The following is a 101,596-nucleotide window of genomic DNA, read 5'->3' as shown; positions in this document are numbered from 1 at the left end:
AGACGGCGATTTATCGCGTCTCAAAAACCCACGATTTTGTACAAGTAGCGCTTAACCCAAGCGTATTGGGGTAAAAACCATAAAAAAAGTGGTATTCATTTGTAAAAACTGAATACCACTCTCAATACTTGTCGGTTAAGGGGAAAAGGGGAAGGGGAAAGGGAAAAGAAAAAACCTTTAACCTTTAACCTTTTCCCAAACCCTATTCCGAGTTAAAAATGCTTCACCCGAGCAGTATTGATACCACTCTGTATTTCTTAAAAATTCCCGATAACGGAGATATTTCAGCCAGGTAGAGTTATCCCAGTCACGGCGATCGCACCAGCAATCGCACTGGCTGCGAGGGAAGTGATCGCTGTCCCAAATATCCACCAAGCAGCGTTTGCAACGGTTTTCTTGGTTTCTTCGGCTTGCTTTTTGGCTTGCTCTTGGATCGCTTTTAGGCGTTTTTGGGTTTCTTGTTGGATGCGTTCGGCTCGTTGCAGTACGCCATCCCGCGCCGCTTCTATTTGGTTGATGATCCGGTTAGCATCGGCTTCCGAAATATCCTCACGAGAACTGATCACAGCAACTAAGGTGTCACGATCAAATTGACTGAGGCGATCGCGCAATGCTTCAAATCCGGCTTGCGGATCGTCGAAGACTTTCGCAAAGTCTTGCTTAATCCCTTCATAGTTGAGTTCTGAACGATCCAGGGAGTTGAGATAGTTACGAACTTTGGCAAAAACCCCATCCAGCAATGATTGCACTCTCTGCTGAATCTGCTGAAATTGTTCGACAATGGAACTGCGAACCGACTCAATTTGATCCACAATTCGGTTAGCTTCCTCTTCTGAAATATCCTCTCGTTGGGATAACAGCGCCACAATTGTCGAACGGTCAAATTTCGAGGCGCGATCGCTTAAATTCCCAATTCCAGCGCGGGGAGAAGACAGCAGCAATTGCAAATCGCGTTTGATTCCTTCGGGATTTAGCTCGTCTTTGTTGGTATTACGCAGATATTCTTCTAGATTACCTTCAAAATCTAAAGCTGCTTGAGTGGTACGCTTGGCTAAACGTCTTGGCGCTCTCACAATGTCACCAATCGCATCTTGAGCGCGATCAATGATCTGATTAACTTGCTCTTGGCTCAAGTCTCCCCGTTGACTCACAAGTTTAACTAAGGTTTCTCGATCAACGTGAGATAAGCGATCGCGCAGTGCTAAGGCTCCGGCTTTGGGATCATCGAGTAATTTTTCCAAATCGCCTCTAATACCTTCTGGATCAAGTTCTTCCAAGTTGGTATTGCGGAGATATTCTGCGATCGCTTTTGTCGTTTTTTCGTACTGTTCTTTCGCTTGCTGCGGAACTTGCAAAATACTATCTCGGACTGCTTCAAGCTGATCGAGAACTTGGTTTACCTGTTCTTCGCTCAAATCTTGACGCTGACTGAGCAATTGGACAAAAGTATCGCGGTCAAATTGCGATAGGCGCGATCGTAAAAGGCTGACTCCAGCTTGCGGATCGTCTAGCAAAACTCTAAACTCACGTTTGATAGCTTCAGGATTGAGTTCGTCTTTGTTAGTATTCCGCAGATAATCTTCAACTCTTTGGCGCAGTTCATCAGCTTTCGCTTTTGCTTGTTCTTGCAATTCTCTAGCACGATTCAAGAAATTATCGCGGTTGCGTTCGAGTTGACTAACAATATTATTAGCTTCTTCTTCGCTGATATCTTGACGTTGCTGAAGCAATTGTACAAAAGTGTCGCGGTCAAATTGTCCGAAGCGGCTACTTAAATCTTCAAACCCAGCTTCCGGATCTTCCAGTAACTTGCTAAAGTCCCGTTCAATACCTTCAGGATTTAATTCTTCTTTCCCCGTCGAACGGAGATAATCTTCGATACGGCTGCGGAAATCTTGCCCTTTTTCTCGCGTTTCGGCTTGTTTGACAGTTTCTAAAACTTCCAGGCGATCGCTTTCCATTTGATCGGAAATTTCTTTCACCCTGGCTTCACTGAGATCATCTCGCTGCTTCAGCAAGTTGGTAAAATATTCTTGATTGATTTCTTCCAACTCCCGTCTTACAGTGGTCGGATCTGCATTTACGTCATAGATGACTTCTTTAAATTCATCTACTAGGGTAATTCGGTTAAAGTGCCAAGGAAATGAATGCAATATGTAGTCTTCTACATCTGCCTTAATCGTGTTCTCAAGTGATATTGGCAATGTTCCAGATACTTGCTCAGATGCTTGCTCTCTAAACTTTTGAAATTGTTCGGTGATTTGATCGACATCAACATCTTGAACTTTTTCTTTTAGCTTTTGCAACTGAGTTGTAATTTTATTCACATCGATATTAGAAAGGTTTACCCGTTCCATAACTGCTGGTGCAGCGGCGCTCAAACCATATCGAATAGCTTGCTTGATTACACCGTTCCCATTACCACCTCCAACGGTAACCAGTTCTTGGAGTCGTTCACCTAATTGCTCAGAATTGAGTTCTTCAGGAGTGGCAGACTTGAGCAAATTAATTACTTGCTCTGTGGGGTTGTTGCGATTCAAAGCTTGTTGCCAAGCACCTTCAAATTGGTCAGCAATGCGATTGACATCTTCTTTAGATAAATCTGCACGGCTACTGATTAAATCAACAAATGTTTGGCGGTTAATGTTTTGCAATAAATCACTATTAGCAACAGATTGCAAATCAGTATCTTTTAGAAGCTGGTCAAATTGATTACGAACTTCTTTGATATCCAGCTTTGGCAATTGCAGAGAGCCTAAAGAACTTTGGAGTGTATTTTTAATCCCTTCAGAATCAAAACCTGAAGTTAATTCCCGGCGAACTGCGGCTGTAATATCTTCAGCGGTAGAAACTAACTGTTTTTTCGCAGTATTAGCACCAACGCCAGCAGTTGCTGTACCCATCAGAGCTTGGACACCAGAAGTGACAGTATTAGCAATAGAACCAATTAAAGAACCTACTGCTGAGGAACCCAACCAAATTACTAGTGAGAAATAGGTAGACCAGATGACTACACCAATAATTGCTCCTAAAAATGCACTTTCGATTAAGCTAAGTTTTACCGCTAAAAAACAAGCAATAAATAATGCAATACTAGCGGTTATTAATGCCCAAGCACCAACTTTACCTTGAACTTTCCGAATTGTCCTACCCAAACTTTCTGACTCATCATCAGAATCCGAGTCAATTTCCCAAGATGAAATTCCTATAGCGACTGAAAAGTTTGTGAATAACAATTGAAAGGCAAATGCCATCGCAACTCCAGCCAGCAATGCTACCAAAAATTTAGGACCAGAAAACAGAACTGATGCTTCTTCTGGCGTTAGTACTTCTTGCGCTAAAGTTATTGGTGCTAATCCAAAAGGTAGCCAGTTCCATCCAAAAATAGTTAAAACACTTTGAAACATAGGATTTTCTCACTTGTACTCAACTAAATACCAATTCTGTCTGAAGATGCACAGAATAAGACTCGTCTGTAGTCCCCCAAAGTATCGCAGGGTAAAAATATATGCACCTTCACAAAGAAACGGTATGAATACCCATTTACAAAATGGCTTATTTCTCAGCTTAATTATTAATTAGATAAGTTGGCACTTTCTTAGGTAATAGGTTTCTTTGCCAGAAGTTGTATTTAAGTAAATAAATATTTTTATTGTTTTTATTAGATAGAAGAATCTATATACGCTTGTAAATTTTTGTTAAAAACATATTTTTATAAAAAAGCAAATTTTATAAAAATGTATCTGCGGATATGGCAGCATATAAACGGTTTGGCTAATGTAACAAACAGTAGAAAACAATATTTTTGGTATCAAGATTTAAATAAATTTTTGAGAAGAAGAATAATTAATTTCTAACTTTTATAAAACAAACAACCATTTTATACTTGATATTTTTTTACTGACTTTAGATAAAACCACCTATGTCTAATGATAGAGAGAAAAATTATTCCAACCGATTGATGAAAATGAAATAGAAACATGTATTAATAAGGGTTATTACGAGCTATGAATTAGTGACTAATTGATTTTTGCTGAGGAGAAAAGATAATGGTAGTAGGTGTACATAAACGTGCTGTAGGCGTATTTTCTAATCGTAGAGATGTAGAACATGCCTTACATGAATTAAAAAAAGTTGGCTTTGACATGAACAGAGTCTCTGTCATTACGCAGGATGGAGACAGAGAGAATATTGCTGGGGCTGAAGTGAGCGATCGCGTCGGTGATAAATCTGACGAAGGTGCTAAAGTCGGAGCAGCCACAGGTGGTGCTCTGGGCGGATTAACTGGCTTATTAGTTGGTCTTGGCACTTTGGCAATTCCAGGAATTGGGCCAATTATGTTGGCTGGAGCCGCAGCAACTACCCTAGCTACAACTCTCGCTGGTGCTGGTATTGGTGCAGTAGCTGGTAGTTTGCTTGGTGCATTGATTGGTTTAGGAATTCCTGAAGAACGAGCCAGAGTTTATGATGAACGTGTGAGACGAGGACATTATTTAGTTATCCTCGATGGCACAGATACAGAAATTCTCAGAGCAGAAGCAATTTTACATCAACGGGGTGTAGAAGAATTTGGCATTTACGACCACCCAGATGCTAAAAATGCAACCACTGGTTATGTCGCTCCAACACCTGTTGCGGCTCATAGTGGTGTTGCCAGACGTGCAATTGGAGTCTTTTCTCATCGGCGAGATGCAGAAGTAGCACTTACAGAATTGCGAGATGCGGGTTTTCCCTTAAATAAAGTTTCCATCATTGCCAAAGATACAAGCGGTCATGGGATCGCTGGCGTAGATGTAGACAGAAACGTTAGTACAGGTAATAAAGCAGACGAAGGCGCAAAAGCTGGAGCAGCTACAGGTGGTGTTGTCGGCGGCTTGACTGGCTTATTAGTTGGTCTTGGGACTTTAGCAATTCCTGGAGTTGGGCCTGTGATTGCAGGTGGCGCAGTAGCAACAGCTTTGGCCACAACATTGGCTGGTGGTGCTATTGGTGCAGCCGCTGGGAGTATTGTTGGCGCACTCGTTGGCTTGGGAATTCCTGAAGACAAGGCGCGAATATATAATGAACGCTTCCAAAAAGGTGACTACCTGCTAATTATCGATGGTACGGAAGCTGAAATTCACCAAGCCGAAGCTATTCTCAAACGTCGAGGTATTGAAGAATTTGCTATCTATGATGCCACTGAAATTAGTGAACATCGCCCAGGTTTCGAGCGAGTAACCCATAACGAAACACCAGTTATTGATCCCATTCGCCCCAATTACTCAACAGAGCCTCATAGAAACGATCCTACCGTAGTTATTGTTGACCGTCGTGATGAAGTACTCTAACCCAAGGTAGGTGTAACTCACACTAATTCCACAAAATTATCGGAGCAAGAAGTTTAAGAAGAATGGAAAAACCAAAATTTATAATTCTTTATTGTTCTGGATTCTAAATTCTTTTTGATAAAGACCTTGCTCCTTACTAAAAAACTTGCTCCTCACTTGTGCCGTAAATATCAATCAATTCTGAGCCAAAATTAAAAATATGCAAAAGCTAACTCCTTTCCTAATTAGTAGTCTTTTAGTTTTTGGTGTTGCTGCTTGTCAAGATTCTGCCAAAACAACTGTAACTGCACCAGCTCCAGACGAAGCCGCACAAGCTCCAACAGCAGCAACAACACAAGCTGCTAAAGAAGACGCACAAAGTGAACTTCGCAGAAGACAACTTGATGCTGATATTCGTGCCCGCGAACAGCGCAATAATGTCACTGGTGGCGATACAGATAGAGCCGCTGCTGATCTAGCAAGTCAAGTTCGCTCCAAATTGGAAGCTAACATACCCAATGGTCAACTAACAGTTAATGCAGTAGAAGATGGGACTGTCACTGTAGCTGGAACTGTGAATAATCAAGAGCAATTGGCTAAAATTGAGCCTTTGTCTAAGGAAATTAAAGGCGTCAAAAATGTAGTTGTTAAAGCAGTTGTTGCTCCGCCAAAAAGCTAAAGCACTTAACAATAAATCCCAGTGAGTAAGTAGGCAAAAATAAAATTAGATGCTCTTACTCAGTCTTGGTGGTCAGTTATACTTATTACTGACCACTAAGAATTGACAACTGACGACCTTAATAATTATATTTATTGATGCTCAGTTAAGTTATACAAACTTTTGTAGTCACCAAAAATAAAAACTATGGAAACCGAACAACAGCAACGTGAATCCATCAATGCTTCCTTTTCACAAGGTACGTTAGCACTTGAAGGTGCTGATACTGCAAACTTGCCAAAGTTACCACCAGCAACTGAACCAGAATCCCAATGGCAGCAAATTAGCAGACAAATTACTCAATTTTTGGAGCAACTACCCGAATACTTAAGTAACTTTTTTCAAAACTACAAGCAGCCTCTAATAACTGTTGCTTTAATTTTAGCGGCGATTGTTACAGCTAAGGTAGTACTAGCAGTACTAGATGCAATCAATGATATTCCCCTACTATCACCGTTTTTTGAGTTAATTGGAATTGGTTACGCTAGTTGGTTTATTTTCCGTTATCTCTTAAAGTCTTCAACTCGCCAAGAATTAGGCAATGAAATTCAACTACTGAAAAACCAATTTGTGGGCGAATAAGTTTGTAAATGATTAAGCTAGCTCCATGATTCAGAACCCCGACTTCTGTAAGAAGTCGGGGTTCTTGTTAAGAAGAATTTAGGATTTCTCTATATATAGCAATCCTAAATTAGTTGTGAAAATGCGCGATGTCCAGAACCCCGACTTCTTTGAGAAGTCGGGGTTCTAATTTTAATTTTTCACGAATGATTTAGAATTGTTATAGTGCTGATTAATGTCAAGTTAGCCAAAATATTTATTCTACTCAAATTGCGTAAATGACAAATATCGAGATGGACTTAAGATTAGTCCTGTAGATACATCCGAAGATGGAGAAAATCAATATATTTTTGAAATTAAATCACTTCTAAAGATAGTAGTTTGGAGATGAGAAACAGCCTAATCTAGTTTTTGTAAGTTATTTAATAGATTCTTTAACGAGGACATAAATTATGGCTAATGAAGCAGTTAAGAGAGATACAGATTCATCCGATAGAGCGGAAGTCGATACATACGATCGCGGCATTATCCCAGCAGAAACAGCTGCTCGTATGGAAAGAGAGGGAGGTAAGTACAAAACACTCCCCACAGAAGAAGGCGAAGCAGATGCAGCTACCGACGATCAAACTGATCCAGACAGTATACGCACCACTGACGGCTATACCGTAGATAAAGAAGGTTTGTTGAACAACTATGCAGTTGAACCGGAAATGTACTACGAAGAACCGGGTGATGCACGCAAACAAGCAGCAGCAGATACGGCAGAACGTGTTGAAGAACTCGGAGAAATTAATCAGGACGAAGAAGGTAAGTTAACAGATAAGGGTGACAGCCGCGGTAGAGGCCCAGGAATCATTTAATTAACAACTTCCTTTTGCTGGGTGCAATTACACGTAAGAAGGCTAAATAAGTGGCAATACTGATCAGTTAAGAATATTCGTATAACCGAGCAGTATTGAAATAGGTGATTTGTAGAGACGCAATAATTGCGTCTTTATTTATATGGGCGGGTATATTGTTAAATAAATAACGGCTCAAGTTCACGATTATGCCATTGCCGCTGATACCATTCGGCAATCAAGGGACGGACAATAAACTTAGGCTGTCCATCGCCTTTAACGTCAATACGTAAACCTGAATAAGGTCGCCGTTTCTGAGAACCTTGACCGTTGCGACCAATGAAGAGATGCGATCGCGCCACTAATCTATTGTCCTCTCTCAAATCTGCTCCCTCAATCCGCTGGCGTCGCAAACTAAACCCACTCCCACCACAAACAATCCAGTGGATATGAGAATCAGCGTGTCCTGTATCCATTGTCTCCAGGTGTTCCAAGCAGTGTGCGTGACCGTTTATTACTAAATCCACCAAAGGACGACCCTGAGACAAGGAACCGATTTCTTTAGCTACCGCATCCAGTACCTCACGTAGGCGATCGCGAATAATCAGAGTTTGTGCTTGTTCCCACTTCGTCGCCTCAGTTACGTAAGGTGGATGATGGAAATAAATCACCCTTCCCCGAACTTCAGTATTATTCCAAGATTCAATTAATTTTCGCTTGAGCCACTCCAATTGTTCAGTATCAGTCAGCGTTGTTTTATTAGTGGCTAGTTGCTTATCGATATCAACAATAATTTCTTCAATTTGTGACAATTTGGCGTGGAAGTCGTCTAATTGATCGGCTTCGCTGGGGTTTTCTGGTCGAAGCTTGGCTGAAATTTCAACTATTTGCAGCTTTTCTTGCTCAAAATCTTCCCGACGTTTTTCTAAGAGTCTACGATTGGCGTCACCTTCTTTTGTTTTAGGCAGCGGTGGTGGATCGTTAAAGGTATTAGAATCCAAGGCAAAGAAATCAATACCGCCATAGCGAAAAGTGTAGTAACGATTGGGAAGACGGGTAAATTGTCCAGGTTGATATGAAATACAACGACCTGTATCTGTCTTGGCTGTGTAGTACTGATCTAAATGATCATTTAACTCTCCTGGAAGCTGAAACGCCTTCAGATAATCGAGAAATGCCCGTGCGTAGGCGTCACCCGTTCCTGAACCATGCAAGCCGACATCTAGGTCTAAGCGCGATCGCAATAGGCGACGAAGGGGTAATGTTGTTAAGGACGCAAAGCTTAATAGAATCGGCAAGTTATAGTAATCGTGATTTCCCGGTACAGGTAAAATGGGCAGCTTAAAAACCATCTGGTCATAAGCAACCCGTTTGGGATGCTCTCCGCCCAAGATAAACTCTCGGTAGGGTTGGATGAAGTTCTGCTGGTAGTATTCACTCGACCCCACCAAATAGATCACATCCCCCATGTGCAGCATAAAGCGGGATTCGTTGTGATGAGGCAGCATGAGTTCAGCTACCTGTCGCTGGGGATTGTGTCCCCGGTGTTTACCGGAACCACTATCACCTACAACTAAAAATGAGAATTCAGGATTGTCTGTTTGACCATCCTCCAACACTAGCCGAGTTTGGTCGATGTTCCGTTCCACAATCAACGGATCTTGCCACCGTACCCGCTGATTCATTTTGCGAATTTTTTTAGCGATCGCTGGATCAGATACAAGTTTCAATACAAACTACTCCTGAATTTTAATTGAAGGGGAGCAGAGGAACAAGGTTGCAGCAAGTCTTTCCTCTTTGCCCCAATGCCCAATTCCCCATGCCCCATGCCTTACTCCTCTACTGTGTTTTTCATTTCAATAGTCAGATTAGGGAGTCCCTCTAGTTTTTCCGTAGGCTCAACTTCTTCTACTAATGGCACAAAAATTCGCAAGCCTGCTGGGACACACTTAATTTCTACTGGTGTTGTGCCTACGATTTCACCATCTAGAACAACCTTTTGTGGTGGCTCAGTCGTAATTTTAAACTGTTTAGCCCGCAGGAAACCAATATCATTCCGTTCTGTAGCGTTACCTGTAGAAGCCGTTTGAAATAGATGAAATGTCGCCGCGATCGCTCCTGCTTTGTTAGCTGGAGCAACAATTGTTAAATCTAGTAACCCATCATCATAAATTAGACCTGCTGGGCCTTGAGCCAAAACTGAAGTGGGAGGCGCGGCATTTGCTACCGTTACTGCACAGGCACTAGTTTTAATTATCCTATCTTCAGTTTCAATTTCAACATCAAAGTTATGTAAGTTTCTTAATTGTTGGATTCCTGCCAAGACGTAGGCCATCATCCCAAAGCGATTTTTGGCGTCTCGGTCTGCCAATTCTACAGTTTCAGCTTCAAAGCCAATACCTACTAACAATACCATTGGCTGATCGTTGCAATAAGCTACGTCTACAAGGCGGGTTCCTCCTTCCACAATTGTTTTACAGGCATCTGCGATCGTGTCAGGAATTCCTAAAGCTGTGGCAAAAGCGTTGGCTGTGCCTCTGGAAATGATCCCAAATGGGATGTCAGTACCAACTACGGCCGCCGCTGCTGCTGAAAGGGTACCATCTCCCCCCGAAGCAATGATTGCATCTACTCCTCGCTCTACAGCTGCATAGGCTAGTTGGTCAGCGTCGATTTCTTCAGTTGTGAGATAAATATCTAGGTCAATATCTGGCTCTAATATTGCCCGAATTTCTGCTAGTTCTATATCTGGGTCGCCCTGACCCGCAACAGGATTGAAAATGAGACAGGCGGAACGATTCATAAGAGATAATAATTAAGCTTGGATAACTAATGAAGATACCAAATTATTCTTAGCATTCCTGTAAATTTTCCCCTTCCGTTTTGGGGCTGAGTTTTCTAGATATATTGAGTAAGTTCAGGGTAATGTGCGATCGCATCATACACCAAGAAAAAGCGAGAACTTGTCACCTTTAGACTGCACGCCTTGGGCATTCCCGTAGTTTCAGCGGCGCACCCTACTTATGAGATATTGCTACAGACTTCTCTCGGTGTCTTTATGTCAGTCTTAATTATCTGAACTACTTAATGTTGTAAAATAAACAGTGGATTTTGTCGATTAACAAATTAAATTGTAATTTTGCTTTCAGGAGGCAGGAGGCAGGAGATAGGAGGCAGGAGGCAGGAGGAACCCACGTTTTAAAACGTGGGATTGATCTTGGAAGCAATGCAATTTATTCATACTTCTTTCCTCCTGCCTCCTGCCCTCTGCCTCCTGCCTTCTTTGTAATTTGGCCATTTTTGGTAATTGAAGACCAAAACAATTGGACATAACCAGCATTTTCATTTCACCAAATTAATATTATGGATGGGTCTAATTGACGAACCACTCTTTTTGGTATTATTTCTTTTCCCTGTTTGGTATCACTCTTGCCCGATACTTTCTCATAGCTGGGGGAGCATACTTGCTCTTTTATTTAGTTTTGGGAAAGTCCCTCGCCAACAAGAGTTTGCGTTTAAAACCGTTGATGAGTAGTTCCGTTAAAAAGGATATTGAATTATCGGTACTATCCGCAGTAGTTTTTGCTATTTGTGGAGCGTTTATCATCTCAGAGTATAGTTTGGGAGCAACGCTGTTATACACTGATATATGGAAGTACGGACTGTGGTATTTGGTAGTTAGCTTTATTGCAGTGCTTGTTCTTCAGGATACTTACTTTTATTTTATCCATCGGATATTTCACCAGCCTTTGATTTTTAAGTGGATGCATTATGGGCACCACCGTTCAGGAGAGCCAACGCCCTGGAGTTCTTCTGCGTTCGACTTGCCAGAAGCGATCGTCCAAGGACTTTTCTTTGTAGGTGTAAGCTTTATAGTTCCGCTGCATTTTATCACTTTAGTTGCCGCACTTGTGATTATGACAGTATGGGCAGTTCTTACACATCTTGGATTTGAGGTATTTCCCTCCTCATCTAAAAACAACTGGATTGGAAGGTGGCTTATCGGCTCTACGCATCATTCCATACATCATCGCAAATACAAAGTACACTACGGTTTGTATTTTACCTTCTGGGACAAACTGCTTGGTACTGAAGACCCTAATTATGAAAACGATAGTCATTAGTCATTTACAAAGGACAAATGACTAATGACATTATTTATGACTTTGTAATTCGTCTTGATTTTTAGTTTTCTGATGATTAAACCGAATCCCTACAAAGACATCGTAAATAAACTCCAAAAAGTCTTTCTTTTGTAGTAATCCTGAACTTTGATAACAGCCTTTTTCATCTAACAAAGGCTTCATCAAATAATATGTAGATTGATACTTGTACCAGGGAACACTAGTCCATAAATGATGAATTAAATGGTAATTCTGTCCTAAAATCAGGATATTAAGAATTGGGCTAGGGTATACACGAGCGTTTTTCCAGCGATTGCGTTCAACAAAGGGACGATGGGGCAAATAATCAAAAAACAAACCCAGTATTAATCCCACAATACCAGAAGGTACAACCCAAAAATTGAGAACGTACATTAAAAAATGATATTGAATTGAGATATAAACAATTGCAATAACGATTGAGCGGCTAATGAACCATTCCAATAGCTCATATTTGCGCCACAGTCGCCGTCGAAAGAAAAACACCTCGTGGGATAAGAATCGAAATGCAATTAGCCACAGCGGCCCACCTGTAGAAACAAAATGATCTGGGTCATCTTTGGGATCGTTGACATGAGCATGATGCTGCAAATGTACTCGCGTAAACACTGGGAAAACAAACCCTAGCATCAGGGCGCTACCATGCCCTAGCATGGCATTAATTACTCGATTGCGGTGGGCAGATTGGTGACAAGCATCATGAATTACTGTGCCAGCACAATGCAAGGCAATAGTGTTAGAAATAAAGCACAGCCAGTCTGGCCATTGCCAAAGCCAGTAACCACAGTTAGATAACACTAGCACCGTCACCGATGCACAAAACAGTAGTAGCGTTGGATTGAAATCACCAGGAGGCGCTAACAACTCTTTAGGTGGAATTTTCAGCAGCTTATGTGCTTCTGAAGTTACCGTTTTTACTTCTGTATTTACTACGTCTTTAAAGATGACTTCCAAGTTGTTGCCATTTAGTTTTTTATAGTCATCAACGGCTGGGTCGATGATGATTAGGCTTTTGTCAGGGATGTCAAAAAAATTAGGATCTAAAGAGGTCATAATTTTCCTGGTCGTGATTCGTTGATAAAATGGGCTTGAAATCCCAAACTCAGCCAGCACAGAATAAGTTTCTTGCCTCGATTAGTAGAGATGAAAGCCTGAGAATTTAGTCGATACTGTTCTGTATTCAAATTAGGTATGGACTGTAGGAGATCAGGGATAGGGAAAATTTTTAATTTTTTGCTAGACTACACACATAAACAATATATTTGATTTTTCATTTTTGTAGTTAGTCCTGTTACTCATGATGCCAGCGACAAGGGCATATATATATTTTGGTTTTATATCGACTATTTATCGATTCGCCAAGACAATACTTTTCCTATGTACTGAAATTATGTGTTGTTATTGCTTTTGTGAAAAACAATTTTCAACAATATAAAGAATACAATTATTTGAATAATAAACGCAAGAGTTTTGTCGTAATTTGACGTATAATAAAAATATTTTATACACAGATATCATACTTCTAACAAAAATATACGCTTTATTTGCTTAAATATTTCATTCCTTTTCTTGGCTGATGCAATAAGTATATATACTAGCGATCGCTTTCCCTCCTTTCGATCCCGTGTGGCTACTGTCTTCTTCTTGTAAGCAAAACTCCATCGAGGGAGTCTCCTGGTAGGCAGAATATAAAAAATTTCTAATGCACTTTACTATGTACGTAGCGGTGAGTTAGGCTAAATAAATAACACACCTACTTAAGATTTACTTTGTAAATCAACTCTAACAATAAATATTTTCCTATGCGTCAGTTATTACTAGGTTTGACGAGTATTCTAACTCTCAGCAGTTTAGATACTCTCAATATGACATTAGCAGGCACAACGCCTGATTTACCTGAGATCCTCTTAGTTCAAAAGCTCAACTGCAATAATCCTCAAACTCAAACAGCAATTAATGAATGTACCAAGTTGTCTTATCAGAATTCAGATAAAAAACTAAATCAAGCTTATCAAAAATTGCTATCTACATTAGAAAAGCCTAGAAAACAGAAATTAATTGCTGCACAGTTAGCGTGGATAAAGTTTCGAGATACCAATTGTGAGTTTGAGAGAAGCAGATATGAGGGCGGAAGTATTGCCCCTACTATTTATTTTGGTTGTCTAGAAAATACTACAAAACTGCGTACTCAAGAATTGCAAGAATATCTGAAGCCTGACCCTTAACTGTGAAGTGAGAGCGCACAGATGCTCCTAATGTGCGCCCTTACCCTGTACCTGATGCATAAATGTGTAACTGCTTCCCTGTATGAAAAGGGCTGTAATTAATCGAGTTGTTTAAGACGGTAGCCTACACCGTGAACTGTTTCAATAAAATCTTCAAAAGCTCCGGCGGCTTTAAGCTTTTGCCGCAGGCTTCTAAGATGAACTTTCACAGCATGTTCTTCTGGAGGAGACTCTAGCGACCAAATATGTTCAATAATCACGCTGCGACTCAGGACACGACGACCATTTCGCAGTAATAGCTCTAATATGCCGTACTCTTTCGGGGTTAAATGTAGCATATTTTTCCCGTAGCTAACTTCATAAGTACTGGGGTTGAGATGCAGATTGCCCCATTCCAAAATCGGCGGCGATGAAACATTACCCCGACGAAGCAAGGCGCGAATTCGTGCAAATAGTTCTTGCAAATCCACCGGTTTAACGACATAATCATCTGCACCTGCATCGAGTCCGGTGATTTTATCGCTAACGGTGTCACGAGCAGTAAGCATGAGAACAGGCATAGTGTAGCTGTGCGATCGCAACCGATGACATAAACTAATTCCATCGAGTTCTGGCAACATCACATCCAGCAGCAGCAAATCATAATCCAGCATTTTGGCTTGATTCCATCCCGCCTCACCATCTGTAACCACATCAACCACATAACGCTGGTCTGTAAGGGCTTCTGCTAAAGTTTCGGCAAGGCGTACATCATCCTCAACTAAGAGAATTCGCATAATTTTTTTTAACCATACTAGTTATCTTTAAAACAATCTACGAACTCTGTTTGAGGAAATATTGCGAAAAGTAACAATTTCTAGATTTCGTTGCTTCTTTCCGATTTCTTTACCATTTCCTGAGCTATTTCCTTACTTTTGATATGTAACTTTCTATTCTATGTAGGTTTTTAATAACCTCCTGTAGATGTTCTAAAAGAACTCTATCTTTAGCCAGAAGATTTTCAGAAAATGCCTTTTGGTGCATAAGTCCCGTAAACCCCAATATGCTCTGGTAAGCATTTTGACCTCAGAATTACGTTTGGGGAAAAGGTTAGTGGGTTTGGGTTAGAGGATGTTTGAAAAGTATTTTTGGTAACATCTAAGTCTCGGAAACCTAACCCCCCTAGCCCCCCTTCCCTACAAGGGAATGGGGGTTTCAAAGCCTCTCGACCTTTCGGGGAGAGGAATGGAAGTGGGGTTTCTAGTATACTTTGCGACTTTTCAAACAAACTATTAAAGGTTTTTCTTCCCCCTGCCCCTTATCCCCACTGCGTGGGGGCCCTACCTTCCCCTTTCACCGAACCGCAATTCCATAAACCCTGCATTCATATCAAATTATTTGAAGCAAAAGTAATGTTGCCGCCACAAGCGCATAAAAAGCTCCAATGTTGGATAAGAAGCCGTCATTTAATCTGTTCGGGTCACTTTTTTCTATTTGAAACTATAGACTATTCTTGCGTTGAAAGATTTACCGAGTGTATAGATGCCCTAGGAGGAACATTAATTTCTGTTGAGCCGGTTGACAAAATTTGGATGGGCGATCATCGGCAGGTTTTTCTTTATCGTGTCAAAGCCAGTTTGTTTACGCCTTGTCATCAGTTAAGGCAATACTGGTTTAAGTATGGTGGCTTATACACTAGATTTGATAAAAATTGTTAATTTTTTTTGTATTATGGACTTCGATAATTTTAATATGGGTTTTTCACTATAGTTTCATTTTTAACCAACCAAATAACTGTTCTACTGTCAACTCTAAATCAATACCATCTAATACAGCCAAGCTATCTTCTCTATGACAAAATTCTGGTTGTTGATGTGGTTTAAATATAAGAACTGAGCGATCATCAGGATCAATCAACCATCCTAACTGACAACCATATTTTAAGCAGTGCAAAATATTGTTGGTAACTCGATTGGAACTCTGATCTGGAGAAAGAATTTCAATTGTCCAGTTCGGAGCAATTAACACATCATCTACAGGTTCTCCGTTATCGTCAAACTCAATTTGTTGCCAACGAATAACCGCCACATCTGGAACAATTGAGCGACCACCAAAAGTACAACGCAACTCTGGAAAAGCATAAGCGATTTGCTTTTTCTCGGCAACTTCATTAATCCCATTAATCAACTTACCCTGAAGTCGGGAGTGGCGGGTTTTCGGCATTGGTTTTTGGATAATTTCACCATCAATATAAATACTTGCAGGCTTTGTTTCTGGCAACTTGAGAAATTCTTCTAGGGTTAGGGATGGAGATTTTGCAACACTCATGACTTTTGCCACTCCGAAAGTCGTACATCCAGTTTATCAACGTTCGGAACTAATGGATGAGCGAAAACAGTACACTAAACCAAATGCTTCTAATCTCTGTTCTCCACGCTCATGACCGATTTTAGCGTTATGAATCTCGCCCCCATCGGTGTTGGCTTTAGCATTATTGCATTGGCGGTAATTTACTATTTTCTCAATCTAGAAGTAACTAAACGGCAACGGGCAGAAGTGATACTGCGGCAACAAACTGAGCGGGAACGCCTGGTAAACCAGATTGCTCATCATATCCGTGAATCTTTGGAGTTAGAGGAGGTTCTTACTACCACTGTTGCAGACGTGCGTGAGTTTCTCCAAGCAGATAGGGTGCTAATTTATCGCCTCTGGGAAGATGGTACAGGCAGCGCAATGACTGAAACAGTTTTACCTGAATATATAAAAATTTTAGGGGAAACTTTTCCACAAGAAGTGTTTCCTAGAGAGTATCATCAAGCTTATTCATTAGGAAAAACCCGCGCGATCGCTAACGTTGAACAAGCAGATGTCGAACCATGTTTGGCAGACTTCGTGAAACAGTTCGGTGTTAAAGCCAAGTTGGTAGTGCCAATTTTACAAGAAAATCGGGAAGCGGATAAACAACGAGATAGCAAGACACCTGCTTCTACCCCTTATCTTTGGGGCTTATTGATTGCCCATCAGTGCGATCGCACCCGCATCTGGGAATCTTGGGAAGTTGAGTTAATGAAGCAACTTGCAACCCAGGTAGCGATCGCTATCCAACAGTCAGAACTTTACAAACAGCTACAAACACTCAACGCTGAATTAGAACACCGCGTTGAGCTGCGAACTCAAGAATTAGCTAAAGCCAATGTCTCTCTCCGAGCAGAAATTGCTGAACGTCAGCGCACCCAAGCCGCGCTGCAAGCTCTAATTACTGCCTCTCCTCGGGCCATCTTCACACTTGATTTAGAAGGGAATGTGAAAATCTGGAATCCTGCTGCTGAAAGGATGTTTGGCTGGACAGAGGCGGAGGTAATCGACCGTCCTAACCCAATTTTTTTAGACGATCAATTAGAAGAATATAATACTCTGCAACAAAGTATCTTACAAGGAACAACGTATACCAGAGTAGAATTGCGCCGTTTTAAAAAAGATGGCACTGCGATCGATATAATTTTTTCCGCTGCTCCATTGCATGATCGCGACGATAGTATCAACGGCATGGTAGCAGTGATTGCTGATATCACACACCAAAAGAAGCAGGAAGAACAGGTAAGATTGCTGCAATCTGTGGTCGTAAATACCAATGATGCTGTAGTGATCACTGAAGCGCAACCCATTTCTGAACCTGGGCCGCAGATTATTTATGTTAACGAAGCATTCACCCGAATCACAGGTTACAGCCTGGGAGAAGTTTTAGGTAAAACGCCCCGTATTCTTCAAGGAGCGAAAACAAGTCAAACTGAAATGGATAAAGTCTGGACTGCGCTTTCTCGTTGGGAATCAGTCACCGTTCAGGTAATTAACTACCGCAAAGATGGCTCTGAATTCTGGAATGAATTTAGCGTTTTTCCCGTAGCTGATGAAACTGGTTGGTATACCCACTGGATATCAGTACAACGTGACATTACCGAGCGCAAACAAGCTGAACAGGCGTTACGCCAGAGCGAAGAACGCTTCCGCTCATTGATTGAAAATGCTTTAGATATTGTCAAAATTCTCGATGTAGATGGTTCTATTCGTTACGAAAGCCCTTCAGTAGAAAAGGTTTTGGGTTATCCAGCCGCAGAATTAATTGGCAAAAACTTATTAGATTACATTCACCAGGATGATTTTGCTAATACTTACCATAGCTTTATTCATGCTATTCAAAGTTCAGAAGTTACCACCCCAATCGAGTTTCGTTGTCGGCACAAAGATGGCTCGTGGCGGATGCTAGAAGCTATTAGTCAGAAATTTCTAGATAACACAGCAGACACTAGAATTATAGTTAACTGTCGCGACATTACAGAACGCAAGCGATTAGATGAAATTCGCATGGCATTAGAGCGAGAAAGAGAACTTAGCGCCCTTAAAACACGTTTTTTCTCGATGGCATCTCACGAATTTCGCACTCCTTTGAGTACTGCCTTAGCAGCGGCTCAATTGCTAGAAAACTGTCAGGATGAATGGGATAACTCTTCTAAACGATTGAGGAACTTGCAGCGGATTCAACTCTCTGTCAAAAATATGGTTCAGATATTAGACGATATTTTGACCATCAATCGAGCCGAAACCGGAAAACTAGAATTTAATCCCAAACTCCTAGATTTAGAAGGATTTTGCGGTTATTTTGTGGAAGAAATGCGCCTAAGTACAGACGAAAGGCACACACTTGGTTTTATTTGCCAAGGAAAAGCTGTTCCAGCTTGGGTGGATGAAAGATTGTTGCGTTCTATTCTGTCTAATTTGCTGCTGAATGCGATTAAATATTCTCCTCATGGAGGGAATGTGGATCTTAGTCTGGAGTTTAAATCAGATACGGTGATTCTCCAAGTTCAAGATCAGGGTATTGGAATTCCGTTAGCAGATCAACAGCAGTTGTTTGAGCCGTTTCATCGTGGCAAGAATGTCAGAAGCATTCCTGGTACAGGATTAGGATTGGTAGTGGTGAAAAAGTGTGTAGATTTACACCAAGGTCATATTAACATCACCACTCAAGTAGGAATTGGTACAACTTGTGCAGTCACTCTCCCATTAGAAGGTAAGTCGAATTAGTTGGGGATTGGGGATTGGGGATTGGGTATTGGGGATTGAAAAGAGACAAGGAAGAACGGGAAGACAAGGAAGAGATTTATTCAAAAATTCCCCCAGTCCCCATTCCCCATTCCCCATTCCCCAATCCCTTCTTTAGTAAAGAATTGTAATCCAAAATCCAAAATCCAAACTCCAAAATTAGTATGAGTCCCTGACTACGGTAGTCTAGATGAGAGTGAATTTATCGCCTCCTTTGATATATTGTTTTATGACTTCAGTTGTTTCTAGTCCCCCACGCACTATTCGGATTGGTTCACGCAAAAGCCAACTTGCTCTGGTTCAGACCTACTGGGTACAAGAGCAACTCCAGAAAAGCTATCCTGATATCACTTTTGAAGTCCACACCATGTCTACCCAAGGCGATAAAATCTTGGATGTAGCATTAGCTAAGATTGGCGATAAAGGACTTTTTACTAAAGAACTTGAACTCGGAATGCTCAATCAGGAGATTGACTTTGCAGTTCATTCTCTCAAGGATCTGCCGACTAACTTACCAGAAGGGTTAATGCTGGCAGCAATTACTGAACGGGAGAATCCAGCAGATGCATTAGTGGTGCATGAAAAGCACAAAGATAAACAAATTGATACGTTGCCAGAAGGTGCGGTAATTGGTACATCTTCTCTGAGACGTTTAGCACAGTTACGCCACCATTTCCCCCACTTTACCTTTAAGGATGTCCGGGGAAATTTGATTACACGGTTGGCAAAACTGGATGCAGGCGAATACGACGCCCTGATTTTGGCAGCAGCAGGATTAGAGAGGTTGGGAATGAGCGATGGCTGCGCCGGGTTGCACCTACGCATTCATCAAGTTATCCCCAAAGAAATCTCACTCCACGCCGTTGGACAAGGTGCTTTAGGGATAGAATGCCGTGCTGATGATAGTGAATTGCTATCTCTACTTAAAGCCATCGAACATCCCGAAACACGCGATCGCTGTCTCGCTGAACGATCTTTTCTACGCTCATTAGAGGGCGGCTGTCAAGTACCTATCGGTGTAAATACAGAAATATCTGGTGATAACTTGACCTTAACGGGCATAGTCGCCAGTGTAGATGGTCAAAAGCTGGTAAAAGATACCGTCACAGGAATTGCCAACAATGCCGAAGCACTAGGCACAGAACTAGCAGAACTGTTACGGCAACAGGGAGCGCAAGAAATTTTAGAAGAAATTTTTGCGGTGATTCAGCGCGGTTCCTAAGCAATTGGGCAAGCCGATGTGATTAGATAAGAATTGATCGCCGTTACACAAAAGACGCGACAAATCGCGTTGGTCGGGATCAGCAAGTTAATTTGACAATATAGACTCGGGGAAGCAAAAATTACCATGCGGATTCTATTTGTTGCAGCAGAAGCAGCACCCATTGCGAAAGTAGGAGGAATGGGTGATGTTGTCGGGGCATTGCCCAAATTCCTGAGAGAAATGGGGCATGATGTGCGGATATTCTTGCCTTACTATGGCTTCCTGCCAGACAAAATGGAAATTCCCCAAGAACCCATCTGGCGGGGAAATGCGATGTTCCAGGAATTTGCTGTTTATGAAAGCGTTCTGCCTGGTACTGATGTTCCCTTATACTTATTTGGACATCCCGCCTTCCTACCTCGCCATATTTATTCTGGAGATGATGAAGACTGGCGGTTCACCTTGTTTTCTAATGGTGCAGCCGAGTTTGCCTGGAATTACTGGAAGCCAGAAATTATCCACTGTCATGATTGGCATACGGGGATGATTCCCGTGTGGATGCACCAAGATCCTGATATCACCACAGTGTTTACCATTCATAATCTGGCTTATCAAGGGCCGTGGCGTTGGTATTTAGAGAAAATTACTTGGTGTCCCTGGTATATGCAAGGACACAACGTCATGGCAGCGGCGGTGCAATTTGCCAATAAGGTAAATACAGTTTCGCCCACTTATGCCGAGCAAATCAAGACACCTGCTTACGGTGAAACATTAGAAGGTTTGTTGTCCTTTATTAGCGGTAAATTATCTGGGATTATCAACGGTATTGATACCGAGGTTTATAATCCAGAAAATGACAAATATATTGCTCAAACCTTTACCGCTGATACTTTAGATAAACGCAAAGCCAACAAAATTGCTTTGCAACAAGAAGTAGGATTAGAAGTCAACTCCAAAGCCTTTTTAATTGGGATTGTGACCCGATTAGTGGAACAAAAAGGCATTGATTTGATGTTGCAAATCCTCGATCGCTTCCTATCTTATACAGATGCCCAGTTTGTGCTGTTGGGGACAGGCGATCGCTACTATGAAACTCAGATGTGGCAATTAGCATCTCGCTTCCCCGGACGCATGGCAACTTACTTACTGTATAACGATGCCCTGTCTCGCCGGATCTACGCTGGTACTGATGCCTTCTTGATGCCCAGCCGTTTTGAACCATGCGGTATTAGCCAAATGATGGCTTTGCGCTACGGTTCTGTGCCCATTGTCCGCCGCACAGGTGGATTGGTTGACACCGTAACCCATCACGACCCCGAAAATGCCGCAGGTACCGGTTATTGCTTTGACCGCTATGAACCGCTAGACCTTTTCACCTCGATGATCCGAGCTTGGGAAGGCTTCCGTTTCAAACCGCAATGGCAAGAACTCCAAAAACGCGGTATGAGTCAAGATTTTAGTTGGTATCAATCTGCCAAGCAGTACGTGAAGTTGTACAGGTCAATTTACGGTTTGCCAGAAGAAGAAGAGACACCAGAACCAAAGTTAGTTTTAAACGAAGCAGTCACCACAAGCAAGTCCTGAACACCGCCAGGAGCATACAAATGTAGGGCGGTTAGAAACCGCATCTACACAAACGAAACCCACGAAGGTGGGTTTCAAACCTCAATTTTTCCTTAGTCCGCGGAGGCTGACTACCATGCGGGAAGCCGCAAAGCGTCTATGTTTGTATAGCCGCGACTTCCAGTCGCCAGGGCTACTGATTACTCGTCGCTTTCGCCCTAATTAACCAATCACGATCGCCAGTACAAATTTCCCGACCAGACGAGTCTCCTAAGCGGTCTAGCGCCAATAAACAAGCGTATTTCAAATCCCAAATCGGCGTATTTAGGCAAATTTTGAGTTCAGGAATCGCTCGTGAATCACCCAATTGACCAAGAGCGATCGCACACGCTGCACGAGATTTCTGAAACTGGGGTTCGCGGTTGTGCAGGTTTTCTACTAGCAAATCGTAAGCGGGAGCATATTTGAGCCAGCCGAAAAGTTTCATGACATGATAATGGGCACCATAGTCGTTATATGCCTTATCCCCATAAGTAACTAAAAGTGCTTGGGGTGCTTCTTGTGCATAGATATCCAGTAAGGTTTTTGTGGCTAAATAGCAGCGTCCAAAATCGGTTTCGTAGAGTTCGTTAATCACAAAATCTAGCACAGGGGTAGCATCATACTCGTGTACCAAATCAAGGTCGTTGGGATGGTCGTAGAGTACTTGCTCTAAGTAAGGTTGAATTTCTGTAAAAGTAATTTCACCATTGGGAACGCCTGCATCCAAAAGCATCCGCAATCCTCGCAATCGAAATACCAGAGATACAGGACAACGGGCAATTTCTGGAATGGCTTTGTAATAGCGTGAATCAATCAGGTCTTGAATACAACCGCGCCGTGCATTGACGCTGGAACTTTGCAGCAGCGTTATCACCTCAGTAATTTGGGAGTAGTCACCCGTGAAACGACAAACTGTAGCGATCGCTGCACTACGGGTAGGTTCATCCTCAACTTCAGTAAATTTACGTACACGTTCGAGAGACGGCTGATAGTCGGCATTAGCTAGAGTATGAATAATCACTCGATAGATTTGGCCTGGTTTATCCAGTAGTTGTGCCACCTCTTCGAGAATTTCTGACTCTTTAGTGCCGATTTCCCCGATCGCCCACACGGTATTTTCAACAGTATAAATATCATCATCTTTAAGGCACTGCCGAATTACAGGCAACGCTGATTCGGCCTGCAATCGCCCCAGACTTTCCACAGCCTTGCGTCGAACAATCCGGTGGTCTAACTCATCAGGGTTACTGGTTTCAATCGCCCGTACCAAAGCCGCGATCGATTGCTCAGTGGGGAAGTTAATTAGATGGGAAACAGCAATATACTTATCAGAAGCGTCTTCGAGTTGTTCTAATGGTGTATCGATAATTGCGATCGCTTCTTCTTCTGTCAACCCAAACATTTTAAAAAAACGTTTATCCATTGGTCTATAAATGGCTCTTGGATAATTGCTCAGAGGTCACGTTTATTATCGTACTGGGGATTGGGGACTGGAGATTGGGAAATAGGGGTCAAAAGGTAATCAGGAAGCAAAAATGGGCATTTGAGCGTCACAAGTATAGGGAAAATGACCCAAAAAAGTTTGACTAGAGAAATTACGGAATTTTTGGTTAAATTAAACTAAAAATTATACTTTCGTTCCTTGGTATACTCAATGATTAATTAGGCTGCAAATAGCTTGATAAATTAACATTGCTAATAACATTAATATTTTTAATACGAAGATAAATACTGTACTAAAAATTACACATTTAGTGGTATTTAACGAAAAATCGATGTTAGATGACTAAAATATTTTCCCGAAATAGCCAAAAAGTTCCGTGTAGTAACTTCTTGTTCATTCTTACAAAATTAGAACAGGAAAAGTCCTAATGTTGAACAAACATTTTTTAGCTAGTTTTTTGGCTCTAATAACTGCGATGACAATTATTATGGTTAACGTTCCATCTACTTATGGCAATAGTAATTCAAATGTTCAGACTTATGTCAATAGTGGTACAAATGTTCAAAAGATTGCTTTACGTCCAGATGAACTGATAGAGATAGCTTTGGACAATGCTGAAAACTTTTTAGAGGTATTGAAATGGGCTTACGACAATCAAGGTTTGCCACAAGATATTATGGACACAGCATCGGAATGGATAAAAAACTTGAATACAGCAATAAACTCAATAAAGGAAAAATTCAATACAAATAGTAGGGTTGAACAATTTGATATTGACCAACTTTCCGAATATCTTCAGGAAACTAGGATTTTAGAACAATACAAAAAAGCTCAACAAATGCGTGAATTTAAAGCACTAGCTTTAGAAGCTTTAAAAGATTACAATCAATAGACCTCTTGCAAAAGTCAAAAAATCAGGAATGTCATTTTGAGCCGAACGCAGTGGAGAGAAGGAGCTTACCAAATGCTTCACTCTGCTTTAAATGACAATTTAAACATTTATACAAGAGGTCTAGTAAATAGGTAAACTAATATTTTCTATAAGTAAAACCACCAACTTTTTACACTGGTGGTTTTTCGCTAATCTTTATCTTCAAATCGGGTTGCCAAGTGGAGCAATACAGACTTGCTACTGATGCCATGAAAACCTTAGTTGGGCATGAAGTGTGATTGCTGTTGACTTATTTACACTGCACCCAGGCAACCGTCACCGAAGAGTGAAGTTCTCAATCCCCTTGAGCTTCAGATTTTAAAAGCAAAATCACCCAAACTACCCAAAGTGTTAATAGTTAGTTATTTGGGCTATAGAAGCGATCGAGATGGGGTTGCTTGGAACATCGATATAATTTTTTGGAAGTCCCTAAAACCAATACCAAAAACGCAAGTTAGTAGTTACAGCTATTTTCAGGTAAATAGACTACGCAGTAGGGGCGTAAGGCCTTGCGTCTCTACAACAGATGTGGTTCAAATACATGAAAACTGCTGTAAGTAGCAGTTTACGCCAAAATAAAATAAAATCCGCTGATCAAGCTTTGAGTAATAGTTGCGATCACAGCCATTTGAGGATGAGAAGAACAAATATGAGTGATTATTTAAATGACTACGAATTTAACAACCTCGATTTTTACAGAAAAAATCATGGTTTACAGCTTTATTACAACTGGTCTGGAGAAATTTGGTGGCAAGAAACACCAGACAAGCCAAAGGAAAAATTATTCTCTATTATTGGGATGAATGCTACCAAAGTATTTCTCAAGCCCGATCCTGAGTATGGCGAAATCGGGTATCGCATCAATAGAGAGTTGGGTTTATTTTGTGACCCGGATACTCAAGAAATTCTGCACTTTTGGAAGTCACCAACAGCAACTCAAGCAGTACCAGTAGTACACATTGCTAACCGGATTGTCCAAGGTTCAGTTAAACCAAAGAAATTTCTCATACCCAAAGGCAGTGGATATATTACCTCTGTCATGGAAATTCCTTTAGAATACCCGCATCCTTTAGCAGGAGATAGCAAATATTCAGACTATTGCCCTGGAGAAAAGTTTAAGGGAGTTGAGTACTTTATCTCAAATACATGCCGACCCGATACAACTGATGTCCCTCCTGCTAAGTGGGCGAGAGACTGTCCTTGGTTGCCGTGGATGAAGCTAGGATATGCTCATCCAGCTAAATTAAGATTTGAAACCACAATCTTTAGAGTAGATTCTTTTGAACAGCTTCATCCTAGCTTGGTCAAGTTGGTGAGGGAAAAAGTCCCAATTTATGAATTCACGCCAACAGAAAGTGATGAACCGAATGTGACGAGCATTCAATATTTTAAGAAAAACTTTGAGTCCTATTTACGAGGAGATATTTTTCCCCTGGAGGAAACCTCTTAAAATAATTTGTAATTCGTAATTCGTAATTCGTAATTAAATTCTTAGTACAAATTATGAATTAGTTATACCGTTTCTTTGTGAAGCTGCATATAATTCACCCCCCGGCTATCGCTGTCCTCCCTTGCCAAGTAGGGTGTGTGGTCGCAGAGCGCAACGCACCGTCAACAATCTCAGGTGCGTTAGCCTACGGCATTAACACATCTTACAGCTAATTTATATTTCTTCATATACATTGAATTTTTCTCACCGACTTACTTAAAATACTTATCAGAACTTGGAGCAAAAGCTGTAGTTGGGTTCAACTTTTGAAGAATTCCGTAAAAAAGCTTTACCAGTGGTAACTCGATCTGAGAAGATCGGAATATATGCATTTGTCAGCTATTAGGTAGTTGCCTCTTGCCAATTGTTCAGTTTTATGTAATAGCTAATTACTGGTCTTTAGCGAATAAGCAAATACAAACATTCTTTGGAAGACTAAAAACACATCATTCATTTGAAGGAGGCATGAGGCAGGAGGCAGAAGGCAGAAAGCTTTTATGTTTTACCTCAGTTGGGTATTCAAACCCCTCCTGAAAAAGCAGCCCCAAATTGAAAATTTGAAGTTCTTGTCTTAAACCCAAGACCCATCTGGTCGCGGTACAAGAGACAGAGAGCAGTTTTCCTCCTGCCTCCTGCCCTCTGCCTCCTGCCTTCTTTGATAAACACGCATTTAGGAAACAAAACTTATGGATGAAACCTCAGAATTCACAACAAACAATAACGTAACCGCCCAAGATGTAGCAGAAGTTATTGCAGAACTTGAGCAATATCGGGAACGTCTAATCCAAGAAACTACGGAAACAGCAAAACGGGCTAAATTAATGAGAGTAAACGTCATGGCAAAACTAGAGCCTGAGCTTACCAAGATTGATTCTGCTCTCCAGGAACTCCGTAATCAACAGGCTGCCTTGAGTGTCAGCAACTAGTAATTCATTTTAATAATTTAGCTAGAAGTTATATGCTCAACTCCGAAACTCAATCCGGGGCTGATTTGTTAAATCTGTCCCATGTAGAAACTGATGCTTTATTTGCAGCGGTGAGTGAGCAATTAAGCTTAAACACCTTTAACCCCGATGACCAAGAGCTAATACAGCGGATGGTTGAGAGTATGGGGGACTCACGGGGTATGGTTAGGTTGAGTTTCGCAGAGGCATTGGGTAAAATTGGTAAACCAGCGACCCCCTTATTGATGGAAGCTGTGGCAAATCATCCAAACCCAGTTGTGCGGAGAGCCAGTGCTAAAACCCTGACACTCATCGCTGACCCGATCGCAGTTCCCACTTTGGTCAACGCTCTTTTAAATGATGAAGATACCGTGGTCAAAACCTCGGCGGTGGGGGGGCTTGCCAAAATAGGCGAGGCAGCTGTACCAGCGTTGCTGAAAATCTTAGCGTCAACCGAGTATCCGGAAAGTGCCAAAGGTCATGCGGTATGGGCGTTAGGATTTATTGGGGCAGAAGCGAAGGAGCATTTATATCGAGAGATTAACTCAGACTCGGCTGAAGTTCGGGCTGGGGTGGTAGGTGCGATCGCTAAAATCGCTCAAGAAGGCACTGAAGAAGGAGCATTTCACATTCTGGTGAACGCTCTCACTGATTCATCCTTAATCGTGCGGTGTGAAGCTGCATCTGCTTTAGGCAGCCTAGCCTATCAACCAGCAATTCCTAATCTGGTTGAGTTACTGCATCATGCCGATTGGGAAACTCGAAAAGCGGCGGCTTTAGCATTGATGAAAATTGGCGATCGCACTGCTTTAGAACCACTGCAAGCTGCATTAACTGAGGAAAAAGAAGCGGGGGTTCAGGCAGTGATTAAGTTAGCGATTTCTCAAATTGAGAGACAGCTAGAAGAAGATGCTTGGGAATAGGTCGATGCATATTTACAACTTGACATCTTCCTCTCGTTTTGAGAGTATTTAAGCAGCAATTAGTTTTTCGTTAATTAATGAATATGGCTAGAGAACTTAGACACGAATGCATCTGATTGCGATTCGGAATCTCCGCATTGATACTGTCCAATACCCCGATGTCAAAAAGCAAATTGACGACTGGTACGCAACCGTCAAGAAGGTGGAATGGCAAAACTTGGAGGAAGTTCGTAAAATTTATCGAGATGCTGAAGCGGTTGGAAATTTTACAGTCTTTAACATCAAAGGGAATGACTATCGCCTGATTGTCGGTATTGACTACGAAAACCAAACGCTTTACTACAAATACTTTCTAACTCATGCCGAATACGACAAAGGTAAATGGAAAAATGACCCTTACTTTTGACCAAGCTGCTTATAGTAGTCTACTAGCTGAAGTTGCCCCCAAGGTCATTGAGACGGAAGAGGAATACAATCGCGCCCTAGCTGTGGCAGAGCGCCTAACGTTTTGCAAGAACCGGACTCCAGAAGAACAAGCTCTGCATAAGCTGATAGTAACGCTGATTGAAGCGTATGAGGCACAGAACTATCCAATGGATGAATCTGCACCGCATGAAATTCTCCAACACATTATGGAAGCGAGTGATACTCGTCAAGCTGACTTGGTGGGCATCATCGGATCGAGCGGCGTGGTGTCTGAGGTTGTGAACGGTAAGCGGTCGATTAGTAAGGCACAAGCTAAGGCACTCGGAGATTACTTCAAGGTGACACCCAGTCTATTCATCTAATGTATCTGGTCTATTAGGATTGATAAAAGTAGTTGTATTTAAGAGCGATCGCTACTCTCTCTTATACTTAATCACCTGATCTAATCGAGGCAAAGCACTGACTGCGGACTCTCTAACATACGGTTCAATAGATTCATCATTTGTCAATGCTGTCAGCACTTCTACTCCTCGGATATCACCCATCGAACCGAGTGCATTGACGATCGCTACAGCCATTGCAACGTTATCTATTGTTTTCAAAGCTTCAGTCAAAACCTCAAAAGCAGGAGAACCAATTTCACCCAGCGCCATCACTGATGCAATATAAACAACGGGATTTTGGTCATTGAGCGCTGTTTTTAATCCCTGTAAGCCCTCAGCCGGGAAAGGAACATCGGGATGGTTAGCAGCAACCTGTGCCAGTGCCTTAGCACAGCTACCCCGAATGGTCGCATTATCGCTATTTACTAATGACTCTGTCAGTAGCGGTACAGCGTCCGTACCAATAGCACCCAGTGCCTTTACCGCAGCTCGACGGTAGGTAACATCTTCCTCATCCAAAATGCCCATCAACCGAGGAATGGTATTTTCATCACGGACATCAGCCAGTTCCCACATAGCCCGTTCCCGCAGATTGGGGTTGGGGTGTTTTAACTGTTCAAATAGAGAATCTATTGTCATAAAATCAAATTTTCCTGTCTAAATCCCCCAAATTCAATCATGAATTACGAATTACGTTAGCGAGTATTCGTTCGCTTTTAGCGTTTCGTAGAGAGCGTCATTACGAATTACGAATTAGTAACAACTGAGGGACTCTTGGTCAGTCACTCAACCAGATACAGGCAAAGCAACAGACTGAGAGTCCCTAAGTTTTAGAGTATGACTATCGCTCGTCTAGTCAATCCGTGTCACTATGACAGGGAGTTGATTACATAGTCGAGGAGAGCGCGGAACTCAACCAATGCTTGAGGAGACATGTCACGAGGAGAGCAAGCGCGATCGCGGGTGTAAGTCATCGCGGTAACGTAAGGAGCTGTGGGCAGACCCAAAGAGCGATACACTTCACGAGCGCCTGCAATACCCCATTCGTCTAGAGGGCCAGTACCGCCCACAACTAAGCTGTAGTTGATCAAGCGTAGGTAATGCTTGATGTCGCGGAGGCACTTGTCTTTTTTGACTTGGGTAGCGCCAGCTTCGCCTTCTTGGGTGAGGTAAGGATATTTCTTGAAGGCAGCATCATAAGCTTCCTTAGCTACGTTATCGATACCAGCAGCTAGCTTTTCAGCAGCTTCTAGACGAGCACTAGCACGTTGAATGCTACCTTGAACTGATTCTAGATCAGAGGAGGTTGGGAAACGACCTGCTGCATCAGCAGCTCCAATAACCGTAGTGATAACTGATTTCATTGCTTTTTATACTCCAGATTAGATTTGATCGAGTTTTTATTTCAGTTGGCTTGACTAATAGGCTTTAGGCGTTAGCGATTAGCAATTAGCTCAGAGCAGAAATAACGCGATCGAAGTAGCTAGCAGCTTCAGCAGCTAGAGCAGAGCAGTCGCCTTGAGGAGTGTCCAGTTTGCGGAACTTTTTGCCAGCGTTAGCTTCAGTGTTGGTGTTGGTGATGTGAGCGACGCTAATAGCCTTCAGGATTTGGAAAGCGCGTACAGAAGATCCTGTGGGTACGCCCAAAGCTGTGTAGGTTTCTTTCAAACCGTTCAAAGCACGATCATCCAATACGGAAGAATCGCCAGCCAATAGCGCATAAGTTACGTAGCGCAGAACGATTTCAGCATCACGTAGGCAAGCAGCCATCCGACGGGTGGGGTACAAGTTACCACCAGATTGAATCAAACCTGTGTTTTCACAAGCAATCCCTGCAATGGCATCAGAAACCGCACAGCTAGCGTTGCTGGCGATCGCATTCACTGCATCAAGGCGCTTGTTGCCTTCAGCGATGAAAGACTTAAGGGCTGCCAAGTCAGCACCACCGATAGGAGCGGTTTTGGCATCAGCCGCAATTACAGCTCTGGAAAAAGCATCAAGAACCATGAGTTCTCCTTAATATTCACAAATGGCGGATATTATTTCTGGCGTGTTCTCGATCAGATTAACTGTGAGTAGCCAAACAAAAACATAGGGGATCAATAGTACCCTAGTCTTTACTATGAGAGACAAAGTAATAATCTGTAATATTTAATTTGGGATTGGGGACTGGGGATTGGGGACTGGGGACTAGGGAAAAGGGAGAAACAGACTGTCAACAAGGAGCAAGATTTTTACCCAACTCAGCACTCAGCACTCTTCATGTTTCCCCTTTCCCTTCTTGATAAAATTCTTTCTCACCATGCCCAATTCCCAATGCCCAAAAAATTAAGACTTACGCGTTTCAATGGAACTCTGCCACTGCGTAAGTCTTAAGGAAAAAATCTTATTTTTTAATTGATTAAGCTTGTTTGAGCAGATGTTTGACCAAATTATCTTTCACCATCATCTGCCGTAAGACTTCTAACAAAAAATCCTGAGCTTCTTCTTGACTCAAATTTTTTACCTGGTCTTTCAAATTTTGTAAACGAAACTGTTGCTCTAAAGTTAGTTCGATTGGGAAGTCCATCATTCACTCCTCGGATTGACTGGATCGAAGGGTATGTGTTGTTACCGCTAGTGTGAAGGCGTAAGCTGTCATTGACATTGCTTCCTAATAGTCTAGCACTGAGATATTAAAACGTCTACATTGTCAAGCCATAAGAAATAGTCCCCATAAAAGTTTACAATTACACAACGACACGTCCGCCTCTCCCTTTGTAGGGAGTTTATTGAAGCTGACCGCTAATAGCTGTAATGTTTAGAATGTTTATATACCAACAACTGTAAAAAGAAAGAACAAGGAAAACATCATCCGCAGGAGTAATAAGTAGGAGTCAGAAGATTGATAGACGCAATGGAATTTTTTCAGCTAAGTGCTGGTAAGTGGCGATCGCAACGTGCAACTCATCATCTGGCCTTCAAGCGTTCAGAGACGGGAGAATCAGATATACAGGTAGAAACTCTAGATGCCGATCATCCAGAAATCATTGAACTGTGCCAGTATCATGAGATTGACCCCAGCCTTTCAATAGGTGGGTCACGTGTGCGTTGGCTAGGCACTATGGCATGGGATAGAGAGGGTGAGGAAAATCATCAGGGGAAAACCATATTTGCGATCGTGCCTGATAGCGATAACCCAAGGCAAGGCAAATTACTCCGCGAAAGAGGTTACGCCGAAATAGTGCCTGTAGTCGGTCTTTTTCACATGGATGATGAAGATGGACTGGTGCTGACAACCGAATACGAAACAATGAGTTCCATTGAGCGATTCTGGTTTGCCAGCCCAAATATGCGACTGCGAACCAGTACAGTCAAACGATTTGGCGGCTTCAGTACAGCATCATTTTGTTCTGAAACCCGCATTGATAATTCTGTTGAGGTTTCCAGCACAGCAGAAGTAACAGAAACACAAGGGCCGGATGTTCTGGAAAAAAGACAGTTTTATTCAGTTTTGGGCTGGTGAATTATCTCAAGCAGAGTGATGCTTTTACTCGTGGGCAAGATTACCTGCGTCTAGTACAGGGACTTGCCCTAGAACCGGGTATGGTGGATGTGTTTGATAACCTGCGCGATCGCATTCCCATTTGCACTTGGATCGGTGAAAATATTAACACCGTAAACGCTCAGATAAATGCCTATCTAGAAGTTTGTCATGAGTGCTTTCATCCCCAAGAGCGTCGCCACATCCAAATTTTTGCAGTACCCATAGCTCAATCCTTCGGCATAGATGGGCTGTGCAACATTCTCACGAACCCAACCACCATTTTGGTAGATGTCGGTCGAGTTGAACCTAAAGACTGGTTTGGTGTAGTCGTCCATGAATACGCCCATGCCCATTTAGGAGACTTTGGTCACAACGAGCAGTTTGCTAGCATCCTATCTCATCTATGTTTAGGACTGGGATTGGAACCACCTTACTGGGAGGTAGGGATGGAAGCAACTTTGCGTAGCTGGCCTTACTGTAAGTCAACCATAGACCCTCTGAAATTTTGGATAGGTCATTGAAGGAGGCAGGGGAGGCAGGGGAGGCAGAGGAGCAGAGGAGCAGAGGAGAATAACCAATTTCCAGTCCCCAGTCCCCAGTCCCCAATCCCCAGTCCCCAATTCGCCATTAATTTCTTTTGCTAAATGTTAAAAATCATTGCCTTAGTTCAAAAAGGTGAAACGGAATCTTCTAATCTAAAATATGTGAACAAAGCTTTTTGAGTCATTTACGTAGCCATTAAGCTGGAAGCCCTTCTCCCTTTATTAATTAGCTATGGGTTAAATCCAGCGGGCTAATCATTTTCTCCTACGAATACTGAAATTGCCCTTAGTTAAGTTTCGTGAAATTTTATCAGAATCTGAGGTTCTGATCCAACTACTCCCTTAATATGTGATTTAAAGTTGTTAACTTTAATTAAGAAACATGGAGGCTTTAGAGTGTCAATTCCTCTGTTAACGTATGATCCTTCAAGTCAAAATCAGCGTGTAGCTGGATATGAAGTACCAGGTGATGAACAGCCCAGGATTTTTACTACAGACAATATACTTTCTCCATCAGATTTAGGTGATCTGATTGAAGCAGCATATCGTCAAATTTTCTTTTATGCCTTTGCTGCCGATCGCGAAACATATTTAGAGTCTCAACTCCGTAATGGACAAATTACAGTGCGGGACTTTATTCGTGGGTTACTGCTTTCTAATACCTTTAAGAAAAGCTTCTACGACCTCAACAATAATTATCGCTTTGTTGAGCAAGTAATTCAGCGGGTTTTAGGACGCGACCCATACAACGAGCGCGAAAAAATTGCTTGGTCAATTGTAGTTGCTACCAAGGGTATTGTAGGCTTGGTTGATGAAGTACTCAACACCGAAGAGTACCTGAGCAATTTTGGATACTCTACAGTGCCTTATCAGCGCCGTCGGATACTGCCATCTCAATCTGCGGGTGAGTTGCCATTCAACATCAAATCACCACGATACGAAGATTACCACCGTACCAAACTGGGTTTCCCCCAAATCATTTGGCAGGTCGAAGTACGCAGATTCCTTCCACAAGAGCAAAAGCCCAAAGCTGGCGATCCAGCTCTATTCCTGTCTATGGCACAAAGTGTCAATGCAACTGGCAATGCACCACAAAGGATCTCGTCATTCAACATCGATATCGAGAAGTCTGTACCTTATCGGCAACTGGCAGGAATTAAATAACGATTTTTGATCGGTGGCTGGCTAGTACATCCATTTGATTGATTATTTTATAGCGTGCATAAGTCTTGGGTTATGTAGGAGTTTTATTTAGGTATAACTAAGTGAAACAGACTCTATCCCATGTCTGATGCACGCTAGTTGTTAATGGGAATTGGGGATTGGGAATTGGGCATTGAGTATGGTTTTTGGTTTTTTATCAATGGCTCAATGTATGTGAAATGGGGCTAGTTTCAGGCGTGGGATGTGCTTAAAGTACAGTTCGTCTTTTTAACATCTCCAAAAGTTTTGTAAAGTGGGCGGGAGGAGTAGCTGTCACCTCAATCAACTCCCCAGAAAGAGGATGCTGCAATTTTAGTCGCCAAGCGTGTAGTGCTTGACCGGGCAAATTTACCCCTACTGAATGACCAGAACTATAAACTCGATCGCCGACAATTGGATGTCCCATTTTGGCGCTGTGGACACGAATTTGATGGGTGCGTCCAGTTTCTAATTGAAAGTGAATCAAGGTGAAGTTACCAAGGCGTTCTAGTATTTGCCAATGAGTGACGGCAGATCGTCCACCTTGTTCAACGGGTATAATTGCCATTTTCTTCCGGTCTTGGGGATGGCGACCAATGGGCAAATCTATGGTGCCACTTTCAGTTTTTGGCGCACCGTAAACTACGCCCAAGTATTCTCGCCGTGCAGTTTTTGCTTTGAGTTGTGCTTGTAGATGACGATGGGCAATATCTGTTTTAGCGATCGCGATCGCTCCTGTTGTATCCTTATCCAATCGATGGACGATTCCCGGACGTTGGACTCCGCCAATTCCTGGTAGATTGGGACAGTGAGCCAATAAAGCATTTACCAAAGTGCCATCTGGATGACCCGGCGCAGGATGGACAACTAAACCTGCGGGTTTGTTAAGAATAAGTAACTGGTCGTCTTCGTAGAGGATATCTAAGGGGATATCTTCTGCTAGTAGTTCCAGGGGTTGTGCTTCTGGTATTTCGAGAGTGATGCGATCGCCTAGCTTGACATTGATCTTCTTAGATGTGCAAACTTGATCGTTAAGTTGGACGTTACCCTGTTCGATTAACTGTTGGATGCGAGAACGGGATAAGTCAGGTAATTCTTGGGAAAGGAAACGGTCAAGGCGATCGCCTTTGGTGTTGATGCAGTGTATCGTACTCTGAAGGGGAAGCAAGCTAGGTAAAGCATCCTCCAGTGGAGTTGATAAGCGTTCGCCCTTGGCGTTGGCGCAGCCATCGCTATTTTCTTGGATTTGTAAATTAAATTCGGTCACAATTACTCTATATTAATTCCCCTTCTTTAAGTAAAGCGCGGAATGCCTTTAATTTGGCGGTTAGAAATCGCATCTACTCAGGCAAAACCTTGATTTGACCTTAGCGGACGAGAGTTATCATATACCCGTGAATTCTATTGCCTTAGCTGTCTTGTATTTGTTCTCTTACTGATTGTCGAAATACTCTAAGTGCTGAACTCATTCCTGTAGTTCGTGCCATTTCCACAAACCGGGGAATGAGTTCCGTGATAGAAAAAGTAGGAAACGTGGGGCTGATGAGAGACTTCACATATTGTTCACCTTGCAGCAAGCTAATTTCTAGGTTTTTGTTTTCATATCGCCAAATTTCAGGTACTCTTAACGCTTCGTAGGCACTAATTTGGGTTTTAGAGGTGACATCAATTTCAATCGCCAAATCAGGAGGAGGGTCAACAGTTAGGTCGATCCTGTCTTTCCCAATCATTAGCTTATAGTTTTGAATATAAAAACAATCATCAGGTTCAATACCTGCACTTATATCTTTTCGCTTAAAGGTAGTTGAACCTAAAGATTCCCAATTTAGATCGAGTTCATCTAGCAAAGCTTTCACCAAGTCTCCGATGATTACCTTAGACCGCTCATGTTCTGGTAATGGAGCCATAATTTCTAACGTTCCTTGGCTGTATGCTACTCGACTCCCGCGATGTTCCCCTAACTCGTTGAGAATTGCTTCAAATACTTGCCAACTCACATCTTCCAGTATTATTCTTTGCCCTGGTGGAACTCGAATTTGGCTGAGTTGAAGAGTAACCATAGGATGTTAGTTGTTAAATAATTTCATTTTTACTCAAATTCGAGATGAGCGAAAAGGGAATTTTCCCAAATTTGATTTAGCAAACGCCCCAAAAGCGATGGCTTCGCCAACGCCAAAGGCGAACGCTTAAATTCTTTCCATCTCTTCTCCTCTGTGTCCTCTGCGCCTCTGCGGTTCATAATTCTAAATTTATAACTTCTTGCGGCAACTCAAATAAACCATCTTCCCCAGTTTCAAAATCAATCACTTGATACACAGCATCAATATTTAATTCACCATAAATATGAGGAAATAATTCACCTATTTCAGCAGGTTCATAGCGAATTTCAGCTTGTACTTTTTCCGAATCAATAAAAAGTAGTACTAATTCTTTTTGATTATCAAAAAATCTCTTGGCAACCTTGAGTATTTGCGTTGATTTTGAACAATGTATAAAACCTTCACTGTCTAAAGAATCAGCGCGATATGTACCGAGATTTTTTGCTTTTTCCCATTCTTGGCGTTTGGTAATGTGAATAATAGTGTTCATAGAAAATCTAGGAATTTCTGCGGATTGTAATATTTTCAGGAAATCTTCTAAATTGGTAAAGTCTTTAATTACTTTTGTAGCGCCTACATTTGTTAATTTCTTATCACCTATGCCAATAAAAGCAATATTCAACCGATAGGCAGCTTTTACATCCCAAACACCATCACCGACAAAAACAACTTTCTGGAATTTTTCAACTTGATAAAGATTCTCTGCTTTGATAATAGCTGTTTTAATAATATCTTCTCGCGAAAGTGCATCATTAGCTGAGGCGAACGGAATGCCTTCTATTTCTAAGTTGGCTTTTTGAAGTTTTAGTTTAGCAGACTCACGCCAACCACCAGTTGCGATCGCAACACACCAATCAGGGTATAACTGTAATTTAGCTAATACTTTTGCAGAACCAGGTATTTCGCTGAATAAATCTTGGTTATTAATATACGCTTCCTGGAGTAGACTAACAAAACGCGCTTTAATTCTGACTAACTCTTCATTTGAAGGAAGACGTTCTAATTTTTCTTTGAAAATTTCCTGTGTAATTCCCGAATCTGTGGTGTATGAGTATTCAGACCAATTTGTATGTACACCAAAAATTCCAAATTCTAATGCAAAAGCACGTTTAAAACAATCTTCATCAACTTTGTAGGTATTTGTTAGTGTACCATCAATATCAAAAATTACTAATTGCATACAAGCGATCGCTCTACAAAATTCTTCTTTAAAATATCACGCTTAGACACTCCAGATACAGAGCTTTTCTTTGTGCTTTTGCATGAGGTTATGATTCTATCAATTCGGCGGAATACAAACATCTGGCGCACATAACCCAATAAACTCTAGGGTTTTTACCTCAAAAGTATTCAAATCTACGCGACGGATAGCATGGTTATTGGTATCAGCAATATATAAATATGAATCCATAACACTCAATCCCGAAGGTTCAAAAAAGCGGCTATTTTTACCTTGACCATTTTGTAAACCAGCAAAACCATCTCCCAAAACTGTTTGACAATTTCCACTCGGACTAACTAATTTAATTTTATGGTTATAAGTATCTGCCACCCACAGAAAATTATGGGCATATTCCACTCCTAAACAATGTTGTAAACGGACATCTTCACCTTGTCCATCTACATCCCCAAAGTCAAATAAACCGCCACTACCGCAAACAGTTCGCACTTGGTACGGTTCGACAATTCCAACACCACGAATTGAACTAACTTCACTGTCAGCAATATATAATTCTTGCTCATTATTAGTAATACCACTAGGTTGTGCAAAGGCAGATTCGGTAAGTGAACCATCAATACACGCTTCTGCACCAATACCAGCATAAGTTTTGATGATGCTATTTTCCAAATCCATTTCCCAGATTTGATGCGGCCCAGCCATTGCAATAAATAGGGTATTTCCCACTTTCACTAAATCCCAAGGGGAATTCAGCGCGGTTTCTAAACCAGCACCGCCATGAGGATGAATATTACGGCTTTGTTCACCTATTCCTGCAATAGTTTCAACTACTTGGCGCTTTAAATCAACTCGCCGCAGAACATGATTTTCTGTATCAGCAACATAAAGAATCTGATTTTCGGTATCATAAGCCATTCCCTGTGGTGCAAAAAATTGCGCTTCGTTAAAAGCACCATCGGTTAAACCTGATTTTCCAGTACCAATTAAGTGCAAAATTTCTCCATCAAAGCTACTCACAACCAGACGGTGATGTCCAGAGTCAGCGATGAATAAACCCATCGGAGTAGCTAGAACTTTACCAGGGAAAGCTAGGGGTGTGATTAATGGTTGGCGCTGTTTTTCTAAAGTTAAGCTGATTTCTTGAAAATTAATTGTGCCTTTGTCTTGGTGTTGCTGAATTAACTTTTTAATCAACTCGTCTAAAGTATCACGGTTTCCTTCACCAGAAATCTGGCCAATCACGTAACCTTCTGGATCAATAATTATTAACGTAGGCCAAGCACGCACAGCATATTCTTGCCAAATCCGAAAATCTCTGTCAACTACAACTGGATGTTCAATGTCGTAACGTAGTATGGCTTGACGGATGTTTTCTGTTTCTTTTTCGTTGTCAAATTTGGCGGAGTGAACGCCGATAATAGTAAGGCTATCTTTATATTTTTGTTCTAAATATTTCAAGTTTGGCAGAATATGCAGACAATTAATGCAGCAGTATGTCCAAAAATCTAAAATTACGACTCTACCTTTGAATTGTTTAAGAGATAAAGGCTTATCGGTATTTAGCCAAGAGTAATTTTGTGGTAATTCTGGCGCTCTAACACGGGGAATCATAAAGTATCCTTTACTAAAATTAGCTCATTAATTTAACTTTAAGTTAAGAGTGTTTGTCATGCATAATTCAATACAGTTCAGTTAAAAAAAAATGTAGGTTGGGTGAAGCAAAGCGCAACCCAACAAAGCCCTGGAAATGTTGGGTTTCGTTCCTAAACCCAACTTACACAACTTAAGGTTTTTGACACTAACTGAACTGTATTGATGCATAATTTGCTTATTTTATGCACAGTTGATACACAATAAAAGGTAGACAACAGTCTAGATCAGTGAAATCAAAATCCACAAATAGTCAAACTTAATTCTTGCAAAATACTCTAAGTCTAGCGACTTAACGTAATTTAAATTATAATTATCTTCTCAACTAGTGTCAGTGAAAGTTTATGAACACTTTCTATATTTCAGATTTAGACGGTACATTGCTTGGAGATAATGCAATTCTTTCTTCGTTCAGCAAAAAAATACTTTCTGAACTCTTGCATCAAGGACTCCAGTTTACTGTAGCTAGTGCGCGTAGCGTTGTTTCTATGCAGGTCATTCTGAAAGATTTGAATCTTCGTCTCCCGATTATTGAATTTAATGGTGCTTTTATTTCTGATTTGGATTCTGGTAGACATGAAATCATAAATTCTATTTGCCCTTCTGTAGTTGAAAGTATCTACAAAATTATCCTGGAGTTTGGCTGTGTTCCCTTTGTATCTAGTTTTAATGGCACAGAAGATTGTGTTTACTATAAAAATGTAATGAACGATGGAATGCGTTGGCATATTAACGATCGCTTAACCAGCAAAGACCGAAGATTGCGAGCAATTGAAGATTTGACACATTCTTTTAGCGATCAAATTGTTTGTCTAACAGTGATTGGTCACGCACACGAATTACTCGAACTTCAAGGCGCGATTATTGAAAGACATGAAACTAGTGTAGAGACACACTTGATGGAAAACCAATACTCTCCAGGTTGGTATTGGTTAACAATTCATGACCGCAAAGCGACAAAAGGCCAAGCCATTCGGACTCTGGTAGAGACTTATGGATTAAAGGAAAGTGAAATTGTGGTATTTGGCGATCAAATTAATGACATCAAAATGTTCAAAATTGCTAATCATGCCATTGCAGTTGCTAACGCAGATGCCAAACTCAAACGTTATGCAACATTAGAAATTGGCTCAAACACAGAAGATAGCGTTGTTAAATACATTCATCAGAATTGGTTGAACAGATATGCTTAGAAAAAGGGACTGGGGACTGGACTACCAGTTTCTAACTTTCAGTATCCGCATAAACTAGAAATGGTTTTAACGGACATCACTTTTGAAACGACTTAACAGACTAACTACTATAGAGTTGTCAGCTTGGGTACAACAAGCAAAAACAAAAGCTGAACACGGAAAAATTATCGATCGCATTCCGCAATTATCTAAAGCTGATCCTGGTTGGTTTGCAGCCTATATATGCTGTGAATCGGGTAAAACTATCAGTTTTGGGGATATAGCTTGTATTTTCCCGCTAATGAGCGTGATTAAGACATTTTCTCTCCTTTATCTGCTGGAACATTTTGGAGCAGAAACGGTTTTTAAGTGGGTTGGGGTGGAACCATCGGATGCACCCTTCAATTCTTTAAAACAATTAGTTAGCGATCGCGGTTATCCCCGCAACCCCATGATTAATAGTGGGGCAATTACGCTTGCTGATAAGTTACCAGGAAAGGACGCAAATCAACGCACTCTTTTATTTTGTCAATGGCTCAACCAATTAGCCGGTTGCCAACTAAGCTTAGATGAGGTAACGCTGGCTTCAGTGCGATTAACCCGCTCAACAGCCAATGAAGCGATCGCAAACTATCTCGCCGAAGCTGGACATCTAGAAAATATTGAAACAGCACTTGACACTTACGAGCAAATATGCTGTATATCTGGGCAAGTTGAAGATTTAGCCTTGTTAGGAAAACTTTTAGCTTGTGAAAATAACTTTTTAAAATCACAAAACCGCCGAATTGTCAATACTGTGATGTTAAATTGTGGATTGTACGAAGCTTCTGCCGAGTTTGCAGTCAAGATTGGTTTGCCGATGAAATCAGGGATTGGTGGTGGACTTGTAGCAATAGTACCAGGTGAGGGAGCGATCGCTTGCTACAGTCCTGGGTTGGATGATATCGGAAATCCTGTAGGTGCGATCGCATTTGTTGAGGCTTTAGCGCAAGAGTTACAGTTGAGTATTTTTGGTTAACTCTGGTTTTTCTGTTTCGGGAGCGCTTATTTTAGGTAACGGCGTTGATTCAGGAGTTGGCGTTACCTCCGGTTGTGGTTCTGGTGCTGGAGACTCGATAATCTCTGGCAGCGTTGGTGGCAAACTAGGAGATGGCGCAACTGTTACTTGTGGAGTTGGTGTCTTGCCCGTTTGACGGTTAAAAAATCCGCCAAATTTAGATTTTTTTGTCTGAGGCGCAACTTTTTCAGGTAACGGCGTTGATTCAGGAGTTGATGTTACCTCTGGCTGTGGTTCTGGCGTTGGCGTAATTATTTCTGGTACTGGAGACTCGATAATCTCTGGCAGCGTGGGTGGCAAAGTAGGAGATGGTGCAACTGTTGTTTGTGGTGTGGGAACTTTACCAGCCTGACGTTTGAAAAATCCGCCAAATCTAGGTTTTGTTGGTTGAGGGACAACTTTTTCAGGTAACGGTGTCGATTCAGGAGTCGGCGTTACCTCTGGCTGTGATTCTGGTACCGGAGACTCAATTATTTCTGATGGTATCGGGGATAAGGTGGGAGATGGTACAGCCGTTGGAATTTCCAATTTTGGTTGTTCTGGCTGTGTTTTAGATTCTTTGGGAACTTCAGTTTCCGGAATGGGCTGTTTTTCTAGCTTCGGTTGTATTTCGGGTGTTTTTTCAACAGAAGGCGTAGGTGTAGGTTTAGGTGCAAGTCTATAATTCGGGTCTACAATGCCCCGCACCTCATCTGCTGTGAGTTCTCCTCTCACAATTTTTGATAAAGTGTCTTTACCCTTTGGCTGGTAGTCAATCAACCGGACTGTGGTATTAAAGGCATTTTTGAGAGGATTTCCCTGGTTATCGAGAAATTCTAACTTTATCCAGTTTTTACCAGTTTGGAAGCCTTTAAGATAAACAGCTTGCCAGCGATCAAAAATAAAGCTTTCACCATTAATTGTGACGCGGATACGCCAATCACTAAATCCGTCGTTAGCGTTTTCCTTCTCAACCAGGTGTAGGGGAGCGTTAGTTAGATAAAAATCCAGTAATATTGGCTCTGCCCCATAGCTACTTTGAGGACGGCTGTAAGTTAGGAGGGGTAATTTAGGATCTGGGTTGTTGTCGTCGGTTTTGGTAAAGACGTGAAATGTTGTCTGGGCATAAGCGCCTTCATTCTTAAAGCTTTCATGCCAAGGACGAGAAGCGAAGACGCGCAGGGTATGAGTACCTGGAGACAAGTCTGGCAAAACCAAGGGCTGATTGAGGTCGTAAACAGGTATATAAGGTTGATTATCCAGAATTACGTGTAGATGTGGCCCCAATTGTAATTGTGGGTCTTTAAATATTGGTAGATCCTTAACCTGAAAACTAGCTGTGATTTTGTTATCTTGGAAAACTTCATCAGATTTTGGAGTAACAATTGTCACTTGTGGCTGATAAACTTCCAAAATTGTCCGCAGTTCTTGAATAACAGATGGTGGGGAAACTTCCGAAAATTGCTTTGAAATTTGAGAAATCTGTGGAGAGTTTTCTCTATAGCTATTAGATACTTCCTGGCTAGCGACTTTCTCGCCGCAACTGGTCAAGCTTAATACCAGCAACAATGTCATTATCCACCTAAGAATCGGGAACCTCTCAGGTAGGAGCTTCTCTAACACCCTTTTCTGCCACGAGTTCATGCGTTGCACCCAGTGATAGTCTTCGACAATTGACAGATTATTTTCGCTCAAACTGTCCATCTGGAACTATAGCCCAAAAGGTGAAATCTACCTCACATCGCCTAAGTTTTCCTGTGTCTATTTCAGTAGATTTGAAAATAAGTCATACTTTTTACAGCTTTTTACTTACCACAATGGAAAGATGACACAAATGTTCATGAGTAATAGTAGTAAAAGCTGGAATGCCCAATACATACAGCAAAACCATAAAACTTACGAATTGTTATTCTTTGTAAATTAAAATGGTTAATCTATTGACTTTTAGACAAATAGTTTGACGTTAAAAGGCAGATAAGGCGGGAATTTCAGCAATATTCCACCAAGTTTGAATTATTGTTAAAATATCTCCAACAAAGTGCAGGTGAAGACTCTATAATTCAACGAGAAACAACTCTCCACATAGGGTCTTCATCGCGGCTTCAGTAAAATTCTGAGTATCCGGTAATGGTTCACTTTGTGGTATTCATGATTCCTCATTCCTTATCAAGAGAGGAGGTCAAATGACAATAAGTCCTCCGGAGCGAGAGGAAAAAAAGGCAAGAGTAATCGTCGATAATGACCCAGTTCCAACCTCATTTGAGGCATGGGCAAAACCTGGACATTTTGACAGATCCTTAGCCAGAGGTCCCAAAACCACCACATGGATTTGGAACCTGCACGCACTCGCCCATGATTTTGATACACATACAAGCGATTTAGAAGATATATCCCGCAAGATATTCTCAGCCCACTTCGGCCACTTAGCCGTAGTGATGGTTTGGTTGAGCGGGATGATTTTCCACGGCGCGAAGTTTTCTAACTACGAAGCTTGGTTAAGCGACCCGTTAAACGTTAAACCAAGTGCCCAAGTTGTTTGGCCCATTGTCGGGCAAGACATTTTAAACGGTGATGTTGGCGGTGGTTTCCACGGTATTCAAATCACCTCCGGTTTGTTCCAAGTATGGCGTGGTTGGGGGATTACAAACTCCTTCCAACTGTATGTAACAGCGATCGGTGGCTTGGTATTAGCAGGCTTGTTCCTATTTGCCGGCTGGTTCCACTACCACAAACGCGCTCCCAAACTGGAATGGTTCCAGAATGTGGAGTCGATGCTGAATCACCACTTGCAAGTACTGCTAGGTTGTGGTTCCTTGGGATGGGCAGGTCACTTAATCCACGTGTCCAATCCGACCAACAAGCTTTTGGATGCAGGTGTTGCTCTCAAAGACATCCCCTTGCCCCACGAGTTCATCTTGAACAAAGACTTGTTGACCGAGTTGTATCCCAGCTTTGCTGCTGGTTTAGCACCTTTCTTCACCTTGAACTGGGGTCAGTATGCTGACTTCCTGACCTTCAAGGGCGGTCTAAACCCAGTAACAGGCGGCTTGTGGATGACTGACATTGCTCATCACCACTTAGCGATCGCAGTTCTCTTTATCGTTGCTGGTCATCAATACCGTACCAACTGGGGTATTGGTCACAGCATTAAAGAGATCCTAGAAAACCACAAAGGTCCTTTCACCGGTGAAGGTCACAAAGGTCTCTACGAAAACCTGACCACATCTTGGCATGCTCAGTTGGCTACTAACTTAGCCTTCTTGGGTTCGCTGACCATCATCATCGCGCATCACATGTACGCGATGCCCCCCTATCCATATTTGGCAACTGATTACGCTACGCAGTTGTGCATATTCACTCACCATATTTGGATCGGTGGTTTCTTGATTGTTGGTGGAGCAGCTCACGCTGCGATCTTCATGGTGCGGGATTACGATCCAGTTGTGAATCAAAACAACTTGCTGGATCGGGTGATTCGTCACCGTGACGCGATTATTTCTCACCTGAACTGGGTGTGTATTTTCCTTGGCTTCCATAGCTTTGGACTTTACATCCACAACGACACAATGCGTGCATTGGGTCGTCCTCAAGACTTGTTCTCTGATACAGGGATTCAATTGCAGCCAGTATTTGCCCAGTGGATACAAAATATCCACGCCTTGGCTCCTGGTACAACTGCACCCAATGCCCTAGAACCAGTTAGCTATGTCTTTGGCGGCGGTGTCTTGGCTGTTGGCGGTAAAGTGGCAGCTGCACCCATTGTTTTGGGCACAGCGGACTTCCTAATTCACCACATTCACGCTTTCACCATTCACGTCACCGTCCTAATTCTGCTCAAAGGTGTGCTGTACGCCCGTAGCTCTCGTCTGATTCCAGACAAAGCAAACTTGGGCTTCCGCTTCCCTTGCGACGGCCCCGGTCGTGGCGGTACCTGTCAAGTCTCCGGTTGGGATCACGTATTCCTCGGACTTTTCTGGATGTACAACTCCCTGTCTATTGTAATTTTCCACTTCAGTTGGAAGATGCAATCAGATGTTTGGGGAACCGTAGATGCAGATGGGACTGTAACTCACATCACTGGTGGTAACTTCGCCCAAAGCGCCATTACCATTAACGGTTGGTTACGAGACTTCTTGTGGGCACAAGCTACACAAGTCATCAATTCCTATGGCAGCGCGCTATCTGCCTATGGTCTACTCTTCTTAGGCGCTCACTTTGTCTGGGCATTCAGCTTGATGTTCCTGTTCAGTGGTCGCGGCTACTGGCAAGAACTGATTGAGTCCATTGTTTGGGCGCATAACAAACTGAAGGTAGCACCAGCAATTCAGCCTCGCGCTCTGAGCATTATTCAGGGTCGGGCTGTAGGGGTAGCTCACTACCTCTTGGGAGGAATTGCCACAACTTGGGCATTCTTCCATGCACACATCCTTTCAGTAGGGTAGCAATCAGTTGTGGAGTGCTGAGTGCTGAGTGCTGAGTGCTGAGAAAATACTCAAAACTTGGTACTCAGGACTCAAAACTCAGGACTCTAAACGCTGGTATTTGATGGCTAAAGGTCAGAGGATTTATTAAACCTATGGCGACAAAATTTCCGAAATTTAGCCAGGATCTCGCACAGGACCCGACGACTCGTCGGATATGGTATGCGATCGCTACAGGCAACGATTTTGAAACCCATGATGGCATGACGGAAGAAAATCTTTACCAAAAGATTTTCGCAACTCACTTCGGTCACTTGGCAATCATCTTCCTGTGGGCATCCAGCCTCCTGTTCCACGTGGCCTGGCAAGGTAACTTTGAACAGTGGATTAAAGATCCCCTTCACATCCGTCCCATCGCCCATGCGATTTGGGACCCCCACTTTGGTAAACCAGCAATCGAAGCTTTTACCCAAGCGGGCGCTAGCAATCCGGTAAACATTACCTACTCTGGTCTCTACCATTGGTGGTATACCATCGGTATGCGGAATAACGGCGAACTGTACAACGGTTCAGTGTTCTTGCTATTATTCGCTGCTGTATTACTGTTTGCTGGTTGGCTGCACTTGCAACCCAAGTACCGTCCTAGCTTGGCATGGTTTAAGAGCGCGGAACATCGCCTAAACCACCACTTAGCAGGTTTGTTTGGTGTTAGTTCATTGGCATGGGCAGGTCACTTAATTCACGTTGCTGTCCCCGAAGCTCGCGGTCAGCACGTAGGTTGGGATAACTTCCTGAATACCCCACCCCACCCAGCCGGTTTGACACCATTCTTTACAGGCAACTGGGGTGTTTACTCTCAAAACCCTGACACTCCTGGACATATCTTCGGGACATCGCAAGGTGCAGGAACTGCAATTCTGAGTTTCTTGGGTGGTTTCCATCCCCAGACAGAAGCTTTGTGGTTGACTGACATAGCTCATCACCACCTAGCGATCGCAGTTTTATTTATCGTTGCTGGTCACATGTACCGGACAAACTTTGGGATTGGTCATAGTCTCAAAGAAGCATTGAATGCCAAGAGTTTCTTTGGTATTCCTGTTGAAGGCCCGTTCAACCTACCTCACCAAGGTATCTACGACACCTACAACAACTCCTTGCACTTCCAATTGGGTTGGCACTTAGCAGCGCTAGGTGTTGTTACTTCCCTGGTAGCGCAGCACATGTACTCCATGCCTTCCTACGCATTTATTGCGAAGGACTACACAACTCAGGCAGCGTTGTACACGCATCACCAGTATATTGCTGGATTCCTGATGCTTGGTGCTTTTGCTCACGGAGCAATCTTCTGGGTACGTGATTACGATCCAGAACAAAATAAAGGCAACGTACTTGACCGCGTGCTGAAGCACAAAGAAGCGATTATTTCCCACCTAAGCTGGGTATCCCTTTTCTTGGGCTTCCACACCCTTGGTTTGTACGTACACAACGACGTAGTAGTTGCTTTCGGTACTCCTGAAAAGCAAATCTTGATTGAGCCAGTATTTGCTCAATTCGTCCAAGCTGCAAACGGTAAAGTACTGTACGGTTTAGATACTTTGCTATCTAACCCAGATAGTATTGCTTACACAGCATGGCCTAACTACGCTAACGTTTGGTTGCCAGGTTGGTTAGATGCCATTAATGCTGGTACTAACTCCCTGTTCTTGACAATTGGCCCTGGCGACTTCTTGGTTCACCATGCGATCGCTTTAGGTCTGCACACCACCACCTTGATCTTGGTCAAAGGTGCTTTGGATGCCCGTGGTTCTAAGCTGATGCCCGATAAAAAGGACTTCGGCTATGCCTTCCCTTGCGACGGCCCCGGTCGTGGCGGTACTTGCGACATCTCAGCATGGGATTCCTTCTACCTCGCTACATTCTGGATGCTCAACACCATTGGTTGGTTGACCTTCTACTGGCATTGGAAACATCTAGGTATTTGGCAAGGCAACGTAGCTCAGTTCAATGAGAACTCTACATATCTCATGGGCTGGTTCCGCGATTACCTCTGGGCTAACTCTGCTCAGTTGATTAACGGTTACAACCCTTACGGCGTGAATAACCTGTCTGTCTGGGCTTGGATGTTCTTGTTTGGACACCTAGTTTGGGCTACTGGCTTCATGTTCTTAATCTCCTGGAGAGGTTACTGGCAAGAGTTGATTGAAACCCTTGTTTGGGCACACGAACGCACTCCTCTAGCTAACCTAGTTCGCTGGAAAGACAAGCCCGTTGCTCTGTCCATTGTTCAAGCTCGTGTCGTTGGTCTAGCTCACTTCACAGTTGGCTACATCGTAACTTACGCCGCATTCTTGATTGCTTCTACTGCTGGTAAGTTCGGTTAATTCGGCTGCTAGTTTTGTAGATAAGTAATAAAAATCCCCTACCGCAAGGTGGGGGATTTTTTTATTGAGCGGGCAAGATGCCCAGTTTATGAGAAAGAACTCATAAAAGATTGTCGGGTGCTGGCGTTCGCAATGATAGCTTTTATAGGAAACTAAAAATACAGCTAGCTTTTGAATAAACTTGTTGTAAAAAAACCATATCATTTACCCTAGGAGTTATCAAATGTCCCTTCCCGAAATTACTCAAAAGCTATTAGCCGCGAAACAAGAAAAAAAACTAAGCTTTGCCGATTTAGAAAAAATTCTCGGACGTGACGAAATATGGATTGCTGCTTTATTCTACCGTCAAGCTAGTGCTTCCGAGGAAGAAGCTAAGTTACTAGTTGAAGCATTGGGGTTAGATGGTAGTTATATTAAAGAATTGACTGAATATCCTGTAAAAGGATTAGGCCCAGTTGTACCAACTGATCCATTGATTTATCGTTTCTACGAGATTATGCAAGTTTATGGTTTCCCCATTAAGGAAGTAATTCAAGAAAAGTTTGGTGACGGGATTATGAGTGCCATTGACTTTACCTTAAATATAGAAAAAGAAGAAGACCCCAAAGGCGATCGCGTTAAAATCATTATGTCTGGTAAATTTTTACCATACAAAAAGTGGTAGTGTTTCAGTCTTACTTATTTCAGGAGTATATTCTCATCCACAGGGATACAAAGTTAATATACTCCGCTGCGTTAATTTGCGCTTTCCTCAGTGTCCCTACCCTACGGGAAAGCGTTCGCGTAGCGTCTCGTAGAGAAGCGCCTCTGCGTTAAAAAAATAACTGTTAAAATTAAATCCTTGAACAATACCAAAACAAGTTATAACTAGAAAAAATGAGATAATTTTATAAATCTTGCAAGAAGAACCAATAACGCCACCAAAAGAAATAATTTTTAATCCTTTTTATACCCAGCAGAACGGAGCAGCATATTTAGGTGATAGCCTTAAACTTATTAAATTTATTGATGATAATAGTATTAATTTAATTATCACATCACCTCCATTTGCACTCACCCGCAAAAAAGAATACGGTAACGAAACTGCTGAAAAATATATTGAATGGTTTCTACCTTTTGCTTATGAATTTAAAAGAATCCTGGCAGATAATGGTTCATTCGTATTAGATTTAGGCGGCGCTTACCTACCTGGTAATCCCGTGCGGAGTATCTACCAATACGAACTTTTAGTTAGATTATGCAAGGAAGTAGGTTTCTTTCTTGCTCAAGAATTTTACCACTATAATCCGGCTCGACTGCCAACTCCTGCTGAGTGGGTGACAATCAGGCGAATTCGCGTCAAAGATTCAGTCAATACAGTTTGGTGGTTGTCTAAAACACCGCATCCTAAAGCAGATAACAGAAAAGTTTTAAAGCCCTATAGCCAAAGTATGAAACAATTACTCAAAAATGGTTATAAGGCAAAAATACGTCCTAGCGGACATGATATTTCTGATAAATTCCAAAAGGATAACCAGGGTGCAATTCCGCCGAATTTGCTAGAAATTGCGAATACTGAATCTAATAGTGCTTATTTACGACGCTGCAAAACAGCAGAAATTAGACCCCATCCAGCACGTTTTCCTCAAGGGTTCGCCGAGTTCTTCATCAAATTCTTAACTGATGAAGGTGATATAGTATTAGATCCATTTGCAGGTTCTAATACAACCGGCTTTGTTGCTGAAACTCTGCAACGCCGATGGATTTCTTTTGAAATTAATGAGAATTATGTAATGGGAAGTCGTTATCGATTTAGCGAATAACCAAATTAAGTGAAGAGTCAGGAGCAAGAAGTTAAAATTTATAACTTATAACTCATAACTCATAATTACTCACTTAGATTTCTCCATTTACCTGCATTTGATGAACTTGATCCGCTAGCTCTTGACGACCTTGATCATCTAGTTTGTCAATAGCTAACATTCCCATGAGAATAACTTCTTTTAGGGTCAAACGTGTCGAATGTGCCTGTTTTTGCACAATCTCTTTAATAATGGGACTGACACCAATCGCTGTACTAGCTCTAGCCACGTAATAAAAGGAAAACACTAATGATTCAGCCTAAATCTTAGCACTTTCAATGAGGTTATTCTCTAGAGGTAAAACTTAATTTAAATGTGTTTCAACCCATACTTCAATGAGTAAACATAAATTTTTAAATTACGTATATAGGACTAGTATTTTATTCTTGAAATACACGTATATTATGTATTGCCGAGAGTACGGTACTACAAGCTTGAAATGGTGCGTTACCCTCTGCTAAAACATCCTACAAGACAACTGAGATTTTTTAAGAAATCAAATATGATTCCTATAGTGAGTTCTAAACTTCTCAGTATGGTAAACTTGATGCTTGCTCACTCAGGACACATCATCGTATGATATCAGTATTATAAACAGTTAAACTTTTGCCTATTCCTCCAGAATTTCCACTAAATTTTCAATCGTCACATCAAAGGTGCGAGCTAATTTGTGGATAGCAGTAAAGTCAACTGTTGTCATTGCCGGACGACGCGCATAACTTCTAACTGTGCTGTAAATTACCCCAGAACGGTCAGAAACTTCCTTGAGTGTCCATCCTTTCTCTTTTGCTAGTTCTCGAATCTTTAATCTGACTAATCCCATATTTGATAACTGATGCATTTGCACCGCTCAATTTAATATGAGAAATAAAAAAGGGTAGACGTGTGCTTCTGCAAAAAAGCAAGCTACATGGAGCGTATCGTAGAGAAACCGCTTGTGGTCAGACATCGCCTCTCGGTCTAGCAAACTCTCGTGCGATCGCTACAATTTACTGAAAGCTAGAAACATGAAATCAAATGGTTATTTCCTATATTACCAATATCAAAAGCAAAAGCCTCTATCCTGAGATACTCAAAAATTACTCACTAATCGCCAAGTTTGCCAACACTTACAATATTTGTGACAACTGAGTTGTGGAAAGTGGTCGGTTGATGACAACAATGCTTTCAGTAGAAAGATTCTCACAAACAAGACTTCTATACCACCGAGAAAACCGTACTTTAAAGAGATCGTAAATTGTCAAACATAATCTCGTGAACACGCTTTACAGAACTATACAGTGTAAATAAGAATAATAACTTAACCGAAGTAAAATTTTCCTGAATACAGGCAACTAATGCTGTCATAGGGAAAAGCAGTGAGTAGAGGAGAGAGAAAACGATGAGGGACCCTTATCTGTTGGCAGCAGGCTTGTTAACAGGATTAGCAATACCAGCATCGGCTCTTCCACATCTGTCAATTGTCCTGCCCGAAAGTTCTAAATTCCTGTGGGATTTAAAACAGGGTTCGCAGGCAATAGTCAGTACAAAAATTATCCCCAGCGTTGATCTCTCCTTACCAGAACTCAGCGGCCAAGCGTTCCAACCCCTAAAAAGTTCGCAGCCAACAGTAGGTGAGAAAAACGTCCCTAGCGTACCAGAATTCAGCAGTCAGGGATTACCAGCCACAACAGAGTCATTAATAAACCCCAGCGCCCAAGCAACTAGCCTCTTATTGACATCTGGCAATCAGCTTTACTACCAAAGATTGGCGGCTCTGAAAACAGGTCAGATTTATACACGCGTAAATAGTGATAATTTGCAATCATTGTGGGAGTCGATCAAGAAACGTCAACTAACTTATGACGACTGGAAAAGTTTATTAGCTTTAGAAGCGAGAGCGATCGCTCAAGGTCAAGGTGCAAATCATCTCAGTATCTTAGTTGGTGATTCTTTAAGCATGTGGTTTCCTAGAGAAAAACTACCTGCTGGTAAATTGTGGCTAAATCAAGGCATATCTGGAGATACTTCCAGTGGCGTTTTAAAAAGATTGGGAGCATTTTCGGCAACACGGCCAAATGTAATTTACATTATGGCTGGGATTAACGACTTACGAAAAGGCGATAGCGATCAAGCAATTTTGCGTAATTATCGCCGGATTGTCCGTCGTTTACGGCAGACTCATCCCCAAACTCAAATCATTGTCCAATCAATTTTGCCGACTCGCCTACCAAAACTTTCCAATAGCCGCATTCGTCACATCAACATCCAACTAACCGTGATTGCCAAAGAAGAAGGTGCTAATTATCTAAATATTTATAGTTGGTTTACGGATATGGAAGGCAATTTGCGCCCAGAGTTGACTACAGATGGATTGCACCTGTCTCAAGAAGGATATGATGTGTGGCGAACAGCACTACAGCAGATAGAATACAAGCTCACTCAGCGTGAGTAATTGAGCGATCGCTTGACCGACATTTTGAGCGATGTCTACGACGGGCTGCGCCTACGCAATTTTTACATTTATGGAAGTTACTGACAGCGATACCATCAACATCCGTTCTGTAATTGAACACCAATTGGCAGCCTTTAAAAAGGATGATGCCCAAGGTGCTTTTGCCTTCGCTAGTCAAGCAATCCAGGCGCAATTCGGAAACCCAGAAAGTTTTATGCAGATGGTAAAGACAAGCTACCCAGCTGTATACCGTCCTCGTTCTGTTTTTTTTGAAAAGGTAACAACCATCCAGGAAAACATAACTCAACCAGTGCTGCTACTTTCTCCTGATGGAGTTCCCTTGAGGGCTTTATATTTTATGGAAAAACAGCCCGATAATATCTGGAGGATTAACGGTTGCTTTCTAGTTTCTCTAGAAGGCAAATAAATTAAAAATCTTATGCTTTAACGCCCAAGGCTTCCCGATTTAAAACCTGATTCAACTTACCGCTACGATAACCTTCCAAATCTAAGGTTACATAGATAAATCCAAAATCTTGGAATGCAGAAACTAATGTTTGTAAATCATTAGTCAACACAAACTCTTTAATTTGTTCTGGTGGTAATTCAATGCGTGCTGTATCCCCTTCCGATCGCACACGCAAATTCTGCCAACCTAGCTTTCGCAGATAAATTTCTCCTCTACCGACTCGTTGCAACTTAGCCACAGTAATCTCTTCACCGTAAGGAAACCGAGAACTGAGGCAAGGTTGAGCAGGTTTATCCCACCAAGGTAAACCAAGTTGTTGCGAAAGTTGGCGAACTTCAACTTTGCTGACACCCACTTCTGCTAAAGGCGATCGCGCCCCTCTTTCCTTAGCCGCCTGAATTCCTGGGCGATAATCATGCAAATCATCAGCATTTACCCCATCGACTACATAGGGATAACCCAACTCTAAAGCTAAAGGTTTGAGAGTGTCGTGCAATTCACTTTTGCAAAAATAACAGCGATTAACCGGGTTAGAGGTGTAATTGGGATTTTCCATCTCGTGAGTATGGACGATTTTATGAGGAATCCCAATAGTTGCAGCTTGAATTTTGGCGTCTTCCAACTCTTCTGGCAACAGCGAAGGAGAAACAGCAGTGACAGCCAAAGCGCGATCGCCCAACACATCATAAGCAATTTTGGCAACCAAAGTGCTATCAACGCCCCCAGAGTAGGCAATCAACGCCTGCTCCATTTCTCTAAATAAGGCTCTTAATTGCTCAAATTTTTCTGTAAGCATCATTTCCCAATCCTGCCAAAACCCTATAGCACCCAATAAACACTATTGTAGTCATGAATTATGGGGCATTGAGCATGGGGTATTGGGGCAGGGGGAAGTGTCAGAGGAGAGGAATTTTCCCCCTGCTCCCTGCTCCTCATTCCTCATCAACCGAGTTTGGTGCTTTACTGTACTTGGCCACCAGACTAGCTAAAAGTGGTAAATCAATTGGTTTAGAAATATAGTCATCTACTCCAGCAGCTAGACAAGTTTCGCGATCGCCTTTCATTGCCATTGCTGTTTGAACAATTACCGGAATCGTCCGATATTGTGGATGTTCTCGCAGTTGTTGCACCAAGTTAAGACCATTTCCATCTGCTAGATAAACATCCATTAAAATCACCACAGGCTCTAACTCAGTTAGAGTTTCCCACATCTCGGCAGCATTCTTAACCCAAGTCACTTGATATCCCAATTTACGTAGATAAATTTGCATCAAATCAGCGTTGGGTAAGTCATTTTCTACCAGCAAAATTTCTACAGAAGAACTAGGGGTGAAAGGCAGAGGAAATGAGGAAAATTTTGCTTCCCCTACTCCCTCATCTTTCCCTGCTTCCTCATCTCCTCCCACTCCCACCTCTTGCTTAAGGGGAAGTACGAGGGTAAAACGGGAGCCGCGATCTACTTCAGATTCAACTTTCACCGAACCACCATGAATTTGGGCAAGTTTCTGAGTCACTGCTAAACCCAAACCAGTACCTTCAACACCATCAGCTACGGCCTTGGCAATTTGGAAATAGGGTTGAAACAGTTGAATTTGGTCTTCTTGAGAAATGCCACTGCCAGTATCCCAAACTGTAAAATGCACACATACACCTTTGGAAGCAACCTGTAAACCAACACTTCCTTTACTAGTAAACTTTAGGGCGTTGAAGAGTAAATTCAACAGCATTTGCTTGAGTCGCAAGGGGTCAGCTACTAGGGTTGTGATATCAGGTTCAAGTTCTAAGCACAGTTTCAAACCCTTATTAGCGGCTTTCTCTTTCACCAGTGCCAAAACGTTGCTACACAGCACTGGCACATCTACTTTTTCCCACTGCACTTCCAGCTGATTTGCTTCAATTTTAGAGAGATCCAAAATATCATTAATCAGAGCTAACAGGTGCTTGCCGCTAGACTGAATGATATTTAAATACTCTTGCTGGCGTTCTTTTGTTGGTTCGTACCCTGGAGCTAAAAGCAGGTGGGTAAACCCAATAATGGAACTAAGTGGTGTGCGAATTTCGTGACTGGTATTTGCCAAAAACTGATTTTTGAGTTGATTGGTGCGCTCCAATTCTTGATTAGAATTACTTAACTGTTGATACCGTTGCTCCCAAGATAGGATGTGTCTAAGTTGTACCAAAGCTGTAGTACAGTACTTGGCAGACCTTGCCATCAATTGTGATCTGAGTTGAGCTTGTGATTTTATGAGCGACTCACGATCAGAGCTTAGGGGCGTTGCGGCGATAATTAGCCAACCCATGACGTTGCCAGAATCATCAGCCAACCGCCAAGCACTGGGTGGTTGTTGATTCTCAAGCTGTTGCAAATCTTCGAGTTTTATGACCTCTTGCAATCTCAACAGCAGCTTTTTTTCTGCTGTCAGCACTTCTAAAAATAAAGGTTGTGAGTTTGGGGATGGAGAACGAGAAATATAGCAAACTGTGGCAACAGTTTCTTGTGGTTGAAACAGAGCGATGCCTACGGCACAATCTGCAAGCACCAGATTACTGCTGTTAACAGCACTGTTAATTTCGTTAACCACAGTTTGGAGAATTTCCGCTTGTGCGGCTCCTGCCTGTGGGACAGTGTTACAAGCAGAAAGCAGGCAATCATTAAGGCGACTTTGCAACTTGTTCAAGCTGCTCTCCAGCCACAGCTGTGCGCGAAGTTGCTCAATTGTTCTCAAAAGTTTTGGCGTTACATCTATCTGTGAGTTCTGGTCTGATAAGCTTGAATACTGCTGCATGGTCAACTAGACCGCTGAACAAGTTTAGCTTCGCATAAAAATCCGAATAGGATTCTATGTATATTAGCCGACAATTCTTTTTTATTTATAAACCATAACTTATGTTGTTATAAACCATAGCTTATGATGTCGAGTTTAGCAGCTAGACCAAAAAAAATATTTTATGAGCCACTGACCTAAAATTTTTTAAAAGTAACTTAAGACTTATGGATACACAATTCGCCCAACTAATCGTTAATGGGATTGCGGTGGGGAGCATTATTGCTCTAGCCGCAGTCGGACTGACTCTTACCTATGGAATTTTACGGCTATCTAACTTTGCTCATGGTGACTTTCTCACTTTAGGAGCCTATCTGACTTGGCTGATAAACACTATTGGAGTTAATATTTGGCTGTCAATGATTTTGGCAGCGGCGGGAACAGTAGCAGCAATGCTGTTATCGGAAAAGTTGTTGTGGTCAAAGATGCGCTCTATTCGTGCTACTTCCACTACGCTGATTATTATTTCTATTGGACTTGCCTTATTTCTTCGCAATGGGATTATTTTTATCTGGGGTGGCAAGAACCAAAATTATAATTTACCTGTTACTCCGGCTTTAGATATTTTGGGTTTAAAAGTGCCGCAAAATCAATTATTGGTATTGGGGTTGGCGGTGCTAGCAATTTTGGCGCTGCATTACCTGCTGCAAAATACCAAAATTGGCAAGGCAATGCGAGCAGTTGCCGACGATCTGGATTTAGCTAGGGTTTCAGGTATCAATGTTGACCGAGTAATTTTCTGGACTTGGCTAATTGCGGGCACTCTTACGTCATTGGGCGGCAGTATGTATGGGTTAATTACAGCCGTGCGCCCGAATATGGGATGGTTTTTAATTTTACCATTATTTGCCTCAGTAATACTTGGTGGCATTGGCAATCCCTACGGTGCGATCGCAGCAGCTTTTATCATTGGCATCGTCCAGGAAATTAGCACTCCTTGGCTGGGTTCACAGTATAAACAAGGTGTTGCACTGTTGATCATGATTTTGGTGCTGCTCATTCGTCCCAAAGGTTTATTCAAAGGAACGATTTGAGCAGCACCATTCCACTTCTAATTATTCAATAATGTGGAAATAGTAGGCTGCTACCAGGAAATTGATAGCCAACAAGAACAGTGCCCAGCCTGTGCGATAAGCGTAGGGAGGTTTAGCTCCACTGTCGGCAACTGCGGAATTCTTAGCTTTAGCAGTCATAATGTGATTCTCCTAATGTCAGGACTTTTTAAGAAATACCAAACTGGCGTACCAAATACCCAAATTCTTTAAGAATATTTGTGTGAAGTTGGGAATTGGGGATTGGGATTAGGGGACTGGGGATGGTGGGGCCCCCTCTGGGGATAAGGGGTAATGGGGACTGGGTATTTATTGGGTATGTAGCATTGGTTCTTTCTTCCCCTGCCTCCCCTGCTCCTCCTGCTTCCTCATCCCCCCGCTCCCTCCTCTCCAGCATGATAGGAACTGCGAACCAGAGGCCCGGAACGAACATGATTGAATCCCATTTCCCATGCTAATATGCCAAGTTGCTCGAATTCCTCTGGATTCCAATATTTTTGGACTGGCAGATGTTCAAGAGTTGGACGCATATACTGCCCGATAGTCAAGCGATCGCACCCCACAGCCCTTAAATCGGCCATTGCTTCAACGACTTCATCAAGTGTTTCTCCGTGTCCTAGCATCAAACCTGATTTGGTGGGAATTGTCGGATCGATTTCTTTGACTATAGCCAGCACCAAGAGTGAGCGATCGTACTTGGCTCCCCGACGCACTGGCCCAGTTAACCGTCGTACTGTCTCAATATTGTGATTGAAACAAGCTGGTTTGGCTTTCACAATCATCGCTATCCGCTGGCGTTGACCTGATTCCCCAACACCAGCACCACCCCAAAAATCTGGAGTCAGCACCTCAATTTGAGTCTCTGGGTTCAACTGGCGGATAGTCGCGATCGTCTGCACAAAGTGCTCTGCACCCTGGTCAGGCAAGTCATCACGGGCTACAGAAGTCAGCACCACATAACGCAATCCTAAAAGCTGCACCGCCTGTGCGACTTTTTGGGGTTCCTCTAAATCAAGAGGCATTGGTGCATGACCTTTATCTACTTGACAGAAAGCACAAGAGCGTGTGCAAGTAGGCCCCATTAGTAAGAAAGTTGCAGTTTTTTGGGCATAGCACTCTCCCCGGTTGGGACAGCGTCCTTCTTCGCAAATCGTGTGAATCTGGCGCTGCTTAATAATGCGTTGTACGGTAGAGATTTCACTGGCTTTGCCAATAGGGCGACGTAACCAGCTAGGCATTGCCATAATTTCAGACTTGAGTTCGGCTTGTTGTGACGAAATCATAGACATTCAAGCAAGATCCAAAGGAACTGTGGGGCAAGTTTAAGCTTTAAATATCACGATGACATAAATTGCCCATAACAAAAATAGAAGTTTTGCAAAACACCTCTAGCAATGTCATTTATACCGAAATATACTATCCCCCAATTGCTAGAAATTTTGTATATAGTGGGAGGATTCTCAAGGACAATCGGCAAGGCCGCTATTTACACTTATAGTTTCTGTTAGAGCAAACAGTCGTGGCAAGCAACAAGATTTTAGTTATCGATGACACTACAGTTGTCAGAGTAAAAGTACGAGAAATGTTGCCTCCGGGCAATTTTGAGGTACTGGAAGCAAAAGATGGTTTGGAAGGACTAAATTTTATCCTTCAGGAAAAACTCAGCCTGATTATGCTGGATTTCCTGTTGCCTAAAATGAGTGGCTGGGAGGTTTTCCAGAAAGTTCAAGCCGATCCTGAGTTAAGGAAAATTCCTTTAGTGATTATGTCTGGTCGCAAGGAAGAGGTGACCGAGAAAATTACAGAACCCTTTGAATATTTTGAATTTCTGGGCAAGCCTTTTGATCAGAAGCAACTAATTAGCGCAATTAAGTTAGCTATGACCAAGGCGAAACAGCCGCGCCCAGAACTCGTCGCAGTAGGAGCAGCAGTTGCTGTTAAAAATAGCACGGCTACAGCCTCTGGTGTTGCAACTGCTACGATGCCTACGGCGACAAGCAACGCAATTCCTAGTGCTATAAATACTGCGATGCCTACGGCGGTAAGCAACGCAGATCCTAGTACCGGGGGAGTCTCCAACGCAGAAATTAATGCGTTGAACGAGAAAATTGTCAAAATGCAAGCAGAAATTGATGGTTTGAAGAAACAGCTAACTCAGGTTGTGACTTTTATTAAACAAAAAATCAAGTAGCATTTGTACTCGTTATTATTATCGCAGCAAAAAATACACCGTCTCTAATAACGGGTGTCCGATTAAAAGCGGGTAAAAATAGTTAGTTCAAAAACACTTATGTTGACAAATCATCGTTGACAACAAAATTCAAAAACAGGAAAAAATAACTAGCGATTATCTGCACCTCTATAATTTCTGAATTTTGAATTTTAAATTATCCATACTCCTATGGTGAAGTCAGCTACACATAGCGTCTTTACAGAAGAAGGAGTTGAAATCAGTTGTTAGTCTAGCAATGCAGCCCAATACTCATGAAACCTGCCACAGTTTCCTCTTAAGCTAAGGAGAACGGCAGGCTTTTTTGTTATTTAGTCTACTCATCCAAAATCTGCATCAAAATTTGCAAGCTAGTCCACAGATCAAAAGTAACAAGAGCAAATATTTGTCAGATACATTTGGTAGCAATATCCTTATAAACCTTATAGCTTTATACCAAAGTTAGCCTTTCCATAATTACATAGTTCAAGATTCAGATATTGGCGAAAATTATATTATAAATTATATTTTTTAAGACAAATTAAACAAAAAAAAGCCTATTTAATGATATGGACAGTCTTAGCACGGGAATAATAAGCCATAGAAACAAGAATTATGAGCATAGTTTGCAATGTTAGTAGTATTAGATACTTTATATGCATTTCCTGGTTATCGCATTACCGAGGATATCTACTCAGGTAGTAAAACCCTGGTTTATCGGGCCATTAGAGAAAAAGACAAAAAACCAGTCGTTCTCAAATTGATGCGGAACGAATATCCGACGTTCGCGGAAATCGCCCAGTTCCGAAATCAATATATCATCACCAAAAACCTTGAGCTTCCTGGCATAGTCAAAACTTATAGCTTAGAAAGCTACCGTAACAGCTACGTCTTAGTAATGGAAGATTTTGGCGGCATTTCCCTCCAAGACTGGCGACTGGAGGACAAGGGGAAGAAGGAAAACTGGCTTTCCCTCAATGAGTTTTTCCATATTGCTATTAAAATTGCTTCTACCCTTGAAGGACTGCATCGCGATCGCATCATTCACAAAGACATCAAGCCTGCCAATATCCTAATAAACCCTACCACAGATGAAATAAAACTCATCGACTTTAGTATTGCCACCCTTCTGCCAAGAGAAATCCAATTTCTTACGAATCCCAACATCTTAGAAGGCACCCTGGCTTACATTTCCCCAGAACAAACCGGAAGGATGAACCGAGGTATCGACTACCGCACTGATTTTTATTCTCTCGGCGTCACCTTCTTTCAACTCCTTACCGGACAGTTACCCTTCACCAGCAAAGATCCTATGGAGTTAGTTTACTCTCACATTGCCAAACAACCGCCAAGAGCAAGCCGAATTAACTCTAATATTCCATCAATTTTGTCTGACATCATCAGCAAGCTAATGGCAAAAAATGCCGAAGACCGCTATCAGAGTGTCTTGGGGTTAAAGCATGACTTAGAGATGTGCCAAAACCAGTGGCAAGAAACAGGAAATATTGCACCTTTTGAACTAGGCATGAGAGACATCTCAGATCGTTTCGTAATCCCCGAAAAACTCTATGGTCGTCAAAGTGAAGTTGAAACCCTACTTGCTGCTTTTAAGCGCGTGACAGAGGGGGCAACAGAAATGATTTTAGTCACGGGTTTCTCTGGCATTGGCAAAACTGCTGTGGTCAATGAAGTCCACAAACCGATTGTGCGACAGCGTAGTTACTTCATCAAAGGAAAATTTGACCAGTTTCAACGCGATATTCCCTTATCAGGATTGGTGCAAGCCTTTCGGGATTTAATCGGCCAACTGCTCTCGGAAACTGATGCCCAAATTCAACAGTGGAAAGCCAAGATTCTGCGGGAATTGGGTACACAAACTCAGGTGATTATTGATGTAATTCCTGAACTCGAAGAAATTATTGGCAAGCAACCTCCAGTTACAGAACTGTCTGGTAGTGCTGCCCAAAATCGGTTCAATTTATTGTTTCAAAAGTTCATCCAAATCTTCACAACGAAAGAACATCCCTTAGTTATCTTTATTGATGACTTGCAATGGGCAGATATAGCTTCTTTAAAATTAATTCAGTTATTAATGTGTGAAAGAGCATTGTCTTCTATATCAAACGATACAGAAAAGATATTTGAAAACAAGGGTGGGTTATTGTTAGTTGGTTCCTATCGAGATAATGAAGTTTCCAAAGCACATCCACTCTATTTGACACTACAGGAGGTTGAACAATCAGGAGCAACTATTAATACGATTACCCTAGCACCATTAAATCAGGGTGACTTAAATCATCTCATTGCTGATACCCTACATTGTCCTGAAGTAGTTGCGGTTCCTCTCACCCAGATGGTGTTTGCCAAAACTAAAGGCAACCCCTTCTTTTCCGTTCAATTTCTCAAGTCTTTAAACGATGATGGTTTAATCGTATTAAACTTTGATGTTGGTTATTGGCAATATGATATTTCAAAAGTTAAAAAATTAGCTCTCACAGATGATGTAGTAGAATTTATCGGACTGCAAATAGAAAAATTGCCCATATATACCCAAAAAGTTCTGAAACTTGCTGCCTGTATTGGTAATCAATTCGACTTAAAAACTTTGGCGCTCGTCCATGAAAAATCTGTAGTAGATACTGCATCAGACTTGTGGCAAGCATTACTTGATGGCCTAGTTTTACCACAGACTGAAAATTACAACATCTTTTCAAAAGATAATGCTAATCAAGAATTTATTGTTCATGGAATAGAATCTACACAATTTCCAATTTCTAATTTACAGTTACCTAAATATAAATTTGTCCATGACCGCGTGCAGCAAGCTGCTTATTCTTTAATTACCGAAGAAGAAAAAAAGCCAATTCACTTAAAAATTGGGCTACTATTATTCAACAATATTCCTGTTGCAGAACAGGAAGAAAAGATTTTTGAGCTTGTTAATCAATTTAATATCGCAGCGGAATTTATCTCCCCTCAAGCTAAACGAGATGAACTGGCCCAGATGAATCTAATTGCTGGACGTAAAGCTTTAGCATCAACAGCTTATCTTGCTGCTGTGAAGTATTTAACTACTGGTATTCAATTGCTGACAGATGATAGTTGGCAGACGAAATATGAGCTAATCCTAGCTTTGTATGAGACAGCCGCAGAGGCGGCGTACTTGGACGGCGACTTTGAGCAAACCGAGCAGTTAGCAGAGATAGTGTTGGCACGAGGGAAAACTCTCATAGATAAAGTTAAAGTTTACAAAGTAAAAATTAAAGCCTATGGAGCGCAAAACCAAGCACTCAAAGGAATTAATACTGCACTAGCTTTTTTGAAGCTTTTTGGAGTGGAGTTTCCTAAACATCCAAGCCAATCTGATGTTCAGCTAGTAATGGCAGAAATAGCATCAAATCTGGCTGGGAGGCGTATTGAAGATTTAATTAATCTGCCAGAAATGACAGAAGCTAAAACACTGGCAGTTATGAGTATTCTATCAACTACTCATGCTTTGACCTATCAAGCTATTCCTGAGCTATTCCCACTTATTCTTGTTAAACAGATAAACTTATCCCTACAATATGGCAACGCACCATTGTCTGCCTTTGTCTATGTTAATTATGGACTAATACTGTGTGCGCTAGTGGGAGATATTGAGTCCGGTTATCAATTTGGTAAACTAGCTGTAAATCTTTTGTCTAGGTTACAAATTAAAGAAATTAGTACGAAAGTACTTGGATCTTTTCATCCACTTGTTAGACCTTGGAAGGAGCAAGCTAAGGAAATATTAAAACCTTTGTTGGAAGCTTACTCTATCGGTATTGAAACAGGAGATTTAGAGTACGCAGCTTATTCTCTACACGCTTATTCTTACTGTTCATATTTTATCGGTAGAGAACTGTCAGGGCTAGAACAAGAAATGGCAAATTACAATAATGCCATCAGACAAATCAAGCAAGAAACAGTATTTAAATGGGGTACTATTTATCGGCAGAGTGTATTGAACTTACTAGGGCGTGCAGAAAATTCGTCTTGTTTAATTGGTGAAGTTTATAACGAAGATAAAATGCTGCCGATTCACTTGGAAACTAAAGATAGACTCGGACTTCTATATCTCTATGTCAGCAAACTTCATCTCTGTTATCTATTTAATGAATTCCATCAGGCAGTTGAAAATGCCACACTGGCGAAAAAATATTTAGATGCAGCAACAGGACATCTAGTTATTCCAGTTTTCCATTTTTATGATTCTTTAGCAGGTCTGGCTGTGTATTCTGACGTATCCGCCTCTGAGCAAAAATCCATTCTCGATCGGGTTCAAGCCAATCAAGAAAAAATGGAGCATTGGGCACATCATGCTCCAATGAATTATTTGCACAAATATTATCTTGTAGAGGCTGAACGCTATCGGATTGGAAGTAAATATCTCGAAGCAATGGAATTCTACGATCGCGCTATCTTGCTTGCCAAAGAACATGAGTATATTAATGAAGAAGCCCTCGCTCAAGAACTTACTGCCAAATTCTATTTAGAATGGGGTAAACATAAGATTGCCCAAACCTACCTAACAGATGCTTACTATAGCTATGTTCGCTGGGGAGCGTTAGCCAAAGTTGACGATTTGGCAAAACGCTATTCCCAATTACTGGCTCCTATGTTTCAGCAAGAAAAACTGAGTATCCATTCCAGCGAGGAAAGCACTTCTTTACATAACACATCTATATCATCTTTATCTACCCTGAGTAATCAACAAACTGTTATTGGCTCGAAGACAAGTATTTCTGATTCTCTGGATTTAGCCGCATTCATTAAAGCATCTCAAGCACTCTCTGGCGAAATCGAGCTTGAGCGACTACTTTCTACTTTGATGGAAGTTGTGATGGAGAATGCAGGAGCTTCTAAATGCGCTTTAATTTTGAGTGAAGGTGATAACTTAGCATTAACTGTTACAGCAGTTTGTTCAAGTTCAAATTTTGATCATACCCACACGGAGTTTCCATCAACTTCTTTGGAGTCAAGTTACGATGTTCCCATTACTTTGATTAACTACGTTAAACGCTCTAGAGAAATTTTGGTTATTGATGATGCAATGACTGTTTCCTTTTTAGTAGGTGATAGCTACATTCTGAGTGAAGAACCTAAGAGTTTGTTGTCTATACCTCTTCTAAATCAAGGTAAATTGATTGGAATTATTTACCTAGAAAATCATTTGACGACAGGAGCATTTACACGCGATCGCGTAGAAGTCCTCAAACTCCTCACTACTCAAGCAGCAATATCCCTAGAGAATGCTATCCTCTACAAAAATTTGGCACAAGCTAAAGAAAGCTTGGAGGAATACAACCATACCCTAGAGGAAAAAGTCCAGGAAAGAACGCAGGAACTCAACGACAAAAATCACTGTTTACAACAAACTCTACAAGAATTGCAACGTACCCAAATCCAATTGATTCAAAGTGAAAAAATGTCTTCTTTAGGACAAATGGTGGCAGGAATTGCCCATGAAATCAATAACCCTATTAACTTTATTAATGGCAATATTACTCATGCTAGTGAGTATGTCCAAGATTTGCTGGATTTGGTAGTTGTTTATCAGCAGGAATATCCCCGTCCTTCGCCTTTAATTGAGGAAAAAGCTGAGGAGATTGACATAGATTTTTTATCAGAAGACTTGCCAAAGATTCTAGATTCAATGAAAGTGGGGAGTTCGCGTATCCGGAATATTGTTTTAGGCTTACGCAACTTTTCTCGCCTAGATGAATCTGAGATGAAGCCTGTGGATGTTCATGAGGGAATAGACAACAGCTTAATGATTTTGCAACACCGATTTAAAGAAAAGAGCAATTTTGCTGAAATTGAAGTCATCAAAGAATACGGAAAATTACCGGAAGTTATTTGTTATCCTGGTCAACTCAATCAGGTGTTTATGAATATCTTGAGTAATGCGATCGATGCTTTACAAGAGGCATTTTTCATTGATCATCCATCATTGGTAAATGACAAAGAACAAACAACAAAAGAAATAGACGCGTCAGCGGCTTCTCATAGAGTAAGACTAATTCACATCTTTACTGAACTAACAGATTATAATACGGCGATAATTAAGATTGCCGATAATGGTTCTGGTATGACAAAAGCAGTGCAGCAGAAAATATTTGACCCATTTTTTACCACCAAGTCGGTAGGAAGTGGCACGGGGTTGGGGTTGTCGATTAGCTATCAGATTATTGTGGACAAACACAAGGGTAGTTTAACCTGTGATTCCACATTAGGAAAGGGGACTGAGTTTACTATTGAGATACCGATGCAACAGTCAGATATCTAGACTATGGCAATTTTATTTGATTTGCTCTCCACTGAGATGCTCAGATCCCCGACTTTTTCAAGAAGTCGGGGATCTTTTTGTTTGTAATTCCTACACTTCTATGAAAACACAAAGTTGGGTTAAGTAAAGCGAAACCTAACATTTCAAAGTTTATTGAGTTTTGCTCCGCTCTACCCAACTTACAATTTTAACAACCCAGTTTTTGTAAAAAACTGGGTGATTTATAAGACTCATCAAAACAACTCTGACAACCTACTAAGATACAGATGTAGTTGTCATATTCACCAAAGACTCTTGGCCCACACGCCGCCCTGTAATTACCATCTTAATTCCACTAGCAGGTGCAATACTAAAACCTCGACGCTGAGGTTTTTCAGGTTGCTGATTAACTAGCGCTAACTGATAACGTGACAGTATGGTTGCCAATACTATTTTTATTTGAAATAAAGCCAAAGCCTCACCAATACAACGACGGACACCACCACCAAAAGGCAGAAATTCATAGGGAGAAAATTGGCGTTCTATAAAGCGCTCTGGTCGAAACTCCTTAGGTTGGGGATATACATCTTCACGTTGATGAGTAAGATAAACACTGGGAAGCAATACTGTTCCAGGCTCTAAAGGATGTCCCAAAAGTTCAACTGATTCTCGTACCACTCTAGGAAATAAAATCATCAAAACAGGATGAATTCGCAAGGTTTCATTACAGACAGCAGTGAGATATGGTAGCCGATAAATGCTCATAGGATCTGGGAAATCACCAAGGGTATCCAGTTCCTTGAAAAGTTTTTCACGGACTAGCGGCTTGTGGTAAATCCAGTAGAAGCCCCAAGCTATTGCTGTTGCCGTAGTTTCATATCCTGCAATTATTAGGCTCATCAACTGATCGCGCAATTGATGATCTGTCATGAATTGACCAGTTTCATCTTGAGCTGACATCAGCAAGGAGAGGATATCGACACGTTCTGAATTAGGTTGTTGTCGGCGTTCGGCAATTTCGGCGTAGAGCAATTGATAGATTGTCTCCCGATCGCGCAGAAACTTTCCCCAAGGACTCCAAGCTCCTAAATCCTGTTGCAAGAATCGGAAAAAGAAAAAACTGGAAGTGAGGGGTGAGCGAAACAAATCTAACATCAATGGCAGTAGATGCTTAAGTTTCTCAAATCTTTCTCCTTCATACAAGCCTAATACAATCTGTAAGATGAGTTCCAAGGATATGTTCTGTGCGACATTACGAGCCAAAAAGGGCTGATAAAGTGGTAACTGACTAAAGACTCTATCGCTCAGATTACAGATTAGTTGGCCGTAGACTTGCATTCGCTGTCCATGAAAACAAGGCGTCATCAATTGTCGTAGCCATTTGTGAGGACTGCCATCAAGCATGAGAATTGAATTTTCTCCCACAAAGGCTTCAGTAATTCTGTTGAGTTCACCGGCGGCTACAAATTTCTTTCTATCATTCGTTAAAATTTCTTGGATTGCCTGAGGATGATTCACAAATACTATAGTGTCCCCAAAGCCAATTGTCCTACCAGTAAAAATATCCGGATATTTTTGAGTTGCATTTTCCATGTAGCCCACAGGGTCAGCAACCCAATGAAGCTTTTGTAGTAAAGAAGGAGTTTTGAGAGGATTAGGTAGTTGCATGTGAATTTTAATTCCAAACCAAAATCTAAAATTGTATTAGCAGGGATAAACCTTTAACAGAATAAGATGGGGTTCATCTGTGATCAACTTTCAAGGCACTAGTGTACCTCTTAGGTATTTTTATTTGTTCTCAAAATAGAGTGAAATTTTATTGAGTTAACTCCAATCTTTCTATAGTTTGGTAGCGACCAGAGTGATAATACCAAGTCAGGTTAGCAGATATCCAGCTATGTATTCCTGATATATACTTGGCAAGTTCGGTATCTAATTCTTCTCCAAAAGATGGAATAAATAATTCAAACTCTTTCAAGTGGTATACTTCTTGATCGTGTATTTTGCTAGCCGCAATAATTGATGTTTCTAAAGAAAGTTTTTGTTGATAATGAATTAGTAATACTAAATTATGAACATCGCCACTTGACATTTCTCTATGTACAGAGAAAATATCATTACACCAGGCAAGAATGTTAATTGTCATCACTTTTAACTCTTTCATAACCTCATGATTCCGGAGAAAATCAGGAATTGTTAAGTGATTACAAAATTCCATTAATGCAAGGCAAAGATACCCCCCTAAACTTAACCTACGTATAAGCATATAACTCTCAATATCGGGTGTAATTTCCTGTGCTCGGTTAATTGCTTCTTGGACACATCCATCGAAGTAGCCTTCATAGCGATCAACAAAGTAATGAAACCATTCTTGACTGCCTATTTGAAGTATCCGTTTTCGTAAATCACTTAAGGCATAAGCAAGTGGTATATCCTTACTCGTAAGTTCTGCACCATTCAATATTTCCAAAAATCTTTTATGAAAATCTTTGAGAACATTAGGTTCTTTTCCTAAATTTGATAAATCACATTGGTCATCCCAAATAAACACCCAGCTTAACCAATCATTTGCAATTTTCAATTCTTCAAGCTGGCAGTTAGGATAAGCACTTGCTGCTAGGAAGAAAAACTTTGATTTGCAAAAACGCCTATAAGATGATTCATTAGCCAAGAGGTTAAAGCGAGTTACCCATTCAAGAGCATACTCTTCTAGAACATCAACATGCTTATTAATCTGGGATGGAAATGGACAGTATAGACCAGGGTAAAGTAATTGGTTCATAAAAAGTGTATTAGTTTTAAGTACTGATAAAAAATGAATTGCATTAGAAGAAAGACAATAGCTCAATAAATTTATTAAGAGTCTTTGAAAAAACTTTTTGAAAAATTCACAGCAATACGGCTTTCATAAAATTTGTAAATCATACTTACGCCACTATGAGTAACGTGTAAATATATATGAATATTTCAAAAGTTATTTAGCTATTGTTCAATGTTTTTTATTAAAAAATAACCGTAATTATCTGGAATTCTATTTTTTAATAAAAATAGCTATTTTTGTGTCTATTCATGTCGTGTCTATTCATGAGAAATGCTGTTGACGAACTGAAAAAGTTAACTTAAGCCATCAACAATATTTTCTGATACAGTTCTACTTGTTCTACTCTTATAAAAAGACAAGGGTAATAATCACTAATTTCAGACCGATCGCCTTCATGAAAGAGGATCTTCAACTTCGATGAAAATGAAGATTCATGCTTGATGTCCATGCTGTAGCGATCGCACCAGCTAAAAGCTGTGGGCAATTTGGTGTAAGAATGTTGCTGTTATCAGACTTTTTGGGAACTATAGGATTGTCAGACGAGAAAATTGTCAGTCAGTCTGTGAAAAAAATGGAGGTGACTTAGCTGCGATCGCAGGGCAATAGTGAATAAGTAACAAGGAGTTAAATTAATTTAAATACATGAATTACGAGCAAGATATAAAGATGCTTTATGCCCCAGAAGATAGTTTAATTCTAGTGGTAGATGATACTACTACCAATTTAGAAATTGTCTTTGATATATTAACGAATGTAGGATTTAAAGTAATTACAGAAAATGATGGGAAAAGAGCAATCCAGCAGGTTGAGTATAGACTACCTGACTTGATTTTATTAGATGTAATGATGCCGGGAATAGATGGCTTTGAAACCTGTAAACTTCTAAAAGAAAATTCAGCTACTTGTGATATTCCTATAATTTTTATGACAGCTAATTCTGATACTGATAGTAAGGTCAAGGGTCTAAATATAGGAGCAGTTGATTACATCACAAAACCTTTTCATGAAGAAGAATTATTAGCTAGAATTAAAACCCATCTTCAATTACGAAATCTCACAAAAACTTTAGAAAAGCGAGTTGCAGAAAGAACAGCCGCGTTATCTAAAGCATTAAAAGACCTACAAGAATCTCAACTTCAGCTTGTACAGACAGAAAAAATGTCTGCTCTTGGTCAATTAGTAGCAGGAGTTGCTCATGAAATTAATAATCCAGTTGGTTTTATTCATGGAAATCTCGGACACGCTTCAGTATATTTCCAAGACATGATTAATATTATTGACCTTTATCAGCAGCATTATCCTAATCCGGTTCCAGAAATTCAAGAGGAAATTGCAGCTATAGATTTGAAGTATATGCTTGCCGATCTACCTAATTTAATTTCTTCAATGAAAGAGGGAGTTCAGCGCATTCGCAACATTAGTACCAGTTTGAGAACCTTTTCTCGAGCAGATAGCGATCGCAAAGTTTATTGCAATATTCATGATGGCATCGACAGCACCATCATGATTCTCAAACACCGCTTAAAAGCATCTGAGGATCGTCCTGATATTCAAGTAATTAAAGATTACGATAATTTGCCAGAATTAGAATGCTTTATCGGACAACTAAATCAGGTATTCATGAATTTGCTAGCTAATGCTATCGATGCTTTAGAGGAGTCTAATGTCGGACGCACCTATATTGAAATTGAAGCAAATCCTAATAAAGTTTTGATTCAGACTACTCTTACTGAAGATAAAAATTATATCTTGATTCGGATTAAAGATAATGGCATGGGAATGTCAACTGATGTCCAGCAAAAAATCTTTGACTATTTATTCACCACCAAGCCTGTGGGTCAAGGCACAGGATTAGGATTATCAATTGCCCGTCAAATTGTTGTCGAAAAACATGGAGGAACTCTAGAGGTAAATTCAGCACTGGGAGAAGGTTCAGAGTTTATTATCAAGCTTCCCATTTAAGAAATATAGTCATTCACGTTCATCAACACCATAGGTAAATTTATGTTCAAAGCAGTAGTAGGTCACAGTAACGATCCAGATTCTCTATCCGCAGTTGAAGAAGTTATTCAGCAATGTGCCAGTTCTCTTGCAGGAGATATACCAAAAGCTGGGATTCTTTTTGCTGCAATTGATTTTGAACATTCTCTCATTTTGCAGCAAATTCATCAGGCTTTTCCAGGGATTGAGTTGATTGGTGGAACAACAGACGGAGAAATTTCTTCAGTCTTAGAGTTTCAGCAGGACTCAATTACCTTAATGTTGTTTTGCTCAGACGAAGTTGAAATTTATGCAGGAGTTGGACGCAAAGTTTCAGCTGATCCAATTACTGCAACTAAGCAAGCTGTGGAGCAAGCCCAAGCAAAAAGTACCGCACCTCCAAAGCTATGCTTAACTCATCCAGAGAGCCTCACAACTAGTGGTGTCTCTATATTGAATGGCTTAAAGCTAGCTCTTGGCCAATATGTGCCGATATTTGGTGGTTTAGCAGGCGATCAGTCAAGATATCAAAATACATATCAATTTTTCCAAACAGAAGTATTAAGTGATTCTGTACCAATTCTGCTTTTTTCTGGCACAATATTGTTTTCCCACGGTGTTGCAAGTGGTTGGCATCCCATTGGCCAAATAAGCACAGTGACTAAGGTAGATAAGAACATAGTCTATGAAATCGATAGTAAACCAGCTTTAGATTTTTATCATCATTATCTAGGTTTGCTTCCTCCTTCAATGGAATATCCAATAGCGGTGTTTGCTCAGAATGGAGACAATTTTTATATAAGAGCGCCTATTGCTTACAATCAAGAATCTGGTAGTATAACCTTTTTTGGAGATATTCCCGATCAAGCAGTTATCCAAATTTCAGAAGCAGCCTATGAAGATATTTTGGCAGCTTCCAAAGCTTCATTCATGAATGCTTTAGATAGTTACCCAGGTGCAGAACCAAGTGCTGTTTTGTTTTTTTCATGTGTAGCTCGTCGGCAAATACTTGGTACGAGGGCACAAGAGGAGTACCAAAACACAAAATTTTGTATGACTAAATATCTTCCTGCTTGTGGATTTTATTCTTATGGAGAGATTGCTCCTATAGATCGAATTAGCCAAACACAATTTCACAATGAAACTTTTGTAACTTTAATTTTGGGAACTCGGTAAAACCTGATGGGAATAGTGGATTATCAACAAGAAATTCAGGAACTAAAAAAAGCCAATAGAATTATCCAAAAGAAATTGGAACGTTCTGAATCAGACAGGATAAAACTCGAAGATATAAATACAAAGAAAGAATCCTTACTTAGGAAAGTAATTGATGAATTAAAGGAATACCAAAATAAGTTAGAAGAAAGAAGCCATGAACTAGAAATAATGCTTCTTAATCTTCAGATAATGCAGAATAAGATGTCTACTTTGGGAAGTCTTGTTGCAGAGGTAGCTCATGAAATTAACAATCCAGTTGGCTTTATAGCCGGTAATCTAACCCCGGCTAAAGAGTATATTCATAATTTATTACATCTCATCGACCTCTATCAGCAAACCTATCCCAAAGCATCTCAAAAAATTCAAGAAACAATCGAAGTAATTGACCTGGAGTATGTGCGTGAGGATCTGCCTAAACTAATTTCCTCAATGAGAGAAGGAACAGATCGCATTTCCAATATTAGCAACAGCTTGCGAACTTTCTCTAGAGCAGATACAGAACAAAAAGTTCTGTTTAATATTCATGAAGGTATTAACAGCACTCTCCTGATTCTCAAACACCGTTTGAAAGCTAATAAGATTCGTCCTTGTATTCAAGTAGTTAAAGATTACGGCGAATTTCCTTTAGTAAAATGCTTCCCAGGACAACTAAATCAGGTATTTATGAATCTATTGGCAAATGCTATTGATGCTTTAGAAGAGTCCAACTCTGGACTGAGTTTTGATGAAATTAAGAAAAATCCCAATCAAATTACAATTCATACTTCCCTAACTGAAGATAAAAATCATGTCTTGATTCGGATTCAAGATAATGGTTTGGGAATATCGGCTGATGTTCAGCAAAAAATGTTTGACCATTTATTCACAACTAAACCAGTAGGAAAAGGAACAGGATTAGGATTATCAATCACCTATCAAATAATTGCCCAAAAGCATAAAGGAACGTTAAAAGTTAATTCTGTGTTAGGAGTAGGTTCTGAGTTTATAATAACTATTCCATTTTTTTAAATTAGCTAATATATTCAATATTAAAATTAATATTAATATTAGGGAAAATTAATGTTTAATGTGGTCGCAAGTCATAGTGCAATCCACTTGAGTTGAAGATAATTGTAGTAGTACGTCAGCCTTAAAATATTGAGTTCAAAAAATCTAGAAAGTCCCAAATAAAACTATTCTATGAGTAGTCGTCCCAAAAAATTAGGCTTGCCGAGCTAGCAGCTTGAGTTGGGTTTCGTTCCTCAACCCAACCTACACAGTTTAAGGGTTTTGGCCTTAACCCAAGCCTATTGGCTGAGAATGGGGATGAAAGCTAGAAGAAGCTTGGCAAAATCGGGAACTTTTGTAACGACAAAGTTCAGAATTTGTGATGACCATTACATTACTATTGATTAAAAACAAAAGCAAACATCAAATTTTCTGAATAAAAATATTAAGCAGTTACTTTAGATGCATTTTGGGGAACTCTATAACTGTAGTTCCAAGATTGTGTCTTCAAAATTTATGACCAATGCACTTAACCATTCTATAGCTACGCTTCATCTTTCTTTAGAACGCGATATATTTTTACGTACATTAATCAGAGAATTATCTGGCACTTTACAGGATGTAGTTGGCTTAGAAGAAGCTTCTGGATTTATTAGCGTAGTTGGTGAAAGGATGGGAAGGCAGATTAACCAAGATTATAAATCTGCCTTGGAAGTCTCCAACCTTTCTCCTAAGCAGGTAGCTGATGTCTTGATTGATTTAAAAAAACGAATTCAGGGCGATTTTTATGTGATTGAGCAGGATGATGAAAAAATTGTCTTTGGCAACCACGTCTGCCCATTTGGTGAAAAAGTACTTAATCGTCCTGCCATGTGCATGATGACTTCAAACGTCTTTGGGACGATCGCAGCTAATAATCTAGGATATGCGAAAGTAGAATTGCAAGAAACCATAGCACAGGGTGATCCTGGATGTAGAGTTATTGTTTACTTAAAACTTACAGAAGAAGCAGAAGATGCAGAAGGTCGAGAATACTTTAGAGGACTAGAATCTGTGTAAACCCTTCAGCATCAAAATAATTCCGGGATATAAGCTTAGTGCAGATATGTAAAGTAGAATCGAACCCTGAGATTGGAAGCACCATGACTCCTGAACAATTTCTTGAATTTGCCAGAGTTTTACCAGAACCTTTACTTCTGGTGAGTGGAGAGGGTCAGTTGTTAGCTACCAATCAACCAGTGGCAGATATGTTGGGGTTACGCCGTCAAGAACTGCAAGGAAGAATGCTTTTTGAAATTGTAATTGAGCCTGCCAACGACATTGTCAGGTATCTGCAAGCTTGTTCAAGTAGCAGGGCAATGGTTATTGGCTCCTTGACTTTACGAAAGAATGATGGACAAACGTTAATATGTCGTAGTCAAGGAGCCGTTATTCAACCTTGGTCTCCTGAATCTTCAGCTTTAATTCTCTTACGCTTGGAAAATAGAACTTTGACCAGCAGTAATTTCGTTCTCCTGAATGAAAAAATCGATGAGTTAGCCAAAGAAGTTCAGAGACGGAAACAGGCAGAGGAAGCGCTCTGGATAGCGAATCAAGAGTTAGAAGTTCGGGTTGAGGAACGTACAACTGCTTTACAAGAAACACTAAATGAACTACAACTTACCCAAACTCAGCTTATCCAAGCTGAGAAAATGTCTAGTTTAGGTCAGATGGTCGCTGGTATTGCTCATGAAATTAATAACCCAGTGAGTTTTATTTATGGGAACCTTCACCACGCCCATAAATACACTCAGGATTTACTAAAATTGGTGCAAATTTATCAACAATTTTGTCCAAATACTCCTCTTGAAATTCAAGAGCAAGTAGAAGAAATAGACTTAGATTTTCTGATTCAAGATATAACTAAACTTTTTCAGTCCATGAAAGTGGGAGCAGAGCGCATTCAGGAAATTGTTAAATCGCTACGTAACTTTTCCAGACTTGATGAAGCAGAACTTAAGCAAGTCAATATCCATGAAGGAATTGATAGTACTTTAATGATTTTGGAGCATCGCCTGCAAGCTAGGCATGAGTACCCAGAAATCAAAGTCATCAAAAAATATAGTCAACTGCCGACCGTAACTTGCTACCCCGGTCAACTTAATCAAGTGTTTATGAATATTCTTGCTAATGCGATCGATGCACTGGAGGCGTCGGCACTCAACGGTAATTGTTCAGCAGTAAATCCACAAAAAACTGACAATCAAAAACGGATAAATAATAATCCCCAAATTCAAATTAAAACTGAGTTAGTCGATGAACAATGGATAGCGGTTAGTATTGCTGATAATGGTTCGGGGATAAATGAACAAGTTCACTCAAAACTATTTGATCCATTTTTTACCACTAAATCTGTGGGCAAAGGTACCGGATTAGGTCTATATATAAGCTATCAGATTATAGTTGAAAAACATAACGGACAACTTAGCTGTTTTTCTGTTCCAGGGAAAGGTGCAGAATTTATAATTAAGATACCTATTAACTCATTATCATAAAATTTAACTTAAAAGATAAGACAAAGCCTGTCTGCTAATTAGCAAACAGGCTTTGTCTTTGAGAACAAAGTTTAGTTGAAACTCGGTTAAATCTTAGCAGTAGAATCAACTGAAGGTTGAGACTGACTAACCGAATCTAACTTTGGCAAAAGCAAGAGATTTTGTGCTTTTACATTACTGTTGATTGTTGCTTGCAAAAATGGTGTGTGGGAGATGGAATTATTAGCCAATGTAAACAGTGGATTTGATAAAATCCCTGCTACGGTAGTGGCAATTAATGTTACTACCAACCCGACTTGCAAAGGTCTTAGCCCAGGCAAATCCCAACGCACTTGGGGATAATTCTTCACTGCGTCGGACATTTCATGGGGTTCTTTGACTACCATCATCTTAACTACGCGAATGTAGTAGTAGATGGAGACGACGCTGGTAACTAAGCCCAACAAAACTAACCAATAAAGTCCTGCTTGCCAACCAGCCCAAAATAAGTAAATCTTGCCGAAAAACCCAGCCAATGGTGGAATACCACCCAAGGAAAGCAGGGAGATACTCAACGCCAGTGTTAGGAGTGGGTCTTTTTGATATAAGCCAGAGTATTCGGCAATCTGGTCGGTTCCTGTCCGCAGTGAGAACAGGATGATGCAGGTAAAGCCGCACAGGTTCATGAACAGGTAAACCAGTAGGTAAAATATCATACTGGCATAGCCTGCCTGTGTACCAGCAATCAAGCCAATCATCACAAACCCAGCTTGGGCAATGGATGAATAAGCTAGCATCCGTTTCATGCTGGTTTGGGCTAGGGCGACTACGTTACCCAAAATCATGCTGAGAACGGCTAGAGCTGTAAAGACAAACCTCCACTCGTCAGCAACAAGGGGGAAGGCTGTTGTCAGCAAGCGGATGGCTAGGGCAAACCCAGCTGCTTTGGAACCGACTGATAAAAAGGCGATGACTGGGGTGGGAGCGCCTTCGTAAACGTCTGGTGTCCACTGGTGGAAGGGTGCAGCGGAGATTTTGAACCCAATACCCGCGATCGCAAAAACCAGGGCAATCACTAAACCTAAAGATTGACCGACTTTCGCTGTGGCAATGCCATTAGCGATCGCACTTAGTTCGGTTTGTCCTCCAGATAGTCCATACAGCAGTGATACACCGTACAAAAATATTGCCGTGCTGGAAGCTCCAATTAACAAGTATTTCAGCGCCGCTTCATTGGAGCGGGGGTCACGCTTGGTATAACCTGTCAACAAGTAAGAGGAGATACTCAGGGTTTCTAGGGAGATGAAAATCATCACCAACTCACTAGCCCCGGATAAAAACATCCCTCCCAAAGTAGCACTCAGCAAAATAGCGATGAATTCGGCTAAAGCAGTGCCGCTCTGCTCAACGTAGCGAATTGACATCAGTATAGTCGCGATCGCAGACAAGGCAATAATACCGCGAAAGACGATACTCAGGTCATCACTGTTAAAGCTACCGGTAAAACCGATGGGATTAGGAGAGTCCCATTGAAAATATAGGGCGACAATCGAAGCAAATAAACCTGCGATCGCTAGATATCCAATCCAGCGCGCGGATGTACGCCCCAAAATCAAATCAACAATCAAAACCCCCAAGAGGGTGAGAATAACAATCCCCTCTGGTAAAATCGTTCCAGCGTTTAGCTGGGATGCAATATTAGCAAAATCCATGAGATGTATAGGTTTTGGCGATTAGACATTAAGGCTAACTCTGTTCACTCTAGCAAGTTTTCTAATCCCCGGACTAGCTCTTTGAACAAGAGCTTAACAGCTTGGGTGCAGATTGCGATTGCACCAATTTTAATGGCTTACCAGCAGCTTTCTCAGTATTTAGGGATTCACCTAAAAACTTTCATACTTGTTTTTTACAGCCATTTTTAGGTAATTAGACCATGCGGTAGGGGCAATTCATGAATTGCCCCTACTTAATCGAATATCTTGATTACATAAATAATGATGCCGCAAGTGCGATCGCTATGTACAAAAAGCTAATTAATAATTAATAAGGGCACAGCATTGCTGTGCCCCTAAAATATCCATAACTTCTAACTTTATTAAAAATCGACAGATGGCAGTTTGCCTTGTAGCGACTGAAATTTAGACTGAACACAGTTTGCACAATTGCAACCAAGTTGATCAATAATCGGATTAGATGTTTGAGTCAACATTGGTGTTACTAGATCAGGAATTTGTTGTGTAGATACTACCGTAACAATTTGTGTAGGGTAAAGAGATTTCAGGCTGGATGCGTGTGCTGGATTGACTACCAGCAGCATGGATACCAGAAATGCAGGGCAGGCGAGTAAGATCAGTTTGACTATGTTCATAATTCACACAAAGATAGCTTTGCTGATACAGCATAGCTAATAAATTGCCCACCTTCAATTTTAATTACCAAGTATTGCTTAACTGCGCCCAAATCCTTGACCCCGCAAAATTTTTGACCATACAAGTAATTCGCCCTGTTCACCGCCTGCGGCCAGTAACTTGCCTTCGGGATGCCAAGCTAGGCTAGAAAATCCTGCTGAGACACCTGTGATAATTTGGGATACTTCCTTCGCTTTGTTCCACAAACATAACCAGCCGTCAGCAGCAGCAGAAGCGAGAAGGAAGCTTTTGGGTGCAAAGGCGATCGCATTAATCACACCCACATGATTTGTTAATACTCGCGCTTCCCAACCTAAAGTATCATCCTCTAGCTTTTCCCAAACCACAATACCTTCAACGCTAGAAGATGCCAGTATTGGCGCACCTACTTTGGTCATAGCTTCTGACCATGCCAATTGGCGAATTTTACCAGGGAACCCACGCATCACCCAAGGGTCGGGGTTGTTCCATTCTAAAACGGTGACACTACGATCCATGTTGCCAGAAGCCAGGAATTTGCCATCGGGCGACCAAGCCATAGCCACACTGACAGTAGTCATATCTAGATTGTATGGTTCTTCATCCCAGTTTTGACTGTGCCAAATTTTGACTCCTTTATAACCACTAATGGCTAAGTATTCCCCGTCAATGCGCCAATCTATACCCAATACTGAAGAGTTATCGAAATTCAGCGTCACGACAACTTCACGAGTATCTGCATCCCAAACTTGGACGTAACGCCCCAAACTAAAAGCCAGTTGGTTGCTGGTATAATTCCAAGCTAGCTTGTCAACCCATGCAGGGGCATTTTCTAACGTGGCGATTAATTCAGTATTCTGCCAAATTTTCACCTGTCCATCCTGTCCACCAACGGCTAAAAATTTGCCATCTGGTGAAAAAGCTAGACAGTCTACTGATTTACCGTTACCAGTTTGTAAGGTTGTGAGTTCGCCATCATTCCACAGAACTACTTCCCCTGCGGCGGAAGTTGCTGCTAAAGTTTTACCTTGTGGCGACCAAGCGATCGCAGTTACATAATCTGAAAGTGTCCCGGAATAGTGTTGTTCAAATTCCTTAGATTTGCTGGTTGTGGTGTTCATATTTGTAAAGGGGAGTGGGGAGTGGGGAATGGGGAATGGGGAATAGGAGATGGAGAATGGTAAATTCCCTACTCCCTACTCCCTACTCCCCACTCCCTATTTAAGCTAAACAAGCTAGAAAATCTTGCTTGAGTTGTGCTGCATCAAGGTTGCGGCCAATAAAGACTAGTTCGTTTTTGGGTGTTTCGCTGGGTTTCCAGGGGCGATCGGGTTTGCCATCGAATATCATGTGTACTCCCTGGAATACAAATCGATTATCTTCTCCAGCAATATTTAAAATGCCTTTCATCCGAAAAATATCTGGCCCTTGGGTACGCAGTAATTCCGAAAGCCAAGTGTTTAATTTTTCTCCATCAACTGCACCGGCTTCTACTAAAGCCACAGAAAAGACACTTTCATCGTGAACGTGGGCATCTTCGCCTAAGAAATCTGGATCAATTTCTAATGCACGATCTAAATCAAAGGCTTTTACACCTAATAAAGCATCCATTCCTAGTTCAGAATTTTGAGTACGGTAAATTTTTGCGATCGCATTCATCGCCCGAATCCGCTTTTCTAATTCATCCAACTCTTCTGGCGCTACTAAATCTGTTTTATTAAGTAGAATTACATCGGCAAAGGCAATCTGTTCTTGTGCTTCGTCTGCATCCCAGTGCTGCCAAATATGCTTGGCATCTACGACTGTCACCACCGCATCTAAAGACAGTTGGCTTTGTAAATCTTCATCCACAAAAAATGTCTGAATCACTGGTGCAGGATCGGCTAATCCAGTCGTTTCAATTACTAAATGGTCAAATTTATCGCGTCGCTTCATCAAATTGCCAATGATGCGAATTAAATCGCCGCGCACTGTACAACAGATACACCCATTGTTCATTTCAAATATTTCTTCATCTGCATCGATAATCAATTGATTATCAATACCCACTTCCCCAAATTCATTGACAATCACAGCAACTTTTTTGCCGTGTTCGTAGGTGAGGATGTGATTAAGTAGAGTCGTTTTACCTGCTCCCAAATAGCCAGTCAGAACAGTAACGGGAACTGAATTGTTGATTACGTCAGCCACCATACTCTAAATTCCTCTTGTCTCACCTTATGGATAATCATTATCGCCTATGATAAATCTTTTTATATTTTTGTGCGAACTTGCTATTATTTTGGCTTTCAGCACAATAATCACATAATTTAATCAAGAAACATTTTATTTTTATGCATCTGTAATAAGTAATGAATATTCGCGGGTTAGCGTAGCTGATAAGAATATTCCAACTCACCCTGCGGGAAGTCGCAGGTTAGTACCTTGACAATTCTAAAACAAATATGATAATCATTATCACATAGAAAAATTATAGATTGATGGAGAAGCGTGGTGGTTTCAAGAAACACTACCTGCTCGAAAAAGCAAGTAACTCAAACAGGACAAGCATCTGCGTCTATTGCAGTCAGCTTTTTGATTGTTGCGCCGCTGGTTTTATTTACCGCTTTGAAACCCGCACAAGCAGATGATACTCATAATCATTCAGATGAAACGGGCTTTTACATTGGATTAGATAGTTTGGAGGCTCTCTCTACAGGGACATACGCAGGTTTGGAGAACCCCAACTACAATCGTTTAACCCTTCTCTTTGCACACAGAAATGAAGACACGCCAGAATCAAGCCATTTCCACGGCATTGGTACTTATAGCTACTCAGGTGCTTTAGATAACCTAACTATTAACCCAACTAATACAAATAACCGAATTCCTGAATCTTACTCAGAACAACCGCCGCTAACATTATTACCTGGTACAGGGTTTTATACTGGTCGCTTGATTAGTACTGCAACAAATAAGGAATATAGCAATCTGACAATAGAACCTATCGCGTCTCTAAAAACTTCAAAAGAATTAGACAACCAATATTTGTTCAATAGCTCTAATGGTCGTTGGCAGTCCTCCCTTGAGGGTGCAAATATTGGTTTACAATTAGCGTCAATTAGCAGTGGATTGAATATTGGCGATTCAGCAGGCGTTGATATTGTCAAGTCAGTCGGCGATATCTACACAATCGGCAGTGGTGATAATTTTTCGTTCACCCCTACCTTTTGGACTGATGCTGCTGCATCACTAGGAACTTACTCTGCATCATTCAAACTCGTAGATTTAGGCAATGGCAATAACCCCATTCCCTTTAAGGAGTCTGGCACTTTCAATTTTGATTTTGAAGTCAAGACCGTACCTGAGTCATCAAATGTCCTTGGTCTTGGTATAGTCGGTCTACTAGCGCTTTCTCTTTCTCGCTTGCAAAAACTTAATCGCAGTAGTTTGAACTAATTTTAATTTCGCACCAAGGTGCAAAATGATCTTTGCGTCTTGGTGCGAGGATTTAATTTTCTGAAGATAACAAAAAATCTTGAACTGCTTCTAAAACAACTGCTGGATATTCTTCATGCAATCCCAGAGAACCAGGGATAACAACACTTCTCACTCCTGGTAAAGCTACCAAAGCGTTCATTTCTTCTCGTGATTTTGGGGGGCTGGATTCCCCAATTACTACCATGAGCGGTATGCTTAGAGACTTTACAAGTTCTAAAAAATCAGATTGTTCGTGTACAGCATCAAGATTACCAGTTACAAAGGCAGCAGATGCAAATCGCGCTCCTGGTTGTTGAGTCGTGTGCCACTTCTTCTCAATGAAACTGGGTGTAATTTTAGCCGCGTCAGTAAAGACATGACGGCGGTACATAAAACTTAATAAAGATGGGGCAGTATTGAGTTTGTAGAGAGCTTGACCAAGTATAGGCGATCGCACCAATTCTCTCACAAAGCCAGCTATTTGCTGACTTGCCCCCATTGTCGGCAAAGGGCCACGCCAAGTAGGAGCTAACAACACAATCTTTGAGAAAGCAGCAGGTTGTTTGACAGCTAATTGTAAAACGTAACTAGCAGCATGGCCAGCCGCCACCACGGTAACAGGAGTAGTAAAAACAGCTTTGACAAAATCTTCCAGAAATTGCTGATATATTTCTGGTCGGTAATTCAAACTAGGGCGAGAAGATTCACCAAATCCAGGCCAGTCTACGGCTACAACTTGAAAATTGGGAGCTAGTAACCTGGCAAGTTCGCCGACTTCCAAACGCGTCGAAACACTGCTGAAAGATGGTAGTAGCAATAGCGGTGAACCTTTACCCAGGGTTTCATAAACAACGCGCAATTGCTGATTTTCAAAATTCCAGAGATATTCTTGAACCACTCCACCAAAGCCAGTAGCAGCAGAGGTAGATAATAAATTTGTTGACATTAGACTAAATTTTGGTAGTTGTACCTTATTTGTCAGTTGTTTTTTGCTAATGACCAATGACAAATGACAAATGACCAATGACAAATGACAAATGACCAAGTTTAGTTAGGCAAATCTAACTTACATTCCAATGCTTTTTTTTGCATGGTTTTAAAAATGTTGTAAAACCCATTCGCACGGGAAGGTGTCAAGCTAACATTTAAACCTGTTTGTTGAATAAAATCTGGGGTAAGTTGGACAATCTCAGTTGGCGTTAGTCCATGTAATCCTTCAACCAGAAGCCCTACTAATCCTTTGGTTAACTGGGAATCGGAATCGCCCTGAAATACAACCTTACCGTTATCCAAAGCTGCGGTGATAAAAACTTGAGACACGCAACCAGGAACTTTATTTTCGGGTAATTTATCAGCTTCTGGGAACTCATTGAGCTTCTGAGCGTACCAGATTAGCTGTTCGTAGCGTCGCTTCGGTTCGGAAGCGCGTTGAAAGCGCTGGACAATTTTAGCGAGCGCAGGTGGCAAAGAATCTAGGGTTGAGGACATAACAGAAGCTGCAAATGATCGGTCTTACCTTGAGTGTAAATTATCTTTAGAACTATGGCGCCTCTTATTCACTTGGCATTATGAAGCTTGCCATTCTGAATATAATTTATCAAATCCAGATAATCCTTGCGTAGGCGCAGCCCGACCTAGGCATCGCATTCATCTTCGGTCAAGTTTTTTGATGCGTCTAATTACAAAAACTTAATTTTTTTATAAGCAGGTTTTGACAGCAACTATATATAAGTTACCGTTGTATCAGTATAGACTTATTCTTATTACGTAAGTATGGGGATACGTGAAATTTATGTATCGTTTGATTTTACTATGCGATACCTAAGTTTGGACTGCGCCAACGCATTTACAAAATTAGGTGCAAGTAGATTTTAACTAAGCAGCTAGGTGATAATAAACAATTAAAAATTAAAAATCAAAAAAAAATTCTGATTTTTAATTTTTAATTTCTCTCCCTCAAGGATCAATTCGTAGTTTGTGCAGCTAGCATCTGCTTCAGCTTTTCTAATTCCGAAGCCCAACGAGGATCTGGACGAATAGCGTCTGAATCTGTGGTTGTGGTGCTGGTTTCACGAGAACCACCGCCGCCACTGCCGCCACGACGAGGCTTCTTAGAGCTTTTATCACGACGGCTACCTTCTCTGTTGGGGCTAGGAGTTGGGGTACTACTAGCAGCAAGACTAACTGGTTTAGGAGCTTGCTCATCGCCCTCTTCACCCTTTGTCCGAGGTAATGCCTTTTCTAGCTTAATGGGAGTGTCTTTGAACATCTGCCCATTATACTTTTCAATGATTTCGTCAGCTTGTTCGTCATTGTTGACGGTAAGAAAACCGAAACCACGGCATTTGCCAGTTTTGCGGTCTTTAATTAATTTAGTAGTTACAGCATCACCTTCGGCTGCAAAAACTGCTTGCAGATCTTGACGATCTATTTCATCTTTAGGCAAATTACCTATATATAGGCGAACGGACATGAACTATACCTCCAGAGTTGAATGAACATGGCAAGGCGAGAAAACAATTACTTGGCTTTGGCTTTTAAATAGATGCTATTAACCAAGGCTGCCATTAACCAATTTTTTTGCTCGAAACTGTCAACTTATACAACAATACAGTTTTTCGTCGGGATCAAGCTTGTTTAATCCAAAGGCCCACACTATGGTGAGCTAATAACACCTTAATTCTAAGAATTGTAAATTTAATAGCCTATTGCCTGCTAAAGTACACGCTTTCTTCTATGCCTTTTTCGCAGAATCAAATACCATTCCTTACATTACCACGGTATTTTCTACGTAGCTAGTTTAGCGCACACATTTCCGACGTTAGTATTACTGCATCGTAACATAAAACACATTTTTTATTCAAGGGAGCATATTTTGAAACAAAAACCAGCCGATGGCTGGTTGATTTCCTGCTGTGTTGGGAGGATAAAAAGGTATGGAGTGGGGGAAAAGCATCCGAATTCATCACTAAGCTATAGTGCTGAGTTATGTTGGCTGCTAATGTTTGTGTAAATAAATGTAACACTTGTAAAGAAAACCTGCAACTTTTGTTTACATTCCGATTTGTCCTTTGTCCTTTGTCCTTTGCTAATGACCAATGACCAATGACAAATGACCAATGACTAACCAGTAAGAAAAACGTATGCGCCCCAAGCCTGTGCTGCAACTGCTAAAAAAGTAGACCAAATGGGATGAGGGCTATGAATGGTTTTACCACTTTGAGTTTCCAAGGTTTGGATATCGATCCAAGGTGTTGCTCCTCGGCGGAACCAACCTGTGACAATAATTTGCCTACCAATTAGATCCTGATGATTAACTGACTGTCCTAGCCAAGAAATGTGGTGTAATTTCACTAAACCTGCGCTGGATTGGAGGATTAAATCTTGCGCTAGGGAGTTGCTAGTGCCTTGACGACCTAATAATTTGCCCACAAGACGCACGCTGACGCTATCAATTGGTAAGGCAGAAGGGTCAGATAACAGGTTGGGTAAGTAGTCGTCAGTTTGCACAGTGTCAGGTTTGATATCGGGGAAGAAAGAATTAATCCGCATCACTGTACCGATGCTAAAGCCAATCAGAAGACAGCCTGTAATGAAAGACCAATCTTCGTATATCCACTTTAGATTTAAAAACTTTAGTGTGAATGCTAGTTGCCAGGTTAGCCAGACTAAAGCTGCAAACAAAACCCCTAGAGGAATTCCCAACCAGGGAGCGATTTGTAATAAGAAAGACTGACGCTTCACCTTTGACGGTTCGCTAGCAAAATGTAGCTCGGTGTCTAGATGCCAGTGACGGGCTATTTGGCAGAGGCGTTCGATGCGATCGCCCATCAAAGGATGACTACTATTAATCGTAAACCATCGGCGATAGGGATTGGCAGTATCCCACTTCAAAAAGGCTTCAAAAGATAGATTGCTGGCAATAGTGCCCAAAGCGAGGCTCTGTTGGTAGCTGACTGGTGTCAAAAGATTTAAGCTTTCTAGTTGCCAACTGGTCTGTTCCTGCTTTTGGATATCAGCTGCAATGCCAATAGCAATTTTGAGTAAAGCGCGAATCAGGGCATTGGGATTGCCAGTAATTTCAGATGCAACGCGATCGCTATAATAAAGCCGCAACCGCGATAACCACAATCCAGTCCCAGTCAGCAAAGACCAAACTCCATAAATTAGACTAGCCACAATTGTCACCGGCCAGCGCCAAATTTTCGCTGATATTTTGTCTCCCCACTGCGACACTTGCTGATATAGCTGATGAATTGGTAGTGTCACCAGCAGCAACAAAGACATCACAGCAAAATCCCAGTGAGCAATATGCCCTAATTGCGTGGCGTAAATAGTGGCGATTTCATCATCTGCTAATTGCTCTAATAGCCCTTGACTCACAACAATCCTGGCATTACGTGGTAAACTGCCATAAGTCAGGATAATTGGTGCAGCCATTGGTAAAATCCGCAGTTTGGGTATGGGCCAGTGTCGCTGTTGGCAACAACGTTGTAGCACCCGAACGGCTTCGCGGCTATGGGTATTCAATACATCTTTAGGAAATTCTCGCTGACCATACAATTTCGCCAGTAGTAGATCCAGCAACCAAGGTGATACTCCGATTAAAATCACCAATACTATTAGCAACAATCTAGTAGGATCGCGGTATAAAAGTTGCAGCGGCTCCAGATAAGGTAGTTTGACTAAAGTCTGGTTGATGAATCCCAATGCTAACTTGAGGATTTCTCGCATAACCCAAAACAGGGCGATGAATGTCCCTGCTGACAGTAGCCGCAAAGGAATTAATTTCGGTTTGCGTAGGGGTTGCCATGCTCTAGCGCGTTGTGCTTGCCGCCAATAAATAACACCGAATAATTTGGCTTGGGTGCGAGTCACAGAACCCATGAAGCCATTTAGGGGTGCAGTCGTCGGTGGTGGTAATGGTGACGCTACTGTAGCTTTGAGTCTAGCTAGTGGCACCATCGACGGGGTGTCGTCGCTTTTGGTTTCTGTGACTTGATCTTTTGGTTTTTCCTCTAATGTAGGAGTTTCCGGGGGGGGAACTGGGGGAGAATCTGGAGTTGAATTATCAAAGGCAACAAATCCAGTTTCGACATTTTTTGATTCTTGATCGCGTTTTTTACGTTTTGTCAGGTGTTCGAGAGCGCGTGTTGCCCACTCTTGAACTTGCGGATTGTTACTCTCAATGAGATTCTGGGATATAGCGATCGCTTTGGACACTTCGCCAGTGCGAGCATAAGCCATCACTAAACCAACTTGGGCTTGTAAGCTAGCAGTACCATTGCTTTGGCTGCTAGCAATAGGTTCTAAGTGAGCGATCGCTGTTTGGTAATTTCCCTGCTTGAGGGCAACTAAACCAGCCTCCAAAGACGATTTGGCATGTGAAGGCATACAAATTCTGGCACTCCAATCTCTTCTAGGTGATCCACGTTTGTGCAAAAGCGCGAACCTCGGATGCCGTGGAACTCAACCGCGCTCAAGTTTTGCTTGTCAAGTGAACGATAGAGATTGAATAAAGACCTCAGTCGTCAAAATTCAGTTGGTTCTTCTGTTAAAACTAATTCTGAATTCTGGATTCTGGATTCTGTATTCTTCTTCATTCCTCCACTGGTTTTTGACTAGAAAATACTGGAGCGATCGCGCTTAATTTTAACTCTGGATGGTCGCCCAATAATTGTTGACAATTCCATTCATTGCGGAATAGTAACACTGGACGTCCCATACTGTCTTTAACTGTAGTGGTATTGAATATTCGTCCCACTTTTTCTAATGCTTCCCAACCACCCTCAACCCAACGGGCGACACTGTAGGGCAATAACTCTAATATGGTTTCTACACCATACTCATTTTGTAAGCGAAACTGCACCACCTCGAATTGCAACTGACCCACCGCCGCCAAAATTGGATCGCGCTTGGCTTCATCAGTTGAATACATAATTTGTACAGCACCTTCTTCTCGCAATTCCGCAACGCCTTTTTGGAATTGTTTAGATTTTGAGGGGTTGGGATTCCTCATAGACGCAAACAGTTCCGGCGAGAAATACGGAATCCCCTCATATTCGAGTTTTTGTCCCGTGTAAATTGTATCCCCGATCGCAAAAACACCGGGATTATTCAAACCGATCACATCGCCAGGATAAGCTACATCAATCGATTCCCGCTCTTGAGCAAAGAGTTTTTGCGGGCGAGATAGACGGATAAGTTTACCAATGCGGGCGTGATTCACCATCATATCTTTTTCAAACTTACCAGTGCAGACCCGGATAAATGCGACGCGATCGCGGTGCTTCGGGTCCATATTCGCTTGCAGTTTGAAGACAAACCCCGAAAATTCTGGGTATGTAGGAGGAACTTCGCCAACACTGCTGACATGAGAACCGGGTTTGAGGGCATAGTCGAGGAAATACTTGAGGAATAACTCTACCCCGAAGTTAGTCATGGCGCTACCAAAGAACACAGGCGTCATTTTGCCTTCGTGTATCAACTGTAAATCTAGCTCTGGCCCAACTCCTTCTAACAGTTCTAGATCATTTTTTAGTTGGTGGTAGAGGTCTTGTTCTAGCTGTTCTTCTATTCTCGGATCACCTAACTCGATTATCGTATCACGGGCTTCGCGGCTACCGTGGAAACTGCGCTCAAAGAGGTGTATTTGTTGCTTGTGTCGGTCAAAAATACCTTTAAAGCGATCGCCCATACCAATCGGCCAGTTGACCGCATAGGTTTGCAATCCCAATTCTTGCTCAATTTCATCCAACAGTTCCAGAGGTTCCCTACCTGGGCGATCGAGCTTGTTGACAAATGTAAAAATCGGGATACCCCGCAACTTACACACTTCAAACAATTTGCGGGTTTGGGGTTCCAAACCTTTTGCCGCATCAATCAGCATCACGGCATTATCGGCGGCCGCGAGGGTGCGATAAGTATCTTCACTGAAATCTTGGTGTCCCGGCGTATCTAATAAATTTATTTGACAGTTCCGGTATTCAAATTGCAACACTGTGGAGGTGATGGAAATACCCCGTTGTTGCTCCATCGCCATCCAGTCAGAGGTAGCCTTTCGCTGCGCCCGTCGCGCCTTCACCGCCCCAGCTTCGTGAATTGCACCTCCGTACAGAAGTAGCTTTTCTGTTAGTGTAGTTTTACCCGCATCAGGGTGAGATATAATCGCAAAATTGCGGCGAAGTTCAACCGCTTGAATAAGTTCAGACTGAAGTTCAGTAGACATAAGTGTATTTGTTTGTTAGCTAACTTAATTTTTCTTGGCTCTTGTAAGTCTTTTAATCTTAAGACAACGATGCTCGTGATAGGGTCGTAATATAACCAACAATCTGACTAAATAGGAGAAAGGAATGTACGACACAGACAAGCGAAAGCTTCTATCTGCCTTGTCGCATGGAGCGATATTTTTCAGCACAACCTTGGTATCTGTAGGTATACCTATCGCTATACTGCTCGTCTCTGATGATCCTGTTGTTAAAGAAAACGCCAAAGAATCCATCAATTTCCACTTTAATGTCTGGCTTTACGGAGGAATTCTGGGAGCGTTGTTTTTTCTATTCGGTTGGTTAGTATTACCTCTATTATTGCTGGGGCCACTAGCCGGTCTGGGATATCTATTGCACTGGGGATTAACAATTTGGGCACTCATCGGAGTTTTCAGCAATCCTGATATACCCTTCCGCTATCCCTATATTTTCCGAGTTTTTTAACACAAATTTATGGTATTAGGCATGGGGCATTGGTAATTGTCAGTCCATTAAATTAGTAGCAAATTCTCTGCGTGCCTCTGCGTTTACCTCTGCGCCACTTTGCGTTTAAATTTCAACCCTCAATTCGCCAAGATTTTGCCAATAGACAGTCTTCTCATTCTGAATTTTGAATTGCTTATTATGTCGTTTTTTTCCCAGTCCGTCGGATAGATGCAACCAAGCTGTAGAATACAAAATTGCCCCACAACTTAATTAAGAGTAGGGCAAAAGGACAGTTAAGCACTGTTTGTAGTCTGTCTGACGGCAGGAAAATTTTAGCCTGCTTTTGTGACGCTTTGTTTTGTGTCCAATTGCGTTGTTTTTCTTCATAAAATTTTATGTTTCCTACACATCGTCCCCGTCGTCTGCGTACTCATCCCCAACTGCGCCGGATGGTTCGTGAAACTGTTTTAACAACAAGCGATTTAATCTACCCATTATTTGCCGTACCAGGTGAGGGAATCGCTAACGAGGTGAAATCCATGCCCGGAGTCTACCAACTTTCGGTAGATAAAATTGTTGAAGAAGCAAAAGAAGTTTACGACTTAGGAATTCCTTCGATTATTTTATTTGGGATTCCGGCTGATAAAGATGTGGATGCCACTGGCGCTTGGCATGATTGCGGTATCGTCCAGAAAGCGGCGACGGCGGTAAAAGCAGCAGTGCCAGATTTGATTGTAATTGCTGATACTTGTTTGTGTGAGTACACCAGCCACGGCCATTGTGGTTATTTACAAGTTGGTGATTTAACAGGACGAGTTTTAAATGACCCAACTTTGGAATTGTTGAAAAAAACAGCAGTTTCTCAAGCGAAAGCCGGTGCGGATATCATTGCGCCTTCGGGGATGATGGATGGGTTTGTGCAAGCAATTCGTCAGGGTTTAGATGAAGCAGGATTTCAAGACACGCCGATTTTGTCTTATGCTGCTAAGTATGCTTCGGGTTATTATGGCCCATTTCGGGATGCAGCAGACTCGACACCACAATTTGGGGACAGAAGAACTTACCAAATGGACCCAGGTAATGCCCGCGAAGCAATTAAAGAGATTGAATTGGATATCGCTGAAGGTGCTGATATGCTCATGGTTAAGCCAGCCTTGGCATACATGGATATTATCTGGCGGGTGAAGGAAGCGAGTAACTTACCAGTTGCAGCTTACAATGTTTCTGGTGAGTATGCGATGGTGAAAGCTGCGGCTCTCAATGGTTGGATTGATGAGGAGCGCGTGGTTATGGAAACTTTAACAGGCTTTAAACGGGCTGGTGCAGACTTGATTTTGACTTACCATGCCAAAGATGCGGCGCGATGGTTAAAGTAAGGTGAGCGATTGAGCAAGAATTTAGAAATCTCACGCAGAGGCGCAGAGGCACAGAGTTGTGTTTTGGTGTCTGGGTGTGAGATTTTGGTATTTTGGGTTTGGCTGGTGCTACAACTCTATGAGTGTGAGCAATTATTACCTCAAGATTTTTCGCGTATTGCTGAGTTGAATACTCAGTACAGAGATTTACCAGGGGATTTTGCAGATTTATCATTGATCGTCATTTCGGAACGCTTAGATATTGCTGCGATGCCTGCGGCGGAATACGCCTACGCTACTTTGGACAGTGATTTTGATATTTATCGCCGTTATCGTAAAAAACCTTTTGAGCGGGTGTTTTAGGGATTGCGATGGTCAATGCGTAAGTCCTAAAACCTATAAAATCTAACTTAGGTATGTGGATTTATGAATTTGCAACTCCTAATGTAGGGTGCGTTAGTGATTTTCGTAACATAATTTTTCTCAAGTATTGATGCGTTAAGCTTGACGGAATGCAACAGCAACTATATATCTGAGAATCAGCTGTCCATTCAGCCTCTGTTACGGAGTTAAAGTTTTGCGTTTTATTTGGCTCCACGTTTCTTATATTCTTGCTCCAATGAAGAGGATCGTTTAAACAACCCAATCTCTAACTAGTGCGATCGCTCACTGTATTTGTGACAGCAGCACGATAAAATTCTAAAACCATAATCGTACTAAAAGGTCTAAATGGCAGAAACACTATTCTTCAACGCCTTACGGGAAGCCATTGATGAAGAAATGGCACGTGATTCCAGCGTATTCGTTCTCGGTGAAGATGTAGGACATTACGGCGGTTCCTATAAAGTTACCAAAGACCTGTACCAAAAATATGGCGAACTCCGCATTCTAGACACCCCCATCGCTGAAAATAGCTTTACTGGGATGGCTGTGGGAGCCGCAATGACTGGGTTACGCCCCATCATTGAAGGCATGAATATGGGCTTTTTATTGCTCGCCTTTAATCAAATATCCAACAACGCTGGGATGCTACGCTATACTTCCGGCGGTAACTTTAAAATTCCGATGGTAATTCGCGGCCCTGGGGGTGTGGGACGACAGCTAGGCGCAGAACATTCACAGCGACTAGAAACTTACTTCCAAGCTGTGCCAGGGTTGAAGATTGTTGCCTGTTCCACACCAAGAAATGCTAAAGGACTACTGAAATCCGCTATCCGCGATGATAATCCAGTGTTGTTCTTTGAACACGTTTTACTTTACAACTTGAAAGAAGATTTACCAGAAGAAGAATACTTGCTACCTCTGGATAAAGCAGAAGTTGTGCGTGAGGGTAAAGATGTCACAATTATTACTTATTCGCGAATGCGGCATCATGTGTTGCAAGCTGTGAAAACTCTTGAAAAACAAGGATACGATCCAGAAGTTATCGATTTAATATCCCTCAAACCATTAGATTTTGATACTATTGGTGCATCAATAAGAAAAACCCATAAAGTCATTGTTGTGGAAGAATCAATGCGAACTGCGGGTATTGGAGCAGAAGTCATCGCCTCAATAAACGATCGCTTATTCGATGAATTGGATGCGCCAGTACTAAGGCTTTCTTCCCAAGATATTCCCACACCTTACAACGGTAATCTGGAACGACTAACAATCATCCAACCAGAACAAATCGTGGAAGCTGTGGAAAAAATGGTGGCGTTGCGAGTCTAGGGATTGGGGACTGGGTACTAGGAACTGGGTACAAGGAGAATAACCAATCCCCAATGCCCGATCCCCAGTCCCCAATACTTGCTCATAACTCCATAAAAGAGCGCTATTATAGCCTTTGTCAGTTGCGAGTTATGGTATGCAAAGACAGCGATCGCTATTAATTTTGATTTTAGTCCTGATAATCGCCGCTATTACGGTGATTGCCACAATTCCGATACCCCTTGGACTGGACTTGCGCGGAGGGTCACAACTCACAATTCAGGTGAAACCATCAGCGGATATTCCCAAAATCACCGAACGAGAATTGGAAGGTGTGAAGAAAGTTGTCGAAGGTCGGATTAATGGTTTGGGTGTTTCTGAGCCAGTGATTCAAACAGTCGGCACAGATAAAATATTGGTGCAACTACCAGGAGTTAATGATCCAGAGCAAGCTGAACGGGTGCTAGGGGGTACAGCGCAGTTAGAATTTCGGACACAAAAGCCGAATACAGAAACCCAACTGCTTGCTTTCCAAGCATCTAGAGCCGAATTGAAATTTAAGCAAGAAGAGTTGAGAAAGAGCACCGACAAAGCAGCAATTGTCAAGAATCAAGAAGATTTACAGAACAGTAATCAAGCGATCGCAGAATTGTTTGAAAGCACTAATCCACCGCTAATTGGCAAATACCTCAAGGATGCATACGGTGAACCCACTCAAGGCGACAACTGGAATGTTGCCATTCGCTTCGACCAACAGGGTGGTGAACTGTTTGCCAATTTGACGAAAAATCTCGCCGGGACTGGGCGCAGCATTGGTGTTTTTCTGGACAATGAACTGATTAGCGCTCCTACTGTAGGTATAGAATTTGCCGCCACTGGTATTACTGGTGGCTCTGCCGTAATTACAGGACGGTTTACCCCACAACAAGCCAATGACTTAGGTGTACAGCTACGAGGTGGCGCATTACCCGTACCAGTAGAAATTGCAGAAATCCGCACTGTTGGAGCAACCTTGGGTAAAGACAGCATCACTAGCAGTATCTACGCTGGTATCGGTGGTCTGACTTTAGTATTGATATTTATGGTGGTGTACTATAGACTACCAGGACTGATTGCCGATGTCGCACTATTGATTTACGCATTGCTGACCTGGGCTACCTTTGCTTTATTGGGTGTCACCCTGACCCTACCAGGAATTGCCGGTTTCATCCTCAGTATTGGGATGGCGGTAGATGCAAATGTGCTAATTTTTGAGCGGACGCGGGAAGAATTACAAGCAGGCAAATCCCTTTATCGTTCTGTAGAATCTGGTTTTTACCGTGCCTTTTCCAGTATTTTAGATGGCAACGTGACTACAGTCATTGCCTGTGCTGCACTATTCTGGCTAGGGGCTGGTTTGGTAAAAGGCTTTGCCCTAACTTTGGCTTTGGGTGTAATGGTGAGTATGTTTACAGCAGTTACCTGTAGTCGCACCTTAATGTTTTTAGCAATTACAATTCCCGCATTCAAGAAACCAGAACTTTTCTCTCCGAACCTGCCAACATCAAATAAGGCAGAGGTGGCTTAATGAAACTGAGTATTAACAAATCGCGATCGCTTTGGTGGGCTATTTCTAGTGCCTTCATCCTCGCCGGTTTCACCTCAATGGTGATTTCTTGGCAAAACCCGACCATCAAAGCACCCCTACGTCCCAGTTTGGATTTTGTCGGTGGTACACGATTACAGTTTGAACGAGATTGTACCAAACCGGGTAACTGCGACCAGCCAATTGATATTAATATCGTCCGAGAAGTAGCTAAAGAACAAGGACTGGGCGACAGCAGCATCCAAATTGTCACCGATAGAGACACAGGTGGACAAAATGGTATATCAATTCGCACAAAAAACTTGGATCGCGAACAGCGTACAAATTTACAAAATGCCTTAAGTGAAAAAGTCGGTACTTTTGACCAACAAAAAAATCAATTTGACACCGTTGGTCCTACTCTGGGATCAGAACTATTTAGGTCTGGGGTAATAGCTCTAATAGTTTCCTTTGCAGGTATCATAATCTACTTGAGCTTCCGTTTTCAGTTGGATTATGCGGTGTTTGCGATCGTTGCGCTATTACATGATGTCTTAATTACGGCAGGGATCTTTTCGATTTTGGGTTTAGTACTGGGTACTGAAGTAGATAGCCTGTTCATCGTTGCTTTACTGACAATTACAGGTTTTTCAGTCAACGATACGGTGGTGATTTACGATCGCATTCGGGAAACCCTGAAAATTAATCCTGATCGAGCGATCGCTGACATTGTGGATGATGCTGTGAACCAAACCCTAGCAAGGTCTATCAACACGACTTTAACCACGATGCTATCATTATTCGCTATCTTTCTGTTTGGTGGCGAGACACTGAAAAACTTTGCCTTGGCTTTAATTATTGGCTTTACAGCCGGGGCTTATTCAAGTATTTTCATCGCCAGTACTCTTCTAACTTTGTGGCGAGAGCGCAACGGTCAAACAAGTCTGGTAGTCACTGATGAATCGATTGATACATCTGCTGGTAATTAGTCATTGAGTATTGGGCATTGGGCATTAGTCTTTAGCAAATGACAAATGACAAAGGACAAATGACAAATGACAACTGACCCATCCTTTACTCAACAAGTAGAAAGATTACATAAGTTGACAATATATGGTAGATGGCTGTTTGTGGGCTGTTTATGGCTCACTATTGCGCCTGCTTCCTTGTGGGGTCTACGTGCAGAAATTTCTCTGTGGCAACAATATTTTACCTGGGTGGCGGTGCGATATGGGCTTTTCTACAATCCACTGTCTACCTTTGGTTTAGCCTTTTGTATCGGGATGACCGCTGCTGTTTTAGTTTGGCAAAGTCGGAATATCTTACTCGGACTACCACAGCAAGAAAAACAACGTTTAGAAAAACAAGTTTCTCGAATACGTCAACAGGGGCCAACTCATCCTCTGTGGAAGTGGATTTGTGATTAAATCTTCAAATCGTTGCATATAGATATACGTATTCAGCAATTTCTAGCAAAATATGACTTAGAAATAGCAAATATACTGCCAAAAGTGGTGCCATACATGAACGATCATCAGATTCAATTTAGCGAATGCAAGTCTGAAATTGACCTTTACCAACTGCAAGAACTGTTAAACGTTTCAGCTTTCTGGGCAAAGGGACGAAGTATTGAAGATTTAGGTATAGCTATTGCCAATAGTGAACCAGTGATTTCCGTCTGGGATAGCGATCGCCTCATTGGCTTTGCTAGAGCAACATCTGATGGCATATATCGCGCCACAATTTGGGATGTTGTGATTCATCCAGAGTATCAAAGTAGTGGATTGGGAAGTAAGTTAGTAGAAACCGTTTTGACTCATCCCCGCATGAGGTGGGTTGAGCGCGTTTACCTGATGACTACTCACCAGCAGGGTTTCTACGAAAAGATTGGTTTTCAAGCCAACACCACCACTACGATGGTGTTACACAACCTAGCTAACGCTGCTTTCGTTACCGCTACAGAAGTTCAGCTTCAGGAATCACTAGGGGGATAGAAATTTGTAGTCTGGTAAGCTGCTGGGGTGGATCATGAGCAATAGTCAAGGGTAGAATTTCTAACTTTCCTCCCATAACTTCTACCAGAGTTTGATTGATTAATAGCCTCATTCCTGGGGAAAGAGGAGCGTTTTTTTGGTCAATCTGACTCAGTTGATCTTCAGATTTGAGTAAATCAATCGGCTCGCTCCAAGGTATAGCATGGGTTGGTACATCCAGCCAAATGTTTACAAAATTATTTGTAGGTAAGGTGCTACTGGAAATACAGATGCTGCCTTCTTCCATCTGAGTAATGGCAGTGTCTATTAAACTGATCAATATTTGACGGAGCCAGAGGTTATCTGCCAAAACATAAATTTCTGGGTCGGCGGGTAACAATTGCAAGGGAAAATTGCGATTAGCCGCCAGCATATAAGTTAATTTATGAACCTCCTCCAAAATTTGGATTAAGGGTCGGGGCTGAATATCTAATTTATTGGTACCATGTTCAGTTCTCGCAACATTGAGAATTTCATCCATCAGCTTCAGCAGTTTCAGCGTTCGCTCGTGAGCTTGGGCAATAAATTCTCGCTCCTCAGCTGGATCTTCACACAAATCGGACAAAATTAACTGTTGCAAGCCAATCAGACCATTGAGGGGCGATCGCAATTCATGAGTAGTCCGTGCTAAAAAACCAGCTTTAAACTGGCTCATTTCCCTTGCCATCAGGTATGCCAGCTGCGTTTGCTGTAACTGTTGCGATATTGGTGGCATATCCTGTTGATCTGATGGTGCTACTGGGGATGAGCTAGATGAAACATTAGACGAACGCACAAATAACTGACGGAAAACCATACCTAGTGCAATTCCTGCTCCTAGATATATCCAGTTGCTCCAATTCATAATCTGGCAATTATTAACTTGTTAATTGATCACAACAGCGCAAACGAAAGTTCCAGATTTATCTGTTGTGCAAATCAGGAAAACAACATTATAGCTACCTATATCTGGTTATCACTCTAAATCTATAACTTGATCGCACCCTGCCGCAAAATCTGCCAATTTATCCCTGTCCATTTAGCAACGGTGGAAGGTACACCCATTCCTGGCATTTCACCCTCATATTCTGTTGTTGCTAGAGTCAGAACTTTAGGAAACTGATTCTCAATTTCTGCCATCGTTTGCAAAGGCGGTTGACCAGAAAAATTGGCGCTAGTGGTGGCAAGAGGGCCTGTTTGCGCCAAAATAGTTTGAGCGATCGCACTGTTTGGTACTCGGATACCAATTGTTGTCGGATCAATGGGGTTCATAACTTTTGGCAGGCGATCGCTCGCTGGCAAAACTAATGTCAGCCCTCCTGGCCAATATTTATCTGCTAATTCTTGCCAAACTTTATACTCATCTTCACTACCTTTGACATACGGCCACAAATCTTCAGCACTAGCCGCCATCAAAATCAAAGGTTTATCTTGACTGCGTTGCTTTGCCGCAAAAATTAATCCTGCTTTTTCTGGTATAGCTGCAAGTGCAGGAACAGTATCTGTAGGAAAGCTCACCAAAAGACCAGCACGTGCGCCAGCTATTAAATTTGTTAGAGAAACTTGTGTCATGTTTACGAAGTTAAAAGTTAGGAGTAAGGAATTTCATAACTCATCACTCCTAACTCATAACTCCTAACTTTTATAAGCAAGGGCAAAGCGTTCAATTCCAGCTAAATCAGCGTGAATTTGAATTTTACAATAGCTACCTTGATTTTGCAAAAGTTCTCGCACTGCATCTGCCTGTCCTGCCATCATCTCAATCAACCACACGCCACCCGGTTGCAAATAACTAGGGGAGACTTCTATCAAATGGCGAATGCAATCTAAGCCATCATCGCCACCATCCAAAGCTAGATGTGGTTCATGGTTAACTACTTCTGGTTGCAAACTAGGTAAGGTACTGGTGGGTATGTAAGGGGGGTTCGACACCATACCACTGAACTGACCTTTTAAGAATGCCAGTGGCTCCCACCAAGAACCTTGATAAAATTTAATCCGGTCAGCAAAACCCAAATTATCGGCGTTGCTTCGTGCGATCGCCAGAGCTTCTAAACTGTAATCAACTGCATGAATTGTTGCTTTTGGCAAGACATCTGCTAATCCCAGTGCGATCGCTCCACTCCCAGTACCCAAATCTGCCCAGCGTCCTGAAGCATTGCTAGCAGATGCTGCCGCTAAATCAATTAAGCACTCTGTCTCTGGTCTAGGAATCAAAACCGCACTCGACACCGCGATTTGAAAGTTACGCCAAGGTGTAACTCCCGCAATATACTGCACTGGCAAGCGATCATTTAATCGCCTCTGCCACAACTGGTCTAACTCTTCTAAAGGCAATTGCAGTTGAATTTGCGGCCAGTTTTTAAAAGACTCCAAACGCAGTGCCAAGCGGTCTAAGCTAGCAACTTCTAGCAGCAGCCAATCTACCTCTGCTGGTGGGACATCAGTGGCGATCGCTGCTTCAAGAGCTGCATTTCGCCACTGCCAAAGTTGTAAACCAGAAACTATCAGATGTTTCTCCCCCATACCTCAACCTTGGAACGCATATCCGTTATTTTTTCGGAGCGGGGGCAGCAGGCTTGGCGGCTGGTGATTGATTCGGCGAAAGGGAGCGAATAAAATTGATCGACTCCCGTGATGGATAGAGAACAATTTTATTGATGCTAGGATCGCTGCTGCTATTGAGAGCCTCCATAACACCGTACAAATCCACTACCTGAATTTCAGTGTTTTCTGCTTCCTTTGGCACGGCTTTCTTGAATTCGTCTAACAAAGCCACTGCTTGCTCTTTCTCAAAAAAGAAGGGGATGTACCGCTCGTTACCTTTGGCAACGGGAATGGTCAGATAGCTATTATCTTTCTTAAATTTGGGTACAAATAAGGGAATACCATTGAATTGCTCCCCTTTTTTACCATTTTGATTGAGCATACTTGTCGCCGAAGCTACCTGTTGTTGAGTCGGGACTAAAGTATAAATTACAGAGTCTGGTTTCTTTTTGCTTTCTTGCACTATTTTATAGTAGTCTGCCAGGGACAAAGGTCTAACCTGTAGGGTATTTGCCAACTGGGGATTTTCTTTTTTCAGGCGATTGTCAAGGAATTTTTGAGCATCTTGCTTGCTAATAAAAAATCCTACTTGTGAAACCGGCTTGGATGCGTTGTTTCTGGAAAGAACTACGAATTCGCCTTTCGGATTGGTAAGCGTGAATACAGGTACTTCTTGGAGCTTTTTAACTACCTGATCTTGTGGCAACGCGATCGCCTCTAGATTGCCTATTCCTGGTAGATTGCCGATTCCTGAAAGCCCAGTTAAAAATACACTGCCAGCTATACCCAATGTTGCGCCCAAGCGAATAAATGATTTCATGACTGCTCCTCGCATCAATAGTCCAATTAAATTAAACAAATGGTTGGATTTCCACAGCACCAACTAGCTTTAGTTATATAGCAATCTATTTCAGTTGTGAAAAATTCATTGTGCGCGTTGAGGTTGGGTGTTAAACATCAACGGTCAAAATCCAATGTTCCCCAACTGTTTAGGGTTGCTATAGTATCGTTTTCAGAAATTGGCTGTGCTAACGTTGTGTTTTTCTCGGTTTAGCTCCGCTATTCACCGCGAAACGCCGTAGATGCCTATTATATGTCTTCTCAAACAGTGAAAAGTCTCTCCATCTCTCCGACCTTGGAGATGATAAATGCCATTCTATCGGCTTTTTCTAATATTGGGTGACGCTATTGCTTAATCAATCGTTCCATCTGGGATTGGTTTAATATCTTCTCAAAGATATATAGGAATCCGCTTTGATTTCTGAACTAATTTGCGTGGTGCGCGAAGCGCAGCGCAAGCGCGATAGGCAGGCAATAGGGAATAGGCAACAGGCAACAGTCAAGAAGGCTTCTTAGTTGTACTGAGTTTTTTCAGAAATCAAATATGAGTCCTATACAAAGCTCAGTATCAGAAATAACTTACTGCTTAAGGACTAAATTCGCCTGTTAGGCTTCAACAGCTAACGCAACAGCAGAACAGCCTAATTGATATCCCCGGCAAAAACACGCAATTAAACTGCATGTATCAGCAAAAAAACCAGTTTGTCTGCTTTAACTCTATTAATTAAATCGGGATGACAGGATTTGAACCTGCGGCATCCTGCTCCCAAAGCAGGCGCGCTACCAAGCTGCGCTACATCCCGGTTAGACTTATCCACTTTTTTGGTTTGGTCTTAACTCCCCATCAAAGCGATCGCACTTTTTACAAGGCATTAATTTAATTATATCAGATAAAACGGCTTATGCCTAATATCTTTTATCTTCTGTAAAGACGAGCTAGATTACATCCTTACACTGATAAAGGTTTTTCTGCCGACTTAGTTTTACAAGAGATATACTTGTTTGTTCGTCGGCTAAACCTTGTCAAACCAAATTAAAGTAATAGTTTTGTACTAATATACCTGATTTTCTTGTGCGAATCGGGTTTTATTTGGATTGAGCGCTAGTGAGGATACCAGAACATGCCTTTGATGCCTTCTGGATCAGCCATAAACCCCATAGTTCGGTAGAAATCTACAACATGTGGGTCAGCAAAGAGAGTGACATTACTAATTTCTTCACTCCTAAGTTTTTTGAGAACGTATTTCATCAGCGCCTTACCCAGTCCTTGACTTTGAAAGTCTGGGTGAACCACCACATCCCAAATTGTGGCATTAAACGCGTGATCTGAGGTAGCCCGTGCAAAACCAATGAGCCGCTTTTGGTTTCCTCTTACCTGCCACATTGAGGCGACGAGAAAACTATGCTCAATAGCTTTTTTCACTTTTCTTAGAGGACGACGCGACCAACCAACTGCATCACAGAGTTCTTCTAGCTCATATAGGTCAATGTCTCGTTCCGTGCTAAAGACGATCCGAGACTCTTTTGAAGAAGCTTCGCTAATGCTACTGGAGTTGCCCGCAGCTGCCGCTGTATGCTCTTCAAAGGGGTTTGTCCTAGTTGTCGCTATAGATTCAGGAGTACTAAACCAAGTTTTCCAAAAACCCATGCCAACGTGGTTCGGGTAGTATAACTGAATTGGTTTCCACTCTCAGGAGTGTTGATTCATGTTTAACATAGCTTCCCCCATTTACTACCCTTTACACTCAAAGTTTTTCGGTTGTTTTCGGGATTTGTAATGGTAACAGCCAGTTAAAGCGTGTTTCACACCAATCATTTTCAACTTTAGCATTTTGTTGTAGAGGCTAGGAGAAATTCATCAAAAGGGAAGGATAATAAGTAATTCAAAATTCAAAATTCAAAATGGAAAAACCTAATCCTGGGAATTACTCGTATAGAACTTAAATGCACGTTAGCTTAGGAGTGAATTGTATACAAGGGATTGGGCATTAGGCATTGGGTATTAAGAACACTCTATTTCTTGTCCCCCCAGTCCCCAATTCCCAGTCCCCCATCCCAGCCCTCAATCCCCAACACCCAGTCCCCAGGTGACGAAAGCAAGCGAGTCTTACCTTTAACAATGGCTTCTGGTTTAAAATCTTCGACACTGGAACTCCTAAAGCGCTTTAACCGAGCGTTTCCCCAGTTTTATGAGCAATTCGTCAGCAGTGAAATTCAACTGCAAAATTTGCGGCTAGCCTACCGTCTCTATAAAACTAGACGCGCTGTGATTGAACTGAAACCGGAAGGTAGCAAAAGTGCCCTGCATTTTGCTTACCGTAACCAGTCTTTTCTCCTCAGCGATATTTTTGGTGTACTAGCAGCTTATGGGTTGACTATCCACGGTTTGAGTCTATACGGTCAGATCCGTCCGCCAATGTTAGTTTTTATCAAACTTTTGGTGTCTCGTGGTAGTAAAGCCTTGACCGAGAAAACCGCAGAAAATGTCTGTCGCGCCATTCGCGAGGCTTTGGGAGGTCGGTTTGAGGTAGAAGAGATGCTGGCAGTAGAATTCAATCTTGACACTGGCTTAGAACAGGTACAAACTGAGTTCTATGTCGATCCGGTCTTTCATCTCCCCGCACTAGTGATTGAAGCCGATAATCAACCAGGATTATTCTACAAAGTGATGTACGCCATCTGGCAGGAAGACCTTTTGGTAGTCAATGCCAATTTACTAGTTTGGCGCGGACGTACACGGCTAATTCTCTACTTGCTGGGGCCAAATGAAAGCCTCATTCCTGAATATCTGGGTCACAAAATTGCTGAAGGAGTGCGACAGAGGTTGCTAGGTAAATGAAAAAAGTGAGGAGTTATGAGTTAAATAATTCGTAATTCGTAATTAAAAATTAATAATTCCTCACTCCTAATTTTTAACTCTTCGCACTCCGTATTTAGTCGCACCCGCCCTTAAGGGTACGATATAAGTATGGCAACTATCGAAATCTTGGGCGTTCCACACGCATACGAGCTAACGGCTCCCACTTCCTGCCCCCATGCTTTAGTATTTATCCACGGTTGGCTTAATAGCCGTGGATATTGGCAACCTGTGATTTCCCGCCTATCAGATGATTTGCAGTGCCTTTCCTATGATTTGCGGGGTTTTGGTGAATCGCAATCCCAGGTAAAAACTGATTTTAGTCGAGCACAAACGTCTCTGAGCCTGACGCCCATCTCCAGTAGTGCGCTTGGCTCACCTTTCGATTCTATTTACACTCCTGCTGCCTATGCTCAGGATTTAGCAGTTCTTCTGAAACAGCTAAATATTAAGAGTGCTTGGCTAATTGGTCACTCGTTGGGTGGGACGATCGCTCTTTGGGGAGCAGACCAAATACCTGAGTGTGTTAAGGGAGTTATCTGTATCAACGCTGGTGGTGGTATTTACCTCAAAGAAGCCTTTGAGCAGTTTCGCTCGGCGGGTCAGAAATTTTTGCAAGTCCGCCCGCGCTGGCTGTCCCAAGTGCCTTTGATTGATTTGCTGTTTACTAGAGCGAGTGTGGCTCGTCCTTTGGAGCGCTATTGGGCACGTCAGCGGGTAATTGATTTCGTCGTGGCTGACCCAGAAGCGGCTCTGGGAACTCTGTTAGACTCCACAACGGAAGAAGAAATCAATCGTTTACCTGAGCTAGTATCCCAACTGAAGCAGCCAGTGTATTTTTTGGCTGGCGCGGAAGACAAGGTTATGGAACCCAAGTATGTGCGCCATTTAGCCAGCTTTCACAGACTGTTCCAATATTGTGGTGATAATGTTCTGGAAATTCCTAATTGCGGACATCTGGCTATGTTGGAGCAGCCGGATGAAGTGGCTAATCACATCCGGGCGATAGTCAATGGCAAGAGTCATTAGTTGTTGGGAATTGGGAATTGGGAATTGGGAATTGGGATTGGGATTGGGATTGGGGATTGGGATTGGGATTGGGATTGGGGATTGGGATTG

84 protein-coding genes, 1 tRNA gene and 2 pseudogenes (1 of these 87 running past the window's edge) are annotated in these 101,596 nt (G+C 41.8%); 47 read left to right on the top strand and 40 right to left on the bottom strand.

The genetic code is table 11. From position 1 onward, the window contains the following. Positions 1 to 284: 284 nt before the first annotated feature. Positions 285 to 3,407 carry an MFS transporter gene (locus tag ABF638_RS00710; RefSeq protein ID WP_435019317.1) on the bottom strand — a complete coding sequence of 1,041 codons (3,123 nt, stop codon included), beginning with the start codon at positions 3,405 to 3,407 and terminating at the stop codon, positions 285 to 287. A gap of 642 nt (positions 3,408 to 4,049) precedes the next feature. On the opposite strand from ABF638_RS00710, the gene ABF638_RS00705 reads away from it, so the two are divergent. The 4 genes from ABF638_RS00705 (at position 4,050) to ABF638_RS00690 (ending at position 7,448) form a co-directional block, all read left to right on the top strand. Then, complete coding sequence (locus ABF638_RS00705; protein WP_435019315.1) at positions 4,050 to 5,330, top strand: histidine kinase; 1,281 nt, start codon at positions 4,050 to 4,052, stop codon at positions 5,328 to 5,330. 199 nt (positions 5,331 to 5,529) lie between these two features. After that, positions 5,530 to 5,988: a BON domain-containing protein gene (locus tag ABF638_RS00700; RefSeq protein ID WP_435019313.1), complete on the top strand. Its 459-nt coding sequence runs from the start codon at positions 5,530 to 5,532 to the stop codon at positions 5,986 to 5,988. Positions 5,989 to 6,174: 186 nt separating this feature from the next. Next, entirely contained in the window at positions 6,175 to 6,609 is a 435-nt protein-coding gene (locus tag ABF638_RS00695; RefSeq protein ID WP_435019311.1) for a CAAD domain-containing protein, read from the top strand. A 431-nt stretch (positions 6,610 to 7,040) separates the two neighbouring features. Beyond that, a complete protein-coding gene (locus ABF638_RS00690) occupies positions 7,041 to 7,448 on the top strand; it encodes a hypothetical protein (RefSeq protein WP_435019309.1) in 408 nt (135 codons plus the stop codon). A 158-nt stretch (positions 7,449 to 7,606) separates the two neighbouring features. Here the strand turns inward: ABF638_RS00690 and ABF638_RS00685 are convergent, their stop codons facing one another. Next, positions 7,607 to 9,157, bottom strand: a complete 1,551-nt coding sequence (locus ABF638_RS00685; RefSeq protein ID WP_435019307.1) for a metallophosphoesterase — start codon at positions 9,155 to 9,157, stop codon at positions 7,607 to 7,609. A 101-nt stretch (positions 9,158 to 9,258) separates the two neighbouring features. Beyond that, positions 9,259 to 10,230, bottom strand: a complete 972-nt coding sequence (locus tag ABF638_RS00680) for a YegS/Rv2252/BmrU family lipid kinase (protein ID WP_435019305.1) — start codon at positions 10,228 to 10,230, stop codon at positions 9,259 to 9,261. Between the two features lie 574 nt (positions 10,231 to 10,804). On the opposite strand from ABF638_RS00680, the gene ABF638_RS00675 reads away from it, so the two are divergent. Beyond that, entirely contained in the window at positions 10,805 to 11,551 is a 747-nt protein-coding gene (locus tag ABF638_RS00675; protein ID WP_435019303.1) for a sterol desaturase family protein, read from the top strand. 30 nt (positions 11,552 to 11,581) lie between these two features. Here ABF638_RS00675 and crtR read toward each other — a convergent pair whose 3' ends face one another. Next, on the bottom strand, positions 11,582 to 12,643 hold the full coding sequence (gene crtR, locus ABF638_RS00670) for a beta-carotene hydroxylase (protein WP_435019301.1): 1,062 nt from the start codon (positions 12,641 to 12,643) through the stop codon (positions 11,582 to 11,584). Positions 12,644 to 13,392: 749 nt separating this feature from the next. On the opposite strand from crtR, the gene ABF638_RS00665 reads away from it, so the two are divergent. After that, positions 13,393 to 13,815, top strand: a complete 423-nt coding sequence (locus tag ABF638_RS00665; protein WP_435019299.1) for a lysozyme inhibitor LprI family protein — start codon at positions 13,393 to 13,395, stop codon at positions 13,813 to 13,815. 98 nt (positions 13,816 to 13,913) lie between these two features. Here ABF638_RS00665 and ABF638_RS00660 read toward each other — a convergent pair whose 3' ends face one another. Continuing rightward, positions 13,914 to 14,591 carry a response regulator transcription factor gene (locus tag ABF638_RS00660; RefSeq protein ID WP_069073325.1) on the bottom strand — a complete coding sequence of 226 codons (678 nt, stop codon included), beginning with the start codon at positions 14,589 to 14,591 and terminating at the stop codon, positions 13,914 to 13,916. A gap of 967 nt (positions 14,592 to 15,558) precedes the next feature. After that, on the bottom strand, positions 15,559 to 16,122 hold the full coding sequence (locus ABF638_RS00655; protein WP_435019296.1) for a Uma2 family endonuclease: 564 nt from the start codon (positions 16,120 to 16,122) through the stop codon (positions 15,559 to 15,561). 129 nt (positions 16,123 to 16,251) lie between these two features. Here ABF638_RS00655 and ABF638_RS00650 point away from each other — a divergent pair, with 129 nt between their 5' ends. From ABF638_RS00650 to glgA, 3 genes are all read left to right on the top strand, one after another. Then, positions 16,252 to 18,876 carry a PAS domain S-box protein gene (locus ABF638_RS00650; protein WP_435019294.1) on the top strand — a complete coding sequence of 875 codons (2,625 nt, stop codon included), beginning with the start codon at positions 16,252 to 16,254 and terminating at the stop codon, positions 18,874 to 18,876. 247 nt (positions 18,877 to 19,123) lie between these two features. Further along, the gene (gene hemC, locus ABF638_RS00645; protein WP_435019292.1) at positions 19,124 to 20,116 is read left to right on the top strand and encodes a hydroxymethylbilane synthase; all 993 of its coding nucleotides are present in this window, start codon (positions 19,124 to 19,126) and stop codon (positions 20,114 to 20,116) included. Positions 20,117 to 20,242: 126 nt separating this feature from the next. Continuing rightward, positions 20,243 to 21,682, top strand: a complete 1,440-nt coding sequence (gene glgA, locus ABF638_RS00640; protein WP_435019290.1) for a glycogen synthase GlgA — start codon at positions 20,243 to 20,245, stop codon at positions 21,680 to 21,682. Between the two features lie 172 nt (positions 21,683 to 21,854). On the opposite strand, the gene ABF638_RS00635 is transcribed toward glgA, so the two are convergent. Continuing rightward, positions 21,855 to 23,126 carry a HEAT repeat domain-containing protein gene (locus tag ABF638_RS00635; RefSeq protein ID WP_435019288.1) on the bottom strand — a complete coding sequence of 424 codons (1,272 nt, stop codon included), beginning with the start codon at positions 23,124 to 23,126 and terminating at the stop codon, positions 21,855 to 21,857. A 448-nt stretch (positions 23,127 to 23,574) separates the two neighbouring features. Here ABF638_RS00635 and ABF638_RS00630 point away from each other — a divergent pair, with 448 nt between their 5' ends. The 6 genes from ABF638_RS00630 to ABF638_RS00605 all read left to right on the top strand — a co-directional run bounded on the left by ABF638_RS00630 (position 23,575) and on the right by ABF638_RS00605 (position 28,222). Continuing rightward, positions 23,575 to 24,039, top strand: a complete 465-nt coding sequence (locus ABF638_RS00630; protein ID WP_435019286.1) for a hypothetical protein — start codon at positions 23,575 to 23,577, stop codon at positions 24,037 to 24,039. A 688-nt stretch (positions 24,040 to 24,727) separates the two neighbouring features. Then, positions 24,728 to 25,528: a DUF1838 family protein gene (locus ABF638_RS00625; protein WP_435019284.1), complete on the top strand. Its 801-nt coding sequence runs from the start codon at positions 24,728 to 24,730 to the stop codon at positions 25,526 to 25,528. 725 nt (positions 25,529 to 26,253) lie between these two features. Beyond that, positions 26,254 to 26,493 carry a hypothetical protein gene (locus ABF638_RS00620; RefSeq protein ID WP_435019282.1) on the top strand — a complete coding sequence of 80 codons (240 nt, stop codon included), beginning with the start codon at positions 26,254 to 26,256 and terminating at the stop codon, positions 26,491 to 26,493. A gap of 32 nt (positions 26,494 to 26,525) precedes the next feature. Beyond that, positions 26,526 to 27,434 carry a HEAT repeat domain-containing protein gene (locus ABF638_RS00615; protein ID WP_435019280.1) on the top strand — a complete coding sequence of 303 codons (909 nt, stop codon included), beginning with the start codon at positions 26,526 to 26,528 and terminating at the stop codon, positions 27,432 to 27,434. A gap of 106 nt (positions 27,435 to 27,540) precedes the next feature. After that, entirely contained in the window at positions 27,541 to 27,840 is a 300-nt protein-coding gene (locus tag ABF638_RS00610) for a type II toxin-antitoxin system HigB family toxin (protein ID WP_435019278.1), read from the top strand. After that, positions 27,824 to 28,222 (top strand): helix-turn-helix domain-containing protein, encoded by a 399-nt coding sequence (locus tag ABF638_RS00605; RefSeq protein ID WP_435019276.1) that lies wholly within the window; start codon positions 27,824 to 27,826, stop codon positions 28,220 to 28,222. Before ABF638_RS00610 ends, ABF638_RS00605 begins: the two co-directional genes overlap by 17 nt. Positions 28,223 to 28,273: 51 nt before the next feature. Here the strand turns inward: ABF638_RS00605 and ABF638_RS00600 are convergent, their stop codons facing one another. The 4 genes from ABF638_RS00600 to ABF638_RS00585 all read right to left on the bottom strand — a co-directional run bounded on the left by ABF638_RS00600 (position 28,274) and on the right by ABF638_RS00585 (position 30,815). Then, entirely contained in the window at positions 28,274 to 28,882 is a 609-nt protein-coding gene (locus tag ABF638_RS00600; RefSeq protein ID WP_435019274.1) for a HEAT repeat domain-containing protein, read from the bottom strand. Between the two features lie 230 nt (positions 28,883 to 29,112). Beyond that, positions 29,113 to 29,607: a bleomycin hydrolase gene (locus ABF638_RS00595; RefSeq protein ID WP_069074020.1), complete on the bottom strand. Its 495-nt coding sequence runs from the start codon at positions 29,605 to 29,607 to the stop codon at positions 29,113 to 29,115. Positions 29,608 to 29,692: 85 nt separating this feature from the next. Continuing rightward, positions 29,693 to 30,250 (bottom strand): bleomycin hydrolase, encoded by a 558-nt coding sequence (locus tag ABF638_RS00590; RefSeq protein WP_181931967.1) that lies wholly within the window; start codon positions 30,248 to 30,250, stop codon positions 29,693 to 29,695. 394 nt (positions 30,251 to 30,644) lie between these two features. After that, the gene (locus ABF638_RS00585) at positions 30,645 to 30,815 is read right to left on the bottom strand and encodes an NblA/ycf18 family protein (protein ID WP_238846266.1); all 171 of its coding nucleotides are present in this window, start codon (positions 30,813 to 30,815) and stop codon (positions 30,645 to 30,647) included. A gap of 315 nt (positions 30,816 to 31,130) precedes the next feature. Here ABF638_RS00585 and ABF638_RS00580 point away from each other — a divergent pair, with 315 nt between their 5' ends. The 3 genes from ABF638_RS00580 to ABF638_RS00570 all read left to right on the top strand — a co-directional run bounded on the left by ABF638_RS00580 (position 31,131) and on the right by ABF638_RS00570 (position 33,475). Continuing rightward, on the top strand, positions 31,131 to 31,748 hold the full coding sequence (locus ABF638_RS00580; RefSeq protein ID WP_435019344.1) for a phycobiliprotein lyase: 618 nt from the start codon (positions 31,131 to 31,133) through the stop codon (positions 31,746 to 31,748). After that, positions 31,745 to 32,290 (top strand): hypothetical protein, encoded by a 546-nt coding sequence (locus ABF638_RS00575; protein WP_435019271.1) that lies wholly within the window; start codon positions 31,745 to 31,747, stop codon positions 32,288 to 32,290. The genes ABF638_RS00580 and ABF638_RS00575 overlap by 4 nt, the downstream gene beginning before the upstream one ends. 417 nt (positions 32,291 to 32,707) lie before the next feature. Then, positions 32,708 to 33,475 (top strand): phycobilisome rod-core linker polypeptide, encoded by a 768-nt coding sequence (locus ABF638_RS00570; protein ID WP_435019269.1) that lies wholly within the window; start codon positions 32,708 to 32,710, stop codon positions 33,473 to 33,475. Between the two features lie 247 nt (positions 33,476 to 33,722). Here ABF638_RS00570 and ABF638_RS00565 read toward each other — a convergent pair whose 3' ends face one another. From ABF638_RS00565 to ABF638_RS00545, 5 genes and pseudogenes are all read right to left on the bottom strand, one after another. Beyond that, a complete protein-coding gene (locus tag ABF638_RS00565; protein ID WP_435019342.1) occupies positions 33,723 to 34,640 on the bottom strand; it encodes an RluA family pseudouridine synthase in 918 nt (305 codons plus the stop codon). A gap of 262 nt (positions 34,641 to 34,902) precedes the next feature. Continuing rightward, positions 34,903 to 35,553, bottom strand: a complete 651-nt coding sequence (locus tag ABF638_RS00560) for a Uma2 family endonuclease (RefSeq protein ID WP_435019267.1) — start codon at positions 35,551 to 35,553, stop codon at positions 34,903 to 34,905. 175 nt (positions 35,554 to 35,728) lie between these two features. Beyond that, on the bottom strand, positions 35,729 to 36,082 hold the full coding sequence (locus ABF638_RS00555; RefSeq protein WP_435019340.1) for a DUF952 domain-containing protein: 354 nt from the start codon (positions 36,080 to 36,082) through the stop codon (positions 35,729 to 35,731). Between the two features lie 120 nt (positions 36,083 to 36,202). Further along, positions 36,203 to 36,772: pseudogene (locus tag ABF638_RS00550) on the bottom strand (HAD family hydrolase); the annotation flags it as partial. A 99-nt stretch (positions 36,773 to 36,871) separates the two neighbouring features. Next, the gene (locus ABF638_RS00545) at positions 36,872 to 38,383 is read right to left on the bottom strand and encodes a thioredoxin-like domain-containing protein (protein WP_435019265.1); all 1,512 of its coding nucleotides are present in this window, start codon (positions 38,381 to 38,383) and stop codon (positions 36,872 to 36,874) included. A 383-nt stretch (positions 38,384 to 38,766) separates the two neighbouring features. Between ABF638_RS00545 and ABF638_RS00540 the strand changes: the two genes are divergently transcribed. Both ABF638_RS00540 and glsA read left to right on the top strand, forming a co-directional pair. Further along, entirely contained in the window at positions 38,767 to 39,615 is an 849-nt protein-coding gene (locus ABF638_RS00540; protein WP_435019263.1) for an HAD hydrolase family protein, read from the top strand. Between the two features lie 82 nt (positions 39,616 to 39,697). After that, a complete protein-coding gene (gene glsA, locus ABF638_RS00535) occupies positions 39,698 to 40,612 on the top strand; it encodes a glutaminase A (protein WP_435019261.1) in 915 nt (304 codons plus the stop codon). Here glsA and ABF638_RS00530 read toward each other — a convergent pair. Beyond that, positions 40,589 to 42,274 (bottom strand): hypothetical protein, encoded by a 1,686-nt coding sequence (locus ABF638_RS00530; protein ID WP_435019338.1) that lies wholly within the window; start codon positions 42,272 to 42,274, stop codon positions 40,589 to 40,591. The two genes, glsA and ABF638_RS00530, sit on opposite strands and share 24 nt — an antisense overlap. 539 nt (positions 42,275 to 42,813) lie before the next feature. On the opposite strand from ABF638_RS00530, the gene psaA reads away from it, so the two are divergent. The 4 genes from psaA (at position 42,814) to ABF638_RS00510 (ending at position 49,234) form a co-directional block, all read left to right on the top strand. Next, complete coding sequence (gene psaA, locus ABF638_RS00525; protein WP_435019259.1) at positions 42,814 to 45,072, top strand: photosystem I core protein PsaA; 2,259 nt, start codon at positions 42,814 to 42,816, stop codon at positions 45,070 to 45,072. A 134-nt stretch (positions 45,073 to 45,206) separates the two neighbouring features. Further along, entirely contained in the window at positions 45,207 to 47,432 is a 2,226-nt protein-coding gene (gene psaB, locus ABF638_RS00520) for a photosystem I core protein PsaB (RefSeq protein ID WP_181931960.1), read from the top strand. 223 nt (positions 47,433 to 47,655) lie between these two features. Continuing rightward, positions 47,656 to 48,096: a cyanase gene (gene cynS / locus ABF638_RS00515; RefSeq protein WP_435019257.1), complete on the top strand. Its 441-nt coding sequence runs from the start codon at positions 47,656 to 47,658 to the stop codon at positions 48,094 to 48,096. A 232-nt stretch (positions 48,097 to 48,328) separates the two neighbouring features. Next, positions 48,329 to 49,234 (top strand): DNA-methyltransferase, encoded by a 906-nt coding sequence (locus ABF638_RS00510; RefSeq protein ID WP_435019255.1) that lies wholly within the window; start codon positions 48,329 to 48,331, stop codon positions 49,232 to 49,234. Between the two features lie 73 nt (positions 49,235 to 49,307). Here ABF638_RS00510 and ABF638_RS00505 read toward each other — a convergent pair whose 3' ends face one another. Both ABF638_RS00505 and ABF638_RS00500 read right to left on the bottom strand, forming a co-directional pair. Further along, positions 49,308 to 49,502, bottom strand: coding sequence for a hypothetical protein (locus ABF638_RS00505; RefSeq protein ID WP_073640193.1), 195 nt, complete (start codon positions 49,500 to 49,502; stop codon positions 49,308 to 49,310). Between the two features lie 381 nt (positions 49,503 to 49,883). Continuing rightward, entirely contained in the window at positions 49,884 to 50,096 is a 213-nt protein-coding gene (locus ABF638_RS00500; protein WP_181932701.1) for a helix-turn-helix domain-containing protein, read from the bottom strand. Positions 50,097 to 50,654: 558 nt separating this feature from the next. On the opposite strand from ABF638_RS00500, the gene ABF638_RS00495 reads away from it, so the two are divergent. Then, a complete protein-coding gene (locus ABF638_RS00495) occupies positions 50,655 to 51,707 on the top strand; it encodes an SGNH/GDSL hydrolase family protein (RefSeq protein WP_435019253.1) in 1,053 nt (350 codons plus the stop codon). A 70-nt stretch (positions 51,708 to 51,777) separates the two neighbouring features. Then, positions 51,778 to 52,134 carry a DUF4864 domain-containing protein gene (locus ABF638_RS00490; RefSeq protein WP_435019335.1) on the top strand — a complete coding sequence of 119 codons (357 nt, stop codon included), beginning with the start codon at positions 51,778 to 51,780 and terminating at the stop codon, positions 52,132 to 52,134. Positions 52,135 to 52,144: 10 nt separating this feature from the next. Here ABF638_RS00490 and larE read toward each other — a convergent pair whose 3' ends face one another. After that, positions 52,145 to 52,972 (bottom strand): ATP-dependent sacrificial sulfur transferase LarE, encoded by an 828-nt coding sequence (gene larE / locus ABF638_RS00485; protein WP_435019333.1) that lies wholly within the window; start codon positions 52,970 to 52,972, stop codon positions 52,145 to 52,147. A 136-nt stretch (positions 52,973 to 53,108) separates the two neighbouring features. After that, positions 53,109 to 54,962, bottom strand: a complete 1,854-nt coding sequence (gene hrmK, locus ABF638_RS00480) for a hybrid histidine kinase/response regulator HrmK (protein WP_435019251.1) — start codon at positions 54,960 to 54,962, stop codon at positions 53,109 to 53,111. Between the two features lie 206 nt (positions 54,963 to 55,168). Between hrmK and ABF638_RS00475 the strand changes: the two genes are divergently transcribed. Then, the gene (locus ABF638_RS00475; protein WP_069070067.1) at positions 55,169 to 56,035 is read left to right on the top strand and encodes a branched-chain amino acid ABC transporter permease; all 867 of its coding nucleotides are present in this window, start codon (positions 55,169 to 55,171) and stop codon (positions 56,033 to 56,035) included. A 21-nt stretch (positions 56,036 to 56,056) separates the two neighbouring features. Here ABF638_RS00475 and ABF638_RS00470 read toward each other — a convergent pair whose 3' ends face one another. Together ABF638_RS00470 and lipA are read right to left on the bottom strand one after the other, a co-directional pair. Continuing rightward, entirely contained in the window at positions 56,057 to 56,194 is a 138-nt protein-coding gene (locus ABF638_RS00470; protein WP_181931953.1) for a photosystem I protein PsaX, read from the bottom strand. 227 nt (positions 56,195 to 56,421) lie between these two features. Next, positions 56,422 to 57,336, bottom strand: coding sequence for a lipoyl synthase (lipA, locus tag ABF638_RS00465; protein WP_435019331.1), 915 nt, complete (start codon positions 57,334 to 57,336; stop codon positions 56,422 to 56,424). A gap of 236 nt (positions 57,337 to 57,572) precedes the next feature. On the opposite strand from lipA, the gene ABF638_RS00460 reads away from it, so the two are divergent. Together ABF638_RS00460 and ABF638_RS00455 are read left to right on the top strand one after the other, a co-directional pair. Then, on the top strand, positions 57,573 to 58,244 hold the full coding sequence (locus ABF638_RS00460) for a response regulator (protein WP_435019248.1): 672 nt from the start codon (positions 57,573 to 57,575) through the stop codon (positions 58,242 to 58,244). A gap of 649 nt (positions 58,245 to 58,893) precedes the next feature. Further along, positions 58,894 to 64,572, top strand: a complete 5,679-nt coding sequence (locus tag ABF638_RS00455; protein ID WP_435019246.1) for a trifunctional serine/threonine-protein kinase/ATP-binding protein/sensor histidine kinase — start codon at positions 58,894 to 58,896, stop codon at positions 64,570 to 64,572. Between the two features lie 255 nt (positions 64,573 to 64,827). Here the strand turns inward: ABF638_RS00455 and ABF638_RS00450 are convergent, their stop codons facing one another. Beyond that, entirely contained in the window at positions 64,828 to 66,219 is a 1,392-nt protein-coding gene (locus ABF638_RS00450) for a cytochrome P450 (RefSeq protein ID WP_435019244.1), read from the bottom strand. A 148-nt stretch (positions 66,220 to 66,367) separates the two neighbouring features. Next, positions 66,368 to 67,333 carry a terpene synthase family protein gene (locus ABF638_RS00445; RefSeq protein ID WP_435019242.1) on the bottom strand — a complete coding sequence of 322 codons (966 nt, stop codon included), beginning with the start codon at positions 67,331 to 67,333 and terminating at the stop codon, positions 66,368 to 66,370. 472 nt (positions 67,334 to 67,805) lie between these two features. Between ABF638_RS00445 and ABF638_RS00440 the strand changes: the two genes are divergently transcribed. From ABF638_RS00440 to ABF638_RS00415, 6 genes are all read left to right on the top strand, one after another. After that, a complete protein-coding gene (locus ABF638_RS00440) occupies positions 67,806 to 67,958 on the top strand; it encodes a hypothetical protein (protein WP_435019240.1) in 153 nt (50 codons plus the stop codon). 56 nt (positions 67,959 to 68,014) lie between these two features. After that, positions 68,015 to 69,334, top strand: a complete 1,320-nt coding sequence (locus ABF638_RS00435) for a hybrid sensor histidine kinase/response regulator (RefSeq protein WP_435019238.1) — start codon at positions 68,015 to 68,017, stop codon at positions 69,332 to 69,334. 42 nt (positions 69,335 to 69,376) lie between these two features. After that, positions 69,377 to 70,528, top strand: coding sequence for an FIST signal transduction protein (locus ABF638_RS00430; protein WP_435019236.1), 1,152 nt, complete (start codon positions 69,377 to 69,379; stop codon positions 70,526 to 70,528). A gap of 6 nt (positions 70,529 to 70,534) precedes the next feature. Then, positions 70,535 to 71,578, top strand: coding sequence for a sensor histidine kinase (locus tag ABF638_RS00425; protein WP_435019234.1), 1,044 nt, complete (start codon positions 70,535 to 70,537; stop codon positions 71,576 to 71,578). 495 nt (positions 71,579 to 72,073) lie between these two features. After that, the gene (locus ABF638_RS00420) at positions 72,074 to 72,616 is read left to right on the top strand and encodes a methanogen output domain 1-containing protein (RefSeq protein WP_435019232.1); all 543 of its coding nucleotides are present in this window, start codon (positions 72,074 to 72,076) and stop codon (positions 72,614 to 72,616) included. An 83-nt stretch (positions 72,617 to 72,699) separates the two neighbouring features. Continuing rightward, positions 72,700 to 74,091, top strand: a complete 1,392-nt coding sequence (locus ABF638_RS00415) for a PAS domain-containing sensor histidine kinase (RefSeq protein WP_435019230.1) — start codon at positions 72,700 to 72,702, stop codon at positions 74,089 to 74,091. 86 nt (positions 74,092 to 74,177) lie between these two features. Here the strand turns inward: ABF638_RS00415 and ABF638_RS00410 are convergent, their stop codons facing one another. From ABF638_RS00410 to ABF638_RS00395, 4 genes are all read right to left on the bottom strand, one after another. Beyond that, on the bottom strand, positions 74,178 to 75,782 hold the full coding sequence (locus tag ABF638_RS00410; protein ID WP_435019228.1) for an NAD(P)H-quinone oxidoreductase subunit N: 1,605 nt from the start codon (positions 75,780 to 75,782) through the stop codon (positions 74,178 to 74,180). Between the two features lie 383 nt (positions 75,783 to 76,165). After that, positions 76,166 to 76,438 (bottom strand): hypothetical protein, encoded by a 273-nt coding sequence (locus ABF638_RS00405; RefSeq protein ID WP_435019226.1) that lies wholly within the window; start codon positions 76,436 to 76,438, stop codon positions 76,166 to 76,168. 78 nt (positions 76,439 to 76,516) lie between these two features. Then, positions 76,517 to 77,578: a WD40 repeat domain-containing protein gene (locus ABF638_RS00400; protein ID WP_435019224.1), complete on the bottom strand. Its 1,062-nt coding sequence runs from the start codon at positions 77,576 to 77,578 to the stop codon at positions 76,517 to 76,519. A 100-nt stretch (positions 77,579 to 77,678) separates the two neighbouring features. Continuing rightward, positions 77,679 to 78,650 (bottom strand): CobW family GTP-binding protein, encoded by a 972-nt coding sequence (locus tag ABF638_RS00395; RefSeq protein WP_435019222.1) that lies wholly within the window; start codon positions 78,648 to 78,650, stop codon positions 77,679 to 77,681. Positions 78,651 to 78,950: 300 nt separating this feature from the next. On the opposite strand from ABF638_RS00395, the gene ABF638_RS00390 reads away from it, so the two are divergent. Next, on the top strand, positions 78,951 to 79,895 hold the full coding sequence (locus tag ABF638_RS00390) for an all3515 family Zur-repressed PEP-CTERM protein (protein ID WP_435019220.1): 945 nt from the start codon (positions 78,951 to 78,953) through the stop codon (positions 79,893 to 79,895). A gap of 52 nt (positions 79,896 to 79,947) precedes the next feature. On the opposite strand, the gene ABF638_RS00385 is transcribed toward ABF638_RS00390, so the two are convergent. From ABF638_RS00385 to prfC, 5 genes are all read right to left on the bottom strand, one after another. Continuing rightward, on the bottom strand, positions 79,948 to 80,862 hold the full coding sequence (locus ABF638_RS00385; RefSeq protein WP_435019218.1) for an alpha/beta fold hydrolase: 915 nt from the start codon (positions 80,860 to 80,862) through the stop codon (positions 79,948 to 79,950). Between the two features lie 101 nt (positions 80,863 to 80,963). After that, the gene (locus tag ABF638_RS00380) at positions 80,964 to 81,404 is read right to left on the bottom strand and encodes a SufE family protein (protein WP_435019216.1); all 441 of its coding nucleotides are present in this window, start codon (positions 81,402 to 81,404) and stop codon (positions 80,964 to 80,966) included. 475 nt (positions 81,405 to 81,879) lie between these two features. Beyond that, positions 81,880 to 82,389 (bottom strand): RNA recognition motif domain-containing protein, encoded by a 510-nt coding sequence (locus tag ABF638_RS00375; RefSeq protein ID WP_435019214.1) that lies wholly within the window; start codon positions 82,387 to 82,389, stop codon positions 81,880 to 81,882. Between the two features lie 650 nt (positions 82,390 to 83,039). Beyond that, a complete protein-coding gene (locus ABF638_RS00370; RefSeq protein ID WP_435019212.1) occupies positions 83,040 to 85,310 on the bottom strand; it encodes a M48 family metalloprotease in 2,271 nt (756 codons plus the stop codon). Positions 85,311 to 85,515: 205 nt separating this feature from the next. Further along, on the bottom strand, positions 85,516 to 87,144 hold the full coding sequence (gene prfC / locus ABF638_RS00365; protein ID WP_435019210.1) for a peptide chain release factor 3: 1,629 nt from the start codon (positions 87,142 to 87,144) through the stop codon (positions 85,516 to 85,518). A 124-nt stretch (positions 87,145 to 87,268) separates the two neighbouring features. Between prfC and ABF638_RS00360 the strand changes: the two genes are divergently transcribed. The 8 genes and pseudogenes from ABF638_RS00360 to ABF638_RS00325 all read left to right on the top strand — a co-directional run bounded on the left by ABF638_RS00360 (position 87,269) and on the right by ABF638_RS00325 (position 94,215). Further along, positions 87,269 to 87,628: a DUF4870 domain-containing protein gene (locus ABF638_RS00360; RefSeq protein WP_181931936.1), complete on the top strand. Its 360-nt coding sequence runs from the start codon at positions 87,269 to 87,271 to the stop codon at positions 87,626 to 87,628. A gap of 377 nt (positions 87,629 to 88,005) precedes the next feature. Beyond that, a complete protein-coding gene (hemB, locus tag ABF638_RS00355) occupies positions 88,006 to 88,986 on the top strand; it encodes a porphobilinogen synthase (protein WP_179074055.1) in 981 nt (326 codons plus the stop codon). 111 nt (positions 88,987 to 89,097) lie between these two features. Further along, positions 89,098 to 89,328 (top strand): annotated as a pseudogene (locus tag ABF638_RS00350) (VapC toxin family PIN domain ribonuclease); the annotation flags it as partial. A 366-nt stretch (positions 89,329 to 89,694) separates the two neighbouring features. Continuing rightward, positions 89,695 to 90,678, top strand: a complete 984-nt coding sequence (locus tag ABF638_RS00345) for an alpha-ketoacid dehydrogenase subunit beta (protein WP_069070088.1) — start codon at positions 89,695 to 89,697, stop codon at positions 90,676 to 90,678. A gap of 136 nt (positions 90,679 to 90,814) precedes the next feature. Then, positions 90,815 to 92,224, top strand: coding sequence for a protein translocase subunit SecD (gene secD, locus ABF638_RS00340; protein ID WP_435019329.1), 1,410 nt, complete (start codon positions 90,815 to 90,817; stop codon positions 92,222 to 92,224). Next, positions 92,224 to 93,210 (top strand): protein translocase subunit SecF, encoded by a 987-nt coding sequence (gene secF, locus ABF638_RS00335; protein WP_435019207.1) that lies wholly within the window; start codon positions 92,224 to 92,226, stop codon positions 93,208 to 93,210. The genes secD and secF overlap by 1 nt, the downstream gene beginning before the upstream one ends. 66 nt (positions 93,211 to 93,276) lie before the next feature. Beyond that, positions 93,277 to 93,648 (top strand): hypothetical protein, encoded by a 372-nt coding sequence (locus ABF638_RS00330; RefSeq protein WP_435019205.1) that lies wholly within the window; start codon positions 93,277 to 93,279, stop codon positions 93,646 to 93,648. 96 nt (positions 93,649 to 93,744) lie between these two features. After that, the gene (locus ABF638_RS00325; RefSeq protein WP_435019203.1) at positions 93,745 to 94,215 is read left to right on the top strand and encodes a GNAT family N-acetyltransferase; all 471 of its coding nucleotides are present in this window, start codon (positions 93,745 to 93,747) and stop codon (positions 94,213 to 94,215) included. Here the strand turns inward: ABF638_RS00325 and ABF638_RS00320 are convergent. From ABF638_RS00320 to ABF638_RS00295, 6 genes are all read right to left on the bottom strand, one after another. Beyond that, a complete protein-coding gene (locus ABF638_RS00320; protein ID WP_435019201.1) occupies positions 94,178 to 95,098 on the bottom strand; it encodes a sensor histidine kinase in 921 nt (306 codons plus the stop codon). The two genes, ABF638_RS00325 and ABF638_RS00320, sit on opposite strands and share 38 nt — an antisense overlap. 122 nt (positions 95,099 to 95,220) lie before the next feature. Continuing rightward, positions 95,221 to 95,805: an L-threonylcarbamoyladenylate synthase gene (locus ABF638_RS00315; protein ID WP_435019199.1), complete on the bottom strand. Its 585-nt coding sequence runs from the start codon at positions 95,803 to 95,805 to the stop codon at positions 95,221 to 95,223. A 63-nt stretch (positions 95,806 to 95,868) separates the two neighbouring features. After that, positions 95,869 to 96,759, bottom strand: coding sequence for a peptide chain release factor N(5)-glutamine methyltransferase (gene prmC / locus ABF638_RS00310; RefSeq protein ID WP_435019197.1), 891 nt, complete (start codon positions 96,757 to 96,759; stop codon positions 95,869 to 95,871). Between the two features lie 25 nt (positions 96,760 to 96,784). After that, a complete protein-coding gene (locus ABF638_RS00305; RefSeq protein ID WP_181931931.1) occupies positions 96,785 to 97,600 on the bottom strand; it encodes a Tic22 family protein in 816 nt (271 codons plus the stop codon). 749 nt (positions 97,601 to 98,349) lie between these two features. Then, positions 98,350 to 98,423: transfer RNA gene (locus ABF638_RS00300), tRNA-Pro, on the bottom strand. A gap of 299 nt (positions 98,424 to 98,722) precedes the next feature. Further along, entirely contained in the window at positions 98,723 to 99,268 is a 546-nt protein-coding gene (locus ABF638_RS00295; protein ID WP_435019195.1) for a GNAT family N-acetyltransferase, read from the bottom strand. 471 nt (positions 99,269 to 99,739) lie between these two features. On the opposite strand from ABF638_RS00295, the gene ABF638_RS00290 reads away from it, so the two are divergent. The 3 genes from ABF638_RS00290 to ABF638_RS00280 all read left to right on the top strand — a co-directional run. Further along, the gene (locus ABF638_RS00290; RefSeq protein ID WP_012410214.1) at positions 99,740 to 100,459 is read left to right on the top strand and encodes a hypothetical protein; all 720 of its coding nucleotides are present in this window, start codon (positions 99,740 to 99,742) and stop codon (positions 100,457 to 100,459) included. Positions 100,460 to 100,588: 129 nt separating this feature from the next. Continuing rightward, entirely contained in the window at positions 100,589 to 101,506 is a 918-nt protein-coding gene (locus ABF638_RS00285; protein WP_435019193.1) for an alpha/beta fold hydrolase, read from the top strand. Further along, a protein-coding gene (locus tag ABF638_RS00280; protein ID WP_435019191.1) for a hypothetical protein crosses the window boundary here: on the top strand, positions 101,490 to 101,596 show its 5' portion. The gene runs 31 nt beyond the window's last position; 107 of the gene's 138 nt are visible here — the first part of the coding sequence; its start codon is at positions 101,490 to 101,492; its stop codon lies off the right edge, out of view. The genes ABF638_RS00285 and ABF638_RS00280 overlap by 17 nt, the downstream gene beginning before the upstream one ends.

Origin of the sequence: Nostoc sp. CALU 1950 (assembly GCF_051172895.1) — a bacterium.
In the GTDB taxonomy this organism is placed as follows: Bacteria; Cyanobacteriota; Cyanobacteriia; order Cyanobacteriales; family Nostocaceae; genus Nostoc; species Nostoc edaphicum_A.
Note: the sequence above shows the minus strand (reverse complement) of the source record. Positions and strands in the feature narration are given on the sequence as shown.

Coding starts and splice junctions, on each gene's coding strand:
- ABF638_RS00695 (WP_435019311.1), top strand. CDS start 6,175: ATGGAAACCGAACAACAGCAACGTGAATCCATCAATGCTTCCTTTTCA.
- ABF638_RS00495 (WP_435019253.1), top strand. CDS start 50,655: ATGAGGGACCCTTATCTGTTGGCAGCAGGCTTGTTAACAGGATTAGCA.
- ABF638_RS00690 (WP_435019309.1), top strand. CDS start 7,041: ATGGCTAATGAAGCAGTTAAGAGAGATACAGATTCATCCGATAGAGCG.
- ABF638_RS00450 (WP_435019244.1), bottom strand. CDS start 66,219: ATGCAACTACCTAATCCTCTCAAAACTCCTTCTTTACTACAAAAGCTT.
- secF (WP_435019207.1), top strand. CDS start 92,224: ATGAAACTGAGTATTAACAAATCGCGATCGCTTTGGTGGGCTATTTCT.
- ABF638_RS00285 (WP_435019193.1), top strand. CDS start 100,589: ATGGCAACTATCGAAATCTTGGGCGTTCCACACGCATACGAGCTAACG.
- hrmK (WP_435019251.1), bottom strand. CDS start 54,962: ATGCAGCAGTATTCAAGCTTATCAGACCAGAACTCACAGATAGATGTA.
- ABF638_RS00620 (WP_435019282.1), top strand. CDS start 26,254: ATGGATGAAACCTCAGAATTCACAACAAACAATAACGTAACCGCCCAA.
- ABF638_RS00440 (WP_435019240.1), top strand. CDS start 67,806: ATGCTTGATGTCCATGCTGTAGCGATCGCACCAGCTAAAAGCTGTGGG.
- ABF638_RS00370 (WP_435019212.1), bottom strand. CDS start 85,310: ATGCCTTCACATGCCAAATCGTCTTTGGAGGCTGGTTTAGTTGCCCTC.
- ABF638_RS00320 (WP_435019201.1), bottom strand. CDS start 95,098: ATGAATTGGAGCAACTGGATATATCTAGGAGCAGGAATTGCACTAGGT.
- ABF638_RS00375 (WP_435019214.1), bottom strand. CDS start 82,389: ATGTCCGTTCGCCTATATATAGGTAATTTGCCTAAAGATGAAATAGAT.
- ABF638_RS00330 (WP_435019205.1), top strand. CDS start 93,277: ATGACAACTGACCCATCCTTTACTCAACAAGTAGAAAGATTACATAAG.
- ABF638_RS00395 (WP_435019222.1), bottom strand. CDS start 78,650: ATGGTGGCTGACGTAATCAACAATTCAGTTCCCGTTACTGTTCTGACT.
- ABF638_RS00625 (WP_435019284.1), top strand. CDS start 24,728: ATGAGTGATTATTTAAATGACTACGAATTTAACAACCTCGATTTTTAC.
- secD (WP_435019329.1), top strand. CDS start 90,815: ATGCAAAGACAGCGATCGCTATTAATTTTGATTTTAGTCCTGATAATC.
- ABF638_RS00700 (WP_435019313.1), top strand. CDS start 5,530: ATGCAAAAGCTAACTCCTTTCCTAATTAGTAGTCTTTTAGTTTTTGGT.
- psaA (WP_435019259.1), top strand. CDS start 42,814: ATGACAATAAGTCCTCCGGAGCGAGAGGAAAAAAAGGCAAGAGTAATC.
- ABF638_RS00545 (WP_435019265.1), bottom strand. CDS start 38,383: ATGATTCCCCGTGTTAGAGCGCCAGAATTACCACAAAATTACTCTTGG.
- ABF638_RS00325 (WP_435019203.1), top strand. CDS start 93,745: ATGAACGATCATCAGATTCAATTTAGCGAATGCAAGTCTGAAATTGAC.
- ABF638_RS00600 (WP_435019274.1), bottom strand. CDS start 28,882: ATGACAATAGATTCTCTATTTGAACAGTTAAAACACCCCAACCCCAAT.
- prmC (WP_435019197.1), bottom strand. CDS start 96,759: ATGGGGGAGAAACATCTGATAGTTTCTGGTTTACAACTTTGGCAGTGG.
- ABF638_RS00500 (WP_181932701.1), bottom strand. CDS start 50,096: ATGGGATTAGTCAGATTAAAGATTCGAGAACTAGCAAAAGAGAAAGGA.
- lipA (WP_435019331.1), bottom strand. CDS start 57,336: ATGATTTCGTCACAACAAGCCGAACTCAAGTCTGAAATTATGGCAATG.
- ABF638_RS00665 (WP_435019299.1), top strand. CDS start 13,393: ATGCGTCAGTTATTACTAGGTTTGACGAGTATTCTAACTCTCAGCAGT.
- prfC (WP_435019210.1), bottom strand. CDS start 87,144: ATGTCTACTGAACTTCAGTCTGAACTTATTCAAGCGGTTGAACTTCGC.
- ABF638_RS00305 (WP_181931931.1), bottom strand. CDS start 97,600: ATGAAATCATTTATTCGCTTGGGCGCAACATTGGGTATAGCTGGCAGT.
- ABF638_RS00470 (WP_181931953.1), bottom strand. CDS start 56,194: ATGACTGCTAAAGCTAAGAATTCCGCAGTTGCCGACAGTGGAGCTAAA.
- ABF638_RS00385 (WP_435019218.1), bottom strand. CDS start 80,862: ATGTCAACAAATTTATTATCTACCTCTGCTGCTACTGGCTTTGGTGGA.
- crtR (WP_435019301.1), bottom strand. CDS start 12,643: ATGACCTCTTTAGATCCTAATTTTTTTGACATCCCTGACAAAAGCCTA.
- ABF638_RS00415 (WP_435019230.1), top strand. CDS start 72,700: ATGACTCCTGAACAATTTCTTGAATTTGCCAGAGTTTTACCAGAACCT.
- ABF638_RS00530 (WP_435019338.1), bottom strand. CDS start 42,274: ATGAACTCGTGGCAGAAAAGGGTGTTAGAGAAGCTCCTACCTGAGAGG.
- ABF638_RS00410 (WP_435019228.1), bottom strand. CDS start 75,782: ATGGATTTTGCTAATATTGCATCCCAGCTAAACGCTGGAACGATTTTA.
- ABF638_RS00445 (WP_435019242.1), bottom strand. CDS start 67,333: ATGAACCAATTACTTTACCCTGGTCTATACTGTCCATTTCCATCCCAG.
- ABF638_RS00710 (WP_435019317.1), bottom strand. CDS start 3,407: ATGTTTCAAAGTGTTTTAACTATTTTTGGATGGAACTGGCTACCTTTT.
- ABF638_RS00380 (WP_435019216.1), bottom strand. CDS start 81,404: ATGTCCTCAACCCTAGATTCTTTGCCACCTGCGCTCGCTAAAATTGTC.
- ABF638_RS00560 (WP_435019267.1), bottom strand. CDS start 35,553: ATGGTTACTCTTCAACTCAGCCAAATTCGAGTTCCACCAGGGCAAAGA.
- hemB (WP_179074055.1), top strand. CDS start 88,006: ATGTTTCCTACACATCGTCCCCGTCGTCTGCGTACTCATCCCCAACTG.
- ABF638_RS00705 (WP_435019315.1), top strand. CDS start 4,050: ATGGTAGTAGGTGTACATAAACGTGCTGTAGGCGTATTTTCTAATCGT.
- ABF638_RS00400 (WP_435019224.1), bottom strand. CDS start 77,578: ATGAACACCACAACCAGCAAATCTAAGGAATTTGAACAACACTATTCC.
- ABF638_RS00655 (WP_435019296.1), bottom strand. CDS start 16,122: ATGAGTGTTGCAAAATCTCCATCCCTAACCCTAGAAGAATTTCTCAAG.
- cynS (WP_435019257.1), top strand. CDS start 47,656: ATGTCCCTTCCCGAAATTACTCAAAAGCTATTAGCCGCGAAACAAGAA.
- ABF638_RS00455 (WP_435019246.1), top strand. CDS start 58,894: ATGTTAGTAGTATTAGATACTTTATATGCATTTCCTGGTTATCGCATT.
- ABF638_RS00290 (WP_012410214.1), top strand. CDS start 99,740: ATGGCTTCTGGTTTAAAATCTTCGACACTGGAACTCCTAAAGCGCTTT.
- ABF638_RS00615 (WP_435019280.1), top strand. CDS start 26,526: ATGCTCAACTCCGAAACTCAATCCGGGGCTGATTTGTTAAATCTGTCC.
- ABF638_RS00555 (WP_435019340.1), bottom strand. CDS start 36,082: ATGAACACTATTATTCACATTACCAAACGCCAAGAATGGGAAAAAGCA.
- larE (WP_435019333.1), bottom strand. CDS start 52,972: ATGCTTACAGAAAAATTTGAGCAATTAAGAGCCTTATTTAGAGAAATG.
- ABF638_RS00605 (WP_435019276.1), top strand. CDS start 27,824: ATGACCCTTACTTTTGACCAAGCTGCTTATAGTAGTCTACTAGCTGAA.
- ABF638_RS00360 (WP_181931936.1), top strand. CDS start 87,269: ATGTACGACACAGACAAGCGAAAGCTTCTATCTGCCTTGTCGCATGGA.
- ABF638_RS00405 (WP_435019226.1), bottom strand. CDS start 76,438: ATGAACATAGTCAAACTGATCTTACTCGCCTGCCCTGCATTTCTGGTA.
- ABF638_RS00425 (WP_435019234.1), top strand. CDS start 70,535: ATGGGAATAGTGGATTATCAACAAGAAATTCAGGAACTAAAAAAAGCC.
- ABF638_RS00490 (WP_435019335.1), top strand. CDS start 51,778: ATGGAAGTTACTGACAGCGATACCATCAACATCCGTTCTGTAATTGAA.
- ABF638_RS00430 (WP_435019236.1), top strand. CDS start 69,377: ATGTTCAAAGCAGTAGTAGGTCACAGTAACGATCCAGATTCTCTATCC.
- ABF638_RS00630 (WP_435019286.1), top strand. CDS start 23,575: ATGTTGAACAAACATTTTTTAGCTAGTTTTTTGGCTCTAATAACTGCG.
- ABF638_RS00610 (WP_435019278.1), top strand. CDS start 27,541: ATGCATCTGATTGCGATTCGGAATCTCCGCATTGATACTGTCCAATAC.
- ABF638_RS00635 (WP_435019288.1), bottom strand. CDS start 23,126: ATGGATAAACGTTTTTTTAAAATGTTTGGGTTGACAGAAGAAGAAGCG.
- psaB (WP_181931960.1), top strand. CDS start 45,207: ATGGCGACAAAATTTCCGAAATTTAGCCAGGATCTCGCACAGGACCCG.
- ABF638_RS00650 (WP_435019294.1), top strand. CDS start 16,252: ATGAATCTCGCCCCCATCGGTGTTGGCTTTAGCATTATTGCATTGGCG.
- ABF638_RS00475 (WP_069070067.1), top strand. CDS start 55,169: ATGGATACACAATTCGCCCAACTAATCGTTAATGGGATTGCGGTGGGG.
- ABF638_RS00590 (WP_181931967.1), bottom strand. CDS start 30,250: ATGGTTCTTGATGCTTTTTCCAGAGCTGTAATTGCGGCTGATGCCAAA.
- ABF638_RS00585 (WP_238846266.1), bottom strand. CDS start 30,815: ATGATGGACTTCCCAATCGAACTAACTTTAGAGCAACAGTTTCGTTTA.
- ABF638_RS00660 (WP_069073325.1), bottom strand. CDS start 14,591: ATGCGAATTCTCTTAGTTGAGGATGATGTACGCCTTGCCGAAACTTTA.
- ABF638_RS00595 (WP_069074020.1), bottom strand. CDS start 29,607: ATGAAATCAGTTATCACTACGGTTATTGGAGCTGCTGATGCAGCAGGT.
- ABF638_RS00420 (WP_435019232.1), top strand. CDS start 72,074: ATGACCAATGCACTTAACCATTCTATAGCTACGCTTCATCTTTCTTTA.
- ABF638_RS00435 (WP_435019238.1), top strand. CDS start 68,015: ATGAATTACGAGCAAGATATAAAGATGCTTTATGCCCCAGAAGATAGT.
- ABF638_RS00680 (WP_435019305.1), bottom strand. CDS start 10,230: ATGAATCGTTCCGCCTGTCTCATTTTCAATCCTGTTGCGGGTCAGGGC.
- hemC (WP_435019292.1), top strand. CDS start 19,124: ATGACTTCAGTTGTTTCTAGTCCCCCACGCACTATTCGGATTGGTTCA.
- glgA (WP_435019290.1), top strand. CDS start 20,243: ATGCGGATTCTATTTGTTGCAGCAGAAGCAGCACCCATTGCGAAAGTA.
- ABF638_RS00345 (WP_069070088.1), top strand. CDS start 89,695: ATGGCAGAAACACTATTCTTCAACGCCTTACGGGAAGCCATTGATGAA.
- ABF638_RS00315 (WP_435019199.1), bottom strand. CDS start 95,805: ATGACACAAGTTTCTCTAACAAATTTAATAGCTGGCGCACGTGCTGGT.
- ABF638_RS00540 (WP_435019263.1), top strand. CDS start 38,767: ATGAACACTTTCTATATTTCAGATTTAGACGGTACATTGCTTGGAGAT.
- ABF638_RS00295 (WP_435019195.1), bottom strand. CDS start 99,268: ATGGGTTTTTGGAAAACTTGGTTTAGTACTCCTGAATCTATAGCGACA.